Origin of the sequence: Ruminococcus sp. 5_1_39BFAA (assembly GCF_964240875.1) — a bacterium.
In the GTDB taxonomy this organism is placed as follows: domain Bacteria; phylum Bacillota; class Clostridia; order Lachnospirales; family Lachnospiraceae; genus Blautia_A.
The window spans coordinates 115,344-230,686 of record NZ_CAXSVO010000002.1; the positions used below are offsets into that span (position 1 = coordinate 115,344).

General features: G+C 43.4%; 115 protein-coding genes and 5 pseudogenes (2 of these 120 cut by a window edge). 88 read left to right on the forward strand and 32 right to left on the reverse strand.

Annotated elements, in window-relative coordinates:
* From ACESZH_RS03110 to ACESZH_RS03160, 11 genes are all read left to right on the forward strand, one after another.
* Positions 1–6: the 3' end of a DNA topoisomerase 3 gene (locus ACESZH_RS03110; RefSeq protein WP_373212576.1), read on the forward strand. 2,106 nt of this gene lie to the left of the window's left edge; only the last 6 of its 2,112 coding nucleotides appear in the window; the start codon falls outside the window, past its left edge; its stop codon occupies positions 4–6.
* Positions 7–21: 15 nt separating this feature from the next.
* Complete coding sequence (locus ACESZH_RS03115; protein WP_173758737.1) at positions 22–1,083, forward strand: DUF5688 family protein; 1,062 nt, start codon at positions 22–24, stop codon at positions 1,081–1,083.
* 89 nt (positions 1,084–1,172) lie between these two features.
* Entirely contained in the window at positions 1,173–3,122 is a 1,950-nt protein-coding gene (locus ACESZH_RS03120; RefSeq protein WP_173758738.1) for a YodL domain-containing protein, read from the forward strand.
* Positions 3,119–3,379 carry a hypothetical protein gene (locus tag ACESZH_RS03125; RefSeq protein WP_173758739.1) on the forward strand — a complete coding sequence of 87 codons (261 nt, stop codon included), beginning with the start codon at positions 3,119–3,121 and terminating at the stop codon, positions 3,377–3,379. Before ACESZH_RS03120 ends, ACESZH_RS03125 begins: the two co-directional genes overlap by 4 nt.
* Positions 3,369–4,244, forward strand: a complete 876-nt coding sequence (locus ACESZH_RS03130) for a DUF4316 domain-containing protein (RefSeq protein WP_173758740.1) — start codon at positions 3,369–3,371, stop codon at positions 4,242–4,244. Before ACESZH_RS03125 ends, ACESZH_RS03130 begins: the two co-directional genes overlap by 11 nt.
* Before the next feature lie 5 nt (positions 4,245–4,249).
* Complete coding sequence (locus ACESZH_RS03135) at positions 4,250–4,540, forward strand: molecular chaperone (RefSeq protein ID WP_173758741.1); 291 nt, start codon at positions 4,250–4,252, stop codon at positions 4,538–4,540.
* A gap of 486 nt (positions 4,541–5,026) precedes the next feature.
* On the forward strand, positions 5,027–5,716 hold the full coding sequence (locus ACESZH_RS03140; RefSeq protein ID WP_373212573.1) for a response regulator transcription factor: 690 nt from the start codon (positions 5,027–5,029) through the stop codon (positions 5,714–5,716).
* A complete protein-coding gene (locus tag ACESZH_RS03145; protein ID WP_226844439.1) occupies positions 5,713–6,744 on the forward strand; it encodes a sensor histidine kinase KdpD in 1,032 nt (343 codons plus the stop codon). The genes ACESZH_RS03140 and ACESZH_RS03145 overlap by 4 nt, the downstream gene beginning before the upstream one ends.
* A 151-nt stretch (positions 6,745–6,895) precedes the next feature.
* Positions 6,896–7,561 carry an ABC transporter ATP-binding protein gene (locus tag ACESZH_RS03150; RefSeq protein WP_008791690.1) on the forward strand — a complete coding sequence of 222 codons (666 nt, stop codon included), beginning with the start codon at positions 6,896–6,898 and terminating at the stop codon, positions 7,559–7,561.
* Positions 7,562–7,575: 14 nt separating this feature from the next.
* Positions 7,576–9,903, forward strand: coding sequence for an ABC transporter permease (locus ACESZH_RS03155; RefSeq protein ID WP_226844442.1), 2,328 nt, complete (start codon positions 7,576–7,578; stop codon positions 9,901–9,903).
* Positions 9,904–10,245: 342 nt separating this feature from the next.
* Positions 10,246–11,094 (forward strand): aminoglycoside 6-adenylyltransferase, encoded by an 849-nt coding sequence (locus ACESZH_RS03160; protein WP_373212571.1) that lies wholly within the window; start codon positions 10,246–10,248, stop codon positions 11,092–11,094.
* A 187-nt stretch (positions 11,095–11,281) separates the two neighbouring features.
* Here ACESZH_RS03160 and ACESZH_RS03165 read toward each other — a convergent pair.
* Positions 11,282–12,373: pseudogene (locus ACESZH_RS03165) on the reverse strand (IS66-like element ISRgn2 family transposase); the annotation flags it as partial.
* Between the two features lie 56 nt (positions 12,374–12,429).
* Here ACESZH_RS03165 and ACESZH_RS03170 point away from each other — a divergent pair.
* The 6 genes and pseudogenes from ACESZH_RS03170 (at position 12,430) to ACESZH_RS03195 (ending at position 18,336) form a co-directional block, all read left to right on the forward strand.
* On the forward strand, positions 12,430–12,804 hold the full coding sequence (locus ACESZH_RS03170) for a TnpV protein (RefSeq protein ID WP_001129922.1): 375 nt from the start codon (positions 12,430–12,432) through the stop codon (positions 12,802–12,804).
* A 366-nt stretch (positions 12,805–13,170) separates the two neighbouring features.
* A complete protein-coding gene (gene tet(O) / locus ACESZH_RS03175) occupies positions 13,171–15,090 on the forward strand; it encodes a tetracycline resistance ribosomal protection protein Tet(O) (RefSeq protein ID WP_005357924.1) in 1,920 nt (639 codons plus the stop codon).
* Between the two features lie 51 nt (positions 15,091–15,141).
* A complete protein-coding gene (locus tag ACESZH_RS03180) occupies positions 15,142–15,315 on the forward strand; it encodes a cysteine-rich KTR domain-containing protein (protein ID WP_002779755.1) in 174 nt (57 codons plus the stop codon).
* An 885-nt stretch (positions 15,316–16,200) separates the two neighbouring features.
* Complete coding sequence (ltrA, locus tag ACESZH_RS03185) at positions 16,201–17,466, forward strand: group II intron reverse transcriptase/maturase (protein WP_373219859.1); 1,266 nt, start codon at positions 16,201–16,203, stop codon at positions 17,464–17,466.
* A 197-nt stretch (positions 17,467–17,663) separates the two neighbouring features.
* Positions 17,664–18,056, forward strand: a pseudogene (locus tag ACESZH_RS03190) (sigma-70 family RNA polymerase sigma factor); the annotation flags it as partial.
* Positions 18,057–18,060: 4 nt separating this feature from the next.
* Entirely contained in the window at positions 18,061–18,336 is a 276-nt protein-coding gene (locus ACESZH_RS03195; RefSeq protein WP_226844445.1) for a hypothetical protein, read from the forward strand.
* A gap of 109 nt (positions 18,337–18,445) precedes the next feature.
* Here ACESZH_RS03195 and ACESZH_RS03200 read toward each other — a convergent pair whose 3' ends face one another.
* The 6 genes from ACESZH_RS03200 to ACESZH_RS03225 all read right to left on the reverse strand — a co-directional run bounded on the left by ACESZH_RS03200 (position 18,446) and on the right by ACESZH_RS03225 (position 22,239).
* Entirely contained in the window at positions 18,446–18,721 is a 276-nt protein-coding gene (locus ACESZH_RS03200; RefSeq protein ID WP_173759401.1) for a helix-turn-helix domain-containing protein, read from the reverse strand.
* A gap of 83 nt (positions 18,722–18,804) precedes the next feature.
* Entirely contained in the window at positions 18,805–19,218 is a 414-nt protein-coding gene (locus tag ACESZH_RS03205; protein WP_173759400.1) for a dUTP diphosphatase, read from the reverse strand.
* A complete protein-coding gene (locus ACESZH_RS03210; protein WP_373212567.1) occupies positions 19,208–19,987 on the reverse strand; it encodes an FAD-dependent thymidylate synthase in 780 nt (259 codons plus the stop codon). The genes ACESZH_RS03205 and ACESZH_RS03210 overlap by 11 nt, the downstream gene beginning before the upstream one ends.
* Positions 19,974–20,300, reverse strand: a complete 327-nt coding sequence (locus ACESZH_RS03215) for a hypothetical protein (protein WP_004606466.1) — start codon at positions 20,298–20,300, stop codon at positions 19,974–19,976. The genes ACESZH_RS03210 and ACESZH_RS03215 overlap by 14 nt, the downstream gene beginning before the upstream one ends.
* A gap of 27 nt (positions 20,301–20,327) precedes the next feature.
* A complete protein-coding gene (locus ACESZH_RS03220) occupies positions 20,328–21,875 on the reverse strand; it encodes a relaxase/mobilization nuclease domain-containing protein (protein ID WP_373212563.1) in 1,548 nt (515 codons plus the stop codon).
* Entirely contained in the window at positions 21,853–22,239 is a 387-nt protein-coding gene (locus tag ACESZH_RS03225; RefSeq protein ID WP_373212560.1) for a plasmid mobilization relaxosome protein MobC, read from the reverse strand. The genes ACESZH_RS03220 and ACESZH_RS03225 overlap by 23 nt, the downstream gene beginning before the upstream one ends.
* 450 nt (positions 22,240–22,689) lie before the next feature.
* Here ACESZH_RS03225 and ACESZH_RS03230 point away from each other — a divergent pair, with 450 nt between their 5' ends.
* From ACESZH_RS03230 to ACESZH_RS03300, 15 genes are all read left to right on the forward strand, one after another.
* Positions 22,690–23,382, forward strand: a complete 693-nt coding sequence (locus ACESZH_RS03230; protein WP_336305739.1) for a response regulator transcription factor — start codon at positions 22,690–22,692, stop codon at positions 23,380–23,382.
* Positions 23,383–24,303: a sensor histidine kinase gene (locus ACESZH_RS03235; RefSeq protein WP_373212558.1), complete on the forward strand. Its 921-nt coding sequence runs from the start codon at positions 23,383–23,385 to the stop codon at positions 24,301–24,303.
* Between the two features lie 112 nt (positions 24,304–24,415).
* The gene (locus ACESZH_RS03240) at positions 24,416–25,090 is read left to right on the forward strand and encodes an ABC transporter ATP-binding protein (RefSeq protein WP_117963911.1); all 675 of its coding nucleotides are present in this window, start codon (positions 24,416–24,418) and stop codon (positions 25,088–25,090) included.
* A 2-nt stretch (positions 25,091–25,092) separates the two neighbouring features.
* A complete protein-coding gene (locus ACESZH_RS03245; RefSeq protein ID WP_373212555.1) occupies positions 25,093–27,597 on the forward strand; it encodes an FtsX-like permease family protein in 2,505 nt (834 codons plus the stop codon).
* A gap of 300 nt (positions 27,598–27,897) precedes the next feature.
* Complete coding sequence (locus tag ACESZH_RS03250) at positions 27,898–28,107, forward strand: DUF6462 family protein (protein ID WP_008976866.1); 210 nt, start codon at positions 27,898–27,900, stop codon at positions 28,105–28,107.
* 111 nt (positions 28,108–28,218) lie between these two features.
* Entirely contained in the window at positions 28,219–28,392 is a 174-nt protein-coding gene (locus ACESZH_RS03255) for a hypothetical protein (protein WP_373212552.1), read from the forward strand.
* A 32-nt stretch (positions 28,393–28,424) separates the two neighbouring features.
* Positions 28,425–29,660: a site-specific integrase gene (locus tag ACESZH_RS03260; RefSeq protein WP_022008832.1), complete on the forward strand. Its 1,236-nt coding sequence runs from the start codon at positions 28,425–28,427 to the stop codon at positions 29,658–29,660.
* 556 nt (positions 29,661–30,216) lie between these two features.
* Entirely contained in the window at positions 30,217–30,552 is a 336-nt protein-coding gene (locus ACESZH_RS03265; RefSeq protein WP_373212550.1) for a nucleotidyltransferase domain-containing protein, read from the forward strand.
* Complete coding sequence (locus tag ACESZH_RS03270) at positions 30,545–30,964, forward strand: HEPN domain-containing protein (RefSeq protein ID WP_373212548.1); 420 nt, start codon at positions 30,545–30,547, stop codon at positions 30,962–30,964. The genes ACESZH_RS03265 and ACESZH_RS03270 overlap by 8 nt, the downstream gene beginning before the upstream one ends.
* A gap of 472 nt (positions 30,965–31,436) precedes the next feature.
* Entirely contained in the window at positions 31,437–31,763 is a 327-nt protein-coding gene (locus ACESZH_RS03275) for a SymE family type I addiction module toxin (RefSeq protein WP_373212546.1), read from the forward strand.
* 51 nt (positions 31,764–31,814) lie between these two features.
* Positions 31,815–32,468 (forward strand): ParA family protein, encoded by a 654-nt coding sequence (locus tag ACESZH_RS03280; protein ID WP_373212821.1) that lies wholly within the window; start codon positions 31,815–31,817, stop codon positions 32,466–32,468.
* Positions 32,458–33,189, forward strand: coding sequence for a ParB N-terminal domain-containing protein (locus ACESZH_RS03285; RefSeq protein ID WP_373212544.1), 732 nt, complete (start codon positions 32,458–32,460; stop codon positions 33,187–33,189). The genes ACESZH_RS03280 and ACESZH_RS03285 overlap by 11 nt, the downstream gene beginning before the upstream one ends.
* A 10-nt stretch (positions 33,190–33,199) precedes the next feature.
* Positions 33,200–33,469, forward strand: a complete 270-nt coding sequence (locus tag ACESZH_RS03290; protein WP_373212541.1) for a hypothetical protein — start codon at positions 33,200–33,202, stop codon at positions 33,467–33,469.
* Between the two features lie 56 nt (positions 33,470–33,525).
* On the forward strand, positions 33,526–33,912 hold the full coding sequence (locus tag ACESZH_RS03295; RefSeq protein WP_373212539.1) for a PIN domain-containing protein: 387 nt from the start codon (positions 33,526–33,528) through the stop codon (positions 33,910–33,912).
* A 321-nt stretch (positions 33,913–34,233) separates the two neighbouring features.
* Positions 34,234–34,710, forward strand: a complete 477-nt coding sequence (locus tag ACESZH_RS03300) for a phage terminase small subunit P27 family (RefSeq protein ID WP_373212819.1) — start codon at positions 34,234–34,236, stop codon at positions 34,708–34,710.
* Positions 34,711–34,824: 114 nt separating this feature from the next.
* Here ACESZH_RS03300 and ACESZH_RS03305 read toward each other — a convergent pair whose 3' ends face one another.
* The 3 genes from ACESZH_RS03305 to ACESZH_RS03315 all read right to left on the reverse strand — a co-directional run bounded on the left by ACESZH_RS03305 (position 34,825) and on the right by ACESZH_RS03315 (position 35,961).
* Positions 34,825–35,304, reverse strand: a complete 480-nt coding sequence (locus ACESZH_RS03305; protein WP_373212537.1) for an EamA family transporter — start codon at positions 35,302–35,304, stop codon at positions 34,825–34,827.
* Between the two features lie 203 nt (positions 35,305–35,507).
* Positions 35,508–35,693, reverse strand: a complete 186-nt coding sequence (locus tag ACESZH_RS03310; RefSeq protein ID WP_373212534.1) for a hypothetical protein — start codon at positions 35,691–35,693, stop codon at positions 35,508–35,510.
* Between the two features lie 28 nt (positions 35,694–35,721).
* Positions 35,722–35,961: a hypothetical protein gene (locus ACESZH_RS03315; RefSeq protein ID WP_373212533.1), complete on the reverse strand. Its 240-nt coding sequence runs from the start codon at positions 35,959–35,961 to the stop codon at positions 35,722–35,724.
* 308 nt (positions 35,962–36,269) lie between these two features.
* On the opposite strand from ACESZH_RS03315, the gene ACESZH_RS03320 reads away from it, so the two are divergent.
* Genes ACESZH_RS03320 through ACESZH_RS03330 form a run of 3 tightly spaced genes read left to right on the forward strand, consistent with a single transcriptional unit; the run spans position 36,270 to position 37,771 of the window.
* On the forward strand, positions 36,270–36,824 hold the full coding sequence (locus ACESZH_RS03320; protein ID WP_373212530.1) for an alpha/beta fold hydrolase: 555 nt from the start codon (positions 36,270–36,272) through the stop codon (positions 36,822–36,824).
* Between the two features lie 33 nt (positions 36,825–36,857).
* Positions 36,858–37,091: a hypothetical protein gene (locus ACESZH_RS03325; protein WP_373212528.1), complete on the forward strand. Its 234-nt coding sequence runs from the start codon at positions 36,858–36,860 to the stop codon at positions 37,089–37,091.
* Positions 37,092–37,108: 17 nt separating this feature from the next.
* On the forward strand, positions 37,109–37,771 hold the full coding sequence (locus tag ACESZH_RS03330) for a glycosylhydrolase-like jelly roll fold domain-containing protein (protein WP_373212526.1): 663 nt from the start codon (positions 37,109–37,111) through the stop codon (positions 37,769–37,771).
* 61 nt (positions 37,772–37,832) lie between these two features.
* On the opposite strand, the gene ACESZH_RS03335 is transcribed toward ACESZH_RS03330, so the two are convergent.
* Entirely contained in the window at positions 37,833–38,528 is a 696-nt protein-coding gene (locus ACESZH_RS03335) for a hypothetical protein (RefSeq protein WP_373212524.1), read from the reverse strand.
* Between the two features lie 140 nt (positions 38,529–38,668).
* Between ACESZH_RS03335 and ACESZH_RS03340 the strand changes: the two genes are divergently transcribed.
* Both ACESZH_RS03340 and ACESZH_RS03345 read left to right on the forward strand, forming a co-directional pair.
* Entirely contained in the window at positions 38,669–38,977 is a 309-nt protein-coding gene (locus ACESZH_RS03340) for a helix-turn-helix domain-containing protein (protein ID WP_373212521.1), read from the forward strand.
* 161 nt (positions 38,978–39,138) lie between these two features.
* On the forward strand, positions 39,139–40,110 hold the full coding sequence (locus ACESZH_RS03345; RefSeq protein ID WP_373212518.1) for an alpha/beta hydrolase: 972 nt from the start codon (positions 39,139–39,141) through the stop codon (positions 40,108–40,110).
* 22 nt (positions 40,111–40,132) lie between these two features.
* Here the strand turns inward: ACESZH_RS03345 and ACESZH_RS03350 are convergent, their stop codons facing one another.
* Complete coding sequence (locus ACESZH_RS03350; RefSeq protein ID WP_373212515.1) at positions 40,133–40,960, reverse strand: helix-turn-helix domain-containing protein; 828 nt, start codon at positions 40,958–40,960, stop codon at positions 40,133–40,135.
* A 446-nt stretch (positions 40,961–41,406) separates the two neighbouring features.
* On the opposite strand from ACESZH_RS03350, the gene ACESZH_RS03355 reads away from it, so the two are divergent.
* The 5 genes and pseudogenes from ACESZH_RS03355 to ACESZH_RS03375 all read left to right on the forward strand — a co-directional run bounded on the left by ACESZH_RS03355 (position 41,407) and on the right by ACESZH_RS03375 (position 46,010).
* Positions 41,407–42,450, forward strand: coding sequence for a type II TA system antitoxin MqsA family protein (locus ACESZH_RS03355; RefSeq protein WP_373212512.1), 1,044 nt, complete (start codon positions 41,407–41,409; stop codon positions 42,448–42,450).
* 4 nt (positions 42,451–42,454) lie between these two features.
* Positions 42,455–42,601: pseudogene (locus ACESZH_RS03360) on the forward strand (nucleotide pyrophosphohydrolase); the annotation flags it as partial.
* A 186-nt stretch (positions 42,602–42,787) separates the two neighbouring features.
* The gene (locus ACESZH_RS03365; RefSeq protein WP_373212509.1) at positions 42,788–44,173 is read left to right on the forward strand and encodes a condensation domain-containing protein; all 1,386 of its coding nucleotides are present in this window, start codon (positions 42,788–42,790) and stop codon (positions 44,171–44,173) included.
* Between the two features lie 40 nt (positions 44,174–44,213).
* Positions 44,214–44,441, forward strand: coding sequence for an acyl carrier protein (locus ACESZH_RS03370; RefSeq protein ID WP_373212506.1), 228 nt, complete (start codon positions 44,214–44,216; stop codon positions 44,439–44,441).
* A gap of 15 nt (positions 44,442–44,456) precedes the next feature.
* Complete coding sequence (locus ACESZH_RS03375) at positions 44,457–46,010, forward strand: long-chain fatty acid--CoA ligase (protein ID WP_373212504.1); 1,554 nt, start codon at positions 44,457–44,459, stop codon at positions 46,008–46,010.
* Between the two features lie 31 nt (positions 46,011–46,041).
* On the opposite strand, the gene ACESZH_RS03380 is transcribed toward ACESZH_RS03375, so the two are convergent.
* Positions 46,042–46,620, reverse strand: coding sequence for a TetR/AcrR family transcriptional regulator (locus ACESZH_RS03380; RefSeq protein WP_373212501.1), 579 nt, complete (start codon positions 46,618–46,620; stop codon positions 46,042–46,044).
* Positions 46,621–46,822: 202 nt separating this feature from the next.
* On the opposite strand from ACESZH_RS03380, the gene ACESZH_RS03385 reads away from it, so the two are divergent.
* The 6 genes from ACESZH_RS03385 (at position 46,823) to ACESZH_RS03410 (ending at position 50,973) form a co-directional block, all read left to right on the forward strand.
* Complete coding sequence (locus ACESZH_RS03385; protein ID WP_373212500.1) at positions 46,823–47,260, forward strand: DUF4869 domain-containing protein; 438 nt, start codon at positions 46,823–46,825, stop codon at positions 47,258–47,260.
* A 12-nt stretch (positions 47,261–47,272) separates the two neighbouring features.
* Positions 47,273–48,265, forward strand: coding sequence for a translation initiation factor 2 (locus tag ACESZH_RS03390; protein WP_373212497.1), 993 nt, complete (start codon positions 47,273–47,275; stop codon positions 48,263–48,265).
* A gap of 215 nt (positions 48,266–48,480) precedes the next feature.
* Positions 48,481–49,179, forward strand: a complete 699-nt coding sequence (locus tag ACESZH_RS03395) for a metallophosphoesterase (protein WP_373212494.1) — start codon at positions 48,481–48,483, stop codon at positions 49,177–49,179.
* A 59-nt stretch (positions 49,180–49,238) separates the two neighbouring features.
* Complete coding sequence (locus ACESZH_RS03400) at positions 49,239–49,787, forward strand: histidine phosphatase family protein (RefSeq protein ID WP_373212492.1); 549 nt, start codon at positions 49,239–49,241, stop codon at positions 49,785–49,787.
* A gap of 18 nt (positions 49,788–49,805) precedes the next feature.
* Positions 49,806–50,387, forward strand: a complete 582-nt coding sequence (locus ACESZH_RS03405) for an SOS response-associated peptidase (RefSeq protein WP_373212489.1) — start codon at positions 49,806–49,808, stop codon at positions 50,385–50,387.
* A gap of 58 nt (positions 50,388–50,445) precedes the next feature.
* A complete protein-coding gene (locus ACESZH_RS03410; RefSeq protein ID WP_373212486.1) occupies positions 50,446–50,973 on the forward strand; it encodes a DUF3877 family protein in 528 nt (175 codons plus the stop codon).
* 243 nt (positions 50,974–51,216) lie between these two features.
* Here the strand turns inward: ACESZH_RS03410 and ACESZH_RS03415 are convergent.
* A pseudogene (locus tag ACESZH_RS03415) lies at positions 51,217–51,510 on the reverse strand (sensor histidine kinase); the annotation flags it as partial.
* A gap of 280 nt (positions 51,511–51,790) precedes the next feature.
* On the opposite strand from ACESZH_RS03415, the gene ACESZH_RS03420 reads away from it, so the two are divergent.
* The 3 genes from ACESZH_RS03420 (at position 51,791) to ACESZH_RS03430 (ending at position 55,859) form a co-directional block, all read left to right on the forward strand.
* Entirely contained in the window at positions 51,791–52,705 is a 915-nt protein-coding gene (locus ACESZH_RS03420) for a YdcF family protein (RefSeq protein WP_373212484.1), read from the forward strand.
* A 143-nt stretch (positions 52,706–52,848) separates the two neighbouring features.
* Positions 52,849–53,532 carry an ABC transporter ATP-binding protein gene (locus ACESZH_RS03425; protein ID WP_373212481.1) on the forward strand — a complete coding sequence of 228 codons (684 nt, stop codon included), beginning with the start codon at positions 52,849–52,851 and terminating at the stop codon, positions 53,530–53,532.
* The gene (locus ACESZH_RS03430) at positions 53,529–55,859 is read left to right on the forward strand and encodes an ABC transporter permease (RefSeq protein ID WP_373212479.1); all 2,331 of its coding nucleotides are present in this window, start codon (positions 53,529–53,531) and stop codon (positions 55,857–55,859) included. Before ACESZH_RS03425 ends, ACESZH_RS03430 begins: the two co-directional genes overlap by 4 nt.
* Before the next feature lie 236 nt (positions 55,860–56,095).
* Here ACESZH_RS03430 and ACESZH_RS03435 read toward each other — a convergent pair whose 3' ends face one another.
* The 4 genes from ACESZH_RS03435 to ACESZH_RS03450 form a co-directional block, all read right to left on the reverse strand.
* The gene (locus ACESZH_RS03435; protein ID WP_373212477.1) at positions 56,096–57,295 is read right to left on the reverse strand and encodes an acetyl-CoA carboxylase biotin carboxylase subunit family protein; all 1,200 of its coding nucleotides are present in this window, start codon (positions 57,293–57,295) and stop codon (positions 56,096–56,098) included.
* A 28-nt stretch (positions 57,296–57,323) separates the two neighbouring features.
* Complete coding sequence (locus tag ACESZH_RS03440; protein WP_373212476.1) at positions 57,324–58,082, reverse strand: esterase family protein; 759 nt, start codon at positions 58,080–58,082, stop codon at positions 57,324–57,326.
* Positions 58,083–58,108: 26 nt separating this feature from the next.
* Positions 58,109–58,870 (reverse strand): alpha/beta hydrolase, encoded by a 762-nt coding sequence (locus tag ACESZH_RS03445; RefSeq protein WP_373212474.1) that lies wholly within the window; start codon positions 58,868–58,870, stop codon positions 58,109–58,111.
* Between the two features lie 126 nt (positions 58,871–58,996).
* Complete coding sequence (locus tag ACESZH_RS03450) at positions 58,997–59,923, reverse strand: LysR family transcriptional regulator (RefSeq protein ID WP_373212472.1); 927 nt, start codon at positions 59,921–59,923, stop codon at positions 58,997–58,999.
* A gap of 134 nt (positions 59,924–60,057) precedes the next feature.
* On the opposite strand from ACESZH_RS03450, the gene ACESZH_RS03455 reads away from it, so the two are divergent.
* The 3 genes from ACESZH_RS03455 to ACESZH_RS03465 all read left to right on the forward strand — a co-directional run bounded on the left by ACESZH_RS03455 (position 60,058) and on the right by ACESZH_RS03465 (position 65,420).
* Positions 60,058–61,626, forward strand: a complete 1,569-nt coding sequence (locus ACESZH_RS03455) for a subtype B tannase (RefSeq protein ID WP_373212470.1) — start codon at positions 60,058–60,060, stop codon at positions 61,624–61,626.
* Positions 61,623–63,275: a glycoside hydrolase family 3 protein gene (locus ACESZH_RS03460; protein ID WP_373212468.1), complete on the forward strand. Its 1,653-nt coding sequence runs from the start codon at positions 61,623–61,625 to the stop codon at positions 63,273–63,275. Before ACESZH_RS03455 ends, ACESZH_RS03460 begins: the two co-directional genes overlap by 4 nt.
* Before the next feature lie 321 nt (positions 63,276–63,596).
* Positions 63,597–65,420 (forward strand): hypothetical protein, encoded by a 1,824-nt coding sequence (locus ACESZH_RS03465; protein ID WP_373212467.1) that lies wholly within the window; start codon positions 63,597–63,599, stop codon positions 65,418–65,420.
* A gap of 104 nt (positions 65,421–65,524) precedes the next feature.
* Here the strand turns inward: ACESZH_RS03465 and ACESZH_RS03470 are convergent, their stop codons facing one another.
* From ACESZH_RS03470 to ACESZH_RS03480, 3 genes are read right to left on the reverse strand one after another with little or no spacing between them, the layout of a single operon-like run.
* A complete protein-coding gene (locus ACESZH_RS03470; protein WP_373212465.1) occupies positions 65,525–66,409 on the reverse strand; it encodes a LysR family transcriptional regulator in 885 nt (294 codons plus the stop codon).
* Between the two features lie 15 nt (positions 66,410–66,424).
* A complete protein-coding gene (locus ACESZH_RS03475) occupies positions 66,425–67,657 on the reverse strand; it encodes a sensor histidine kinase (RefSeq protein WP_373212462.1) in 1,233 nt (410 codons plus the stop codon).
* On the reverse strand, positions 67,658–68,356 hold the full coding sequence (locus tag ACESZH_RS03480; protein WP_373212460.1) for a response regulator transcription factor: 699 nt from the start codon (positions 68,354–68,356) through the stop codon (positions 67,658–67,660). It lies immediately after the preceding gene.
* A 447-nt stretch (positions 68,357–68,803) separates the two neighbouring features.
* Between ACESZH_RS03480 and ACESZH_RS03485 the strand changes: the two genes are divergently transcribed.
* From ACESZH_RS03485 to ACESZH_RS03525, 9 genes are all read left to right on the forward strand, one after another.
* Positions 68,804–70,387, forward strand: coding sequence for an ABC transporter substrate-binding protein (locus ACESZH_RS03485; RefSeq protein ID WP_373212458.1), 1,584 nt, complete (start codon positions 68,804–68,806; stop codon positions 70,385–70,387).
* A 98-nt stretch (positions 70,388–70,485) separates the two neighbouring features.
* Positions 70,486–71,457, forward strand: a complete 972-nt coding sequence (locus ACESZH_RS03490) for an ABC transporter permease (RefSeq protein ID WP_373212455.1) — start codon at positions 70,486–70,488, stop codon at positions 71,455–71,457.
* Positions 71,450–72,346 carry an ABC transporter permease gene (locus tag ACESZH_RS03495; protein WP_373212453.1) on the forward strand — a complete coding sequence of 299 codons (897 nt, stop codon included), beginning with the start codon at positions 71,450–71,452 and terminating at the stop codon, positions 72,344–72,346. The genes ACESZH_RS03490 and ACESZH_RS03495 overlap by 8 nt, the downstream gene beginning before the upstream one ends.
* Positions 72,347–72,364: 18 nt before the next feature.
* A complete protein-coding gene (locus tag ACESZH_RS03500; protein ID WP_373212451.1) occupies positions 72,365–73,348 on the forward strand; it encodes an ABC transporter ATP-binding protein in 984 nt (327 codons plus the stop codon).
* A gap of 1 nt (position 73,349) precedes the next feature.
* Positions 73,350–74,303 (forward strand): ABC transporter ATP-binding protein, encoded by a 954-nt coding sequence (locus tag ACESZH_RS03505; protein ID WP_373212449.1) that lies wholly within the window; start codon positions 73,350–73,352, stop codon positions 74,301–74,303.
* A 42-nt stretch (positions 74,304–74,345) separates the two neighbouring features.
* On the forward strand, positions 74,346–74,939 hold the full coding sequence (locus tag ACESZH_RS03510; protein ID WP_373212448.1) for a hypothetical protein: 594 nt from the start codon (positions 74,346–74,348) through the stop codon (positions 74,937–74,939).
* A gap of 5 nt (positions 74,940–74,944) precedes the next feature.
* Positions 74,945–76,222, forward strand: coding sequence for a hypothetical protein (locus ACESZH_RS03515; protein ID WP_373212446.1), 1,278 nt, complete (start codon positions 74,945–74,947; stop codon positions 76,220–76,222).
* Complete coding sequence (locus ACESZH_RS03520; protein ID WP_373212443.1) at positions 76,212–77,252, forward strand: amidohydrolase family protein; 1,041 nt, start codon at positions 76,212–76,214, stop codon at positions 77,250–77,252. The genes ACESZH_RS03515 and ACESZH_RS03520 overlap by 11 nt, the downstream gene beginning before the upstream one ends.
* 24 nt (positions 77,253–77,276) lie before the next feature.
* On the forward strand, positions 77,277–78,167 hold the full coding sequence (locus tag ACESZH_RS03525) for an MBL fold metallo-hydrolase (protein WP_373212441.1): 891 nt from the start codon (positions 77,277–77,279) through the stop codon (positions 78,165–78,167).
* 86 nt (positions 78,168–78,253) lie between these two features.
* On the opposite strand, the gene ACESZH_RS03530 is transcribed toward ACESZH_RS03525, so the two are convergent.
* Positions 78,254–79,177 carry an aldo/keto reductase family oxidoreductase gene (locus tag ACESZH_RS03530; protein WP_373212439.1) on the reverse strand — a complete coding sequence of 308 codons (924 nt, stop codon included), beginning with the start codon at positions 79,175–79,177 and terminating at the stop codon, positions 78,254–78,256.
* Positions 79,178–79,302: 125 nt separating this feature from the next.
* On the opposite strand from ACESZH_RS03530, the gene ACESZH_RS03535 reads away from it, so the two are divergent.
* The 7 genes and pseudogenes from ACESZH_RS03535 to ACESZH_RS03565 all read left to right on the forward strand — a co-directional run bounded on the left by ACESZH_RS03535 (position 79,303) and on the right by ACESZH_RS03565 (position 83,669).
* Entirely contained in the window at positions 79,303–79,737 is a 435-nt protein-coding gene (locus tag ACESZH_RS03535) for a MerR family transcriptional regulator (RefSeq protein WP_373212437.1), read from the forward strand.
* Positions 79,738–79,778: 41 nt separating this feature from the next.
* Positions 79,779–80,975 (forward strand): Fic family protein, encoded by a 1,197-nt coding sequence (locus tag ACESZH_RS03540; protein WP_373212436.1) that lies wholly within the window; start codon positions 79,779–79,781, stop codon positions 80,973–80,975.
* Between the two features lie 35 nt (positions 80,976–81,010).
* Positions 81,011–81,244 carry a purine biosynthesis protein PurH gene (locus tag ACESZH_RS03545; protein WP_373212434.1) on the forward strand — a complete coding sequence of 78 codons (234 nt, stop codon included), beginning with the start codon at positions 81,011–81,013 and terminating at the stop codon, positions 81,242–81,244.
* Between the two features lie 33 nt (positions 81,245–81,277).
* Positions 81,278–81,835: a flavin reductase family protein gene (locus ACESZH_RS03550; protein ID WP_373212432.1), complete on the forward strand. Its 558-nt coding sequence runs from the start codon at positions 81,278–81,280 to the stop codon at positions 81,833–81,835.
* 2 nt (positions 81,836–81,837) lie between these two features.
* Positions 81,838–82,119 (forward strand): acylphosphatase, encoded by a 282-nt coding sequence (locus tag ACESZH_RS03555; RefSeq protein ID WP_373212817.1) that lies wholly within the window; start codon positions 81,838–81,840, stop codon positions 82,117–82,119.
* 48 nt (positions 82,120–82,167) lie between these two features.
* Positions 82,168–82,683 (forward strand): annotated as a pseudogene (locus ACESZH_RS03560) (O-acetyl-ADP-ribose deacetylase); the annotation flags it as partial.
* Between the two features lie 605 nt (positions 82,684–83,288).
* Entirely contained in the window at positions 83,289–83,669 is a 381-nt protein-coding gene (locus ACESZH_RS03565; RefSeq protein ID WP_373212430.1) for a VOC family protein, read from the forward strand.
* Between the two features lie 2 nt (positions 83,670–83,671).
* Here the strand turns inward: ACESZH_RS03565 and ACESZH_RS03570 are convergent, their stop codons facing one another.
* A complete protein-coding gene (locus tag ACESZH_RS03570) occupies positions 83,672–84,511 on the reverse strand; it encodes an AraC family transcriptional regulator (protein ID WP_373212428.1) in 840 nt (279 codons plus the stop codon).
* A gap of 190 nt (positions 84,512–84,701) precedes the next feature.
* On the opposite strand from ACESZH_RS03570, the gene ACESZH_RS03575 reads away from it, so the two are divergent.
* On the forward strand, positions 84,702–85,955 hold the full coding sequence (locus ACESZH_RS03575) for a hypothetical protein (RefSeq protein ID WP_373212425.1): 1,254 nt from the start codon (positions 84,702–84,704) through the stop codon (positions 85,953–85,955).
* Positions 85,956–86,034: 79 nt separating this feature from the next.
* On the opposite strand, the gene ACESZH_RS03580 is transcribed toward ACESZH_RS03575, so the two are convergent.
* Together ACESZH_RS03580 and ACESZH_RS03585 are read right to left on the reverse strand one after the other, a co-directional pair.
* Positions 86,035–86,892, reverse strand: coding sequence for a MurR/RpiR family transcriptional regulator (locus ACESZH_RS03580; RefSeq protein WP_373212422.1), 858 nt, complete (start codon positions 86,890–86,892; stop codon positions 86,035–86,037).
* 55 nt (positions 86,893–86,947) lie between these two features.
* Positions 86,948–87,835 carry an ROK family protein gene (locus ACESZH_RS03585; protein WP_373212420.1) on the reverse strand — a complete coding sequence of 296 codons (888 nt, stop codon included), beginning with the start codon at positions 87,833–87,835 and terminating at the stop codon, positions 86,948–86,950.
* A gap of 312 nt (positions 87,836–88,147) precedes the next feature.
* Between ACESZH_RS03585 and ACESZH_RS03590 the strand changes: the two genes are divergently transcribed.
* The 6 genes from ACESZH_RS03590 (at position 88,148) to ACESZH_RS03615 (ending at position 93,729) form a co-directional block, all read left to right on the forward strand.
* A complete protein-coding gene (locus ACESZH_RS03590; RefSeq protein ID WP_373212418.1) occupies positions 88,148–89,416 on the forward strand; it encodes an ABC transporter substrate-binding protein in 1,269 nt (422 codons plus the stop codon).
* 179 nt (positions 89,417–89,595) lie between these two features.
* Positions 89,596–90,492, forward strand: a complete 897-nt coding sequence (locus tag ACESZH_RS03595) for a carbohydrate ABC transporter permease (protein ID WP_373212415.1) — start codon at positions 89,596–89,598, stop codon at positions 90,490–90,492.
* Positions 90,493–90,509: 17 nt separating this feature from the next.
* Positions 90,510–91,400 (forward strand): carbohydrate ABC transporter permease, encoded by an 891-nt coding sequence (locus ACESZH_RS03600; protein WP_373212412.1) that lies wholly within the window; start codon positions 90,510–90,512, stop codon positions 91,398–91,400.
* Between the two features lie 41 nt (positions 91,401–91,441).
* Positions 91,442–92,140 (forward strand): N-acetylmannosamine-6-phosphate 2-epimerase, encoded by a 699-nt coding sequence (locus ACESZH_RS03605; RefSeq protein WP_373212411.1) that lies wholly within the window; start codon positions 91,442–91,444, stop codon positions 92,138–92,140.
* A 14-nt stretch (positions 92,141–92,154) separates the two neighbouring features.
* Complete coding sequence (locus tag ACESZH_RS03610) at positions 92,155–93,072, forward strand: dihydrodipicolinate synthase family protein (RefSeq protein WP_373212409.1); 918 nt, start codon at positions 92,155–92,157, stop codon at positions 93,070–93,072.
* Between the two features lie 12 nt (positions 93,073–93,084).
* A complete protein-coding gene (locus tag ACESZH_RS03615) occupies positions 93,085–93,729 on the forward strand; it encodes a GDSL-type esterase/lipase family protein (RefSeq protein ID WP_373212407.1) in 645 nt (214 codons plus the stop codon).
* Positions 93,730–93,846: 117 nt separating this feature from the next.
* On the opposite strand, the gene glgD is transcribed toward ACESZH_RS03615, so the two are convergent.
* Both glgD and ACESZH_RS03625 read right to left on the reverse strand, forming a co-directional pair.
* Complete coding sequence (gene glgD, locus ACESZH_RS03620) at positions 93,847–94,962, reverse strand: glucose-1-phosphate adenylyltransferase subunit GlgD (protein ID WP_373212404.1); 1,116 nt, start codon at positions 94,960–94,962, stop codon at positions 93,847–93,849.
* 1 nt (position 94,963) lies between these two features.
* Positions 94,964–96,106 carry a glucose-1-phosphate adenylyltransferase gene (locus ACESZH_RS03625; RefSeq protein WP_373212401.1) on the reverse strand — a complete coding sequence of 381 codons (1,143 nt, stop codon included), beginning with the start codon at positions 96,104–96,106 and terminating at the stop codon, positions 94,964–94,966.
* A gap of 278 nt (positions 96,107–96,384) precedes the next feature.
* Here ACESZH_RS03625 and ACESZH_RS03630 point away from each other — a divergent pair, with 278 nt between their 5' ends.
* The 6 genes from ACESZH_RS03630 (at position 96,385) to ACESZH_RS03655 (ending at position 104,788) form a co-directional block, all read left to right on the forward strand.
* Positions 96,385–97,329 (forward strand): LysR family transcriptional regulator, encoded by a 945-nt coding sequence (locus ACESZH_RS03630; RefSeq protein ID WP_373212398.1) that lies wholly within the window; start codon positions 96,385–96,387, stop codon positions 97,327–97,329.
* Positions 97,326–99,908 carry an FAD-dependent oxidoreductase gene (locus tag ACESZH_RS03635; RefSeq protein ID WP_373212395.1) on the forward strand — a complete coding sequence of 861 codons (2,583 nt, stop codon included), beginning with the start codon at positions 97,326–97,328 and terminating at the stop codon, positions 99,906–99,908. The genes ACESZH_RS03630 and ACESZH_RS03635 overlap by 4 nt, the downstream gene beginning before the upstream one ends.
* A 206-nt stretch (positions 99,909–100,114) precedes the next feature.
* Positions 100,115–100,789 (forward strand): response regulator transcription factor, encoded by a 675-nt coding sequence (locus ACESZH_RS03640; protein WP_373212392.1) that lies wholly within the window; start codon positions 100,115–100,117, stop codon positions 100,787–100,789.
* A gap of 41 nt (positions 100,790–100,830) precedes the next feature.
* Positions 100,831–101,892, forward strand: a complete 1,062-nt coding sequence (locus tag ACESZH_RS03645) for a sensor histidine kinase (protein ID WP_373212390.1) — start codon at positions 100,831–100,833, stop codon at positions 101,890–101,892.
* 129 nt (positions 101,893–102,021) lie between these two features.
* On the forward strand, positions 102,022–102,786 hold the full coding sequence (locus tag ACESZH_RS03650) for an ABC transporter ATP-binding protein (protein ID WP_373212387.1): 765 nt from the start codon (positions 102,022–102,024) through the stop codon (positions 102,784–102,786).
* Positions 102,776–104,788 carry an ABC transporter permease gene (locus tag ACESZH_RS03655; protein ID WP_373212384.1) on the forward strand — a complete coding sequence of 671 codons (2,013 nt, stop codon included), beginning with the start codon at positions 102,776–102,778 and terminating at the stop codon, positions 104,786–104,788. Before ACESZH_RS03650 ends, ACESZH_RS03655 begins: the two co-directional genes overlap by 11 nt.
* A gap of 68 nt (positions 104,789–104,856) precedes the next feature.
* On the opposite strand, the gene ACESZH_RS03660 is transcribed toward ACESZH_RS03655, so the two are convergent.
* Positions 104,857–105,087 (reverse strand): hypothetical protein, encoded by a 231-nt coding sequence (locus ACESZH_RS03660; RefSeq protein ID WP_373212382.1) that lies wholly within the window; start codon positions 105,085–105,087, stop codon positions 104,857–104,859.
* 58 nt (positions 105,088–105,145) lie between these two features.
* A complete protein-coding gene (locus ACESZH_RS03665; protein ID WP_373212380.1) occupies positions 105,146–106,291 on the reverse strand; it encodes a glycosyltransferase family 2 protein in 1,146 nt (381 codons plus the stop codon).
* A 211-nt stretch (positions 106,292–106,502) separates the two neighbouring features.
* Here ACESZH_RS03665 and ACESZH_RS03670 point away from each other — a divergent pair, with 211 nt between their 5' ends.
* Entirely contained in the window at positions 106,503–107,015 is a 513-nt protein-coding gene (locus tag ACESZH_RS03670; RefSeq protein WP_373212378.1) for an N-acetyltransferase family protein, read from the forward strand.
* Between the two features lie 20 nt (positions 107,016–107,035).
* Positions 107,036–107,860: a TrmH family RNA methyltransferase gene (locus ACESZH_RS03675; protein WP_373212376.1), complete on the forward strand. Its 825-nt coding sequence runs from the start codon at positions 107,036–107,038 to the stop codon at positions 107,858–107,860.
* Between the two features lie 135 nt (positions 107,861–107,995).
* Here the strand turns inward: ACESZH_RS03675 and ACESZH_RS03680 are convergent, their stop codons facing one another.
* Positions 107,996–109,042 (reverse strand): hypothetical protein, encoded by a 1,047-nt coding sequence (locus tag ACESZH_RS03680; RefSeq protein WP_373212373.1) that lies wholly within the window; start codon positions 109,040–109,042, stop codon positions 107,996–107,998.
* A 401-nt stretch (positions 109,043–109,443) separates the two neighbouring features.
* Here ACESZH_RS03680 and tagD point away from each other — a divergent pair, with 401 nt between their 5' ends.
* On the forward strand, positions 109,444–109,833 hold the full coding sequence (gene tagD, locus ACESZH_RS03685; RefSeq protein WP_373212371.1) for a glycerol-3-phosphate cytidylyltransferase: 390 nt from the start codon (positions 109,444–109,446) through the stop codon (positions 109,831–109,833).
* Positions 109,834–109,859: 26 nt separating this feature from the next.
* Here tagD and ACESZH_RS03690 read toward each other — a convergent pair whose 3' ends face one another.
* Together ACESZH_RS03690 and ACESZH_RS03695 are read right to left on the reverse strand one after the other, a co-directional pair.
* Positions 109,860–110,603, reverse strand: a complete 744-nt coding sequence (locus ACESZH_RS03690) for a glycosyltransferase family 2 protein (protein ID WP_373212369.1) — start codon at positions 110,601–110,603, stop codon at positions 109,860–109,862.
* Positions 110,603–111,985: a sugar transferase gene (locus ACESZH_RS03695; protein ID WP_373212367.1), complete on the reverse strand. Its 1,383-nt coding sequence runs from the start codon at positions 111,983–111,985 to the stop codon at positions 110,603–110,605. Before ACESZH_RS03695 ends, ACESZH_RS03690 begins: the two co-directional genes overlap by 1 nt.
* A 289-nt stretch (positions 111,986–112,274) precedes the next feature.
* On the opposite strand from ACESZH_RS03695, the gene ACESZH_RS03700 reads away from it, so the two are divergent.
* Positions 112,275–114,953 (forward strand): glycosyltransferase family 2 protein, encoded by a 2,679-nt coding sequence (locus ACESZH_RS03700; RefSeq protein WP_373212364.1) that lies wholly within the window; start codon positions 112,275–112,277, stop codon positions 114,951–114,953.
* 86 nt (positions 114,954–115,039) lie between these two features.
* A protein-coding gene (locus tag ACESZH_RS03705; protein WP_373212361.1) for an acyltransferase family protein crosses the window boundary here: on the forward strand, positions 115,040–115,343 show its start. Its footprint extends 860 nt past the window's final position; the window shows 304 of its 1,164 coding nt (coding positions 1–304); its start codon is at positions 115,040–115,042; its stop codon lies off the right edge, out of view.

Sequence of the window (115,343 nt, forward strand, 5' to 3'; positions counted from 1 at the left end):
AAATAGAAGGAGGAATAAGATATGGATTTTAATCAATTTGTTGACGAAGTAAAGGGAGGAATCAAACAGTTTCTTCCGATTGAATATGAAGATGCACAGGTAAGAATCGAAGAGATCAAGAAATTAAATGAGAATTATCTCGGAATCACGGTCTTAAAAGAAAATCAGGTAATCGCGCCGACCTTTAACCTGAATCAGTTATACGAAATGTTCCAGTCAGATCCACAGAATTCTATGGAAAACATTTTGAGAAATATTACGGAGCTGGTGCTTGATGCACCGGAACAGTTTAATCCGAAGAGCATCACAGAATATGAGAATGCAAAGAAGAAGCTGTTCATCCGCGTATCTTCGGCAGAAAAAAATGAAGAAATGCTGCAGAACGTACCTCACCAGATGAGAGAAGATCTGGCAATTACCTATCATCTTGCAATCAGCACTGATGATATTGGGGTGGGTTCTACGACGATCACGAATGATATTTTAAAGCGTTATGGGATCAGTGAGGAACAGCTTCATGCAGATGCCATGGAAAACAGTCCTAATGTCAGACCGGTTCAGGTGATGATTATGGGAAGTATGATCGAGCAGCTTATGGGAATGGGTCCTGAAACAATCATGAGGGATGAACCTGTTCAGAACATTGCAGAAATTATTTCAAAGGGAATGGGAATGGAAAGGGAGGTTCCGATGTTCATTATCACAAATCCGCAGACAGTGGATGGAGCAGGTGTGATTTTTTATCCGGAAGTAATGGATCAGATTGGGGAAGGTTTTCAGGGAGATTTCTTTATTCTGCCCTCTTCCACCCATGAAACATTAGTCATTCCGGATAATGGAGCATTTGATTACCGGGTTCTGGAGGATATGGTCCAGACGATTAATGAAAATGAAGTCGCTCCGGAAGAACGACTTTCCGATCATGTCTATCATTATGATGTGAAAGACCGGGTATTTGAAAGGGCAGATAAATTTGAAGAGCGTCAGAAAGAAAAGACAGCTCAGCTCGATAAAAATGAACATACCGGAAAAGAACAGAAGATGGAGCATCCAAAACCAAAGAAACATGCAATGGAATTATAGAAGTGTAGAGTCCGTATAACAATAAGATGGGAATCCCTCATACACACGGCTGTATGGGGGATTTTTTAAAAGAGAAAGAGAGGAAATGAATGAGCGAAGAATTGACAAAAACCAAATTACTTCCCATACAGGGAAAAGATATGGACAGTATCATGCAAAATCTGGAAACAGGAGTCGCAGAACTATTTACCAGTGAACGGTATCAGGAATATTTGAAAACCATGTCAAAATTCCATAATTATTCTTTTAATAATACGCTGTTGATTGCAATGCAAAGGCCAGATGCCACCTTAGTAACGGGATATCGGAACTGGCAGTCTATGGGCAGACAGGTAAAAAAAGGGGAGAAGGGAATCACCATTATCGCACCGGCGCCGATCAAAAGGAAAAAGGAACAGGCAGTATTGGATCAGGATCAGAAACCAGTTATCGATCCGGATGGAAAACCAAAGACGGAAGAGGTAGAGGTCACACTTCCTTGTTTCAAGGCGATCACAGTATTTGATATTGAACAGACCACAGGAGAAACGATCCAGACACTTGCCCCTGAAATCCTGACAGTGGCAGTAGAGGATTTTGATTTATTCCTGGAAGCAATCCGGGAAATCTCACCAGTGCCGATACGATTCGATGCGATCGAAGGATCTGCAAACGGTTATTATCACAATCTGGATAAAGAGATCGTCATCAAAAAAGATATGAGCCAGAGCCAGACATTAAAAACAGCAATCCATGAAACCGCACATGCAAGGTTACATGACAAGGAAATCATGGAAAGCCTGGGCATCGAGAAGGACCGGCTGACAAAAGAAGTGGAAGCAGAATCCGTCGCATATTGTGTGTGCTCTGCCTTTGAACTGGATACGTCAGAATACAGTTTTCCGTATATTGCAGGTTGGAGCAGTGGAAAAGAAATGAGAGAACTGAAATCCTCTATGGATGTGATCCGTAAGACAGCCGGAGAAATGATCGATGAACTGACAGAAAAAATAGAAATGATGCTGGAACAGAAACAAGAGAAATTACTTGCTGCCGTAGAAGCTGCCGGATACCGTTTTGCAAAAGAAGAAAGCAATTCCCAACATCTGCAGTTTATTCCGGATGGCACCCATAGGATGCAGGGACATTTATTTGCGAAATCCTGGAACGAAGTGGAACGATGGGTAGAAGCAATCATAGAAAAAGGAGATCCGATCCAGAAAGAACGTGTAGAGCGAGTGATATATCCGGAACAGTTTGAACAGAGTTTTGAAGAAATGATGTTTACAAGGAAAGAATGCAGGCTCTCAATCTATCATTTGGATAAAAATGGATCTGGAAGAGATCAATTATTTGTGGAAATGGAAGACTTGCAGAAAAAAGGGATCATGGTAACTGCTGATCAGTATCGATGTGTTTATTCCAGCCTGTATCTGCCAAATGAAGATATGAATGCGATTTACAGTATTTTTAATGATGATCCACCGGCTGATTATAAGGCACACTCCCTGTCTGTCAGTGATGTTGTGATCATGAATCAGAATGGGGATATGAAAGCATATTTTGTGGATCGCTTTGGATTTCAGGAACTTCCGGATTTTGTGGAAGAGAGAAAAAAGATACTTGGAATGGAAAATGACATTCAGAAAAGGGATATCTTAGAGCAAACGAGTTGTATCAGCTTCTATGTGGCAGAGTGTTCAGAGTTTCCGGTATTAGGAGAAGTTCATCATGATCTGAGTCTGCCGGAAGCCTTAGAAGCGTATGAGAAGATACCTGCAGAACGAAAGAATGGGCTCAAATCAGTTGGATTTAACCTGCAGGAAGGCAGTGATTATGACGGAATGATGGATCTGATGGTTTCCGGAAGATCACAAAGAGAGGTTTTAGATTCCATACCATTTTACAGGGAGAACAAGTTGGTGCAGGAAGCTCTGAAACGTGTAGAACAATATATCGGAGAAAAGCCTCTGAATGTAGAGAAAACCAGATCAAAAGGAGAAAAAGGAGAGATACAGAAAACCAAATCTCAAAAAAGAAGGGAGGATATGAGCTTATGAGTAAGGTAACATTTGAAGAAGATGAATTAGCAGTTGTGGCTCTTTCCCAGGAAAACACTAGAAAAGATACGATAGATATTTTGAAAGACACCTTAGAGGCATTGGAAGAAATGAAAGAAGATCCGTTGGAAGACGATCTGCTGGAAACGATTGCATCTGCGATCAGTAAGTTACAGATGATCGAAGATAAATATTATTATTCCCTGGATCTGAATCGTTATCTGAATAACCTGGAGGATGATGCTTATGAAGAATGATCAATTTGCAGTTTACCGAGTAGACCGTCACTCGGAAGGGAGAGACCTTTGGCACCTTTCCTATCAGGAAGCGGTAAGCAGGAAACTTGCGATACGGATTGAACATTACCGGCAGATAAATCTCAGACCATTATTGCCGGGGGAGAGTGCAATTGCTTTATGGAAACGCATGAAAGAGTCCTGTGAAGTCAGTGATGTGCTTGTACTGAATCAGAATGGGGAAATTCATTGTTATTATGTCAATGAAGACTATCCACAGCTTTTATCAGGGTTCATCCGATTAAACCCGTCAGGTACATTGGTTACGTTGGATACGGAAAATTATCGCATTAGTGGCAAGCCGGGAAACTGGATGGCTACGGATGATATCATTATTGATGGAAAACAGTTTTATCTCATGGAGCATCAGGAATATCACAGACAGGTTGCCTATATCATCCTAGACAGTTATGGAAAGATGATCATGGAGGAATGTCAGAATGGATTTGATGAAAAAACCAAACAGAAACTCCATGAGCTTATGAAAGAACCGGAACAAAAAGAACAGGAACATCAAAAATATAAAGACAGGCTGGAACATTATCAGAAATTTTTTGAGAATGGGACTTATGAGAGAAGCTGGGAATCCGGAACAGAAGGAAATTACAATATGGTGGATGGCCAGGTAAATAATTTGAAAAGTGCAGAAGAGAAAAGGGTGGAAAGAAAGCCGGCACAGAGACCAGAACAATCTTCAAAAAAGAAACTAAAGAAAAAAGAGTCGGTGATCAAGAGATTACGGGAAAAACAGATTGCAATCGCTGTGAAATCTGGAAAACCGGTACCGAGATATTTGGAGCAGGAGATGGAAAGGAGGAGAGGATAGATGCTATGAAACTGTCAAAGTATGAAAAAGAAACGATTATCCTGACAAATGAAGAAGATCGATATTATAGTGTCTATACATTTAATCAGGGATTACAGAAACGACTAAAGAATTTTGCAGAGAGATATCCGGAATGCTGCTATCTAAGTAACTCAACAAAAGAAGGAAGTGAAACCTATATAATCCAAAAGGGACGGTTATCATTGAATTTAAGACCTCCTTATGCAAAGGAACGAATTCAGAAAGCATTAGAAACAATTCAAATAGCACGTGAAGAGAAGTCGGATAGTTCATAAGATACGATTTAAGCGAAAAATGCCTCATGACCATGAGGAAAAATGAAAGCAAAAGGTATTCTGTGATAAAGTATAAAGGCTTAGAAGAGAAAATGTCTCTTCTAGGCTTTTTTTAGTAAGAAAGTAGTTGGGGAATATGTTTTTGAAACGACAATAAATATAGTAAAATTTGCACCGGAAGGAATAAGGTACAGAGTCCCAATAAGACCTATTTAATCTTTATCTGCCTGAGACAAAAACTTATAATTTATTTGTAATATTTCTGTACGAAAAATAGTATGGTTATAGAGCTGTCTAAAAAAGCAATTAACATTAAAAATAAGAATATAATAAAGCGCAAGGACAGCAATTTGATACTGCTGTCCTTTTTTTATAAAATTGCAGTACACAGAAAAAAGCTGTAAAATGAAAAATATATTTGTCCTTGTAACAATTCTCGGACATTTGCCTGTTATACTATCTGCAAAAAGAAAAGGAAGTGACAATATGAAACAGATTTTAATTGTCGAAGACGATAATCTTTTGAATAAAACGCTTACTTATAATTTGGAATTGGACGGTTACACAATAACTTCTGTTCTGAATGCAAGGACAGCCGCTGAATCATTAAAAACAAACATTTTTGATTTGATATTGCTGGATATAAATTTACCAGACGGAAATGGTTATGACCTATGCCGTCTTATCAAGCCAGAGCATCCTGATACAGTAGTTATATTTCTAACTGCCAACGATCAGGAAAGCGATCAGATACGAGGATATGAAGCTGGTGCAGTGGATTATATCACGAAACCTTTTTCGATTAGTGCTTTGCAGCGAAAGATCAAAGCCATGTTCGCTATGTTGGAACATCACAAACCAGCTAAGGATATTTACGAGGATGGTAGCCTGTTTCTGGATTTTTCGGAACAATTTGCAAGTTTGAACGGGAAACCATTAGCGCTTTCTGCGATGGAATATAAAATGCTGAACCTATTTCTTAAAAATCCGAAGCAGGTACTTACCCGCCAACAACTTTTGGAAAGGCTGTGGGACATTGATGAAAAATATGTAGATGAACATACCCTTACTACTTCTATCAGCCGCATTCGCAGTAAGATTGAAGCGGATGGCGACACATATATCAAAACGGTTTACGGTATGGGTTATCAATGGACAGGAGGTGAAAAGAAATGAAACTGAATAACCTTTCTGCTAAGAAAATTTGTAGACTGATTAGTGCTGGCATGGTTTTCTCTATGCTGGTAATTACTGGTATTTTCGGCGGTATAATGCAGGATATACGAATTTTCATAGCGGGTGGAACATTGACACTCTGTGCATTTTTCTGGATTTGGCTATTGGTGCTGTTTTTTGGAAAACGCCTTTCTCATTTTACTTCTAATTTGTGCCGGACGCTGGACAACATGATTGATGGAAACGAGGAATTACAAAAGTCAAATGATAGTGAAACTCTTTTTGCCCGTATCAACCACCGCTTAATCCGGTTGTATGAGATTATGCAGAAAAACCGACACAAGGTAGACATGGAACGACAGGAGCTTCAAATGCTGATTTCTGATATTTCGCATCAAGTAAAAACGCCTGTCAGCAATTTGCAAATGGTAACGGACACACTTTTAACAAAGCCTGTTTCAGAAGAAGAACGGATGGACTTTTTACAAGGCATACGCAGTCAGACTGATAAACTGGATTTTCTGTTCCAAGCACTGGTTAAAACATCCCGGTTAGAAACCGGAGCAATACGATTAGAAAAGAAAGACAGCAGCTTATTCCATACGCTTGCACAAGCTATGAGCAGTATTGTATATGCCGCAGAGAAAAAAGAAATTGCTGTATTCGTGGATTGCCCGGAAAATTTGATAATCTCCCATGACAGCAAGTGGACAAGCGAAGCCCTTTTCAATCTGCTGGACAATGCAGTAAAATACACTCCGTCAGGTGGAAAGATTTCTGTATCAGTGGTTCAGTGGGAAATGTACGTAGAGGTCAAAGTGACCGACACCGGCAAGGGCATTTCAGAAAGCAATCAGGCTGCCATCTTTCGGCGCTTCTATCGTGAGGAAGAAGTACACGATCAACAGGGTGTGGGAATAGGTTTGTATTTGGCTCGTGAGATTGTAACAAGGCAAGGGGGCTATATCAAGGTCGTTTCAGAGCTGGGGCAAGGCTCAGAATTTTCTATTATGCTTCCTGTAAGGTAAGATATAACCACTTTTTTTGAAATGTCCGAGCGTTGTAACATTTCACCATGATTTTCGATAAAAATTTTTTCTATCTCGGACATTTGTGTAACATTTGTGGTTTACAATGGCTTTATCAACAGATAGAAAGCCTTGAAAGGAGCATTTGAATATGAGCATTTTACAAACAATCGACTTAAAGAAGTATTACGGCACAGAACCAAATATTACTCGTGCCCTTAATGGTGTAAATTTTACTGTGGAACAGGGAGAATTTGTTGCCGTAGTTGGAACTTCCGGCAGCGGTAAGTCAACATTGCTTCACATGATGGGAGGACTTGATACCCCCACTTCCGGCAGCGTGATTGTACGGGGAGAAGAACTTGCAAAAAAGAATGATGATGAATTGACAATTTTCCGCCGTCGTAACATCGGATTTATCTTTCAAAATTATAATCTGGTTCCGATTTTGAATGTATATGAAAATATCGTCCTGCCTGTGGAACTGGATGGCGATACCGTAGACCAGAAATTTATGGACGAAGTTGTGTATATGTTGGCTTTAGAAGATAAACTGGAAAATATGCCGAACAATCTTTCAGGCGGTCAACAGCAACGTGTAGCGATTGCACGAGCTTTAATTACGAAGCCTGCGATTATCCTTGCTGATGAACCGACCGGAAATCTTGATAGCAAGACCAGTGCAGATGTGTTAGGGCTTTTGAAGCGTACCAGCGGAGAATTTAATCAGACCATTGTAATGATTACTCACAACAACGAGATCGCTCAACTCGCAGACCGCATTGTACGGATTGAAGATGGTAAAATTGTTGGCTAAAGGAGGTGGGAATTATGAATTATCCTTTTGAAAATGATACCAGTGCAGTAATTAAAAAATTAGCACGAAAAAGTGTGCGTTTTGATAAGAAGAAAAACTTATTTTGCCTTTCGGCAATTATTGTAGCCGTTGCTATGATAATGATGTCGTTGCTCACAGTGCAAAATATCATTTATCAGAATCAGAAAGAAATCGAAGGATTACATCAAGGGATTTTCTTTGACATTACGCAGGACAGTAAAGAAAAGCTGTTAGCAAACGAAGAAGTAAAAAGTGTAGGACTTTCCTGTAATATCAAAACAGTGAAAGAAAATTCTAAAGAACTGTCTCTGATTTATTATGATGATGACATGCTTAGTTTGATTCCTGCCTTTGACGGAAAATATCCAGAGAAAGCAAGTGAAATTGCTGTTACAGATGCCTTTTTTGCCAGTGAAAATAAATCTCCGGAAATCAACTCCATAGTTCAGTTGAATCTGGATGGCACTTTGAAGAATTATACTATTGTTGGTATTTACCATGATAAAACTTCTACCGCTTATCCTGTTTTTGTTTCACTTGAAAAATGCCGGGAATTACGTGGAAATGACCTGCTTAATGGATATGTTTGGCTTGAAAATGCAGATACCCTTATAAAAGACGAAGCAACAGAAATATTATCTCAAATTTCAGAGGAGACTGGACTGAATAATTGGACAGTCAGCAGTTACTATGATTATGTAAATACAACTTTGTCCTTCAGTAATTATGCGGTATATGTTGTAGTTGCTGTCATTTTGTTTTTAGCTGCCGCACTTGTAATTTACAGCATTTTCTATATTTCGGTTGGACAAAAAGTTGCTGAGTTCGGACAGCTTCGGACAATAGGGGCAAGTAAAAAGCAAATTTATAAAATAGTTCTTAAACAGGGTTATATGCTTGCAGTTCCGGGGATTTTAATTGGTAGTATCATGGGAACGATCATCAGCTATTGTCTGCAATCAAAAGGCTGGTCAGTATTTGCATTTATTGTTTCTCTATGTGGCGCATGCCTTTTTGGAATACTGCTTGTTTATATTAGTGTTCGTAAACCAGCAAAAAGTGCAGCGAATACTTCTCCAATTTCCGCCCTGAAAAATCCAGTGGGAATTGTAAATTACCGTACTCACAAAAGACATCGTATTACGCCCGTATATTTAGCGAAAATCAGCTTTTCCAGAAACAGAAAAAAATCTCTATTGACCATTTTATCATTGGGACTGTGCGGAGTTATATTTTTCCTTGCAGCAAGTTATCAGAGTTCTTTTAATGCCGAGAGTATGGCTCGTTATTGGGATATGAAGTACGGAGATTTCAAAATCAGCATTGATTTAGAGAACGAAAGTGAAAATTTGGATGCTCTCTTGCGGAAAGAATATTTTTCTGATTATGTAAAGCGTATTGGAGATATAGAGGGAGTTAGCAATATATTTACTTATGCTACCGTACCAGTTGATTTCTTAACAGACAATGATATTTCAGATAGCACCTTGCTGCTCGGCTATAATGAAAAGGATTTGGCGTCGCTAAATGCAGCGGTTTTGTCTGGAAATATTACTGATGATACAGAATTAGTTGTAAGTGACCCAGAACGTATTTATGATGTTTATCATTGGAAACCTCAAATTGGGGATACTGTGACCTTTAATTTCAAAAATCATAGTGGTAAAACAATAACAAAAGCATTCAAAATTGGTGCAATCACTTCCAGCAATGATGGAATGGGTGGCTATATTTTCAGAATGCCGGAAAATATGCTCAAAGAACTTGCAGGTTATGACTGTACATACGCAATCGAAATACAAGCAGAAGCTGAATATCAGGAAATAATCGAGCAGGAACTCGAATTATTTGTTTCTGACAATAGGGATGTTCGCTTACAAACCATTCAAGATTTTATTGTAGAACACCAATCAGACAATCGTGCAGGTTTTACATTAGCTTATGCGATTGCAGCCATCTTGTGGATATTTGCGGTCATCAATCAAATCAATCTTACTGTGACAAATCTTTTATCACAGAAACAGGAAATGGGAACACTAAAATCTATTGGTATGACGAATAAGCAGTTGGAGCAAGCATTTATGATGGAAGGTCTTTTTACTACTTTGATTGCATTGCTTATAACTGTTGTTGTTGGAATCCCCGGTGGATATGCAATCGGTATATTTTTGAAAAATGCAGGTATGTCTACGGGATTTGTATTTCCGGTCATTGCTTTTAGTCTGTTTGCTTTTGCTATGTTTATGTTTGAAAGTTTGATGACAATATTGCTTATTCATTCATGGAAGAAGCAATCTGTTATTGCAATAATGCGAAATTGACGATAGAAAGTTTTTCATATCTCGGTCAGCTCCACAATTACATTACTCTGCTGATACAGCCAGTCCGTAAATTCTTTCGGGCTGGCTGTTATGAATATGTAGAAATAGAATTTAAAGAAAATTTTGCAGAAATAAAAGCTTTTGACTGATGAAATGAAATTGCAAAATATCTACACGAGGGAAACAATCATCTTGTAATCGATAATATTACTACCGTTTTCCCATTTATAAAAGATCATCCATCCATCAATACCGGTTTGCATCCTATGGGAATTTATGGCAAAATATGGTTAGAGAATTATGAGTAACCCACCCCAAAGGTGGAAATAAGGAGGAAAATTCATGCGTACTTCAAAAGAAATGTTCTCTTTGTTCGAAACCATTGCAAATAACGATTCCCGGATCCGGGTAATGACACTGGAGGGAAGCCGTGTCAACCCCAATGTAACGCCAGATATCTGGCAGGATTACGACATCACATTTCTGGTAAATGATATCGACAGCTTCACCTGCTCCGATGAATGGCTGTCTGTGTTCGGAGACAGGATTTTTATGCAAAAACCGGAAGCAATGGACTTGTTTCCGGCAGATATGCCAGACGGATGGTTTTCTTATCTTATGTTGTTTTCTGACGGGATTAAGATTGACCTTACCTTAGTTCCATTAGAAACGAAAGATAAGTATTTTTCCCAAGATTCTCTCATTCGTGTATTGATTGACAAAGATGGGATTTGCCCATCCCTGCCTGCTCCCACAGACGAAGAATTCTGGGTACAAAAACCCAGCGAAACCTTTGTCAATGACTGCGCCAACGAATTTCTCTTTGTTTCCACCTATATAGCCAGAGGATTATTACGACAAGAATTACTCTTTGCCAACTGGCATTTTGAACAGATTCTCCGGGTAGAACTTCTCCGTATGCTGGGATATCTGGCAGGAAGCCGAAAAGGATTTCCCCTTAATACAGGAAAGCGAGATAAATGGCTTTTTCATTTTCTCACCGAAAAAGAATCCGAACAATTACTTACCTGTTATCGTCTGGATAGCATGGAAACCGCTTGGAACTCACTGTACACCGCCATGCAGTTATTTGAAACTGCAATGAAAGAAGTCTGCCATACTTTGGGATACACCTATCAGAATGATGTGGCAAAAATCAGAGATTATATTGAACTTCTCAAAAAGATGTAAGAGAGGGATTTCCACGGAATGCATTCCGTGGAAATCCCTCTCCCTTTTCATTGTTTACATAATCCCGAATAAATTGTTTGAAAATTTAACACAATTCAACCCACTATTCGTAAGCGCAAAATATTGCTACGCTGCCCATGAATCACGCTTGCACCAAAATGATAGATGCAAGCGTTTTGCTCTATGTTTAGTTTTGACAGTTCGCTTTCGCAGTCTCGCTCCATGGGGCAAGCTGTTCCAACTGTTCATCTGACATTTTAGCGTCTGGCCGCTGTGATAAGAGATATGTCAGATATTTGTAGGTATTCAGGTCATTCGCTTTTGCCATCTCAACCATTGTATACACAATAGCGCTAGAGGCAGCTCCCTTCGGACTGGCACTGAACAGCCAGTTTTTCCGGCCAACAGTGAATGGTCTGATTGCATTCTCGCTAAGATTATTGGATAAACTGCAATGACCGTCTTCCAGATAGGTCATCAGGGTGTCTTTCCGATTTTGGGCATAGTTCACCGCTTTCGCCAAACGGGTTCCCTTGTTTGGACGCTGTTGATCCAGCCAATTCCAGAATGCCTCCAGTATCGGCTTCTCCTTTTCAAGACGGAACTGTTTTCTCTGCTCCGCAGTATGATTTTTTGCTTTTGAGTACCGCTCACAATCAAACAGCTTGGAGCAGAATTGTACTCCCTGCACCGCCGGAAGGCTGTAATCATACTCTTTCCCTTTCGGTATGGCATCTGTGAAGTAACGTCTCACATGTGCCCAGCAAGAGCATCGTTTGATATCCGGCAGATTGTTATAACCCTGGTATCCATCAGTCTCCAGATATCCGCTGAACCCCTGTAGGAAAGATGCCGCATGGAACTTTGCCCTTGTCTCTGTGTAATGATAGAGCAGGATCGGCGGAAGCCCATCTTCTCCACTGCGGAAGAGCCACATCCAGGAATCTGTTTCAGGATTGCGCTCCGGCTCATTCAGTACCTGAACCCGAGTTTCATCTGCCATCAGATATTTACGCATCCGTAACTGGCGGTGAAAATAATCATAAACATGACAGAGGTAATTCTCGGCACAGTAAATGATCCAGTTAGCAAGCGTAGCCCGGCTTAATGGGACACCCAGCTGCTTCCATTCCGATTCCTGCCGGTTTAATGGCAGACCATTCTGGTACTTCTGGTGCATTGCCCATCCTACAACGGATTCCGATGCATAACTTTCTGGGATCAATGGTTCCTGGACAGGCGCTTTGACAAATGTCTGATCATCTGGGTGTTCCTCTGATGTAGGACGGATTTTGCGGACATTCAAAATAAAAAAGAATGTGGAGGTAACAGACAATGGCAAAATCATTATTTGAGGAACTGGGCGGCAAATACGAAAGGCAAGGGGATTATTTGATACCGTGCTTAACTGTACCCGCCGAAGAAGAACAGGCAATAGGCATCTGGGGGCAACGGCATTTAGATTATCTAAAACAGTACCGTAAAGTTACATACACCAATCTTCTTACAAGCGGCAGGCTAAACGCCTACCTTGCCGACATCAACAGACAGGCACAGGAACGCTTTGAAAGGCTCATAGAGGGTATGAAACAGGCACAGGGCATAACGGAACAGCTAAAGGCAGAAAACGCCTTAGAATGGACAGGATGCCTCAATAACATAAGGGCTTGTGCGAGGGAGATTGTGGAAAAGGAAATTATTTTTGCATAAACAGATGATTAGTGGCAGGGGGAAATCCTGCCGCTTTTTCTGCTTTAGTTTGTCAGCTTGACAAATAAAGGGTTAAGGAATATAATTAGATTCAGTATTATACAAGGAGTTAATAAATATGCGGCAAGGTATTCTTAAATAAACTGTCAATTTGATAGTGGGAACAAAAAGTAGCAGTCCCGTTTCACTTTTAATATGGGGCTTAGTTTTTTGTACCCAGTTTAAGAATACTTTTATCATGTAATTTTATATGCCCGAAAACATATAAGTGTTTTGGGGCTATTGGAGTTATTTACCCAGTGATAGGAGTATTTATCACTGGGTATTTTTATGCCCTTTTTTGGGTGTTGATAGGAGGAAAATCACATGAAAATAATTAACTTAGGCATTCTGGCTCACGTTGACGCAGGAAAGACAACATTAACGGAAAGTTTATTGTATACCAGTGGTGCAATTGCAGAACTAGGGAGCGTAGATGAAGGCACAACAAGGACAGATACAATGAATTTGGAGCGTCAAAGGGGAATCACTATCCAGACAGCAGTGACATCTTTTCAGTGGGAGGATGTAAAAGTCAACATTATAGATACGCCAGGCCATATGGATTTTTTGGCGGAAGTATACCGTTCTTTATCCGTATTAGACGGAGCAGTATTATTAGTTTCTGCAAAGGATGGCATACAGGCACAGACCCGTATACTGTTTCATGCACTACAGATAATGAAGATTCCGACAATTTTTTTCATCAATAAAATTGACCAAGAGGGGATTGATTTGCCAATGGTATATCGGGAAATGAAAGCAAAGCTTTCTTCGGAAATTATAGTGAAGCAAAAGGTTGGGCAGCATCCCCATATAAATGTAACGGACAATGACGATATGGAACAGTGGGATGCGGTAATTATGGGAAACGATGAACTATTAGAGAAATATATGTCAGGGAAACCGTTTAAAATGTCAGAACTGGAACAGGAAGAAAACAGGAGATTCCAAAACGGAACGTTATTTCCCGTTTATCACGGAAGCGCTAAAAACAATCTGGGGATTCGGCAGCTTATAGAAGTAATTGCCAGTAAATTTTATTCATCAACGCCTGAAGGTCAATCTGAACTATGCGGGCAGGTTTTTAAGATTGAATATTCAGAGAAAAGGCGGCGTTTTGTTTATGTGCGTATATATAGCGGAACATTGCATTTGAGGGATGTTATTAGAATATCTGAAAAAGAGAAAATAAAAATCACAGAGATGTATGTTCCGACAAACGGTGAATTATATTCATCCGATACAGCCTGCTCTGGTGATATTGTAATTTTACCAAATGATGTTTTGCAGCTAAACAGTATTTTGGGGAACGAAATACTGTTGCCGCAGAGAAAATTTATTGAAAATCCTCTCCCTATGCTCCAAACAACGATTGCAGTAAAGAAATCTGAACAGCGGGAAATATTGCTTGGGGCACTTACAGAAATTTCAGATGGCGACCCTCTTTTAAAATATTATGTGGATACTACAACGCATGAGATTATACTTTCTTTTTTGGGGAATGTGCAGATGGAAGTCATTTGTGCCATCCTTGAGGAAAAATATCATGTGGAGGCAGAAATAAAAGAGCCTACTGTTATATATATGGAAAGACCGCTTAGAAAAGCAGAATATACCATCCACATAGAAGTCCCGCCAAATCCTTTCTGGGCTTCTGTCGGGTTGTCCATAGAGCCGCTCCCTATTGGAAGCGGAGTGCAGTATGAAAGCAGAGTTTCACTTGGATATTTAAATCAATCGTTCCAAAATGCGGTTATGGAGGGGGTTCTTTATGGCTGCGAGCAGGGGCTGTATGGATGGAAAGTGACAGACTGTAAAATCTGTTTTGAATATGGATTGTATTATAGTCCTGTAAGTACCCCCGCAGACTTTCGGCTGCTTTCCCCTATCGTATTGGAGCAGGCTTTAAAAAAAGCAGGGACAGAACTATTAGAGCCATATCTCCACTTTGAAATTTATGCACCGCAGGAATATCTCTCACGGGCGTATCATGATGCTCCAAGGTATTGTGCAGATATTGTAAGTACTCAGATAAAGAATGACGAGGTCATTCTGAAAGGAGAAATCCCTGCTAGATGTATTCAAGAATACAGGAACGATTTAACTTATTTCACAAATGGGCAGGGAGTCTGCTTGACAGAGTTAAAAGGATACCAGCCAGCTATTGGTAAATTTATTTGCCAACCCCGCCGCCCGAATAGCCGTATAGATAAGGTTCGGCATATGTTCCACAAGTTAGCTTAACAGCTTGCAAAAGTCATATAAAATGAGATTTGAAAGGATTAGAGACTAATTATGATGAAATGCGAATGGATATTGTGTCCTGTTTGTGGGAGCAAAACCCGTAATAAAATTAGGAAGGACACTGTTTTGGAGAATTATCCCCTTTATTGTCCAAAATGCAGACAAGAAAGATTGATTAAAGTTGACAACTTGAAGATAACTGTCATCAAAGAGCCAGACGCTTAAGACGCAGAGCCGATGAAATTGTGGAACAATTCACGAATCATCGGCTCTTTTTGTTTCGTATTTGAAAGAACAAACTCACCAAATAAAAAAAACGATATTCGGGTGGGTTATTTTGTTATACCCTAAATTACCCTCTGAATTTGTTTTTAAATTTGGAGGGATTTTTTTATGTCCTTTTTTCGGGCAGTTATCTATCTGCTCATACGAAGCAAAATTTATCAATACATAGCATATCAGAGAACGGCAGGAAACCAGTTAAAAAAATTTCTGCCAGTGCAACGGTACTTCTCACCTTGAAAGTAGAAGTACAATCTCCATACAATAGAATTACTATTTCCTATAACCGTAAAGGTCACAGAGCCTTTGCGGTTTTTCTTTGTTTGCGCGCCATGGGCGCGCTCTAACGGGTGTAAGTCCCGAACATGCCCAGGTAGTGGGAAATGTATAGCCGAACAGCAAGGGTGTCTACTGTGAGGTGGAATCTGAAGGAAGCTGTAAGCGAATCTCTGGTCCGACGGACAGAAATCGCATATAAGGCTAGGCTTCGAGTGATAAGCTGGCAAAGAACAGCGAAGTCTAATAACTACCACGTTTGTAGAAGCAGAGTAAATGCGGCGGATATATGGAGAGAAAGAGCGTGCACCTTAAGCGTGGAGGTCTCACAGAGGTTTCATTAGCCTAGTAACAACGAACTGTGAGAAGTCAGCCGAGCCCATAGTAGTGAAGAAGTCTCTGTAATGGGGATGGAGCGAAGGGGCGAACAATCAATCAGTTTGAGTATGTCTCGTATTGCAGAAATGACAACATCTGCCGTAACCAATCGGGGAAAAGGTGGTCAAATCAAGCGAGACGGAAAGGAAAGAACGCATGGACACAAGTAGTCTAATGGAGCAGATATTGTCTAGTGATAACCTCAACAGAGCATATCTGCAAGTCGTACGAAATAAAGGTGCAGAGGGAGTGGACGGAATGAAGTACACAGAACTCAAAGAATACCTTGTAAAGAACGGCGAAATCATCAAGGAACAGTTGAGGATGAGAAAATATAAACCTCAGCCAGTACGAAGAGTGGAGATACCAAAGCCTGATGGCGGTGTCAGAAACCTAGGAGTACCAACAGTAACAGACAGATTCATACAACAAGCCATTGCACAGGTTTTAACACCAATCTATGAGGAACAGTTCCATGACCATAGTTATGGATTCAGACCTAACAGATGTGCTCAGCAAGCAATTCTAACAGCACTCGACATGATGAATGAGGGTAATGACTGGATTGTAGATATCGACTTGGAAAAGTTCTTTGACACAGTAAACCATGATAAGCTCATGACTATCATAGGTAGAACTATCAAAGATGGAGATGTTATCTCTATCGTGAGAAAATACCTTGTCAGCGGAATCATGATTGATGATGAATATGAGGATTCCATTGTGGGGACACCACAAGGAGGAAATCTTTCGCCATTATTGGCAAACATTATGCTGAATGAACTTGATAAGGAAATGGAAAAGCGTGGGCTTAACTTTGTACGATATGCGGATGACTGTATTATTATGGTCGGAAGCGAAATGTCTGCCAACAGAGTCATGAGAAATATTTCACGATTCATTGAAGAGAAGCTAGGGCTCAAAGTCAACATGACCAAGAGCAAGGTAGATAGACCACAAGGGCTTAAATACCTTGGATTTGGTTTCTACTTTGATTCGAGAGCGCATCAGTTTAAGGCAAAACCACACGCAAAATCAGTAGCGAAATTCAAGAAAAGAATGAAAGAATTCACCTCTCGTAGCTGGGGAGTTAGCAACAGCTATAAGGTGGAGAAACTCAATCAGCTTATAAGAGGGTGGATTAACTACTTTAAGATAGGCAGTATGAAAACTCTCTGCAAAGAACTAGATGCAAGAATTCGTTATAGGTTGCGTATGTGTAGCTGGAAGCAATGGAAAACTCCGCAAAATCGAATAAAGAATTTGATGAAACTTGGAGTTGATAAGGATATAGCTTGGATTACGGCATATACAGGTAGTCGAATCGCTTATGTGTGTCAGCGAAGAGTTATGAATTTTGCAATAAACAAAGAAAGACTAACCCAATTTGGATTAGTCTCAATGATAGATTACTACACCAAGAGGTGTGTTACTTGTTAAGTTGATTGAACCGCCGTATACGGAACCGTACGTACGGTGGTGTGAGAGGTCGGGAAAATTTATTTAATTTTCCCTCCTACTCGATTGTCGATTTTTGTTGGAAAGTGCCGTAGGGCTGTTTCTGATATGCGGTGTCGTTCTCCGCCTCTCCATCTGGATTTTTTACATTTCAAAAATTCAGATGGGAGGTATTTATGGTGAAATATGCACCAAGAAAGGTATATATCAGAGAAAGTGGCGGCTATGTGGAATTATCCTACACGGAGTTCTGCCGTTGCAGGGAATCCGACCAGACCTATATGGACAAGCTGTTTATCCCCATTCAAGGCTGTCTGCTTGAAGTCGTGAGGGAGCAATACACAGACTTCTACCGTGACAAGGAACGGTGGCGTTATCTGCAAAAATTAGATACAAAGAATAGACTGCTATCTCTCGACGGATTTACGGACAGCGAGGGGAATCCTCTGGACTTTATCACTGATGAAGCGGTGGACATTGCAGAAACCGTTGTCAATGCGGTCATGGTGGACAGGCTGAAAGCCGCCCTGCCTTTGCTGTCGGATAGTGAACAGGAGCTGATACAGGCAATCTAATATGGATTATGTTTTAAAGCGTTTGTCAAATAATGATAATGAAATTGAAGATGTATATAAAGATGGGTCAGAATATATTATAAAAATCAGAATTTGGAATGGAACTGTATGTTATTTAAAAACAATTCAATGTAAATCAATAATGTATAACGATGAATTAGTTAACGAATTTGGTGATGTTATCTTTGATAATGGTTCCTATAAATTTATGACAATTGATAATGAAGAAGTTATTTTGGAAATTATATCTGATGAGATTTTAGAAGTTGATAGTTAAATTCCAGTTTACATAACTGCTAGACTACTCACAATTAAATATTCATAGTCATATTAAGCAGGAAATCTAATGATCTCCTGCTTTTTGCACTAGAGTTTTATGTAAAAAATTATAATTCTGCAGAAAGTTCATGCATCCAGAAGGACGCAGCATCATATTCTCTTGGTTCAGATAATACTGGAACGGTGAGGATATCAATTGGTACGCAAAGTATTTTAGCCATTTTAGCAAGGATTTCATCACGAGGCTTTCTTGCATCCGCTTCGTATTGTGCAATTCTGACATCCGCAGAATCTTCCGAAAAGCCAAGTGCGATACCGAGTTCTTTTTGTGTGAGATGATTTTTCTGTCTTAAGTGTTTTAATTTTCTTCCAAATGTAATCATAGTAGTAATTCCTTTCTGTAAGTTATTTTGAGTGTGTGAGGTGTCGAATCATAAATTATTCGGCACCTCTGATTTTATGATCTTTATTTTCCGGTACTTCCAAAAGCCCCGGTGTCTCTTGCTTCTCCGAGATCCAGAACAAAGTCGGCGATTAGAACAGGCGTGATAACTAGTTGCCCTACGCGGGTATCTTTGCAGAGTATTTGGGATTCTGAACTAACATTGCTGATGATGGCATGAATTTCTCCACGATATCCGGAATCAATAGGCGGAAGTTCGCAGACCAATCCTTTTGCGGCCATGCTGCTTCTTGGAAAAACATAACCAGCATACCCATCTGGAATCATGAGACCAAATCCTAATGGGATTCTTGCAATCTCTCCCGGTTTTAATGTGTAGTCATAAGGCATATACACATCGGCCCCGGCATCGTTTTCATGAGGGCGGAAGGGATAATGATCTTTCTCTAACCCAAAGTCGATCAATTTAATCTTCATAAACAGCTTCCCTCCCTTCTACGAGCAGAGGATAATCTGCTCTCATTATTTCTAATGGAGACCAGTCTCTTGCGATGGGAATTCCACAGGACATAGAACCTTCTTCACAACATCCCCTCTGACAAAAAGGACCGGTCAGCTTCGGCGAAAATAACACCGGATCGAATTCATATAGTTTCTGCCAGATGTCCAACATTACAATTCTTGTTTCGTCGGTATTTCTTCTGCAGATACGCTGACTGATCATATGTTTCCACTCATAAGGTGTAGCACAGATGATCAGAATATTCCTTAAAGCATGGGAGAGGGCATAGCCGGCAGAATCATGATGAAATCCCAAAGAACACAATTCCTGATAACATCTGAGATCCGATAAGCAGCTTTGCAGATAGAGATCAATGTATCTCTGTTCGGAAAAAAGGATTTCATATGGGATCACAAATGCAGCTTTTTCTGAATAGTTGCTATATTGCAGAGATGCACTCATGAATTTTACTTCGTTTTGATGACGAGTGATCTGTGCAAGAAAACGTCTGCTTGCACCTACAATCGCAACGGTGATCACCGTAAATTTCTGTACGGTTGGATGGGGAAGACTGGCAATCCGGTCTACAGTTTTATCCGTAAAAGATTTCTGATAAAGAGCCATAAGATCATCCATGTTTTGAATGGAATGCCCCTGTTGGGTAAGCCTTGCTGCGAATACCATGTTCTGAGCTGCTTCTTGAATGGTATAACTATTTAAAATCTTTGTCTCAATGTGATCCATAGGCTTGTTCCTCCTTTATCAATGCTTTCAGCAGAATGAGATAGTTGATGCAGTCTGTGATCTTCTCATCCCATTGTTCTAAGTCAAATTGGAGCAGAGAAGAGTAACACATGTCATAGAGAGATACGACATGCTTCGACATCATTCCGGCCAGAGCAGCCTTAGGTGTGCATCCCTGTAATGAGGCAGCAATTTTAAATGCACTCAGGCGATCAATGCGGTCTCCGGTGTATTCTTTCTTCTTATGTGCTAGGACATCGGCACATTTTCGATATTGTTGTTCAAGGACAACATTAAATTCATTTTGTGTCATATTGTAATTCCTCCTTCGTAAAATGATTTATAATTCGGGTTCCCGTGTCTTTTGTTTTTTGGGAACCTGGTTGTGGAGAATTGCTTCCACATTTTTGTCTACGGTTCTTAAATCTTGTGTCAGATCCTTTAGAGATCGGATGGATGATTTCTGCTGGTCGATCTGTTCCTGCAAGCTGGCTTTTTGTTCCTTCAATGTTTTGATAGGAAGCATCTTTCCATCTGGATAAAAAGATTTCAGCCAGTCACGGGCTTCTTCATATGCTTGAATTTCAGCGGTGTGTTCCTTTCGAAATCTGCCTTTGTTTTTCGCTTTTAAAAATTCGGTATAGATTGCTTTCTGTGCGAAATATTGTCCGGTGTAATGGATCTGCCGGTTGATGCTTTTCAAATCTGCATTCATTTCCATAAGCTGATTTGTTGCCTGATCTAACTGTTTTTGAGATTCGGAAAAGGCATTTTTTAATTCGGTTTGGGTATTGTATCCATGTTCTTGCACATAGATAATAGTATTTGCCATTTCCTGAAGATTGGATATTTTTACCCGATGAGCATATCCGGGACTTTGCATTGCTTTCACATTTTTCTGAAGATCTACTACCAACCGCAAATGCGATCTGACATAAAGAATGGTTATCGGATCTTTTCGTAAGAAGAGCTGTTCTAAATGTTCTTTGCCGTATTGAGTTCCCAAAGCCTTCTCTGTAATCCGTTTGTCCCGATTCGGATGGAGATAACGATATCTTCCTCTTTCTTCAGTGACGGAAATCTGATATTTTTCCAAAAGCAGAGATTGGAATTCCTGAAAGTTTTTAGAATGCGAGCTGCATTCTTCGATGGCATTCCTGAGTTCTTGCTTCTGTGTCTGAAATGTAGTGGCAGTTGGTTTCAACCCATCTGCAATGATTTTTTTGTTTGTCTCTTCTAATTTTTTCTGCCCGGATTTTTGAGCCATATATTCAGCCTGTGTGATTTTTGTTTCAGCCGGAGAGAGAAGATCAATCTGATGAAGTCCCTCTTGGATGCACATATCCATAATTTCCTTTTTGAAATAATTCAGGAATTTATTTGTGGATCGGTGCTTGTATCCGGCAATTTCTTCATGGGGCTTATCCATGTAACTCTGCCTTCTGACAGCTTCCTTACGGACGCTGTTGATCACAATATGCGTATGGATATTGCCGGAACCATTGTGACCATCGGTATGTGTCACGATAAGAGCCTGATATCCGGGAAATATTTTCTTTGCAAGTTCTAAAGATAGAGCCTGTGCTTTTTCTCCGGTCAGCCCACATCCTGATTTATCATCTGGATCAAAACTGATGATATAGTGATGACTTTTGATTTCAGATCTGCTTCGGTTCTTTTTAAAATGTTCATTACATTCATAGCATTCAACATCAAAAGTATCGGGATCACAGTTGAGACCATCCATGTAGAATTCATCTCTTCGCAGTGGCCGATTAAATTCATCGAGAATCATTTTTCCGGTTGATTCATCATGCTGGAAGATGAGATAATTCAGAGCATCTGAATAGTTTGCATTCCGACTTTTAATATGTTTCACTATTGCCACGATAATCACCTATCATTTTTAGCAACTCCTTTTTTAACCTATAGAGGTCGTAAAGGCATTGCTGGATTTCGTTTGTTATAGATTTAGAGTACGCTCCTCCTGTATTGAAATATTTTGCGATCTGATTAAGATTAGAGCCGATTTTTCCATACTCTGCTAAGAGCATTTTTATTGTTTGGCTATCAATGACAACTTCATAGTGTATAGCCATTTTGTGATCTAAAATCAGGTTTCTCAGATAATCAGAACGGGATAATTTCACCTGAGAAGCGGCATGATTGACTAACTCTAATTCAATGTCACTCAATCTTAAACAAATGATATTAGAGTGTTTCATTTCATTTCTTTTTTTCTTTGGTGCCATGTTCCTCCTCCCTTAATTGAGTGCTTCCAACTTTATGGCACTCCACTAGAAATATCAGCTGTCCCTTCTGATACTTCTGGTGCTGCGCACACATTTTATGTGGAAGCCAATCTGACATTTTGTGAATGTCAGTAACGAGGGTATGGGGAGCGTAATCCACATCAAGATAAAACTCAGAGTAATCGGAAAGCCAAAATGGCGATACCGTATTACTGGGTGGATCTTGCTCTTGAAAGATTAACCCTCTCATATAACGAAATGCTCAGAGGGCAAAATACAGGGTGAGATAGAAAAAAAGTTAAAAAATATCATTAAAAAATTGGTGGAGGATCATTTTTATTAGGATGCTTGACACATTTTTTTGGGGGATATATCATTAAAATTAAAGAATTTTGTAAAATGAGAAAAGATAATCTTTAGTTGTTTGCACCTTAAGGAGTGATGTTATACATGGTGATTAAAAATAATAAATTGGTTATGGTCTTAGAAGACGATAGAGATTTAGCAGAGGGAATAGAATTATCTTTACAAAGTGATCAACTGAATTTTGTGATATGTGAAACAATAGCAGAAGCAAGAAAAGCCCTTGAGCATTATTCTTTTGATTTGCTTATATTTGACATCAATCTTCCAGACGGTAATGGACTGGAATTCTGTCGGGAATTAAAACGGAAAATACAAATTCCGATTGCTTTACTAACTGCAAAAGGCATGGAAATGGATATAGTTAAAGGTTTAGAAAGCGGTGCTGATGATTATATTACGAAACCGTTTAGTTTAATGGTTCTTCGAGCCAGAATTAGAATGTTACTTAGGAGAAATACAGCGACAAGTGAACAAGAATATAAAAATTCTGTGTTTCTTTTTCGCTTTGAAACAATGGAATTTTATAAAAATGGGGTACAGATAGAATTGAGTAAAACAGAACAGCGAATTTTGTATTTACTAATTTCAAATCCAAATAGAATTTTAACAAGGGAACGATTGCTTGAATGGGTATGGCCAGAGGGAACAGAGTATGTTGAAGATAATGCTCTTTCAGTTGGAATACGACGATTAAGGGATAAACTTGAAGATGATTCTTCTAATCCGACTTATATAAAAACTGTTTACGGAAAAGGCTATGTGTGGGAGAGTGTATAAATGGATATTCACATTCTTGTATTTATTGGTATCGTAGGTCTGAATATCATTGTTTTAGGCTTGGTAATTTACTGGTATAGAAATAAGATGTTATCTCAGTATAATAACTTTTTGAATAAAGCCGATGAAATACTCGGCGGAAAACAAATTGATATGATATATGATGAGTCCTTAGATTCGGCTATTTCTGAAAGACTAAACCGTATTGTTGAAATTTCAAATATGCAAAAAGAAGTTGCTGAGCAGGAACGAAATACTATAAAATCATTACTTTCCAACATCAGTCATCAGATACGAACTCCCCTTGCAAATATTACTTTATATGCAGGTTTGTTAAAAGAGGAATTAGATGAATCAACATCATTTCGATTGGCAGATAAAATTGAAAAAAACGCTGAAAAATTAGAATTCTTTATGAAAGAATTGATGAAATCTTCGTATGCAGAACAGGAAATTATTTCTGTCAATCCTAAAATAATCGAATTAGACAAGATCATTAAAAAAAGTTGTCAATCGATAGAATTGGACGCAATGAAGAAAAGCATTCGTATTCGTTCTGAAAACAATGATTATAAAGTATTTGCTGATCCGAAATGGACAGAGGAAGTTTTTACAAATATTATTGAAAACGCAATAAAATATTCACCAAATAATACTGAAATAACGATTAAGTCTATTTTATATGAATCATTTGTATGTGTAAGAATTATAGATAATGGTATAGGCATACCAGAGCAAGAGCAAGGAAAAGTATTTCAAAGATTTTATAGAGGAACAAATGTAACAGATAAGCAGGGATTTGGAATTGGGTTATATTTGTCTAGAGAAGTTTTAAGAAAACAACAAGGATATATAAAAATAAAATCCAAATTGAATAAAGGAACTACCGTTGAAGTTTTCTTATCCCGTAGTGATCTTTAAGCAAGACTTTTTTCTCAATCTTTAATTGTGTCAAAGTTGTCACTTTTGAGAAAGATTTGAGAAAGAAGTCTTTGTTATTATTAGTTCAAACAGAGAGAAAGGAAGATGAAGTATGAATATTTTATCAGTTAGAAACTTAAAAAAATATTATAATACGGGAGAGAATACTGTAAAAGCATTGGACGGTATAGATTTAGATATTTGTAAAGGGGAATTTTTAGCTGTTGTTGGAACTTCTGGAAGTGGAAAATCTACTTTACTACATATGCTTGGTGGCTTGGATAATCCAACTTCTGGAGAAGTTATTATTGACGGAAGAAATATATCGGGATTATCTCGTGATGAACTAACTGTTTATCGAAGAAGAAAAATAGGTTTTGTATTTCAAAACTATAATCTTTTGCCGCTTATGAATGTATATGAAAATATTGTGCTTCCTATCAAGCTGGACGGTATAAAACCAGATGATGATTATATTGAAGAAATTCTTAAATTATTAAAATTAGAAGATAAAAAATATTTTATGCCAAATCAGTTATCTGGCGGACAACAACAGCGTGTAGCGTTAGCAAGAGCTTTGGCAATTAAACCTGCTATTATCCTTGCTGATGAACCAACAGGAAATCTTGATAGCCGAACAAGTCAAGATGTTTTAGGCTTGATAAAAATTTCAAGCCAAAATCTGGCTCAAACGATTGTAATGATTACACACAATGAAGAGATTGCTCAAATGGCAGATAGAATTATCCGCATAGAAGATGGGAAAATTGTGAAAGGCGGTGAGTAAAAATGCTCAAAGTCAATAACAAAAAGGTAATTCAAGACCTTGCAAAAACAACATATAAGGCAAATAAAAAAAGAAATTTATTAACTATAGTAGCTATTTTTTTGACAACATTTTTACTTTGCACCGTAATATCTATTGGATTAAGTTATTGGGATACAGTTTCTTTAAGACAACAAAGAATACAGGGGATAGATTATGATATTGAGCTGACAGAACCGAGAGACGATCAAGTATCTACCATACGAAAAATGGATAATGTGAAATATGCAGGGCTTAACGTGAAATGTGGAATTGTATCAAAATATCAGGATAAAGAATTGGACAAGTTAAAATTGTATTGGTTAGATGATACTTGCTGGAAACAACAGACAATTCCAGCGTTGGATTATTATAAAGGCAGTTATCCAACTAAGGAAAATGAAATTATGCTTTCACAAAGTGCGTTACGTTCTATAGGAATCAAAAAACCTAAAGTGGGTATGGAATTGCCTTTCATATATCAAACTTTAGCAGAAAATAGCGAGAATAACGATACAGCAAAAACATTTATTTTAAGCGGTTGGTTTTTGGATTATACAGGCGTAGATAAGGGGTATGTTTCAGATAAATTTTATCAATCAACTGGAGTTTTGCAGACTGATTTGACGCAAGGAACATTAAAAATCTCATTAAAAAATCCTCTATATTCCGAAAAGGATATTATAGAAATGCAAAATCAAATCAACTTATCTGGAAATCAAATTATTGAAGCTGATTATGATACAATTTCTAACTTTATCAAGACTATGATGGGGTTATTGATATTATTAGTTTTAGTTTTCATGAGTGGATATTTGTTTATTTATAATACATTGTATATTTCTGTAAATCGAGATATACGGTATTTTGGACAGCTTAAAACAATTGGGACAACATCTGTTCAGATTAGAAAAATGATATATAAGCAAATGTTGTGGAATGCAATGATAGGAATACCATTAGGGCTGGTTTGTTCGTCAATCGTTGGAAAAATTATTATTCCTCAACTATTACACTCTTTAAATCCAACGATTGCAATAAGTGAGGTTGGTACTATTTCTCTTGGGGTATTTATAATTGCTACTATTTTTTCGCTTACAACAACAATGATTAGTAGTCAAAATCCAGTGAAAATTGCTATGGATTGTTCTCCTATTGAAGCAATGAAGTATATAGGAGCAACGCCTGTAAAAATAAAAAACAAAAAAAGAACAGGCGGAGATATTCTCTCTATGGTAAAAATGAATCTGTTTAGAGATAAGAAACAATTCAGTATCATCATGTGTTCTTTGAGTTTAGCAGTATTGCTTTTCTTGATTATCAATGTTGTGATTTATGCTAATAATGCAAAAAATATTTTGAACCATGCTTATGATTACGATATAAGACTTTTAAATCAGACATTACTTTCTGATAACGAGGAGCAGGTTTTTGATTCTGATTTTATTGAGCAAATAAAATCCATAGATGGAGTAAAAGACGTACGAGTTTTAAAATCAGCAACAGCAGTTGTTCCATATCAAGAAAATGTCTATGGAGAATACTACAAAGAAGTGTATGATTCCAGATATTCTCCAGGAAACTATGAAAAAGATATAGAGCAATATAAAAAACAGCCAGATCACTATTCTTTTACTTGCAGAGTTGTGGGAATTGATGAAGTGGAATTTGAAAAAATAAATAATACTTTGCAGAATCCATTGGATAAAGAGAAATTTAAAAATGGCGAGATTGCTTTTGTTTCTAAAACTTTTACACAAGGTGATAATGGAATTACAGGAAAAAAAGTTGAATTTTCAATCCCAACTGCTCTGAATCCAGATAAAAAAGAAATTATTGAATTAGGAGCAATTATAGATGATTACCCTGCTTACTATTCTGCTGGCTATACGCCCGATTTGATTGTAAGTAATGACTTCTTCGATAAAATTATGGGACAACCGTTAATAGAAATGATAAAGATTGATTATGATGAACCTTTTTCTAAAAATGTAGAATCATCTATTAAAAAACTTGTAGCGAACAATAAACTTATTTCTGCTGAATCGAAATTAGATAGTTATTCGGAAATGAAAAATTCGGAAAATCAAATGACTGTATTAGGCGGAAGTTTAGGAATCATCATTATGTTACTTGCTATTTCAAATTATTTAAATATGATGTCTGAAAGCATACAAAATCGTTCGAAAGAATTTGCTATCTTAGAAAGTATCGGCATGACAAGAAAACAGATTAAAAAAATGATAGTGTTTGAAAGCTTGGGATATTCGATTTTGTCTATTGTTATTGCATTGATAATTGGCTTACCTGCAAGTTATTTGGTGTTTACAAACTTTAATATATATAGGATTCCATATAGTTTCCCAGTAATCAAGACGTTATTTTTATTTCTTATAATTATCATAGTTTGCGTAGTAACATCACTATTCGTTTTTTCGAAATCAAAAAGTGAAACAATTATTGAATTGTTACGGAAAGATGAGTCTTAAAACATATATTATGCTTGCTGCATGCAAAGTGGATCAGCAGTTTAGTATAGAAATGGATCTAGTGTAGGATTGTTTAAAGGGAATCTATAGGAATGGATTATGAAACAAAATGTGAAAAATAAAATAATTCGATGCGAACAGTGGTGATTTAACATGATAGTTGCTGAAGAAGACACTTCGGCAACTATTTTTTTAAACTTTTTTTCATAATCACCCTGTAAAATTCATTGATTTCCTTTCGTTATATGAGAAGACAAATTTGTTTTCTTCTTATTTATAAATGGAAAGGAGTTTTGTGAAATGGGTTTTGCAAGAAAAGATGTGGAAGCTACTAAGAAAATGGAAAAGAAGTTCGTGAGATATCCAGAAGGTGCGGAGAAATATAGTTTAGGATTGACAAAATTTCAGGCATTAGCAAAAGAGGCGAAAGCAGTCTATAAAATTGATAAAGTAGCTTTAGTTAATTGTGAGATATTTGAAAAATATTTGGAAACATTCCGAGAGTATTAAAATTTTAAGAGAGAAAATAAGGGAGAAGAACTTCTATATTTTTCTGCATTTTTAATTGACTTTGTGTCATACAGAAAGTATAATGTTGGTATAGGAGGTATAAGAGCTGAAATGAAAAAGATGGGAAGACCAAAATCAGACAATGCAAAGAAGAAAGTATTAAGCATTCGTGTTCCTGATCAGCTATATTCCCAGATGCTTGCATACGCCCAACAACATAAAATGACTACAACGGACATTGTCCTAAAAGGGGTAGAGATACTTTTATCCGAGCAGAAAGAATAGTAAGTGCTTCTCTTTAAGAGGAGGAAACTATTATGGCGAAAGTCAGAAAAGATTTGCGAGGAAGATCTTTACGCAAAGGAGAAGTACAAAGATCATCAGATAAAAGATACATGTACACCTATACAGATCCGATGGGCAGACGTAAATTTATATATGCTAACGATCTGGCAGAACTAAGAGAGAAAGAAGCTAAACTGATGAAGGATCAGTTGGACGGATTGGACCTCTATGTTGCTGGCAGGGCAAGTGTGAATGATACGTTTGATCGGTATATGTCCACGAAGTATAATTTGCGTGAATCTACGAGAAGTTCATATTTCTATACGTACGATCATTACGTACGTGATACCTTTGGAAATAAGCGGATTGCAGAAATAAAGTATTCTGATGTATTGCAGTTTTATTATTATCTTCTTAATGAAGTGAAAATTTCATTGGGAACTTTAGATACTGTTCATTGCTTGCTTCATCCAACATTTCAGTTGGCAGTACGGGATGAGATTATACGAAATAATCCTACGGATGGAGTAATGAAAGAAATCAGCAGAGAATCCGGAAAGAACAGAGGAATCAGACATGCATTGACCGTAGAGCAGCAAAGAGCATTCATGGAATACATTGCGAACCATCCGATATATTATCATTGGTGGCCTATGTTTACGGTGTTGCTTGGAACAGGGTGCAGAATTGGAGAAGCATTAGGGCTTCGATGGCAAGATTTAGATTATGACAGAAGAACAATCAGTATAAATCATAGTTTGAGCTATTATCAAAAACCAGAGAGCAACAAAAGTGTGTTGAGAATATCCAAACCAAAAACAGAAGCTGGAATACGTACAATTCCAATGCTGGACGTTGTAAAAGATGCTTTCGAAATGCTTTATGAAGAACAACTGGAAAATGGTTTTAATGAAACAGAAATTGATGGAATGTCAGGATTTATTTTTTGTAATCGTTTTGGAACAGTTCCAAATCCACAAACAGTCAATCATACGATTAAGCGTATAGCAAACAGTTATAATGCAGACGAAGTGGTGCGAGCTAAGAAAGAACGGAGAGATCCTATTATATTACCCAATTTTTCTTGTCATCATCTGAGACATACTTTTTGTACACGACTTTGTGAAAATGAAACAAATTTAAAAGTTATTCAATCCATTATGGGACATAGAAACATTGAAACAACAATGGATATTTATGCGGAAGCAACAGAGGAAAAGAAACAAGAGTCATTCGAGAATTTAGCAACAAAATTAGATGTTTTTTGAGAAGTGCTTAGTAGAACGGATGACAACAATTTGTTTGATTTACAACAAATTGACAACAAAAAGAACTTAATAATGAAGAATAGTGAAGAATATATAAGGTTTATAAATTTGGACAATATAGTATAATAACGCATCCCGAAGAATCATGAAGAAAACGTGAAATCTTTCCCGACGATGAAGAGCTTAGACAAATAATTTGGTGATGCCTGAACAGAAAATCCAGGAAAATCAAGGGATTTGAAGAGCTTTGCCATTTGCCGATAGTCTGTTAGTGACGATTCGGTGACAATTTAGTGACAATCAGAACAAGATTTATGCAGTGTTCTGCAGAAATTTGTGAAAAGAGAGAAAGATTTAAGCGGATGTCCGTTGTCTTTCTCTCTTTTTTATTCCGAGGAATGTATGGGGGGAGCACCGGCCGATTTACAAAAAAGGATAAGAAGATACTTTCAAGTAAGTTTGTAATTGATGTGAGGCAAGGATTTGGGTATAATATAGTTAAGAGATGTGATTTGACTTGAAAGAAATTGCTGCTTAACGGAGAGGATGTGATTGCATGACAGAGGAAAAGATTCAGGAAGTAGTAAAGCTGTTTGCCGAAGAAGCTAAAATGATTTATGGCAAGGCATTGCGAAAAGTGATTTTGTATGGTTCGTGTGCCCGGGGCGATTTTGAACAGGATAGCGACATTGATATTATGGTTCTGCTTGACAGCCCTGCCGAAAAGATGAATGAGGAGAGAAAAAAAATACTGGATGCATCTGATCGTCTTGATCTGGCCTATGATGTTGTTCTGACACCGGTATTTCAGAATTATCAACAGTTCCAGCATTATATGCCGGTTTCCAAGTTTTATCAGAACGTGCAGAAAGAGGGGGTCCAGTTTGCCTGATAATAGGGAGATTCAGAAGGATTATGCAAAATATCGTATCGAACGCTCGAAGGAGGATTTGGATGCGGCACATTTGTTGTTTAACAGCGGAAACTACCGGATAGCAAATAACAGGGCATATTATTCCATCTTCCATGCTTTGAGAGCGGTTTTGACATTTGATAATTTTGATTCGAGTAAGCATAGCGGGGTTATAGCGGAATTTCGCCGCAGATATATAAAAGAAGGGGTATTTCCTGCAGACGTATCCAAAATGATTGGTTCTGCGTTTACCATCCGTAATGCGTCTGATTATGATGATATGTTTATTGCAAGCAGAACAGATACTGAGGAGCAGCTTGCGAATGCGGATTATATTTACGGACTTATTAAACAGTATGTGGATAATAAAGTAAAAGAGGATTGCGAATGATAAACGAAGGGCGAGCGGTGGACAGTGACAATCCGGTGACAAAATAGTGACAATCGCTGCATTCACCGACGCAGAGTTGTGCAGGCTTGTATAAAACCGTATGAAACGGAGCTGCAGGAAAGCAGGGTTATTTTGGCTTATGAAGAGTGGCGGAGAGGTGATTAAGGGATTTAATAGGATTCCCGACAATGAAGTCATTAGATAAATAAATGCCCATTTTATGCGGCTCCCGAGGATTTTGAAGGAAAAAGTACAGCAAAATCATACTTCATAATACCTTGAAATACTCGATGATACCGAGCTGATAAATACACAGTATCTGGCGAGGCAGAAAGAAAATCACATATTTGTACTTATTAAGGACACTTTTCTAAGAGAAATCTTGGAGAAGTGTCTTTTTTCGTTGAAGGAGTCCTCTAAGCAGCTTCGATGTAAAGCTTCATTGAATCAATGATCTAAGGAGGAACGAAATATGGCATTTAAGAACAACAGGAGCATGAAGGTCTACGGGCAGAGCGGCTATCGCTATAAGGAGACACCGGCGATTATGCTGAAGGGACAGTGGCTGAAGGAACTGGGATTTGAGATCGGAGATTTTATCTCGGTCTGTTGTGAGAACGGGAAGCTCATTATCACTCTGGATGCTGAGAGAGCTGCGCTGGCGGAAGCAGAGAAGACATTTATGGAGCAGGAGACCAGAAAGCTGCAGAAACGCTTTGAGCAGGAGAGAGCCAGACTTCATGCGCAGTTTGTGGCGGAGCAGGAAGTGAAATATGGCGCAGGCAAGGAGGTGCAATGATTATGGCAAAGATTTAAATGATCGGATCCTTCAAGGGCGGTGTAGGCAAATCTGACGGCGTGTTTTGGCGTGGAGGATGTGGCAGCTATTCCGGCGACAATCGGAGATCTGATGATAGCGCAGATCGAAGATGAGGCAATGCCGGAGCCTTCGGAATATATTATGAGCCGCAATGGTGTGGATTTTATCCCTTCTTCCATGGTGCTTTCGGCTGTGGATTCCAAGCTGCGTCTGGAGATGGGAGCAGAAGGAATGCTGGGCAGAATTCTGGATCCGCTGCGTGATTCCTATGACGCTATTTTGATTGATACCTGTCCTTCGCTCGGATCTCTGACAATCAATGCGCTGGCTGCAGCAGATGAGGTGATCATTGCAGTAAATCCACAGCTTCTGGCGATGATGGGACTTCAGAATTTTCTGAAGACAGTGAGCAAGATCAGAAATCGTATCAATAATAAGCTGCAGGTGGCGGGGATTCTTCTGACGATGTGTGATACCAGAACCAACCTTTGCAAGGTGATTACGGAGGAAGTGGCAGAGACCTTCCAGGGACAGATTCGGATTTTTCGGAGCATGGTTCCGACCACGGTCAAGGTTGGCGAATCTGTTTATTACAGTGAGCCGCTTATTGAGTACGCACCGGACAATAAAGCCTGCGAGGCATACAGAAATCTTGCAAAGGAGTTGATGAACGATGAAGGCTGATACACCAAAAAGAAAAATCTTTTCTGATGCAGTAGACCTGCTGGTCGGAGATCCACCGGCCGGCGTTGCTGCAGGAGGCGGAGTAGAAATGCTCGATATCAATGGAATCAGGCCGTTTCATGGTCATCCGTTTCCTCTGTACGAGGGAGAACGCCTGGATGACATGGTGGAGAGCATCAAAGAGCACGGAATATTAAATCCGGTAATCGTCAGGAAAATGCATTACGGATATGAGATGCTTTCCGGCCACAACAGCCAGAACGCAGGTAAGCTGGCTGGGCTTACGCAGATACCGGCAATTGTGAAGGAAAATCTGTCGGATGCGGATGCCTATGTGTATGTGATCGAAACAAATCTGATGCAGAGATCCTTTACAGACCTGTCGATTTCTGAGAAGGCAGCAGTCCAGCTTTCTTACCTGCCGGAGCAGGCACAGAAGCTTGCACTGGAAGCCTCGGAAAAATCCGGTGTGGTAATCAATAAAGATATTGCCGCAAAGGTCCGGAAGGCTCCGATGACAGAAAAAGCAATCCTGGAGGCGATTGCGGGAAAGCAGCCCGAAGTGGATCCGGTGCTTGGCGTAGTGGAAGAAAAGCCTGCGCCGAAGCCAATCAAATTATCTGCAGGTATCAGAGAAAAGTATTTTCAGGATACGGATCCGAAACAGGTGGAAGCAATTATCGACAAGGCACTGGCTGCCTGGTTTAAGAAGAAACGATGAGGAGGCGTGTATGTTTGACAGCGAACAGCTAAAGCAGGTAGATCCTGTTTATTTCAATATCATTTTGGCTGACGACATGGACGTAACAATTCAGAGTAGAAACACCGGTGACTATTGGTATCTGCACTGCGCCGGTTATCCGACGGAAGGCTCCTGCGTGATCTTCCATAAGCATAGATTCAGCCATCCGTATCACCAGCATGGCCGGGGGAACAGCCTCCGGCAGGCGATACGGAGTGTTCAGAACCATGATAGGTGGCAGATGAACGGAAGAAAATAGGTGTTTTATGAGGCTCTCAATGCTATACTGAAACCAAGATTTTATTACGAGAGGGTGTGCACGATTTGATAATTGTTCTTGATACAAATATATTTTGCAGAGACTTTTATGCCAGAGGAACTCAGATGCAATTACTGCTGAAAATGGGCAACATTATTGTGCCTGAGATTGTGTTTGATGAGACTCTGAATAAGCATAGAGAAAAGCTGCGTGAAGCTGGAAGTGCAGCACAAAAGAAATTGGAGGAGTATAACCGGCTGGCATATAGGGAAATTAAAATTGAATTTGAACCGAAATATGCTGACGAAGATGCTCGGTATGAGGATTTTTTGACAGAGCTGTTGCTGTCACATGATGCATATCCTCCCGAAGGATACCCGGATGTTGAGCATAAGATAATAGTCGCGAGGGCGCTATCAAGGAAAAAAAGAATGCGATTGTAGAGACCTTTACCCATCGAGGTACTGGTTTTGATGATATTGCAGCCTTTGATGATGATTTTACCAAGGATGAGACAAGGCAGGGAAGATGGAGAGCCTTTATCAAAAAGAAGAAAGCACTGATGAAAGTTGAATTTGAAGAAACTATGCAACTACTAAAAGAGTTATTGCTGCCCATCGTGGATTCAATTCATAACGATAATTCCTTTGAGCAGACATGGAGTAAAGAAACAAAAAGCTGGATGTAAATACATAAAATTAGTAATAGGGATCGTGTAGAAATACATGGTCCTTTTATTTTGCTAAGAATTAGGGAAGGAGAGGATTCCGATGGCAGGAAGAAAGCCAAAGCCTACAGCGGTTAAGAAGCTGGAAGGTAATCCTGGAAAGAGAAAATTGAATACGAAAGAACCAGTTCCGGAAAAGGGAATGCCTGCTTGTCCTGACTGGCTTCTGCCTGAGGCAAAAAAGGAATGGGCCCGCCTTGCTGATCTGATGAATCAGATGGGGGTGCTCACTGAGATGGATATGGCTGCCTTTGCAGCTTATTGTCAGTCTTATGCGAGATGGAAGAAAGCTCAGGAGCATGTTACTTCTGAGGGTTCCACCTTTGTAACTGATAAAGGCTATCAGCAGCAGACTCCCTGGGTCGGCATTGCCAATACCAATCAGAAGCTGATGCTACAGGTCGCTTCGGAGTTTGGTCTGACACCATCCTCACGAAGCAGAATTATTGCCGGCAACAGTAAAGCGAAGGAGCCGGAGGATGAGATGGAGGCGCTCTTGGGAGGTGACTCCTGATGGCGAAGGAAACAAGGCCTAAGGATTATCCCAAGCAGTGCAGATGCGCTGCAGAAGGGAGGGCGGCGATTATGGCAACAGATAGATGTACGGTCAGCCAGATGGCGACAGTTATTATGGAAGGCCTGCAGGAATACGCCGACCTTGCAACGGGGCAATCGCATAGCAAGCGCTTGTTTTGGAAGCGCCCAAAACGTTCTGCGCACGCACATACATAAAAATACTGAGGCCGTATGCTACAAATCCGAGCAGCATTGCCGCGAAAATATAAACGATTGCAGGTATGATCTCATGCCGGATCAACGCAATGACCAGAGAACCCAGTCCCGAAAAAATGCCCTTCAACACCACGATTTCATAGGTGCTTTTGGACGAGATGTTTCTTGTACAGTTATTTTCAAATCCCCAACATATCGTTGCCAAAATGACGAACAATGAGCCGTAGGAAAACTGAAAGCTTTTTGTCCCCTCAAAGGACAGAATGACACTGGATAAGGTAATCAGCGCAATCGCCGCCCACAAGCGTTTTGATACAGATTCCTTGAAAATAGCTAGTGCGACAACGGTTGGTGCAGCAATATCAAGGACAATCATGCCAATTAGAAATGGCAGATCGTTCTTTGATAGTTTTTCCGATTTTTGACGGTCTTTTCTGTTGTTCCATTGCAGTAGGGTCTATGTAGCGGAGAAGTATCTTTGACATCGGCACATTTATTGCACGCCATAGCAGTTCTCCTTTATTACTTCTCTTAAGCTCCGATTTGGCCTAATTTAGCCATGCCAAATGACGCCAACGCTTATGTGTTTCCTGATTTCCGGAGCAGGTCATAAAGGTAAGCACCATCGTCCACCTTTCGCGTGTTGACAAGCTCCATACCCAAATGTACATACTTATCCTTTTTGAGTTCAGCGTCCGTGGTGAGGATGCACGGCAGGCCCTTTTGATCCGCAAGCTCAAACACATTGCTGATCAACGCTCGCATATGCCCTGCCCCTGAAATTGTTTCTGCACTACCAGCATTTCAATCTGGATTCTGTGATAATGATAAAGCCCTCTCTGTTAGGGCCGTTTGTGTAGAACATGCCTGCCTTTAATCCGGCCTGTACCATGACCCTCAGATAGGCAATCAGTGCCTCGCGTTTGGAAAACAGGTAGATTAGGCCGTGCTCGCCATCCGTATAAGAATAATCGGCAAACGCCTCCGCTACACCGCCAATTTTTTCTTCTGTCATTGATTTTACTGGTATCATCGTTTTTTCTCCGCAGTTAGTTGTTGCTAATTTACCGCCTATGTGATATAGTATAAGTACCAAAACCGTCGCCGGACTGGCAACTTTTCTGTAATCTGCTGAAATTGGCCGCATGGACATTGAACAGCAAAGAATTTTTGATATCAGACGCTTATCAGCAGACGATTCATATTTTGATCACAAGTGCCTGCCAATGTGTTTGATGTGATTAGTACAGTGCGTTAGAATTAGATGGCTGCGTTGCAAGGTGGCTTTTTTTAACATACTAAGTTAGATTGAGCTAACCGTTATGCGAGAGAGAGATAAATATGAGATTTTATTCATTTGGACATCAGAATAATCCTGTGCTTTTACTGCTGCCGGGTACATGCTGCCACTGGAAAAGTAACTTCGGGTCTGTGATACCGTTGTTAGAGAAGGATTTTTATGTGGTCTGTACATCCTACAACGGATTTGATGAGACAGAACAGACAGTATTTCCGGATATGCTGACCGCGGTCGCAAAAATCGAGGATTACATACAGGCAAACTTTGGCGGCCATATCCCCGCAGCCTACGGCTGCTCCATGGGCGGTTCCTTTGTCGGGCTGCTGATTCAGCGTGGAAATATTCATATCGATCATGGCATCCTGGGCAGCTCCGATCTGGTGACACCGCTGGAGGATGGCATTTCCGTCCCTGGCACTGCAGTACATATCTTTTATGCCGTAAAGATGGGTAAACAATATGAGGCGCGCTATCGTCAGCACTTCAAAGATCCGGACATCCGCACCCACGATATGCAGCACGAGGAGCTGCTGGTCTGCTATCCTCAGCAGTGGGCCGACGAAGTGCGCCTATGCTGTGGAATGAACAAAAAGTAGAAAATATTGCATCAATTGCACGAGGTGAACTTTATGTATGAGTCAAAAATCAGCAACGCGAAGTGGATCGCCTATGACCTGCCCGGAAATTTGGGTTGGATTATGTTCCTTATGGGGCTTGTTCTGTGCTTTACTAAAATACCGGAGATTACAGGAGACAAAGTAATCTTAGTATTTCTCCTATTAGACCTGCTCTGTGCTGCTGCCATGATCGTTGGGATCGTGGAACTGATCAGTGAGCGTATCCAGCCATATTCGACCCTATGACTGCCAGGGAAGTGCCTGTGAAGCGGGTTGTGCATAAGAATAGGAATACGGTTATAGAGCTGACCTTCCAGCCATTCCAATCCATGCTCTTTGTGTTTGACAAAGCCCTTGTTCCGGATTATTGCTGGGAAGAGGAAAAACAGGAGACAGAGCTTCTGGATATTTCACGGGATTGGAAAATGAGGGTTTCAGAACGGGATTTCTGCAAAACATATACTGTACCGGAGAGTTGGGAACAGGAGAAGGAGCTGAAATATTATTCCGGAAGCGGGGTTTATGAGAAGGCGATCATCCTTTCCAAGGAACAGATGGGGCGGATAAAGGGCAGAAAGGTATATCTTGTGCTGGAGCACCTTGGAGAATCAGGCACCGTTTTCATAAACGGGAAGGAGGCCGGGGTAATCCTGATGCGTCCTTACCGTCTGGATATTTCCGGATATTTGCAGGAAGGGGAAAATCAGATACGGATAAAGGTTTATAATCTTTTGATCAACCAGGCGCTGGATCCCGAGAAGCAGCCCGCAGAAATAGCTGATCCCGTAATCGGTCAATGGCCCTACAGCACGGAAAAAATGAACCAGTGCAGAAGAGAACGGCTCCTTAACTGGAGGGAGCTGGAAATGATAAAAGAACCGTTACAGTCAGGTATCTGGGGAAGAGTTTTGCTGACTGTCTGTTAGAAAAACTTACTCTGCGCCTGCCATTTATATAGTCAAGGAGATCAACCGTAAAAGGTTGATCTCAGACTTTTTCATATCTTTCAGGACAATAAAAAATCAGAAGGTCCATTTCCGTGGCATCCTCTTTCGCCTTTTTTTCACTGCGGTCACAGGAAATATAGTAATCCCCAAATGTAAATGCAGTAATATTTTCCGCAAGGAGACGAACCTCAAGGGTATCAAAATTTATTAGCCCTACTCCGTAAGGGGTATCGCTCCACGATTCCCGTATAACGGCATTTAAGCATTCCTGGCAAAGATTTGCTGTGACTTTATCCATATCTAAAGCTTCGTCAGCCTTAAATGTAATGCTGACATTCGCATATCCCCGGTTTGTGTTCGGATAGATTAGCGTAAATAATCCATCTTCTCCTTGGCTGCTGGTTGTCATTGACATACTGTCAGCCGATTTTTTTATGAGATTACCATGATCGTCATAGTGATTGATTTCGATAGGCGAAATGTCGAAAGTGTTTAAGCTGATGATTCCGATATTCTTTTGCCCCCGGTAAAGCGGCAGAAGGGTTTGGGCGCTGTCACCGCATAAAAGGCAATCTTCCGGCGCGGTATCTGAGATAGATACAGAGTCTTGTGAAGCTTCCTGGGATTCAGGAATTTCCAGGGAATCAGTCCTTTGTTCTGAACGACAGCCCGAAATTGCAGAGGATAGCATTAAGCAAAATAGTAACAGGCTTGTTTTAATTGTTTTTGATAGCAATATAAGTCCTCCTATCTTGTTAAAAATGTCATTTTTATAATAATATCTGATATAATCAGATATATCAATTAAAACATCCGATTAAACCAGATAAAATGGAGAATACTGTAGGGTACAATCTTATAAAAAGGTGGTGCACTATGTATGAGGACTTACTTTATGAAAGATTGGCAAAACTAAGAATTGAAAAGGGCGTTTCAGCCAGAGATATGAGCCTGTCAATCGGACAGAGTCCTGGCTATATCAATTCCCTGGAAAATAAAAAAGGATTTCCATCCATGCAGGTATTCTTTTATATCTGTGAATATTTGAATGTTACTCCTTCGGAATTTTTCGATGACGGAAACGATCATCCATCTGAATATCGGGAGATGATCGAAGATTTGAATGCGCTGGATCCGGAAAGCCGCAAGAACGTGAAGGCAATCATTAAGGGATTAAAAAAATAGAAAATAGTAGGGATATAATTACAGAAATGTAGTTATATCTCTATTTTGTTTTGCACTTCCTCATTAATTTGATTTTTCACCGAAAGAATACTATAATAAAAAAACAGGCATCAAGAAACCAGGATTGAAACCGATAATATAAAGCGGTTGTGTATATTATTATGAAAAATAAAGCGATCAAAATTTTAAGCGCTACCGCGGCGGCAGGCGGCATATTTACGGCATTTGGATGGCCTTTTTTTGAGATGACGATCCGGTGTAAGAAGAAAAGGAAGCTGACCAAAAAGAAATGGTATGGGCTGTCTCATGCAAAGATCAATCATCCAAGATATAAATTTGAGAAAGAATATGAGGAAGGAAAGGCATGGTGCAGGCAGCAGGATATGCAGGACTGCTATCTTCGGAGCAGGGACGGTCTGATGCTGCATGGATATTATCTGCCTTCGCAAAATGCACGGAGATTTGTTATTTTATGCCATGGATATAAGGGCAGCGGTTTTGGGGACTTTGCGTACATTGCCAGATTTCTTCACGAGAACCAGAGCAACCTTCTTTTCATTGACCAGAGATGCTGTGGGGTGAGCGAGGGTGAATTTATTACCTTTGGAGCAAAGGAGCAGTACGATGTACAGAGCTGGACGTATTATATTGCAAACCGAAACAAGGATAAGCTTCCCATCTATCTTTACGGAGAATCCATGGGGGCTGCGTCTGTGCTCATGGCATCAGGGCTGAATCTGCCGGGAGAGGTGAAAGGGCTGATCGCAGACTGCGGCTTTCAGTCCATGAAGGGGCAGCTCCGGGATATGGCGGCTAATTGGTTCCACCTGCATTGGATTGAGCTTTTGCTGCTCAGGGTGGATCTGTTCTGCAGGCTGTTAGCCGGATTCCGTATGAAGGAAGCAGACACGGTCAAAGCAATGAGGACAAACAAAAGGCCCGTCTTATTTTTCCATGGTGAGAAGGATACTTATGTGAATCCGAAGAACTCGAAATATAATTATTCTTTATGCCAGGCCCCAAAAGAGCTTGTAATAATACCGGAGGCGCGGCATCTTTGCAGTGCTTATGAAGCGCCGGAGCTATACAGGGAAAAGCTTTTGGGATTTTTTGCAAAATACGATATCCCGTGAATCAATTACTATGAACCATTTTTTACACCATCGATTCTTTTTCTAAAAATATGTCACGGTAAAGACCAGGGGCCAGTCCAATAAATCGATTGAAATAGTTGGTGAAGTGACTCTGGTCTGAAAAACCTGTCTGCATGGCTGCCTCAATCGGAGGTACGCCCTGTTCCAGAAGTTTCTTTGCTTTGCCAATGCGTATGTTTTCCAGATAGCAGTACGGGGTGACTCCCTTGGATTTGGTAAAGGCCCTAAGCAGCGTGGATTTGCTTAGACCGGCATGGCGGCAGATCTGGTCTAAATAAATCCGGTTTGCAAAGTGTCGTTCCATGAAATCACAGGCTTTCTCAATTTCCTCACGGCATTCTGGGATACGGCTTGCGGAGGGCTGTCCGTACCGCTGAATCAGCAGTGATATGAGGAGCAGCAGATTTTCTTCTTTACCAAACTCACAAGACCCCTTCATGACCAGTTCGTGGAGCGGGTGCAGATAGCAGGTTGCTTCCTCATCGAAAATCACGTTTGTAGAAAAAACGGGGAGTTCCTGCTTCCCGGTAACTTCTTTTGTTAAATCCAGCATGACTTCTTTGGTAATGTTAAAACCCCGGTAATCCAATGTGCCATCATCGCTCTGTACGCAGGCATGGTTATCTCCGGGATTAAACAGAACAATATCGCCTTTGGCTATAGTATATTCTTGATTTTTACAGGAAAGTACACGCTGCCCGTCCTCCACAAATCCGATCACATAGTATTCATGGAAGTGGTTCGGAAACGGCTGTACAATTCCTTCAAAACGGTATGCTTCAATCCGAAGCTCATCATCATAAACTACCGTTCTTGTTTCTTTCTTCATCTGCGTTCCCTCCTTGCTGTACTTCATTGTAGCATTTCAGATTACAAATGGCTTGTAAAATATCTTCATTTTTTCTGGAATTGATCCTGATATTTTAATCTTCTTGACAAACTATCAATTAGCACGTACACTATCAATTGATAGCAAATTGCTTCTGGAGGTGATTACCATATTTCTTAGTACACAGTCGAAAAAAAGAGAAGGTATTGTTTTTCTGGAAGAACTGAAGGAACTGTTTGGAAAAGAAGACTTTGATATAGATACAGATGATTTGAATCCACCGTTGTTGTTTGTCTTTGGAAAGGATATAAACAATAAGCTTGTATATGTAAAATTGAAGATTAAAGGAGGTCAACAGAGACATGTTTTATGCGTGTCATTTCATTATGCAAAGGATAAAATGACATTCCCTTACTCATAACTGGGATCGCAAAGGAGGTAGGACAATGGAGGCTAACACATTAATAAGAAAGGTTCATATGAACTGTCCTTTATGTGACAGGACACATGAAGTTGAAGAGAGAAAACGTACAACATCAATTACATTGAAAGGTGAAGAGGTAACCTACGAAGAGAGGTTTTATTTTTGTGCAAATGCTGATGAAGACGAGAATGAATTTGAAACTGGATCAATGATGAATGAAAATCTTTTAAATGCACGAAATGCTTATCGTGTGAAAAAGGGATTACTTACATCTGATGAGATTGTAGCCATTAGAGCAAGCTATGGTTTATCCCAGGTCGATCTTGCTAAACTGTTGGGATGGGGTGAAGCAACAATATCTCGTTATGAAAGTAAGGCTATCCAGGATGAAGCATACGATACTATGCTTCGTCTTGTAAAAGACAATCCGCTGCAGGCTTTGGAGTTTTTGAAGAAGAATGCGGATAAGTTCTCCGGATCAAAGCGTCTGGAGATTAGATCAAAGATTGTAGAAAAGCTGGATTCATATGGAAAAGAATTTTTGACACGTCAGACATTCGAAGGAGAATATGCAAATTTTGAAGAGCCATCTGATTCAAATGGATTTGCAATCCTGAATATCGATAAAATTGAGGCAATGATTTCATATATTGCTGAGAAGGTAACAAATCTTTTCAAGGTAAAGCTTATGAAGATGCTTTGGTATTCTGATGTTTTGGCATTTATTGAGAACGGTTCGGCTATGACTGGAATGGTATATAGACATGAGCCTATGGGTGCTTTGCCAATTGGGCATTATAGCTTGATGAATCTTGAAAATCTGAATGTACAAGAAGAGATGAGCTATAACTACGATACAATGCTTCATATTTATCCAACTGCTAGTATGGATTATTCTGTATTAAGTGATGGAGAAAAGGCAATATTGGATAAGGTTATTGAGAAGTTTAAGAACTATAAGGCAAAAGATATTGTAGATTATATGCATGAGGAAAAAGCAAATGCGGAAACAGCTGCTGGAGAAATTATTCCCTTTAGTTTGGCAAAGGAAATCAGAGCATTTTAAGATAATAAGATTTTGGAGCGTAGGGCACTTACAGAAATGTAGGTATAATTTAGAAGATCAGTTTCATTCACCAGCTAATTTGGCAAAAACTATAGTGATCGAGGCGGCAGAGCTTTTGGAATGTTTTCAGTGGAGTGCTGCAAAATACGATTAACTATAGATTACCATAATCAAAATGCCGATTCTTTTGCGGCAGGAACGATTTAGCGTCAGCCTGTGTAAGGCTGGCGTTTTTTCTCGGTCAATTTCAGGTAAAATGTTTGTTAAGTCTTTGAAGGGGTAGAAATCAAAAATAAAATGTGCTAACTTCACAAAAGAAGGAATGAGGAGGTTACACATGAAAGAATATTATCCTTTAACAGCAGCACAAAAGATGCACTATAACTGGATCAAAAAGTACAAGACACAGCAGGTGTCCGGAGTCAGCGTCGTGGCATCTTTAAAGTCTGCCATAGATTTTGGGCTTTTGAAAAAATGTATTCAATTAGAAATAGAGCGTTACGGATGTATGAGGATCCGCTTTACAAAGCCTGATGAAAAGGGAGAGGTAAAGCAGTATATTGTGGAAAAAGACGCCAGAGATATTCCGTTGAAGGATTTGTCCAACATGAGTCTGGCGGAAGCTGATGATCTGATGCAGCAGTGGGCCTATGAAACCTTTGACGGGGACGATATCCCACTTTGCGATGTGACTATGGTAAAGCTTCCGGAGGGCTATAACGGATTTTTTATCCATATGGATCACAGACTGATCGATTCCTGCGGATTGGTGGTCATGATCAACGACCTGATGCAGCTTTATACCCATTATAGATTCCAGTCCGAATATCCCCAGGATCTGGCCGATTTTGAGACTGTTCTGCAAAAGGATCTGAAAAGAGCGGGCAATGAGAAACGCTTTGCAAAAGACAAGAAGTTTTGGGATGATCAGTTGGATGCTCTGGGAGAGCCGCTTTATTCTGATATCCAGGGCCCTTCGGTTCTTGAAGAAGCAAGAAAGCTGCATGGCAATAAGAAGCTAAGAGCTGCAGATATTGAAATGAAGAACTTATTTGTGCAGGTAAAGGACTATTATCTGGAGCCTGAGCCGACAAAGAATCTGATGGATTTTTGCATGAACCACCAGCTTTCCATGACGAATCTTTTGTTATTGGGAATCAGAACTTATCTGTCAAAAGTAAATAATGGCCAGGAAGATATTACCATTGAGAACTTTATCTCGAGACGTTCCACCCATGATGAGTGGACATCAGGCGGAAGCAGAACGATTATGTTCCCGTGCAGAACCGTGATTTCCGCAGATATGGACTTTATTTCAGCCGCTTACGAGATCCAAAATGTGCAGAACAGGATTTACATGCACAGCAACTATGACCCTGAATTGATCGAGGAAGAAATGAGAAGACGGTATCATACGCCGGAAAATACAACATATGAAAGCTGTTATCTCACATACCAGCCCATGCCGGTAAAAATGGATACCCCGCATCTGGTAAATATTTCCCAGCACGCGAAATGGTTTGCAAATGGCGCGGCAACGAAGAAGATGTATTTGACCGTATCTCACACTGAGAACGGAGGAATGAATTTCTCCTACCATTACCAGACAGCTCATTTAAACGAGCATGATATGGAGCTTTTGTACTACTATATGATGCGCATTCTTTTCAAGGGGATTGCAGAGCCGGATATGAGCATTGGCGAAATTATGGAACAGGTTTAATGAACAGAAATATAAAACGATGATTGATGGAGGAAAGATCATGACACAGGATATGCAGTTTAAAACAATTGTAGCCCAGTATTGCGAGGTAAAGCCGGAGGAAATGAAAGACGATATGAGATTCCGGGAAGACCTGGGCTTTAGCTCCCTTGACTTTATGTCATTCTTGGGAGAGCTGGAGGATACCTTTGACGTTGAGCTGGAAGAGGAAGATGCGCTGAAGATCCTTACAATTGGAGAAGCTCTGGAACTATTGGAAAGATTATAAAAAGGATGTGAGGATATGGAAACTCTTATTCGAGATATATTAGAGGAAAGCGAAAAAAAATACCCGGAGATCAAAGCTGTTAAGTGGCTGAAAAAGAAGGAAATTCTTACAAGAAGCTATCATGAGATGATGGAAAACGTTGCAGCAATAAGAAAAGGATTGTTTGCAGAAGGCTTTCAGGGAAAGCACATTGCTCTGATCGGAACAAGCTCCGTGGAGTGGATTGAAAGCTATTTGGGTATTATTACAGGAAATACGGTTGCGGTGCCTCTTGACGCGGGCCTGCCAGGTGAGGATCTTATTGATCTTATCAACCGTTCTGATTCGGAAGCGCTTTTTTTAAGCCCGAAGGGGCTGGGGATGTTGGACGGTATTTTAGCGCAGTGTCCAAAGCTTAAAAAAATCTGGCTGCTGCAGGAGGAAGAATCTGAGGTTTCCAATGAAAAAGCAGGCCCTCTGGCTGAGTTAAAGGAAGCTTCGAAAAACGCAGCAGGGGATTCAGACAGACCGAACCCGGATGATGTGGCTACTATTATTTTTACATCCGGCACAACCGGAAAGAGCAAGGGGGTTATGCTGACGCAGAACAATCTTGCATCCAATGTAAAAGCGGTTAATTATACAAAAGAGCCTGGAAGCGTGCTCCTTAGTGTACTTCCGATTCATCATGCCTTTTGCCTGGTTATGGATTGGCTCAAGGGATTTTCTCTGGGCGTGACAGTGTGCATCAATGATTCCCTTTTACATATGGTGAAAAACATGAGCGTATTTAAACCGGAAGTAATGCTTATGGTGCCATTGATGATCGAAACGATTTACAAGAGACTTGCGGCTGCGGACCCTGCTATACCCAAAAAGATTTTGGCAGATAAGGTATTCGGAGGCAATCTCAGCATTATCTTTACCGGCGGCGCCCATCTGGATCCCTATTATATTGATAAATTTGCGGAATATGGAGTGGATATCTTTGAGGGATATGGAATGTCAGAGTGCTCTCCGGTCATCAGCTCTAACACGCCGGATGACCATAAGGCTGGCTCGATCGGAAGACCGCTTTCCAATGTGGAGCTTGCATTTGAGAATGGGGAAATTCTGGTCAAGGGCAGCAGTGTTATGAAGGGATATTACAACATGCCGGAGGAGACCGCTGAAACACTTAAGGATGGCTGGCTTCATACGGGAGACAAGGGGTATCTGGATGATGACGGATTCCTGTTTATAAACGGAAGGGTAAAAAATCTGATTATCCTTTCCAATGGAGAGAATGTTTCACCTGAGGAAATTGAAAATAAACTGGCACTGGGTGAGCTGGTAGGCGAGGTTATTGTAACTGGCGAGAATAACGGTCTTACCGCCAGGATTTATCCGGACCAGGAGGTGGTCGCTGCCAAAGGAATGGATGAAGCGGCAGTCGGGACAGCACTGCAGGCGTTTTTGGATCAGTATAATAAAGCCCAGCCTACCTATCGCCAGATCACAGGGCTGGTTGTGAGAAAGAATCCTTTCATCAGAAATTCAACAAAGAAGATTAAGCGCCAGGAAGCCATGATCGATGAGGCTCTTTGCTAGTATATAGCCCGGTTATTTCGAGAACGTTATACTAGGACATAAAAGGAAGCATACCTGCGATAAAAGCCTGTGTCAGAAGTTCTGCGATAAATTCTGCGGGAGCCTGAAATTTTTCCATAGCCCATTTGTGAAGCACGCCGATTGTGCTTCCGATGGCGCAGGCGATCATATAGGAATACTCTTCCTTGCTATGCCGGGAAGGGCTTGTGTTCTGCGTGGTTTTCCTTACATAGAGGTGTAGCATGGTTATGGTTTTCTCAAAGAAAGCATTTCCCCTTGGATTTTGAAGAAGGTTAGCCAAAAATGGATTTGTCTTGGCATAACTGCAGATCGTCAGGAAATAGGATTTGCACATTTCCCGGTCATTCTTTGGATGAAAGGTTTCCATGAGGGAGAACATATCCTGGATCGTTTTATCTTCAATAGCAGTTACAAGGGCTGGAATATTTTCGTAGTGATTGTAGAACGTACTTCGCACGATTCCAGCTCTTTTTATTACATCAGAAACAGTTATCTTGTCTAATTCTTTTTCTTTCAGAATTAAGAAAAACGCATCATAAATGGCTTCTTCGGCGATATGATATCTTTCGTCTTGTATTTCATTACTCATATGGTTCTCCTTATATTATGGTAACTAGGCATTTATGGTGTCAAAATAATTATAGCATAAGTTTGGGGGAAAAGAAATTTTTAGTTCATGAAAGCTGATATCTTGATTGTATGTTAATTCTATATTAAAATACAAAAGAAATGAAAAAAATATGTAGCCACGTATTGACTGCAACCGTTTATTGTATGTGGAAAGGTATTTTATGTTAAAAATTTATTATGGCGAAATGAAGGACGTCTGTTATGGTCCTTTATGGTTCAAATACCAATATAAACTGGAGTGGTTTCAGGATAACTTAGTTCAGAAAATGCTGCATGATGTAGACCAGTCAGATTATATATCCGGGGGAGTGATTGACAGCCCGGTATTGGGACCGATACCACCAGAAAAATTATCTGGCGGTTTACAGACGCTGATCATGATTTATGAGATGCCGGAAAAAGTATTTGATGCAACTAGCTGTGGAGCAAATTGTGCGAAGTGGCTGTTGGAAATCGGCAAAAAGCAGGATGTCACGATAAATCTCAGATACTTTATGCCATTTGAGGATCTTGGTCCGTTTGAGATAGAGATTATTAATGCTGGAAGAATTGTGTACTCAGCAGATGAATTTGCGTTGATATCGTTAGATTTCCTTTAAGGAGGAGCGGCAATGAAGGGTAAGTATCATATTATTATTGAATCTCCTCGTTTAAAATATGAATTTGAGATAAAGAGAAATATTACAATTATACAAGGGGATAGCGCAACTGGGAAGACTACACTCGTTGAATTGTTAAGAGATTATAACCGTGGGGGAAATAATGGACTTATCCAGATTGTAAGTGCTTGTCCGTGTACTGTGTTTGATGGAAATGAACAGAACTGGATGGATTTTCTGGCATTGATCCATAACACAATTATATTTATTGATGAGGGATACAGTTTTATCCGGAAAAAAGAATTTGCAGATTATATACAGAAAACGGATAATTATTATGTGCTGATTACCAGAGAAGCATTAAAGAATTTGCCCTATAGTGTGAATGAAATATATGGAATCAGAACAACAGGAAAATATCATTTTCCAGAGCAGATATATCACGAGTTCTATCGTATTTATCCTTCTGAAAGCGAAAGCTGTAGAGAGATTTTAGGAGAAACTGTATTTGTAGCGGAGGATTCCAAGTCAGGATTTCAATTTTTACAAAAAAGCTGTCAGAATAAGTATGAATGTGTAAGTGCGGCAGGCAATTCGAATATTTATGATACGATTCGTAATCTGGACAGGGAGAAGACACTGATTATTGTTGCTGACGGGGCTGCATTTGGTGCATATATGGAAAAAGTCATGACATATATTTTGTACCGAAAAAATGTTATTTTATATTTACCGGAATCTTTTGAATGGATTATTTTAAAAGCAGATATTTTGCAAATACCACGGATCAGAGAAATATTGGAGAAGCCCTGGTATTACATCGAAAGTAGGGATTTTTTTAGTTGGGAACAGTACTTCGCAAATTTACTGATAAAATCTACACAGGATGTTGTGGAATTAAGATATCAGAAAGATGAATTAGCAGAATATTATTCTGAAGGGCGCAACAAAGAAAGGATCCAGGAGGTATTTCCGGAAGAAATAAGGAGGCTTTGGTCAGAATAATTATAATATGGGGAAACAAAGTTATGCGGCGTTTGGTGATGTTGGCATCCGGATGCCGCATTTTATATGTATTACGATGGTGAATCCTATGCGGCAAACGGATGATTGAAAATTATGGAATCATGTAAAAATGCAACAAGCCCTAACGGATTTGTGCTATAGTATATGTGAATACTGGATCACCAGCGAAAGAAAGGAAGAGGTAATAAGACAAAATGGCATTATATGCAATGGGTGATTTTCATCTGTCCTTTCAGGTGAATAAGCCGATGGAAGTATTTGGGGCGGAGTGGAAGAATCACGTAAAGAGAATTGAGAAAAACTGTAATAAGAAGATCAGGCCGGATGACACGCTGGTCATTACCGGGGATCATTCCTGGGGGAGAAATCTGGATGAATGCCGTGAGGATCTGGCTTTTATCGAGGCGCTTCCGGGGAGAAAGATTCTTCTTCGTGGAAACCATGACATGTTCTGGGATGCAAAAAAGACAGACAAGCTGAATGAAATGTTTCAGGGAAGGCTGGAATTTTTGCAGAATAATTTTTATGCGTATGGGGATCATGCGCTGGTGGGAACGAAAGGATATTGTTATGAAGGAAAGGATACCATTGAGCATTTCCTGAAGATCCGCGACAGGGAGCTTGAGCGGCTGAAAGTATCCTTTGACCAGGCTGTGGCAGCAGGGTATCACAGGTTTATCATGTTCCTGCATTACCCGCCTACTTCCATCGGAGAGATGAGCAGTCCGTTTACAGAGATGGCTGAGCAGTATGGAGCAGAGAAAGTCATCTATTCCCATTGCCATGGTCAAAAACGCTATGATGACAGCTTTAAAGGCTATGTAAATGGTATCGAGTACAAGCTGGTTTCAGGAGATTATCTGAAATTTAAGCCGGAACTGGTTTTGGGATAGAAAATAGCGAGACGCAGAGTGCGGAACAATCATAACAAAAATTATCTGGAGGAATAAATATGGGATACATGTATTTTGTACGGCACGGTCAGACTGTGTGGAATGTGGAAAACAAAATCTGCGGTGCGACAGACAGCGAATTGACAGAGCTTGGGCATCAGCAGGCAATCGAAACAGGAAAGAAAATACTGGCAGAAGGCATCAGAGCAGATGAAATCCTGTATTCGCCATTAGTCCGTGCCGCAGATACTGCAAAGCATATATCTGAAATCACAGGGATTCCGGCCAGAGTGGAGCCACGGCTGATTGAGCAGAATTTCGGCAAATGGGAATCCACGCCCCGACATGGCGAGGCGTTTGAGGAGGCAAAAAGGCAGTTCATTAATCGTTTCGGAAACGGCGAGACCATGCTTCAACTGGCGCAGCGTATCTATAACCTGCTGGATGAACTGAAGGCTGAATCCGGCAAAAAAACATACATTTTGGTGGCACACAACGGCATTTCCAGAGTCGTCCAGTCTTATTTTTATGAGATGACAAATGAGGAATATGCGGCATTTGGCATAAAGAATTGTGAAGTGCGCAGGTATGAGTTTGAGGAAGTATAATCGGGAGAGCATTCATTTATGTGCGGAAGATATTATTATGGAGATGAGACGGAATGGGACATGCGGCGGATCGTCAGCTATGTGGACGACCAGATTAACTGGAACCGAAAGGGAGATATTCACCCTTCCGAGCTGGCAACGGTCGTTACTGGAAAGAAACCCGGATTCGCAGCAGAAGACATGCGCTGGGGATTCCCTTCCTACCAGTCAAAGCAGTTGATGATCAATGCCAGGTCAGAGACAGCTCTGGAGAAAAAAAGCTTCTCCGACAGTGTGATGAAACGCAGGTGCATCATTATGGCTAAACATTTCTATGAATGGGACCGAAATAGAAATAAAGTAACCTTTACCTGGCCTGAGAGCCCATCAATTTACATGGCAGGATTCTATAATCGTTATGAAGATGGTGACAGATTTATCATTCTCACCACGGAGGCCAATGAATCCATGAGCCCCGTTCATGACCGGATGCCGCTGATACTGGCGGAAAATCAGTTGGAGGATTGGATTTACGAAGATGGCATGGTCAGAGATTTTCTGAGACAGGGCTCTCCCATGCTGACCAGGGAACAGGAATTTGAACAGTTGACATTGTTTTAAATGTATTGGAGAGACATAGGAAAATGGAAATAAAACATAATCCTTGGAGGTATAGCTTATGACTTTGGAAAAACATATTGAAGATACAATGAAGGAATGGCAGATGAAAATTGGAAGTCTGGATTCCGGTATGAGGCTCTATTATCCAAAGAGTTCATTATGTGATTATATGAACCTGAGCAGGGATATAAAAAACGAAGTATTACAGGAGTATATAGAAAAGTATCTGGCATCCCATGCCAGTCATCTGGGAGAGGTGAAAATCAGCCATGACAGCGACAGATTCTGCTTTTATGTGGGTAAAGCCGGGTGCAGCTATGTGGAACAAAACATACCGGAACCGGAATTCCTTACAAGGTTTTTGGGAGCATTAAAGCTCCAGGACATGGATGCTATTTTTAAGGTATTTCACGATTATGCCGAGCGGCATGGCACAGAGGTCTGCTTAGAGAAGGAAGAAGACGGAATCGGGACTGCGCTATACTTTGAAAATGAAGATGTAGAGCCGTATGTGTATTGTGTGGAGCAAAATGAGTTTGGAATCACGTATCACCGTTTTGCCAAAAGCGATTTTGGAAGCCTGTAAAGAGGCACCGATAAATACGAATAAAGAAACCGTGTATTTCTTGTGGGTTTGCAGAGAGATACACGGTTTTTTATAGAAAAAAACTATTATCGAATAGAGGAAAAAAGAATTATGCAAATTCCGCAGATTCTGATATTATAGAACGAACTAATAATATATTATATTGATGGGGAAAATGGGATAAAATATCAGGCTTACGGGATTGGAGGGCACTATGGCAAGACCCAAATTAGAATATACCCTTTATCTTACAGCAGCATGACTCCCAGCCTGCAATTTTGTAGGATTTAAAAAATTCAGGGTAAAAGTTGTTCCGACTCCTAACGTGCTGTCCGCTTCTATCGTGCCATTGTGCGCTTCAACAATCATTTTTGCAAGGGGCAGCCCAAGGCCAATGCCCTGCTTGTCTTTTGAAAACCTGCTCCGGTAAAACCGCTTAAAGATATGGTGCAGATCTTCCGGATGAATACCGCTTCCATTATCTGTTATCCTAATCTGAACCATAGATGCAGACGTTTTCCACTCAATGATAGTGTTAGCTCCGATCTCTTTGATCAGTGCCATATCCTCTCTGTGCATTTCCGGAGTCAGGGCATTTCCCACACCTTTTCTGTCCTGATGTCTTGCAACGCCGCAGAGGGGATAGCTCTTTCCGTTTAAGAAAAATCCCTAAGGAATGGTTGGAAAGGCGGGATAAGGTATGTGTGAAATTTCGTTTCTTATATTTTTAGCGGCGTTTTTGGTGTATATAGGGATCATGGCGCATGATCCCAGGACACTGTGGAGTGGTTTTTCATTTTTCTGGATGCTGGCGTGTTTGGCGATTTTTTTGTTTTTTGCAGTATCTCAATACTCAGAGCAGCTTGTGTCACATGACTGGATTATTGGCATTTTGACTGCGTTATTTGTTATAACGGTAAGCTGCGTACTGGCATTTCCAGGGCTTTTGATTGTTATGTTTTTTGTGGAAGGAATAAAAGTCATCCGACACGAAGGGATAAAGCCATCTAATCTGTTATCAATGCTCTTTTCCCTCTTGTTGTACGCATATTTGGCAATCTGGCCAGGGATTGGGGATTTGACAGACAATACGTTTGGTACGATGCTTTATGTGATCGTCAGTTTTTCTGCAATCTATATACTGTCGCTGATGTCCATGTATTCTTTTTCGGCTGTCCTTAATCTTATACATCTGAAAAAAGACAGGGATGCAGACTATATTGTTGTACTGGGTTCAGGAATTAACGGAACCAGGGTGACGCCGCTTCTGACCGCACGGATTGAAAAGGGAATCGATTTGTTATCCTCCAATCCAAACGCAGCGCTTATCATGTCCGGCGGACAAGGCCCCGGTGAAGATATTCCGGAAAGCGAGGCAATGGCAGCCTATGCAATTGACAGAGGTGTGGATAAAGAAAGAATTATAATGGAAGCAAAGTCTGTATCCACACAGGAAAACCTGCTGTTTTCAAGAAGGCTGATGGAAAAAGAGAAACCGAAAATCGTGATAGTTACTACTGCCTACCATGTATTCCGGGCATTGCTCCTTGCAAAACAGCAGGGAATCAAATGTGTTGGATTTGGTGCAAAGACAAAATGGTACTTTACGTTAAATGCTTTACTCCGGGAATTTGCCGGGTATCTGCGTCTGACATGGAAGAAACACGCTGCAGTGATTGGAACAGTGTCATGCGTCATTATAGTGGCGAAGTTGATCGTATGGCTAAAATAAACGGAAACAGCCGCCCCAGGAAACTGGGGCAATTTTTTTCAGTGATTTTTGAAATCCTACAAAACTGTAGCCTTAGAGTAATATTACTGTAGGAAACGGATGGTATTATACCAGTAGAAATCAAAGAAAGAGGTGCTTATCACATGGACTTATTAGAAGTGAAATCAATTTCTAAAACCTACGGCAGTGGTGAAACGGCTGTACAGGCATTAAAAAAAGTTAGTTTTTCAGTCCCGAAGGGCGAGTATGTGGCTATTGTGGGAGAATCTGGCTCCGGCAAGAGTACACTTCTTAATATGATCGGCGCACTGGATAACCCGACATCGGGAAAAGTGCTGATCGATGGCAAAGACATTTTTGCAATGAAGGAGAGCAAGCTGACGATTTTCCGCAGGAGGAACATCGGCTTTATCTTCCAGGCATTCAATCTGATCCCGGAGCTTACCGTGGAGCAGAACATTATCTTCCCGGTTCTTTTGGATTACCAGAAACCGGATAAGAAGTATCTGGAGGAACTGCTTGAGGTACTGAATTTGAAGGAACGCCGGAATCATCTGCCGAGCCAGTTATCCGGAGGTCAGCAGCAGAGGGTGGCAATCGGACGGGCATTGATCACGCGGCCTTCACTGATACTCGCTGACGAGCCAACTGGAAATCTGGACACGCAGAATAGCAGTGAGGTCATTGCATTGCTGAAGAATGCGTCAAAGAGGTACGCACAGACGATTATCATGATCACGCATAACCAGAGTATTGCGCAGACGGCGGATAGGGTTTTGAAGGTATCGGACGGAGTACTGACTGATTTGGGGAGGTGCAGTGAATGAAAAGCTATTTAAGCCTTATCCCGATTTCGTCAAAGGTACACAGACGTCAGAATTTCATGACGCGCGTTTGTATTATTCTTGCAGTGTTCCTTGTGACCTCAATCTTCTCTATGGTAGAGATGTGGACGGACGCGCAGACAACGGCGATGCGCCACAACCATGGAGATTGGCACATTGCCCTTCAGAATGTACCGGAAGATGAAGCAGAACAGATTAGCGGAAACGCTAATGTTGCGTTTTCCTCCTGGTATGATGCGATAAATGTTGATGCTGACCAAGGCTATTATATAAATGGCAAAAACGCTGTTTTATATGGTATCGAAGAAACGTATATCACGGACATCATGAATTATCCGACGGAAGGTTCTTATCCACAGAATGAAAACGAAGTTGCCCTCAGTACTGACGCAAAAGAACTTTTGGGAATTAAGATAGGGGACAGTATTACCTTAAATACGCCGGCAGGAGTTTTTGAATATGCCGTTTCCGGATTTTGTGAGGATGATACAGAGTTTAACGATATAATTGAAGGCAGCTGCGTGTATATGAACAGGGAGGCATTTGATGAAGTGCGTAGCTTGAATGACGTGGAAGCATCGTCTCAGTTTTATATCCGGTTCCAGAAAGAGAATGGCTTGAAGAAAACAATTGCTAAAATGAAAGAGCAATATAACCTTACCTCTGAAAATGTCATAGAAAACACGGCTGTTTTGAGCCTGTTGGGGGCAAGTACAAATGAGAGTATAAATGGGCTTTATCCTTTGGCAGCAGCTTGTTTTGTAATCATACTGATTGCCGGGGTTTTAATGATCTCAGGCTGCATGAACAGTAATGTGGCGCAGCGGACAAAATTTTTTGGAATGATGCGGTGTGTCGGTGCAAGCAAACAGCAGATTGTACGTTTTGTAAGGCTTGAGGCATTGAACTGGTGTAAAACCGCAATCCCGATTGGTTGTGCATTGGGGACGGTAACCTGTTGGATATTATGTATGATATTGCGGTTTCTTGTAAAAGGAGAATGGGTGGATATGCCTCTTTTTGCGGTAAGCATAAGCGGCATTCTTTGCGGAGCTGTTGTTGGTGTGGTTACGGTATTTATTGCGGCTCAGTCCCCTGCGAAACAGGCTGCGAAGGTTTCACCGGTGGCAGCAGTATCCGGAAATGCGGAATCATCGAAAAAAGTTATCCATGCGGCAAATACAAGGCTTTTTAGAGTGGAAACTTCCCTTGGAATCCACCATGCGACAGGAACTAAGAAAAATCTGTTCCTTATGACAGGATCTTTTGCCCTTACGATTGTGTTGTTCCTGACTTTTTCCGCCTGCCTTGATATTGTGCATAAATTGCTTCCGTCAGTGTCAAGTAAATTCACACCGGATATCGTAATTGCGAGCCAGGATGATACGAACTCCATAGACAGAGGGCTGGTAGAAGAAATTTCAGAAATATCGGGAGTGGACTCTGCCTTTGGTATGATATATAACACAGAATATCCGACTGAGATTAATGGCAACGCAGGAGCAATTGATTTGTGTTCCTATGATGATTTTATGATGGGCAACTTCGCAAATTCGGTCGTAAGCGGTGACATGTCAAAAGTCTATGGAGATTCCAGCTATGCTCTGGCGGTCTACAACCAGAGTAATAGACTGGATGTCGGAGATAAAATAAAAATCGGAGATGAGGAAATTGAAATTGCAGCTGTCCTTTCCGAAGGAGTAGGAAGTGTCAGCGGTGCAGCGACAGTGGTCTGCTCTGAAGAAACCTATCTACGTTTAATGGGCGATCAGAATTATGTTATGGTGGGGATGGTATTAGAAAAAGATGTATCTGAGTCGGCAGTAAGAAAAATCCAGGATATGGCTGGAGAACATTTATTCATGGATAATCGGGAACAAAATAGTGAGAACAATGGTTCTTACTGGGTATTCCGGCTTGCGGCATATGGTTTCCTGGCGATTATTTCCCTAATCACCGTGCTGAATATTATGAACAGCATTTCTATGGGGGTGTCTGCAAGGGTTAAGCAATATGGGGTAATGCGTGCTGTTGGTATGGAAAGCAGGCAGGTTACAAAGATGATAACGGCAGAGGCAGTAACATACGCTGTTTGCGGCACAATTGCCGGAATTGTACTTGGGATGATACTTCACTATTTGATTTATGTGAAGATTATCATTAGTCATTTTGGTGGTTTTTGGAATATTCCGCTTACTACCATTGCAATCATATTTTTGCTGGTTGCCTTCTCATGTGTTATTGCAGTCCATGGACCGGCAAAACGGATACGTAATATGGCAATCACAGATACAATCAATGACCTGTAATTGGAACGATAGATAAAGCCAGCGGTACAGTAGAAAGGAAAAGCTGCTGTACCGCAGAATATTTTACACACCAGTTTTAGAATGCGAGAATGAAGTATGGGAAATAAGGACTGCTTTTACGGTGTAGTAAATCGGAATGGAGGAAATTCATGGGTCAGTAAAAAAAATACCGGGGCCACAGCATATTGATCTGACGATATGCCATGGCCCCATATGTATGCTGTTATACTAAAAAATTACTGTTCGTTGCACTTCAATATATCCTCGTAAAAAGCATTCATTTCTTTCCGGGAACTGAATACTGCCACGTACATCTGATTTCCCATAGCACCGGAAAGAACATCCGGGATACGCTCCATCATCTTCATATGGGAACCGTATTTCTCGATGATATCGCTGTGGCTCATGGAAAAGTCCTTTCCGTCACGTCTTCCGGCAAACGCGCAGTAGGCATGTTTTCCAACCGGCATGGTGGAACGGTCGAAAGCGATCATATCTGCCCAGATCTTGTACACATCTGTGCTGTGGGCAAAATCGATCATGTCAGGGGTTACGCCGCCGCTGGGGCGCATGTTTACCTCAAGAGCAACCAGATCGCCCTTTTTGCCTAAGCCTTCCTGGTCTTTCAGAAGACGGAAAAATTCAAAATGTACAAAACGGCTTTTTACACCAAAGCTCTTTACGGTAGCACGTCCGGCAGTACGGGTATCATCCGGCAGATCCTTCAGAATATAGAAAATGGAATTATCGGATTTATTTACAATATCCATAATGGACATTGGCGTGATGTTTCCGGTCTCGAACATAGGCTCACCGTTGGAGTCGATAATGGCATCATAGGAATTCACTTCCCCGTTTACAAATTCCTCCATAATGTAGGAAGTATCCGGCCATTTGAGCTGGAAAAACTGCTCCATCTGCTCAGCATTTTCAATCTTGAAGGTATGAGAAGCGCCTACGCCGTTATCCGGTTTTGCAACCACCGGAAAACCAACCTCATTTGCGAAAGCCATACAATTTTCCAGAGTATCGACCATATGGTAGCGGGCAACCGGGATTCCGGCTTTGATATAAAATTCCTTCATGCGGGATTTGAATTTTACATTAGGAATATCCGATACCTGGAAGCCGCTGGTGATATTGAAATCTGTCCGCAGCTTGGCATCGCGCTCCAGCCAGTATTCATTGTTGGATTCCAGCCAGTCAATACGACCATGCTTGTGGATGAAAAAAGCTACTGCGCGGTATACCTCATCCTCATTTTCCAGATTGCTGACTTTGTAATATTCATTCAGACTGTCTTTTAACTCTGCAGTTAATTCATCATAGGGCTGGTCGCCGATTCCCAGGACATTCAGGCCATTCTTTTTCAGTTCACGGCAAAACATCCAGTAGTTTGTAGGGAAATTTGGGGAAATAAAAATAAAATTTTTCAAAGCTTACTTACCTTCCTTTTTCTTAAGTTTACCTTTCACCCAGCAGATAGGGAACAAAGTATTCTACCTGCCGATACCACCAGTACCAGTCATGGCTGCAGTCAAAACCCCAGAAATCCACCCAGGCATGAATATCCTTTTCCGTCAGGATGGACTGGAGATGTCTGGTGGAATCCGGAAGCTCCCAGGGGCCTTGTCCGCAGCAGATAACAGCTTTTTTCATATTATATAGTGGTATATACGGGTGATCAGGGGCCATGTTTTTCAAATAATGGATGGGGGAATTTTCATATACCAGGTCATCCATGTAGGAATCAAAGCCATACTCAGCACTGTAGATTCCGCTGAGAGCCAGAAGTCCGTCAAACAGGTCAGGGCGGCGGAAGAACAGGTTGGCAGCATGGGTAGCGCCAAGGCTGCAGCCAAACACCATGACACCGGGATATCCGGTCCAGCCGTTGCGTTCGTTGGCTATGTTGCGAAGGAAAGGCACGATTTCATCTGTAATGTGGCGGATCCACTGTTCATGGCGGCAAATACGCCACCGTGGATCATTTGCTTTATCAGACCATGTTTCTGCATCCAGGGTATCAATGGCACATACCATGATTTTGCCACTGTCGATCCAGGGAGCCCACACGTCTGTCATGTGGTAATTCTCAAAGTCGTAGAAACGGCCATCCTGGCAGGGAATAAAAATAACGGGTCGTCCTGCATGACCGTAAATTTTACATTCCATATCCCGTCCAAGAGCGGGGCTGTATTGTTTATAATATTGCGTTTCCATATTTTCTCCTTATCTGCGGTCATATTTCAGGAATACAACAGAGTGTTCATAAAGAAAGGAATCTGTTTTTCCCAGCTTGCTTCACAGTGCGTTCCGCCGGGGACGATCCGGCTTTCCACCAGCATCCCTTTTTCTATAAGCTGGGATGAAATTCTGGCAAACTGACGGCGTATATTGGCGTGATTGCCCATTTCCTTCTGCCCGTAGTCCATGTAGAGAACGGTGTCAGGCTGTATTCTTGCACTTCTGATCATCTGTTCCAGCTTTATGGGGGACACCCATAGAGAGGGGGAAAGGGCAGCAGCCCTGGAAAAGTAACGGTTGTATTCCAGCAGAGCGTACAGGCTCATCAGTCCGCCCATGGAGCTGCCTGCGATGTAAGTATGCTCCCGGTCCGGCAGTGTCCGGTAACGGCTGTCGATTTCCTTTTTAAAGGTATGTACAAACCAGTTCATGGTCAGTCTTCCACGGGCATCTATTTTTCCTATTTTCGGTTCCGAAAAAGGAAAGGGAGTGTATTCCTTCAGACGTCCGTTATCAGGGCTGTGATTGCACTCTACTGCGGCAATGATGAGCTGGGTGTTGGTGTAATCCATATATTCCTTCATGCCCCAGCATTTGCCGTAGGTGGCATCAGAGTCGAAAAATACGTTGTGACCGTCAAACATATAAAGAACCGGATAGCGTTTATCAGGCTCGTAGTCGTAGGATTCGGGAAGATAAACATAGACGCCCCGCTCCTCGTCACCTGTCAGCTCCGGAATGGTGACATTCCATTTATGTACCATAGTTGTCTCCTTTCGGTGTAGCTAATTCACTTTACTATAGCACAGAAGTAAAGAAAAGGCAATAAACTAAGCTTCGTTTGGATCACAAAAAACGTCTGCACAGCGCGCTTGCCATGCTTCGGGAAGTCAGCGGTGAACAGCAGAGAAGCTTTCAATAAACTCCCACGCGGATTTTGACAACGGCACGGTCTTCAGGTAGCAAAGGGAAATCTGGGTAGAGACTGCAGGGGTGATCTTTACCACTCGGAAGGGAAGCTCCTCAGGCTCCTGCGGGGCAGAATTCGGGGGACATTTTACGTGCTGGTCCATGAGAAGAGCGATACAGTTTCCATAGGCAACCATGTCAAAGATGCTGTCCAGCCGATGGCTGTCAAAAACGATATTGGGGATGAAGCCCGCCTCCTGGCAGGCGGAACGGCACAGGTCGTAAATCATGGAGCTTTCCTTTAAAAAACAGAATTTTTCGTTCTGAAGGTCACGCAGGGTAAGCTCCTGTTTGTCAGCCAGAGGATGGTGACTGGGCAGAAGGGCGACGAGCTGGTCAATGATATAGGGAATATGTACGATACCCTCTTCGGTTTCAAAGATTTCTTCAGTAGAGTGTCTTGCCTCACGTAAAAAAATCAACTGACATTTCTGGTCAAGCAATAATGACCTTAAATTCTTAGGGTCATCCTCAACCACTTTGAAAAGAAATTCCGGGCATTTTTTCTGATGTTCCAGAAGCAGCCTGGTGATCCGGTACTGTGCCATGACCGGGATACTCCCTATGGTCACAAGGGATTGGCTGCAGTTTTTCATTTGAAGGAGCATGGACGAATAATCAAACTGGGTGCGGGTGATGGACTGGGCATAAGGGAGAAAGGAAGTGCCGTATTCCGTCAATTCAACCTTGCGGGTAGTCCGTTGGAACAGAGGTACCCCCAGTTCATTTTCCATGGCTTTGATATGCTTGGAAAGGGTAGACTGGTTCATAAAAAGCCGCTCCGCAGCTTCCCAGTAATTTTTTGTTTCTGCCAGTACGGCGAATTCTTTAAAGTAATTAATATCCATACGTTCACCCTCATATTAATTCCATTTTTGACTTAATGATAACGAAAACGGAATTGGTTGTCAATCTGGTTCAAATTATAATTTGTTTAAAGAAATAGCGAATTGGAAAGTTAGAATGGAAAAAAGGGGAAAAAATGGATACCATTACGATCACAAATCACACAATGGAATTATCAGATTGTAAAGATAGCTGGTTTTTTGACGAGACATATAAGTGCTGGTGTTTGGAGGATATTTTATATACAGAGAAGGCAGAAACTCCAAAGTTCCAGCGTCTGAGTATTTTTGTGCCGGAACCTTATATGAAGGAAAAGGGAGAACTCGATCTGGAAGGCAGGATGAACGGATATACGGCAAAGACAGTCCCTGTTATTTTCGGCAATAATTCTTCGGGATATATGCAGATGCCCCACGTATGGCTGGGAGGTCCGAGGTGTTCCGCAGAACAGTATTTAAAACACGGATTTGTCTATGTAAGCTGCGGAAACAGAGGAAGCGAATCCCGGAATGAAAAGGGAGAATGGTGCGGAAAATCTCCTGCAAACCTGGTGGACTTAAAGACTGCCATCCGTTTCCTGAGACATAATTCCAAAGCAATTCCGGGAAACCTGGACAGGATCATTTCTGTTGGCTGGAGTGCAGGCGGAGCCATGTCTTCTCTTCTGGCTGTTACGGGAAATAACAAGAATTTCGATTCCTATCTGGAAGAAAACGGCGCTTTTATGGACGAGAGAGATGACGTTTATGCAGCGCAGATGTACTGCCCGATCATAGATCTGGAACATGCGGATCTGGCGTATGAGTGGATGTTCCGGGCAGATAAAGAAAACGAGAATTCCCCGGCAGGTCCTGCTGGCGTTATGACTCCGTTCCAGGAAGCGCTGTCTGCCAGATTGAGTGGGAAATTTATTTCGTATTTCAATGGATTAAAGCTGGAAAATCCGGAGACCCATGAGGTGCTTTCCATTCATGAAGACGGCAGAAGCGGCAGCGGCTATGACTATCTGATGGATCAGATCAATAAATCTGCTTCCATATTTTTACGGAAGCTGGAGCAGGGTGAGATTGAGGAATGCTGTTCCGCAGAGGATTATCTGAAAAGGAAGGAAAAGACCGCATGGCTTACATGGGACGGAACGGAAGCGAAAGTATCGGATCTGGATACATATGTGCTGAATCACAGAAGAAGAATGAAACCCTGCACATCCTTTGACACTCTGGAAATGAACAGCGGAGAAAACCGTTTATTCGGTTCAAAGGAGAAGCATTATCTGCATTTTAACCGTGATATCGCAGATGCTATTGCGGATTTAAAGGAGGCATTTCCTGAAGAATATGGAAAATACTATGCTTCCTATGCGGAGTGCGCGGATGATAAGGAACAGGAGAAAAGGATTTACCTGATCAATCCGCTGAATTACATAGGAACAGAGGAAAAAAGCGATATGGCGTCCCATTACCGTATCCGTGTAGGCGCCAGCGATGCGGATACGTCCTTTATGGTGAGCATGATCCTTGCACTAAAGCTGAAAGCGGCAGGAAAACCGGTGGATTATGCTCTTGTCTGGGATAAACCGCATTGTGAAGCGGATTACCCGGGTGAAATATGCAGATGGATCGATGAAATTTGCAAGAAGAAGGAAAAAACAGCAGGCCCTTTAAAGGGCCGGGAGCTGCATCTTGGGAAGGGAGAAACGGTATGAATTTAAAAGAAAAACCATTTTATCTCAGTGATAAACAGATAACATGGGTCGAGAATACCTTAAAAGAAATGACGGTTGACCAGAAAATCGGACAGTTGTTTTGCATTTTGGGAGATGCCTACGAAAAAGAAGAATTGAATCGTCTGGTAAAAGACCAGGGGATCGGAGGCGTGCTGTTCCGGCCTGATGAATTGAGAAAAATACAGGAGAAATACAGCGCCCTGGACGAGTATGCAGAAATCCCATTATTAAAGGCTGCCAATCTTGAGGAGGGCGGCGCAGGCGTTCTGACAGACGGCACATATTTTGGGACACAGATGCAGGTGGCTGCCGCGGGAGATATGGAGTGCACTGCAAATTTTGCCAGAGTATGCGCTGCAGAAGGAAGGAAAGCAGGAGTAAACTGGACATTTTCTCCGGTAGTGGATATTGATTACAACTTCCGAAACCCCATTACCAATGTGAGAACCTTTGGAAATGACCCGGAAAAGGTTCTGGAAAATGCTGCGGTGTTTGTAAAGGAGCTTCAGAAGCACGGGATCGCGGCATCCTGCAAGCATTTTCCGGGAGACGGTGTGGATTACAGGGATCAGCATCTGCATCCGACCTACAATGACCTGAGTGCGGAAGATTGGTTTTCTTCCTATGGAAAAATTTATGAGAGCCTGATCAAAGACGGTCTGATGAGCATTATGGTAGGGCACATTGTGCAGCCGAATGTGATCCGTGCAGTCAATCCCAATGCCGGACAGGAGGAAATGCTTCCTGCATCTTTAAGCAGAGAAATGCTGACAGGGGTTTTGAGGGAAAAATTCGGTTTTCATGGGGTGATCATTACCGATGCCACCATTATGGGCGGTTATACCATGGCAATGCCCCGGAAAGAGGCAATGCCTGCAAGCATTCAGGCCGGATGTGATATGATCTGTTTTTCCACCGATATTTACGAGGATATCCGGTACATGAAAGAGGGTGTGGAAGCGGGACGGTTGTCTGAAGAACGGCTGGAGGAAGCAGTTACCAGGATCCTTGCGCTTAAGGCAAAGGTCACAGCAGAGGCGAACAGGAAAAATGAGGCGGATGAGATATCCTTTGCCCAGTGTCAGGCATGGAGCAGAGCATGTGCGGACCGTGCCGTAACGCTTGTGAAGGATACGCAGAAGCTTGTGCCTGTACGGAAAACAGAATATCCGAAAATCAGACTGGTGATCGTGGGGGAAGACACAATATACGACGGCAGCTTAAGGGAAACGGCAAAGGAGGTTCTGGAGGAAAAGGGCTTCCGGGTTGAGCTTTATGATCCTTTTGAAGATGATCTGCATGGATGCGCGGCTTTGCCTCAAGACAGGCTGACCTTGATATTGGCAAACTGTCCTACTGCAAGCAATAATACTACAGTAAGGATCAATTGGTGTCCGAAGCATGCCCTTGAGATTCCAAGGTTTGTAAACGAAGAAAAAACAGCGTTCGTTTCCTTTGCAAATCCTTATCACCTGCAGGATATTCCGCGAGTGCGTACCTATATCAATGCGTATACGGCTACAAAGGCAGCCGTTACGCTGGCTGTTGAAAAACTGATCGGGATAGGAACATTTACAGGAGTGAGTCCGACAGATCCATTCTGCGGTCTTTGTGATACACATTTTTGATAGGAGAATAATCGCCTGCGCGGGGTAAGCCGCGCAGAAAGCCTGGAGATCATGCGGCCGGATACGAAAAAGCAGATTATAGGATCGGAAGTATAGATGAGCTGCTGCAATTAGCGGATTGTTAAAATTGGAGAATGATATCGGCGCAGGCTCGAATTTATTTATGCAAAATGTGAGAAAAGATTGAAAAAAGTTGGATTGATTGAGCGAATTGACAGATGATAAGATGAAGCTACCAAATAATAAACGTCATAATGCACAAATTATTTTGCGGAATAAAATAATAGCATGCAAACAGGCGAAATACAAGGAGGAAACAGGATGAAAAGAAAAGCGTTAATGGCTTTCATGGTAGCTTGCTCAATGGCAGTTAGTGCGGTACCTGCCGGAAGTTGTATGGTTGTCCTGGCAGAAGAAGGCGGTCCTGGCGGAGGAGAACAGGGCGGCGGTCCTGGAGCTGGCGGAGAGCAGGGCGGCGGCCCTGGTGGCCAGGGACAGAGTGCGGACGCTTCCGGAAACCAGTATTTTGAATCATTGAATGCAGACGAAGTCAATATCCAGGATACCGGAAGCTATACGATCCAGTTGAAGGCAAAAGAGGGCTGGCAGTTTGATGTAGCAGATAATACGGACGTGACAAAATGGATCGTAAATGAAAATGATGAGCCTGCATTTACAAATGACAGCGGTGTTGCATTTGCTGTAAACGGCGAAGATTTTGCCCTGAATATTACCATTGATGCGTCTCAGATCGCCGGATTTAATACCAATGGCTCCGGTGAGCTGTATGTGAAGCCGAATGGCGGGATCCCGCTGGTTGTAGAAGGCGAAAACCATGGACAGTATCAGGTTGTTTCCGAAAAAGCCGGTGTTTATACAATCCCGGAAGTGGAAGTTGTGGGTACTGTTGAGGGAACAAGTCAGAAGGGTGAAATTGAGTTAACCGAAGATACCGTTACAGTTGCCCTGAGACTTGACGGTGTGGATGACAGTCTGATCGACAGCAGTGCTGCTGTGGTACGGCTGCTGGAAGGCGATGGATATTATCTGTCTGATTATCAGTTCAACGATGATACCTTGACAGGAGAATGGGCTGGCGGTGAGACGACATACACCCTGAGCACAGAGAAATTCTCCGGAAGCTTTTCAGAGCTTGGCGGTGATGGAAACGGAAACTATTATGCAAATATCGGCGTAGGCGGTCTGACCTATAACGGACTTCCTCTTGCTGAAGCCGCCTTCCGTGTACATATGTATGCGTTCGGACGTACCTTTACTATTGAGAGCAACGGCAGTCTGATCAATGATACGCAGCCTTTATGGTCTACTACTACTGAGAATGGAATTCCTGTTCTGTGTGATGCGTACCCGGACTATCTGAATATTACCTGGCCGATCGACTTTGATGCGTCTGCTCTGGCAGCAGAAGACTTCACTCTGACTATGCGCAGCGATTACGGCGATGAGCTGGTTCTGGAGCCGGGAACAGATTTTACCGTAAAAACAGAAAAAGACCAGACAACGATTGCAGTGAACTATATTTACTGGGCAAATATTCCGGTTTACAAGGTCCTGAACGTGGCTGTAAATACGGAAAAACTGACCTGGGACGAGCAGAAATATACGGTTGACACCATTTCTCATGATTATGATATTGCCAGCGTATACTCCTACTTTATTATGAGCGGCGGCATGCAGGGTACCCAGAAATGGACCTACTACGGCGTGGATGGTCTGACTGATTGGGAGCAGGCATTTATAATCCCGACCTATACTCTGAGCTATACAGATGAAAACGGTGTGATCAGCTACTATGCACAGGATGAGAATGGCAACGGTATCTTTACCACTGCAGCAGATGAGGCAATGTCCTTTGATTCCAGAGAGGATAATCACTGCCAGGTTGTAGATAACACAGGCTCCTTTGAGCGTGTATACGATCAGACTGCAGATATGGAAGTGGACGGCGTGACTTATACATTTGATAAGGTATATGCAAATGCTGACAATATGCCGCTTGACCCGGCAGACTGTACGGGACTTACCGCACAACCAGGTTATGTAATGGGCGACAGTTGGGAAATGCATGGAAGATGGCCATGGCAGACCTTTGTTAACACAGGCTACCAGGGCGGAACAAAATAAGCTTTAACCATATAAAATTACCGTAAATAAAAAGGGTATCTTTCAAGTCATGAAATGACTTTTGGGATACCCTTTTTCATATCAAGGGAAATGCTGGCGCAAATCTAACTGATCCCAAGTGACTTATAAAACTTCAAAAACTGTCTGGCGGTAGGATTCAGGGACTGTTCAGATTTATATGCCAGAAGGATACTGGTGGTAAACTGGGGAACCACATCAATAATGGCAACATCCTTTGTGTCAATAAAAGAAAGGGGCTGCTTTGTAAGAAGCCCGATGCCCATCCCGCGGCTGACCAGATCCAGGATATTTTCCGCACGGTGTCCGGTAAAAGCCACATTCGGGGAAAATCCGGCAGCTTTGCAGGCGGAGATGGCAAGCGTGTGCATCATGGAGCCTTTGGCAAGAAAGAGAAAGGATTCCCCCTTCAACTGGTCCAGAGTGACAACCTGAGAGGATGCAAGAGGATGGTCTCGGGGGAAAACAGCTACTAAATGATCCGTAAAATAGGGAAGTTTCTGGAATTCTCCCTCAGAGGGATCGCGAGTCCGGATGAAGGCAAAGTCGCAGCTTCCCTCACGGAGCATTTTGTCCAGCTCGGAGGTATCGGCGCCTACGATATTCAGATTATAATCCGGATGCTCATCCTGGAATCTGGAGAGAAGCTCCGTAATATGATATTGGGTCATAGTGGGAATCGTGCCAATGGTAATATTTCTGTTCTGGTTTTTGATCCGTTCAGACAGAGCTTTTGTATAGTCTGCCTGCAATGCCCGCATCTGTTTGGCATAAGGCAAAAACAGCCTGCCGAATTCATTCAGCTCGACCTTCCGGGTGGTGCGGTTAAAGAGCTGGACGCCCAGATCGTTCTCAACGCTTTGGATGTGTCTCGATAAAGTGGACTGGGACAGATACAGAGCATCCGCTGCCTCAAGATAATTTCCTATCTCTGCCAGTGTGATAAATTCATTGATATAATTAATTTCCATAAAACTTCCTCCCGTTTATCTAATGCTGACCGTAAATGAGAAAACAGTGCCATTTCCCGGTTTGCTTTCAACCCATATATTTTCTTCAAGTCCATCCAGGATCTCTTTGACAATGGAAAGCCCAAGACCGCAGCCTGCTTTGTTCTGAGGATTTTCGGATTTATAAAACCGGTTAAAGATCAGGGGCAGTTCATCATGGCTGATCCCACATCCGTTATCGCGGACATGGACAACGATACATTCTTTCTGTTCCTCAAAAGACACGTCAACCTGACCATTTTCTTCCCCGACAAATTTAGAGGCATTGTGAAGAAGAAGCTCCAAAACTCTGGATATCAGCGCAGGTGCTGTGTACAGCTCCGGACAATGGGATTTCTGAAAATCCATTGCCGAAAAGTGTACATCTATATCCGAAAAGAGAACCTCGTAGCGGTTCAGAACAGCGCCAAAAGCGTTTTCCGGCGTGACAGCTTCTTTCCGAAAGAGTTCTTTTGTACTTTGGAGCTTGGACAATTCCAGGATTTCCTGAACCGTATCCTCCAGGATATTTGCTTCCTTTAAAATCGTACTGTAGTAAAATAGCTGCTTCTGCGGATCCGTCACATAACCATCCAGCAGGGTGGAGCTTAAAGCTTTGATAGAAGTGATAGGGGACTTCAGTTCGTGGTTCATGCTGGCGATATAGGTTCGCTGCAATTGTTCCAGAGCGGCGTCCTTTTTGACGAGCAGATGATAAAAAAATAATAGCAAAAGGAAGATAAAGGTCCATACAGTGAAAAATATGATCAGATTATTTGGAAGATCTATCAATTCCCGGACAACAAAAAGAATTCCGGAAAGATTATCGTCCGCCTTAATAGGAGAAACGACAACCAGGCTGATGGAATTTCTGGATCTGGATTGCATGGACAGTTTCAGATAATCATAATACAGCCCCGTACCATGGTCTTTCAGGCGGTTCAGATATTTCTGCATATCAATATGGATGACAGTGTCTGAATAACCGGAGGTGTACTGGTCAAGACGGTTGCCTTCCAGATCACAGGCAATATAGTGCAGTCCAAAATGCGCTGTAATGCCGAAATCCTGTTCCCGGGAGTAGGCACTGGCTGAATCCTGGGCAATTTGGATCAGATCCTGCCTGCGACGAAAATAAGGAACGGCAAGCATAATGATTAAGCCAAGTATCATTCCTGTAAGATAAAGCGCCGTGATGACGAAATATGGAAGTTTCTTCTTTTTTTTCATTTATAATGGTGTATCCTCCAATTCATCTATTTTATACCCGATCCCATAAACGGATTGGATCGTAAAATGCGCATTCGCTTTGGAAAGTTTTGCCCGGAGACGCTTTATGATCGTATCCACAGCGCGCGTATCTCCGAAATAGTCGTTTCCCCATACCTCATCCAGGATCAGATCCCGGCTTTGTACCTTATCCGGTTCCCGGATCAGACATTGAAGGACAGAAAATTCCTTTGGAGTCAGATCCAGTGTTTGTTCCAGAATGACAGCCTTATAGGAAGCGGGATACAGGATGAGATTGGAGAAAAAAAGTGCGGAAGGTTCCTTCCTTGGATGAAGACGTTTCAGTATGGTGTTGACCCTGACCGTAACCTCCTTGGGTGAGAAGGGTTTCGTCACGTAATCATCCGCTCCAAGCTCCAGACCGAGAATCCTGTCATCCTCTTCGCTTTTTGCACTGAGCATGATAATGGGGATGTCATTCGTTTTCCGTATTTCCTGACATATGTCAGTACCGGACCGTCCTGGCAGCATAATATCCAGAATGACCAGATCGATTTTTCTGGTGCGCAGAGTATTTATCAGGTTCCGGCCGTCATAAAGAGAGATCACATCAATTCCGGTTTGGTTTAAATAGGTGGTGAGACTTTCATGGACGGCAATATTATCATCGCATATCAATACAGTGGTGTTACGCATCATTACATCACCTTTAGTCTGTTTTTACATTGAGTGTAATATTCTCTGGGGAATCCTTTGGCTAAAAAATACATAATTTTGAAAAAAGAGGATTATTTTTTACTATATTATCACATTTGTGCGAAAATTTCAAAGCGATAATGGGCAAAAATTACTAATTTTCGCCACAATTGCAAAATGCAGCTATGCTATGATGAATTTACAGATGAAGAGGCTTGCATTTCTGAAAAACATATAAGCATTCTGCTAAAGCAAAGAGAAATGAGTGAAAAAGATTTATGCAAAATGTGAAAAAAACGGGCTGAAACACGGATTGCTTGTGCAGTTTGATAAATGGTATGCTTAAGTCACTTCAAAAGAGAACGCTGAATTGCACAAAACATACAAAATAGAATTTGTGCAATAACGAAACGATGTGAAGCGGTAAACAAAAAACGGGAGGTAACAAACATGAAGAAAAAAGTAGTAGCAACATTGTTGGCAGCAGTGATGGCCATTACCACTATGACAGTAGGTACCATGACCGTATTTGCAGAAGGTGAATACACAAGAGCAGACGAAGAAGGCGTAGTGGTTGGTGTTCTGGCAGACCCGGAAAACATGGGACCGTGGTCTGGTATGTCACAGGGACGTATTGCGGTTCTGTTTTCTACCTATGAGTATATGATCACTCGTGAAGATGGTGTAGCTTACGGTGTTCTGGCAAAGAGCTGGGATCAGGTAGACGGCAAGACCTATGATGTAGAGATTTATGATTACATTCATGATACAGCAGGCAATCCTCTGACTGCATCAGACATTGTATTCAGTTTTGAAACAGCTATCGCAACAAAGAACTATGGAAAACTGGAAGTTATTGAGAGCGTAACTGCTGTAGATGATTATCATGTACAGTTCAAATTTAACAAGGATCTGGAGATTGGTGAATTCGAGAACGTTATGCTGGAGTGTGCTATTGTAACACAGGCTGCATATGAGGCATCTGAAGATCAGATGGCTACAACACCTGTTGGAACAACTGCTTACAAGGTAGAAAGCTATGTTCCGGGATCTTCCCTGACTCTGGTTGACACAGGCGATTATTGGCAGACAGACGAATCTCTGGTTCATGGTACCAGTATTCATAATGCTCCGAAGATCACCTTCTCTGTTATCACAGAGGCATCACAGCACACAGTAGCGCTCCAGACACATGCGGTTGACATCTCCAACGGTGTTCCGGATACTGACATTGACAAATTCCGCGAGGGCGGCGAGTATTCCGAAGGAAATGAAGTCGGCGTTGTTATGGATAATCTGACCATCGGCGTTGAGTACAATATGTCTGATGATTCCTTCCTGAAGGATGACCAGAACCTGCGTCTTGCCATTGCTTATGCAATTGACAGCGAGGGCATCAACCTTGGCGCATTCAACGGAAATGGTATGGCTGTAAAGGATTTCGCAAACGCTACTTATCCGGACTACAATCCTGAATGGGACAATGAAGACTACTATGATTATGACGTAGACAAAGCTAAAGAGTATCTTGCAGCTTCCAATTACGATGGACAGACTGTACGCATTCAGTACATCACCAGCACATCTATGGATGCAATCGCTCAGATGGTTCAGGCTTATCTCGGACAGATCGGTATCACAGCAGAGCTGACAGGATATGATCAGATGATGGGACAGCAGATGCAGTATGATTCTACCAGCTATGACATTCTTCTGAAACAGTCCGGTTCTACTGACTATATTGTAAACCAGTGGAAGCTTTGCTGGGACAGAAGAGATTATGAGTCCCTTACCGGCGGTACTGCAAACTTTGTTCAGGATGAAAAACTGGATGAGCTGATGCAGGCTTGCTTAAACACAGAGACTTATGGACCGGAAAGCATTGAAGCAATGCATGATTATCTTGTAGAACAGTGCTATGGATATGGTGTTGTAGAAGGCCCGATCAATATCGTACATTCCGGTTACATTACTGACGTGGCTCTGGATATTCGTAATCAGATCCTTCCGGGTGCCTGCGAATATGCTGAATAAATGAATGAAATATAGAAGGGCTGTCACAAAATGATTTGGTGTGTACCAGATTAAAGGGTGTGACAGCCCTTTTCAGAAAAAAGAAAGGATTACATAATATGTGGAAATATGTTGTGAAACGTTTGCTTTGGATGATTCCGGTGCTTCTGGGTATCTCTATCGTAATTTTTACGATTATGTATTTCTGTCCCGGAGATCCGGCGACCTCTATTTTGGGAAACAGCGCCACACCGGCTGCTATCGAAGCAAAACGAATTGAAATGGGTCTGGACCGTCCTTATATGGTCCGTCTTTTGGATTATTTAAACCAGGTATTCCTGCACTTTGATCTGGGAACCTCCTATTTCCAGAATCAGTCCGTTATGTCAGGTATTCTGTATCGTATGCCGTATACCATCACAATTGCAGTGCTCTGTATGCTGCTGCAGGTTCTGATCGGTACACCGCTTGGTATTACTGCTGCTACACATCAGAATGGTTTTGCAGATCGTTTCTGCATGATCATCGCTCTGTTGGGCGTATCCATTCCCGGTTTCTGGCTGGCAATGATGCTGGTTCTGCTGTTTGCAGTAAGACTTGGCTGGCTGCCGCCATACGGTGTAGGCGGAATCCAGTATTACATTCTTCCCTGCGTTGCCAATGCCTTTGCAGGTATCGCTTCACAGGCAAGACAGACCCGTTCCAGTATGCTGGAGGTCATCCGTTCCGATTACATTGTAACGGCTCGTGCAAAAGGTCTTTCTGAGCATGATATCCTCTACAAACATGCACTTCCCAATGCGTTGATCCCCATCATCACAGTTGTAGGAAATGGTATGGGTATGATGCTTGGCGGTACGGTTGTTATTGAATCCGTATTCTCCATTCCGGGTATCGGATCTTATACCACCAGCGCCATCAATAACCGTGACTATCCGGTGGTTATGGGCGGCGTCCTTTTCCTGGGAGCAGTTTTCAGTCTGATCATGCTTCTTGTGGATGTGATCTATGCTTATGTAGACCCGAGGATCAAAGCACAGTATGAAGGACAGCAGAAGAGTTTCAGAAGGAGGAAGAAAGCAAATGGCTAAATCTGTGACTGCAGCGGCAGCTTCAAATGAAAAAGTCCGCAAGAAAAAAGAAGGCCAGTTTTCACTGGTAATGAAGCGATTAAGCAAGAATAAAATAGCCATGGCAGGCTTGGTGATCATATTGCTCCTTTTCCTGGTGGCAATTATTTCTCCGTGGATTATGCCGTATGCGTATGAGGAAATGAACATGGCGGAACGATTTGCAACACCCAGTCTGAGCCATTTATGCGGCACGGATGAGATGGGACGTGATATCTTCAGCCGTCTTCTCTATGGTGCAAGGGCTTCTCTGTCACTTGGATTTTTGGCAACCATCATTTCTACGGTTGTGGGAATGTTTATCGGTTCCATCGTTGGCTACTTCGGCGGATGGGTTGACACCGTTGTTATGCGACTGGTGGACATCCTTCAGGCTATCCCTGGAATCCTTCTTGCCATTGCGATTTCCGCATGTCTGGGAAGCGGTTTTATAAACACAGTCATCGCTCTTTCCATAGGCGGTATCCCCATGACCGTGCGATTGCTCCGCGGTTCCATTATGGGTGTGCGTAAGATGGAGTATCTGGAAGCAGCCCAGACCATTAACTGTTCCGTACCACGTACCATTATCAAACATATCCTGCCAAACAGTATCTCCCCGATCATCGTATCCGTAACGATGGGTATCGGTAATACAATCCTGATGGCAGCATCCTTAAGCTATATCGGACTTGGCGTACAGCCACCGACACCGGAATGGGGAGCTATGCTTTCCGCAGCACGTACCTATATGCGTGATTGTCCGCACATGGTGCTGTTCCCGGGTCTTGCGATCGCATTGGTTGTTTTGTCTTTGAATATGCTTGGCGACGGATTACGTGACGCATTGGATCCGAAGCTGAAACAGTAATTAGAGGAGGAAAGAAGAATGGCTGAAAATAGAAAGAGTCCGTTTCTGGAGGTCAAAAATCTGGTTGTTCACTATACCTCAGAGGGCAAAGATATCCATGCAGTCAATGACGTATCGTTAGCGATCAATAAAGGTGAAACATTAGGGCTGGTGGGAGAGACAGGCGCAGGAAAGACAACCATCGCAAAATCCATTCTGCGTATCCTTCCGGAGCCTCCGGCACATGTGGACCAGGGACAGATATTCCTGGAAGGAAAAAATATCCTGGAGCTTCCCAATACGGAAATGCAGAAGATCAGAGGAAAAAGGATTTCTATGATCTTCCAGGATCCGATGACAGCATTAAACCCGGTTATGCGTGTAGGTGAGCAGATTGCAGAAGGAATCAGCCTCCACGAAAAGGTTTCCAGAAAAGAAGCCGAGAAAAAGGCAAAGGAAATGCTGGAAATGGTTGGTATCCCGGGCTCCCGTTATCGGGATTACCCACACCAGTTTTCCGGCGGTATGAAACAGCGAGTTGTTATTGCAATGGCACTTGCATGTAATCCTGACCTGCTTCTGGCGGACGAGCCGACTACTGCTCTCGATGTGACGATCCAGGCGCAGGTATTGGATATCATTAAAGATCTGCAGGAAAAGCTGAACACAGCTATGATCATGATCACCCATGACCTTGGTATCGTGGCGGAGGTCTGTGACAATGTAGCGGTTGTCTATGCAGGTGAGATCGTAGAGTTTGGAAGCATTGAAGAAATCTTTGACCATCCTACACATCCATATACAATAGGATTATTTGGTTCCCTTCCGGATATCAATTCTGATGTGGAACGTCTGTCTCCCATCGTCGGTATGCCGCCGGATCCCAGCAATCTTCCGGAGGGATGTGCGTTTTCACCACGCTGTCCGCATGCAACAGAGGAATGCAGGAAATCAAAGGTAGCGCTGCGTAACATTGGAGGCACACATACATGCCGTTGTATCAGGGACGGAAAGGAGAACTGACATGGAAAAACCATTAATTGAGGTAAAGCATTTAAAGAAATTTTTCGATACCCCAAAGGGAACCTTACATGCAGTGGATGATGTCACATTCTCTATAGGAAAAGGAAAAACAATGGGCGTGGTTGGAGAATCCGGATGTGGTAAATCCACACTTGGACGAACCATGATCCACCTGTATGAGAGTACGGACGGACAGATCATCTTTGATGGTGAGGATGTCACCCATGTAAATAAAAAGAAGCTGCATGAGCTTCGCGAGAAGATGCAGATCATCTTTCAGGACCCTTTTGCTTCACTGAATCCCCGTATGACGGTAGAGGAGACCATCCGGGAGCCGCTGGAGCTTTCCAGGAAATATAACAAGAATGATCTGATGGATGAAACAGAGCGTATCATGGATATGGTTGGAATCGACGAACGTCTTCGCCATTCCTATCCGCATGAGCTTGACGGCGGACGCCGCCAGCGTGTCGGTATCGGACGTGCATTGGCTTTGAACCCGGCCTTTGTTGTCTGTGACGAGCCGGTATCTGCCCTGGACGTATCTATCCAGGCGCAGGTACTGAATCTTTTGCAGGATCTGCAGGAAAAATCGGGCGTAACCTATATGTTCGTAACCCATGACCTGTCCGTAGTAAAGCATATCTCAGATAATATCTGCGTTATGTATCTTGGACAGCTTGTGGAGACCACGACGTCCAAAGAATTGTTTGCCCGCCCGCTGCATCCGTATACGAAAGCATTGCTTTCTGCGATTCCGTCCGTTGATATTCATAACCGCCAGAAGCGTATCATCCTTCAGGGAGAGATCGTGTCTCCGGTGGAACCGAAACCGGGATGCCGTTTTGCGGCGAGATGCCCCTATGCTACGGAAAAATGTCATCAGCCGCAGGAACTGAGAGAAATATCCAAAGGACATTTTGTTTCATGCTGCCGGGTTGAGGAGATCAACTGATACCCTGGGAGAGTATTTTCGGACATTGACGAGGTGTGAAAAATGAAAGGATATTATCATAAATATTTCGAGGGATATAAAGAGGACAGAGTTTTAAACAGAAATGGAAGAGGAACGCATCTTGAATACACTTATGCCAGCTATTACTTCCGCCAGGATATGAAGGATCATATAAGAGTGCTGCTGCGTATCCTGTATGTTTTCATGGCTATGGCTGCGACCTGTGCGTTTCTCTATGCGTCCAGCCGTACTGTGCACTGCAATCAGGTTATTTATGGCGCTTTATGCCAGGCGGTAACAACATTGGCATTTGTCTGGTTTTTCTGGGTCCTTGTTTATTACGTTTTTGCACCCCGGGAAATGACGGTCTATAAATATAAAAGTACAGCCATACAGATATTAAAAGTGTGTAAATGGCTGGCAGCCGCATTGGTACTGGATGCGGCTGCCGTAATGGCCGATATGCTGATCACCGGAAACCTTCTGCAAAAAGATGAGATGCTTTGCATGGTAAGCTATCTGCTGGCAGCAGGAGTCGTTGTGGGGATCAGAATGATTGAACGTTCCCTGCCTTATGAAAGGCTTTCTAATGACAAAGAGATTACCTGGTATCGAGAAGGAATGGAATGGAGGTAGAGACAGTGGCAGAATTAAGAGTAGGAGCCGGAAAGCGGGAGATTAAAATTCCGCAGGCGTATCTGGCAGTGGAGAATTTTACAGTGGTACATGACCCGATCCATGCCAGAGCGATAATCATAGAAAATAATGAAACAATCGTGATCGTTTCGCTGGAGATTACATCCATGCCGGAACAGGAAACAGATGAAATTCGAAAGATCATATCAGAGAAGCTGAAAATAAAAAGGGAAAATATCTGGATTTGTGTGACCCATTCTTTTTCCTCACCGCATCTTCTGCCGGATTTTATTTTGAAAACAGAAGAAAATATTCGGCTGAAATCAGAGTACCGCGCTGCGATCCAAAATGCAGCCCTGGAAGCCGCCAGTGATGCTGCTTTAAAGCTGCAGCCTGCTGTGGCGGGAATGCAGACTGGTGAGTGCGGGATCGTGGCAAACCGCGATATCGAGCTGGCGGACGGCTGGTGGATCGGTGTAAACGGAAAAGGAATGACAGACAGGACCGTGTCGGTAATCCGGTTTAATAATACAGAAGGGGAACCTATTGCGCTGATCACCCATTTTGCTATGCAGTCCTCTGTGCTGGATCAGTCAGAGCTAACCGGAGGAGGAAAGCCTGTATCCTCGGATGTGGCTGGAAATGCCTGCAGCAAAGTGGAAGAAACCTATGGAAATCATGTAGTTGCGCTGTTTTTGATCGGTGCTGCAGGAGATCAGGCGCCAATTGAGAAAGCTGTCACGGAGACTTTTGAGGATGGAAAAAAGGTTCGTACAGACCTGCATGAGCAGGGCTTTGAAATCTGTGACAGACTTGCAGGGATCCTTGGTGATACGATCTGTGGGATTTCTGATAAAACGGAATGTGCGATCAGGGAGCTGCCCATATCCGTTCAGTCGGAAAAGGTGACTGTTCCGGCAAAAAGAATGGATAAAGACCTGCACAGCCTGGTTCCGACCCATGAATTTACTTATGTGTATGACGGAGAAAAAGAAACAACTATTGAGAAACTGCAGTTGGGAGATATTGTACTGCTTGGAGTAAGGCCTGAGCTGAACTGCGTAACGGCGGCATCTATCATGGATATGTCTGAGTTCAAAATGACACTGATCTGTACCATGGTAAACGGTGCCTCAAAATATATGGCAGACCGGGAATCCTATGCCCGTTTTTGCTATGAAGCCATGAACTCACCGTTTGGCTGCGGGGCGGCTGAAATCGTGGGTAAAAAATGTATGGAGATGATATGTGAAAAGAAGGGAGAGGACAGGTATGGTAATTGATGCAAATTTGTACTGGATACCAGAACAAATTTTTACAGATGAAGAAATGATGGATCAGTTTTTAAGAGAGGTACCGGAAGAATCCGGTTGGCACGGACACTGGGAGCAGGTTGCGGGAACAGAAGGAAAAAAGCAGATCGTACTGGAAAAACCACAGGGATGCCCGAACCTGAATTATGTCCAGGGAGATTATATCCTGGAAAAACAGCTTGCCGACCTGGATGCAGCGGGCGTTGACAAAGCCCTTTTGAAGGTGCCGGGCTGCCATGAGTGGATGGGCTTGGAGATGTGCCGGATATTCAATGACGGGATGTATGAGGCAGGAAAGAAGAGCAACGGACGTCTGATTCCGCTTGCCGTAGTTCCTCCTTGTGGAACAGAGGAAAGCTTAAAGGAGCTGGAACGCTGCTGTAAAGAGCTGGGAATGAAGGCGGTACAGGTCAGCGCACATTACGGAAAAGATTATCTGGATCATGAGAGATTTGCTGCCTTTTTTGAAAAGGTAAATGAGCTGAATATGAACGTGTATGTCCATCATACGCCCATACCGGCAGAGTATCAGTCCTTCTGTGCTTATAATAATGTACGGCGCTCCTACGGACGCTGTGTAGACCAGGGACTTGCGGTGGGAAGAGAAGTATTCAGCGATTTCTTCGAAAAATATCCGAATATCAAAATGGTACATTCCATGCTGGGCGGCGGTTTCTTTGCCATCGCCAATATGATGTTCCCTAATCATGCAAAAGGAAAAGAGGAAGTCAGCCGTTTCAAATCCGATGGCGGAGAGACAAAGGAACGTTTCAGAGAGCATATTTATTTTGAGATGTCCCATGCACAGCCGTGGGGCAAGGAGCAGTTGAAATGTGCGGTTGAGGTGCTGGGAGCAGATCATATTATTTTTGGAACCTCCTATCCGGTGAGAAAAGAATGGCTGACCGGAGGCCCTGCTTTTGTCAGAGAACTGGATATTACAGAAGAGGAAAAAGAGCAGATCCTGTATAAAAATGCTGTCGGGATTTATGGGATATAGTTTGGAAAAAGGAGGAAAATGCCAATGAAAACAATTGATTTTTCCTGTAAACATGATGTTTTGCTTCAGAGTGATGACGGCACATTAAAGCCAATGGATGAGCCTTATTTCGAGTCTGAGCTGGTTGCGCCAGGGACGTGGAAGATCCGTACGGATGGAGATTATTGTTATCTGGTGGAAGGCGATGAGGAAGCTCTGATGATCGATACGGGATACGGAGCAGGAAATATCCGCGAGTATGCCCAGAGCTTGACGGAGAAGCCGCTGCACAATGTTGTAAATACACATGATCATTTTGATCATACGGCGAATAACTGTTATTTTGACTGTGCATTTATGTCTGAAGAGACGAAACCGCTGGCTACGGTCCCGTTCCCAAGCTTTGAAGGGATTGACTTTCCGAGAGATTATCCGATCCAGGTGATCAATGAAGGGTATGTGTTCCATCTGGGCGGCAGAGATCTGGAAGTATTTAAAATTCCCGATCATGCAGTTGGAAGTATTGCGCTTTTGGACAGCAGGGAGCGGCTTTTGTTTACCGGAGATGAGATCATGCCTATGGGAAAACCACTGAATGGTTCTGTGGAACGCTTCCTGGGTTATCTGAAAAAGCTTAAGGCAAGAAGAGGCGAGATAGACCGTCTGTGCGCAGGCTTTGGCGTGATAGAGGCGGACTGGATCGAAAAATATATCGAAAATATGGAATATATCATGGCTGGTCACGAGGGTGTGAAGCCCCAGGGCGGACCGCAGTTTCAGCAGATGTTCGGGCCGAACGGGGAAACCATTTACCAGAGGAAAATGCCTCATTACCCGGATATTGTGGGCAAGCACGATATTAAAGAACACCAGCTTGTGATGGAGTATGCCGGATGCAGGGTGACTTATGATTCAAGGAAAGTAGCCGAGCCGTAGAGAGAAGCTATTTGCAGGGATGCCGATTTTTTTCGGCATCCCATTTCCGTATATAGGCATCCCATTTCCATATAAAATGGAAGCTTTTACGGGAGAATATGTCCGCTGCTCAGATATAATTTGTACCACTCTTCGCGTTCCAGACGTATTTCGCTGCCTTTTATGATTTCTTCCATTCGGCTTGTATTTGTTGTTCCTGCGATCATTTGGATATTAGCAGGATGTCTTAATATCCATGCCGTTGCGATGGCGGTAGGAGTTGTTTCGTATTTTTCACTCAACGCATCCAATACCTGATTCAGCTCCGGGTATTTTTCCGTGTTGCCCACAAAGATGCCCTCAAAAAATCCATACTGGAACGGTGACCATGCCTGGATCGTTATGTCATTCAGGCGGCAGTAATCGAGAACGCCGCCGTCTCTGTCGACAGCGCCGTCGGTCAGCATGTTGGTTTCCATTCCGGCAGCGATCATATTGGAGAAGGGAATACTGAATTGAAGCTGGTCTATGATCAGATCCTGCTTCACACACTTTTTTAGCAATTCGATCTGGACCGGACGATGATTGGAAACGCCAAAATGTCTTACTTTGCCTGATTTTTCAAGCTGGTCAAAGGCTTCCGCAACCTCCTCCGGCTCCATCAGGGCATCCGGGCGGTGGAGCAGCAGGGTATCAAGATAGTCCGTGCCTAAACGAGCTAAAATCCCGTCTACGGATTTTAAAATATATTCTTTTGAAAAGTCATACATCACTCCTGACCGGATGCCGCATTTTGACTGCAGAATAACATCTTCTCTTTTATAACCGGTCTGTGCAAATGCTTCCGCGAATTTCACTTCACTTTGTCCTTTTCCATAAATGTCAGCATGATCAAAAAAATTCAGGCCATGCTCTATGCAAAACCGGATATGCGCGGAAAGCTTCTCTTTTTCCATACTGGCGATTCTCATACAGCCCACCGCAATTGCCGGAACCTGAAGGTTGGCTTTTCCTAGTGTAATTGTTTTCATAAACATCCTCCTTACAAACGTTCAATTCTTGACATAAGAATAACACTTCAAGTATACTTGAAGTCAATAAGAAATTATAGCGGAGCGCTATTATTTAAATAAATCACATGGAGGAAGAACCGAAAGTGCCGGAATATACGATACAACAGATTTCCAGGATGTTTCATATACCGTCATCCACATTGAGATATTATGAGGAATCAGGAATTTTGCCGGATATTCAAAGAAACGCTTCCGGACAGCGGATTTTTACGGATTGGCATGTCCAGAGGATAAAAGCGATCTGCTGTTTCAAAAACACCGGAATGACGATCGCGCAGTTGAAAGACTTTTTCTCTTACGAGAACGCGGAACCGGAAAATATTGACGAAATCTTAGTCCTTTTGGAGGAACGGAAAGCAACCGTAAAAGACCAGATCCAGAAGCTGCAAAATGACTATATTCATGTTTTGCGGAAGCTGTGCTATTATGGTGACATGAAAAAATGCCTCCAAAACAATCAGCCGCTTCCCAAATGGGAGGATTATGAAGGGAAGGAGTTTGCGGCTGAGGATTTATGATTTGCGGCTAAAAACTTGTCAAAATAAGGAGCGGAGTATTTATGGAGAAAGATCCGTTTAAGGAATATATAAAACAGTCTGAGCCTGGAAAGAGAGAGAGAGGCTATGCCTGGCATACAGCAATTGGCTTACAGGCAGTAGATGGGCTGCAGCCATCAGGATATCTGATTAAGACAGCTATTCAGAATATAGAAGGAGAAATAACCCTTGATCAGGTGCAGAAGCTGCTTGAAAGCTATTATGAAGAGCATCCTTTACTTGAGGCGAATGATCGTACAGAAGAGGCGGATAAAGTATCTGCAAGAATTGCCGGGATTTTATCGGAGCAGACGTTCAGTTTGTCAATGGCATCATATCTGTCGATTCACGAGAGACTTTTTGAGGGGATATATAGCCATGCCGGAAAAATGAGGGATTACAATATCACAAAAAAGGAATGGGTTCTGGATGGGGCAACGGTCTTATACGGCAGTGCTTCAGAACTGGAAAGAACTTTGGAATATGATCTGTCATTAGAAAGGGAATTCAGATACAGAGGACTTTCAATGCCGCAGATTATAAAGCATTTAGCTTTTTTTGTTTCACGGTTATGGCAGATTCATGTTTTTGCAGAAGGTAATACGCGGACAACAGCAGTGTTTTTTATAAAATATTTGCGTAAATTAGGGTTTGATGTGACAAATGATATCTTTGCAGAGAATGCCTGGTATTTTCGCAATGCGCTGGTTCGCGCTAATTATAATGATTTGAAAAATGGGATTCATGAGACAACAGAATTTTTGGAAATATTTCTGAAAAATTTATTGTTAAATGAGCATAATGAGCTTCATAACAGATCTATGCACATAAGTGGCTTATTAAAACCGGATGTTGAGGATAAAAAACCGGACATTGGGGATGGAAAACCGGATGTTAGAGCGGAAAAACCGGACATTGGGGATAAAAAACCGGATGTTAGAGCGGAAAAACCGGACATTGAAGAGAATAAACCGGAAATTGGTATCCCAAATATTCGTGCAGAACTTATAAAGAGTGGGTTTTCGAAAAAAACAATTTGTAATGTGGAAATGCTATTTACAGCATTCGGATATGAAAAAGCTTTTGGCAGAGGGGATATTATGAAAGTGATCGGTATTAAGGATTCCGCTGCTTCAGAATTGTTGAAAAAGATGCTTGCATACGGAATGCTGGAGTCAGTAAAAGGCATGGGAAAAGGAAAGTATAGATTCAAGAAATGATTGATTTACGGAAATAGAAGCAAAGGAGCAGAAAAATGGCAGGATATCTGATCAAAGATACAACCCGTGAAGAACGGCAGAAAATAGTGGAGGAGTCCCTGGGTAATATTTCGGCAAACTGCGACGGGTGTATGGCAGGGCTGGCCGAAATGTATGAGGACTATATCAATGGAATTCGGGAAATCCGTGATATCAACATGGAGTTTAACGTCAGATTTGTAAAAGGCGGCATGGACCGGGAGGATAGCAGAAGCTGTCCGATGGGATGAGTGAAAATAATAAAACAAAAAGGAGACAAAGCCATGAGAAAAAATTTCGGAGCAAAACCATTAACCTATCCGCAGCCAGTGCTGATCATTGCAACCTATGATGAGAACGGCGCACCGGATGCAATGAATGCGGCCTGGGGAGGAATCAGCGAGTCAAATGAGATATCCATATGTCTCGGCTCTAATCACAAAACCACAGAAAATCTCCTGAAAACAAAGGCATTTACAGTCAGCATGGGCGATGCTGACCATGTAACTGAGTGTGATTACGTAGGAATCGTATCAGGAAAAAAAGCGACGGATAAGCTGGCAAAAGCAGGGTTCACGGTGACAAAAAGCGAGCTTGTAAACGCCCCGATTATCAATGAACTGGCAGTTTGCCTGGAGTGCAAACTGATCAGTTATGATGAGGAGTCCTGCCGCCTTGTAGGGGAGATTGTAAATGTCAGCGTTGAAGAATCTGCTATGACAGAAGGAAAAGTTGATGTGGCAAAAGTACGCCCCATTAGCTTTGACCCGTTTAATAACGCTTATCATGTGCTGGGCGAAAAAGTTGGAGACGCATGGAAAAGCGGCAAGAGTCTGATGTAGTTATGAGCGAAAAAGAGATTATAAGACAACATTTAAAAATAACCGGACGGGTACAGGGCGTAGGCTTCCGTTACCGTGCAAAATATGCCGCCGCAAATCTGGGCGTGACCGGCTGGGTAAAAAATGAATGGGACGGCAGCGTTGAAATGGAAGTCCAGGGGACGTTGGAGCAGATCAATCAGTTGCTGAAAATGTTGAACGGAAGCCGTTTTATCTACATCGATTGGATCGAAAGAAAAGAAATACCCACAGAAGCGCATGAAAACGGGTTTCATGTGAGGTAGAAAACGGATGTAAATGGAAAGCCGTTATCAGGCACGAAAGGATAGCATATGAGGATACAGACAGTTCTGGGAGATATCACAAAAGTAGATGATTTGGAAGCAATCGTAAATGCAGCTAACAACAGCCTTCTGGGAGGAGGCGGTGTGGACGGGGCTATCCACCGGGCAGCCGGGCATCAGCTTCTGGCGGAATGCCGTACTCTGCACGGTTGCAGGACAGGAGAGGCAAAAATCACAGGAGCCTATGAGCTGCCCTGCAAATATGTGATCCATACCGTAGGCCCGGTATGGAGGGGCGGACATGACGGCGAGCCGGAGCTTTTGGCAAACGCATACCGAAATTCTCTGCAATGTGCAGCAGACAATGGCATCCGCACTGTGGCGTTCCCTTCTGTTTCCACTGGCGTATACAGCTATCCGGTGGATCAGGCTGCCCGGATTGCAGTGCGTACAGTTAAAGAATTTTGCCGGGAGAACCCGGAAGCCTTGGATATTGTCAGGTTTGTGTTATTTGACAGGAGAACAAAGGCTGCGTTTGATAAGGCAGTAGCCGAAGTGACGAAAGAATCCCCGATGGAAGAGGAAAAAACCGCCAAGCTTCCCTCCGGCAAAAAAATCGCAGTGCTTTTCCCAGGAATAGGCTACACCTGCGACAAGCCGCTGCTGTATTATTCCGGAAAGCTTGCGGAAAAGTACGGCTACCAGGTCAAGAGGGTTCCTTATGGGAATTTCCAGGAAGGCATCAAGGGAGACCGTGAAAAAATGGGACAGGCATTCGCCAGCGCCTTGAGTCAGGCGGAGAAAATTTTGCAGGATATCTCCTGGAATGATTACGAAGAGATCCTGTTTATATCCAAAAGTGTAGGCACAGTTGTATCCGCAGCCTATGCGGAAGAACACAGGCTGTCAGTTCGCAGTATTTCCTTTACACCTGTGGGCGCCACCTTCGCTTTTGCAAAAGGAGACGGGATCATGTTTCACGGAACTGCCGATCCCTGGGCGGAAAACACCGATGCGATCATAGAGAGCTGTAAAAAAATAGGTCAGTCTCTTTACCTCACCGAAAATGCCAACCATTCCCTGGAAACAGGTGATGTGCAGGCGGATATTACAAACCTGCAGATAATCATGGGGCGTGTGGGAGAATATATGGAGAAAGGAAAACAGTTATGAACTTGACAAACATTCATCACGTGGCAATCATCGTATCAGACTACGAAAAATCAAAGGACTTTTACGTGAACAAGCTGGGATTTTCCATCATCCGGGAAAATTACCGTCAGGAGCGCAATGACTATAAGCTGGATTTGCAGCTTGGAGACTGCGAGCTGGAGATTTTCGGTGTGCAGAATCCTCCGAAGCGCGTCACCAACCCGGAAGCCTGCGGCCTGCGCCACCTGGCATTCCGTGTGGAAAGCGTGCCGGACACGGTAAAAGAGCTGGAAGCCCTGGGCATTCCCTGTGAACCCATCCGTGTGGACGATTTCACAGGAAAAAGAATGACTTTCTTCGCAGACCCCGACGGCCTTCCATTGGAGTTACATGAGTGAGATCAATTCCTCCGGAACTCACTTGGCGTCTGCCCTGTTTCGTTTTTGAAGGCTGTGCAGAAGCTGTGCTCGCTTTTGAAGCCGCAGGTGTAGCCGATATTCTTTACCGTTTCCTTGGAGGTTTTTAAATAAAAGCGGGCAAGATTGATTCTGGATGTAAGAATATACTGGTAAGGACTGTATCCTGTTTCCTCCTTGAATTTCCTGGAGAAGTAAAAAGGGCTTAAAGAAACCCGGTCAGCCAGAAATTCCAAAGGCAGATCAGAAGACAGATGGCGGTTAATATATTTTAAAGTATCATCAATAAAATCCGGGGCGGCTTTATAGCCGCCCTCTTCTTTTGCCAGAGCAAGATGGGTGAGGAGCTGGCTGATATACTGTGAGAGAAGAGGTTCCACCATAGCTTCATGATTTACAAACTGTTCATAAAGGCGATTCCAGTCCTTTTCATAGGAAAGAGGCTGCTTCAGGGAGGTATGGAAAAAACTTTTATCTGTCAGGTATTGGAAATAGGAACGGGACAGCTCTCCGTCAAAATGCAGCCACATAATTTCCCATTCCTGTAGAGCCTGGTAGATATGGGGACGATAGCAGTCGATCAGACAGACGTCCCCGGGCAAAAGCTCCCGCCGTTGTCCATCGACAGACAGAAGCCCCTTGCCGGATTTTGTATAAAGCAGCAGGAAGCTGTCGTAGCGGTTGCGGTCCGTTTTGTAGGGAATGTTGCAGAAATAACGACCGATACAGACCGGATAATAAAAAAAGTCAGGAATCCGATTGCTCGGGGTATGGAAAAATATGGTGGATGAGGTTGAAATTCCTTCCATATAAATGTGCTTCATGATGCTGGCCTCCTATAGAATGAGCATGGCGTTTTTTGGGCGCTACACAAACTTTGGTTTCATTGTAAGAGAAAGGGAGAGGCTGGTCAAGATAAATGAGCAAGATTTTGATATAGAAGGGCAATTTGTTCTAATGCAAAAATAATCCTCAGGTATTATCATAAGAAAAAAACGGAGGAGAAAAAGCCTTATGGATCAATATAAAATCAGTTCCGGTGACCGTGAGATCCTTCGGGAGCTGGCAAAAAAGCAGTATGAATATTCCCAGACAGAAAAGAACAAAAAAAGGATACAGGAGTGGTATGCCCACAATTCCCTTCAGGGGGAGCGTCCTATGATTCATTTGGAGATGTGGACCTTTGCTCAGGAGATCATTCCCCAGCGGCTGCGCTGTGAGGGAGAATTCGCCCGGGAAATCGAGACAAATCTGTATGTGAACTTTCTGAATCAGGAGCTTTTCGATGACGACCGTGTGACCCCGGATCATTATCCGCTGGTATACGATACCCATTTTACCTTATTTAATATCGAGGTGAAAAAGCGCGAAGCAGACGGCTCCCTGGGGCATGAGTTTGTGTCAGTGGTAGAGGACCTGGAGGATGACTACGACAAACTGAAGCAGACAGATTTCGGTGTGGACATGGAATCCACCATGGCAAAGAAGGCGGTTCTGGAGGAAACCTTTGGTGACATTTTGCCTGTAAAGATTAAAATGGACTGCCTTTACAGCGTACCGACCCAGATGCTGGTGCATTTCATGAAAATGGAAAACATGATGTACAACATCTATGATTATCCGGAACTGTTCAAGGAAATGATGGGAAGGATTGCAGATGACACTCTGGCTTACTACCGTTTTCTGGAAGAGAAGCGCCTGATCCTTCCGACAGTAGCCGGGGAATTCCTTGGACAGGGCACCTGGTGCTACAATCACGAGCTGCCGGACGAGGAGGAAGCCAAAAAGCGTCCGCTAACAACAAAAGACGTATGGGGTTTCATGGATTCCCAGGAGACTGTGGGCCTGTCACCGGAAATGTACGAGGAATTTATTTTCCCCTGCTATCAGAAAATTTCCAGTCAGTACGGACTTTTGTCCTATGGCTGCTGCGAACCGGTAAATCCCATCTGGGACAGATGTATTTCAAAGCTTGAAAATCTGCGCAAGGTTTCTATCTCACCCTGGTGCGACGAAGAATTTATGGGCGAACGCCTCCGGGGAGGAAAAGTTATTTATCACCGGAAACCGTCTCCCAATTATCTGGGCGTAGGCGAGCTTCTGGACGAGGATGCGGTACGAAATTGCCTGAGAAAAACCTTCCACGCAGCAAGGGGCTGTAAGCTTGAAATTACCCAGAGAGATGTGTACACGATCAATCACGACATCTCAAAGGCGAAACGGTATGTAGATATCATTAAGGAAGAAATTGAGAATAACTGGAAATAGAAAGCGCATACAAAAATCCTCAGAAACCACCATTCCGTGATTTTCTGAGGATGTTTTATTATAGGATCATCTTCACATCCTACAAAAGCTTCTTCGCAATCGCCTCCGCAGTAGAAGCGCGTGCCGCGGAGGAAAGCTCCGGCTGCTTTTTGCAGAGACCGTAAAACAGGCACTCGATCAAAAACATCTGCCCCACCTTAGCCGCAATGGAGCCGGACTGCAGCGGACTTTCATTATAACCGCACAAAAGCACTACTCTGGCGAATTCAGCCGCGCGGGAGGTGGGAAAATGGGTGATCAGGATAACCGGTATTTTCCTGCTTTGGGCAATCTGCATGACATCCTCCATATCCTTAGTCGCACCGGAATAGGAAAAAAACAGGATCACATCCTGGGGTGTGGCAAGTGCCACAGCCATAGTCTGCATATGGGAGTCGGAAATATGGATAAACCGGGAATCTGCAGTGGAAAAACGAGCCCAGGCTTCCATAGCCATTACCGTACTTCCTCCGTGACCGAAACAATATACACGATTGGCTGCGGAAATAAGATCTACTGCTTCCGTAATAGCCTTTTCGTCTAAAAGATCCAGAGTTTCATTCAGCGAGACAATATTGGAAGCATGAATCTTGTGAAAAATGGTATTCAGGCTATCCTCTGAGGTAATAGGCAATGCGGAATCATAAGGTTCGCCCAAGTCTGTAACCTGGTTGATCTTAGCCAGAGCCAGCTTCAGATCATTGTATCCGGACAATCCAAGACCACGGCAAAAACGCGTAATAGAAGCTTCCGATACGCCGCAGCTTTCTGCCAGGGAAGAAATGGACATGTACTGGGTCTCGGACGCGTATTTAAAGAGATGATCTGCCAGCTTTTTGCCGGATGGGGTAAGGGAATGGTAGTGCTTTGTAAGGGATTCCATTATACTATCAGACAAAATATAACCTCCTTTCATCTTGCGCAAAATGACGGATACGCAGAAAACAGTTGTTTCAGTTTTGCGTGAAATCTAAAACAGCCGCCCCAAGCATCCCTGCCTGGTTTCCGAGCTGTGCCTTTTCGAGCTTCACATGGCGGAAGCTGGGCATAATGTTTTCATAGAGCTTTTCCTGGATACGGGCAGGAACATAAGGCTGCTCCATTACACCGCCGCCCAGAATAATGCAGGAGGGATTCATCATATGTGTCACAATGATCAGTCCGTAAACAATCTCCATGATCCAGTCATCAATGATTTTTTTAACAGCAGGCTCCTGGGCGCGTTCAAAAATGATACGTCCGTTGGAAAGAGTGCTGTCAAATTCCATAGCGCGCTTCACCAGGGCAGTGGTAGAGGCGTATCTTTCATAGCATCCGGAAAACATATCCTCCTGAGGATCGCGTTCTTCCGGGTGTATTACAATTGCACCGAATTCTCCTGCTGAATAGCTGGAGCCGGAATAAAGCTTGCCGTTGGTAAAGATTGCGCCGCCCACTCCCGTTCCGTAGGTAAGGCAGACAAAATTTGAGTGACCTTTACCTACGCCGAAAACAGCCTCCCCGATGGCAGCGGCGTTTACGTCATTCTGTACGCAGACAGGTACGTGGAAAGCATCTTCCATAATATCTTTAAGACGGGTTCCGGTATAGCCGGGTATATTCTGGTTGGCATAGATGATAGTTCCGTCAACAGGATTGACCTGTCCGGCAGTGCTGATTCCGATACGGTCGAAATCATGCGTCCTGCAGTAATCAGCGATCACGGATTTCGCACGCTCTACCACATGAGCGCCGCCCTGCAAAGCTTCTGTGGGTGTTTCTCTGATATCGGAGAGGACTCCGTCCTGATAAATGGCGGATTTCATTGCCGTACCTCCGATATCCAGTACCATTGTTGCCATAAGAATTCCTCCTCCATAAAAAAGTATATGTTAATATCACTATAACATAGGGAAAAGGGTGTTTCAAGAAAAACTAAAAAAATTTTCAAAATAAAGAGAAGATGAAAATTATTTTAAATATGTGTTGACAAATGGGGATGTTGAATGTAAAATTAGATTATGAAAGGCACAAATGATTGACATGTCCGGGCGTCAAAATCATTCAACAAAAATTGTTTTTCGTTCATCAATACCGCGGAAATTTGAATGGAAAACAAGTACAAAGCAGTTCGTAATGAAATTATTTTGTAAGGAAAGAGAGGATATATTAATATGAAATATCGCAAAATGATTGCTCTGGCACTCGCAGCCAGCATGGTACTGCCGACAACCGTAACTGCATTTGCTGAAGAGGGTGGCGAAGCAGCCGATATTACTCTTTGGACCTATCCGATTGGTAGCTGGGGAGATTCCGCTACAGTAGATGGTCTGATTGCTAATTTCAATGAGAAATATCCTGATATCCACGTAACCGTAGAGTATCTGGATTACACCAACGGCGATGACCAGATCAACACCGCTATCGAAGGCGGACAGGCTCCTGACCTTGTTCTGGAAGGACCGGAGCGTCTGGTAGCTAACTGGGGTGCAAAGGGCCTGATGGTTGACCTTGCTGATCTTTGGACAGACGAAGCAAAGGAAGCAATTTATGATTCCGTAGAAAACGCATGCCAGAATAACGATGGTGTATTCTATGAATATCCGCTGTGTATGACAGCTCATACAATGGCAATTAACAAAGACATTTTTGAAGCAGCAGATGCGCTTCAGTATCTTGATGAAGAGACTCGTACATGGACAACTGAGAACTTCCAGAAAGCAGTTCAGGCAGTTTATGATTCCGGGCAGCAGAACGTTGGTGCAGTATACTGCAGCGGCCAGGGCGGTGACCAGGGAACACGTGCTCTGATCAACAACCTGTATGGCGGTACCTTCACAAATGCTGAGCATACTGAGTACACAGCTAACAGCGAAGAAAACATTAAAGCTCTCGAGCTTCTGAAATCCATGGACGGTATTAATTTCGACGCTTCCATCGCAGGCGGCGACGAGATCAACCTGTTCTGCAACGGTACTCTGGCAATGGCATTCTGCTGGAATATCGCTCAGGAAAACAATAACAAAGAAAACTTAACCTTCGACGTACTGCCAATGGCATTCCCGACAGAGTCCGGTGATCCGCAGCTTTGCGGCGGTATCTGGGGCTTCGGTATCTTTGACAACGGCGACGAGGCTAAGATCGCAGCAGCTAAGACCTTTATCGACTTCATGGCTAACGATGAGACACAGGTAGTTGAGAGCGTTAAAGCATCCAGCTACTGGCCGGTAAAAGACCTTGGAAACATCTACGAAGGCGATGAGCTGATGACAGAATATTCTACCTTTATCCAGTACATGGGCGACTACTATCAGGTAGTTGGCGGATGGGCAGAAGCTCGTACCGCATGGTGGAACATGCTTCAGCAGATCGGTTCCGGTACAGACGTAGCAACAGCGGTTGAAGAGTTCACAACAACAGCTAACGCTGCAGCAGCACAGTAATATGTCATTATGTAATTTCATTATGAGAGGACGATGTTTTGGGCGGATGCGCCATGATGGTCCCTTAACGTGAAATCGCGCACCCTTCCTGTATTTTCGTGCGGGAAGGGTGCTTTTTGCATATAATGGGGAGAATGATGTGATTTCCCATTATATTTTATGGAAAGGAGGAGTATGTTATGTCCAGTAACAGCCGTATGAGCAAAGCATTGGTGCGCAGAGAGACAATTGCTGGTTATGCGTTTATGGTTCCCAGTTTGATCTTCTTCCTTGGATTTGTTATCTATCCGATGGTTCAGTGCGTTTTCACCAGCTTTTTTGATGCAACCATGAACCGGGAGGACATTTTTGTAGGACTTTCAAACTACACAGAGCTTTTTGGGGACAGTATTTTCCGCGGGGCATTGTGGAATACCGTTATCATCGTTATCGTGTCCGTTCCGGTAACCTGTATCTTTTCACTTTGGGTAAGCTCTGTAATATATGACCTGAAGGGACCTCTGTGCTCTTTATTCCGTTGTATTTTTTATCTTCCTGTTGTAACAGGCTCCGTTGCCGTTACTGTTGTATGGAAATGGATGTTTAACAATTACTACGGTATTTTCAACTATGTTGGAAAGAGTACGGGATTGATCGAACAAAACATCAACTGGCTGGGTGATGAAAAATATGCCCTTGGATGTATTATCCTGATCCTGCTCACCACATCTGTAGGCCAGCCGATCGTTCTCTATGTGTCTGCGCTGAATAACGTAGACCAGTCTCTTGTAGAGGCTGCAGAGGTTGACGGTGCGACCAAGTTCCAGTGCTTCTGGAAGATCAAATGGCCTCAGATCATGCCCACGACTTTGTACATACTGGTTATCACCACCATCAACAGCTTCCAGTGTTTCGCTCTGATCCAGCTGTTGACAAGCGGCGGACCGAACCACAGTACAGATACGATCATGTACTATATTTATTATAATGCGTTTAAGCTGTACCGTTACGGTTACGGCAATGCAATGGGCGTTGTTCTTGCAGTGATCATTGCAGTGCTGTCAGGTATCCAGTTTAAGATGGCTAAGACCGATTAAGGGAAGGGGGAGAGCATATGAAATCTAAAACAAGTACTACACGCTCAAAGTGTTATAAAGTAATCTCAACGATTGTGATCGCGATCCTTGCAATTGCATTTGCATTCCCTCTTTACTGGATCATCACAGGATCCTTTAAGACACCGCAGGCTATTAACGCTACGGTTCCGCAGTGGTGGCCTCAGGAATGGGTGATGGCGAACTATGACAAACTGTTCAGCAGACAGACAGCTCCGCTGTGGGAGCTGGGCTTCTTTAAAGGCCCCGTGGTTCCGGCAGCTCTCCGCTGGCTGGTAAACACAGTATTTATGGCAGTTGTTGCAATGGTCCTGACCTGTTTCACAGCAGCTATGGCAGGTTATGCTTTGGCGAAAAAACGTTTTATCGGACGTACCGTTGTATTTTCTCTGATCGTATGTGCAATGGCACTTCCGAAACAGGTTATTTTGATTCCGTTGCTGCGTGAGATGTCAGATATTAATCTGTACAACACGATCTGGGCTGTTATCTTCCCAATCGTAGGATGGCCCTTCGGTGTATTCCTGATCAAGCAGTTTGCAGAAGGCATCCCCGGTGAAATGATGGAGGCTGCAAAGATCGACGGTGCAAGTGAGTGGAAGACCTTTTCCGCTATCGCACTGCCGATGATCAAGCCTGGTATCGGTGCACTGGCAATCTTTACATTCATTAACTCATGGAACGACTATTTCATGCAGTTGATCATGCTGACAAGTACCAGTAACCTGACAATTTCCCTTGGTATTGCAAAGCTGCAGGCAGAGAATGCCACCGACTTCGGTTTGATCATGGCAGGTGCTTCCCTTGCGGCAATCCCGATCATCGTAGTATTCCTGATTTTCCAGAAATACTTTACAAAGGGAATTACCATGGGAGCTGTAAAGGGTTGATGTTAAATTGACAGACAGGCCCGTTTTTGGAGGAATAAGTTATGAGGAAAGAAGAGTTTTTTGACAGAATTAAAGGCAAGGTTATCGTATCCTGCCAGGCAGTTCCGGGAGAGCCTCTCTATGTAGAGGAAAAATCCATTATGTATCTGATGGCAAGAGCTGCAAAGCAGGCTGGAACGCCGGCTATCCGGACCAGCAGTATCCGCGATGTCATTGCCATAAAGGAAGAGACAGGACTTCCGGTTATCGGACTTGTAAAGGTAAAATATGAAGGCTTTGAGAGCTACATCACACCTACCATGAAGGAAGTTGATGACCTGGTAGCGGCAGGCTCTGATGTCATTGCCTTTGACTGTACCAATATGAAGAGGGGAGACGGCAAAACCATTAGCGAATATATTTCTGAGGTACGTGCCAAATACCCGGATGCCATTTTGATGGCAGATATTTCCACCTATGAGGAGGGCGTGAACGCCTGGAAGCTGGGAATGGATATGGTAGGAACCACCATGAGCGGTTACACCAGCTATTCACCGAAGCTGCCGGGACCGGACTATGAGCTTGTGAAAAAGCTTGCGGCAACCATTGATGTACCTGTGATCGGAGAGGGAAGAGTCCATTCACCTGAGCAGGCTGTGGAAATGCTCAATGCAGGCGCATTTGCAGTTGTAGTCGGCGGCGCGATCACAAGACCTCTGGAGATTGCAACCAGATTTATCCAGGCAGTTGAGAATCGTTAGAAAGGGGAGAGATGATGTCTAAGTTCGATATTAATAAGTTTAAACATGTAACTGTTGCCCTGAACACTCCTTTTAAACAGGACGGCAGCGTGGATGTAGACGCTGTAAAGGCTGTTTCCAGGTATTTCCGTGACAAAGGAATCAAGCAGATGTATGTGTGCGGAAGTACGGGCGAAGGCTTTCTGCTTGACACAGAAGAGCGTATGCTGGTAACAGAGACGGTTGTGAAGGAAGTTGGGCAGGACATGAATATTATCGTTCATGTAGGCTGCCCGGATACAAGACATTCCTGTATGCTGGCTGAGCATGCGGAAAAAGTCGGCGCAGCAGCTACCTCCGCAGTTCCCTGTGTTTACTACCGCCCAAGTGAGGAAAGCGTTTACAGACACTGGACAGAGATCACAAAGGCTGCTGACCTTCCGTTTTTCATTTACAACATTCCGCAGCTTACAGGCTTTAATCTTTCCATGAATCTGTTTAACAGAATGCTGGAAAACGAGCGTGTGGCAGGTGTAAAATGTTCTTCTGATCCGGCACAGGATATCCTTCGCTTCAAGCTTGCAGGCGGAAAGGATTTCATCGTATTTAACGGACCGGATGAGCAGTTTGTGGCAGGACGTCTCCTGGGAGCAGACGCAGGAATCGGCGGTACATACGGAGCAATGCCGGAGCTGTATATGAAGATGGATGAGCTGATCAAACGCGGCGAGTGGGACAAGGCAGCGCAGGTTCAGAATATTGTAACACCTCTGATCTACCGTCTGTGCTCTTTCGCATCCATGCACGGCGCTGTAAAGGGAATCATCTCACTGGACGGCTGCCCGATGGGTGACCCGAGACTTCCGTTCCTTCCGGTTGCACTGGATGATCCGGAGCTTGTACAGCTTTACAAGGATATCAAGCAGGCGATCGCAGATACAAAGGATTTATAATAGAGGCACAAAATGAAGAAACATATCGTATGTTTTGGAGATTCCAATACCTATGGATATAACGCGGCTACAAATGGCAGATTTGACGAGGAAACAAGATGGACCTGCCTTCTCCAGGAAATGCTGGGGGATGAGTATGTGGTCCGTGAAGAGGGCTTAGGAGGCAGGACAACCTGCTTCCGGGACCCGCTTACAGAGGGCATGTCAGGTTTGGATTATCTTTATCCCTGTCTCATGAGCCATGGACCGCTGGACCTTCTGGTCATCATGCTGGGAACAAACGATACAAAGGAGCGCTTTGGCTGTACTCCGGAATGTATCGGCCAGAGCCTGAAGCGGCTGATCAGTAAGGCCATTTCTACTGTGGATTGCTGGGAAAAGGGCAGAGCAAATATTCTGGTAGTGACACCGCAGAATATAGACCGCAGATATGCCCAGACAGAGATTGCGGGCATTATGGGATATGGCTGTGCAGAGAAATCCGAAGGTTTATCCGCAGAGTTCAAAAAAATCGCAGACCTTATGGGCTGCCATTATCTGGATGCAAATGAGGCGATCAGTGCGCCAACTAATGATGTGGATTATATGCACCTGACTGCAGAGGGGCACAGGCAGCTTGCGGAAGCCCTTGCCGCGAAAATTCCGGAAATTGTATAATAGGATACTAAAAAGCCTGTCCCGGCTTAGATGAGCTGGGACAGGCAATTTTTATTTCATGGAGATCATGCCGTTGAAGCGACATGCCAATGGCGCGTGTACAATGCGCCGGTTTGATTACAGTGTATCCTCACGTTTGATATAGCCAGGATTTGATGCATCAGAAATAACTTCTTTAACATGAACGATCTTCGCACGTTTGTCAACTACCTGGTTTTCTACGTGAACGCCTTCGCCGATAACAGCGCCAGCCAGAATGATGCTGTTCTTTACAACGGCACCCTTCTTGATCACACAGCCACGTCCGATGATAGAGTTCTCAACAGTACCTTCGATCATACAGCCGTTAGAAACAACGGAGTGCTTGATATCAGCGGTTTTGTAGTAATGAGTCGGGCTGGAGTTATTGGTACGGGTATAAACCGGCCATTCCTCATCAAAAAGATTCTCAGCGCTCTTAATATCGATCAGATCCATGTTTGCATCATAGTAGCTCTTGAAATCTGTGATGGAAGCGAAGTATCCGCGGTGCGGAACGCCGCGTACATCAAGCTCGCTGCACTCTGCTTTCACGATATCAGCCAGAGTATAAGCGGAAGAAATGCTGTGAGCCTTGTTGATCAGCTCTACGAACAGATCTTTCTTCATGATATAGGTGTCCATGAAGATGTTGCGGTTTTTCGCATTTCCGTGGTTGGCATTAATGGAGAGAACACCCTTCTGTTTGTTCAGCTCCAGGATATTACAGCTTAAGAATGCTTCTTTTGCGTTGTCTACAGCATGATACAGCAGTGTGATATCTGCTTCAGACTCAATGTGCTGCTGGATCAGTTTGGAGAAGTCAATGGAATAAACCATATAGTTCGGAGCGATCACAACGTATGGATGGTGCATTCTGTTGATGCACTCCATGTTTTCCAGGTAAGCGGCGATATCAGTATTGTAGATGTCGTCTCTCGGTCTTGCCTCAGAGAAAAGAACCTGCATCTTTCCGCTCTTGGAGTTAATGTTGTAATGACGTCCTGTACCTACGTGCTCTACCAGAGAACGCGGTTTACTGTTTACATATACCTGAATACGGTCAATGCCGCTGTTGCTCATATTAGAAATCGGGAAGTCGATCACACGGTATCTTCCCAGGAAGGAAAATGCTCCGATAGGACGGTAATCCTGGAGCCCCTCCACCCAGATATTTTTTGAGGATGAATTTACAATTCCAAATGCTTTATACATATTACTCGGCCCCCTTTACACGTTTCGCAACAAGCTCAATATGCTCGCTGTCTGCGCTGCCAACTACGGCATTTTTACCGATGCGGACATCGTTGGCAACAAGCGCACGGTTGATCACGGCGCCTTCTTCTACCACAACACCCGGCATCAGAACGCTGTCGATGATCTTTGCACCAGCGCCTACTTTAGCGCCAGTAAACAGTACGGAGTTTTTAACCTCGCCTTCGATTACGCAGCCCTGGGTAATATATGCGTTTTTGATGTCTGCCTGCGCACCTATGTAATGGGGAAGCGCTGTTACATCTTCTGTATAGATCTTCCATGTAGGATCGCTTAAGTCAAGCTCATTATCCGGGCTTAACAGATCCATGTTTGCTTCCCACAGGGAATCGATGGTTCCTACATCTTTCCAGTAGCCTTTGAAACGATAAGCAAACAGTCTCTTGTCATCGTTTAACAGGGTCGGGATGATATCCTTACCAAAGTCATGGTTGGAATCCGGATTCTTCATATCTGCCATAAGAAGCTTACGAAGGGACTTCCAGTTAAAGATATAGATACCCATGGAAGCCAGGTTGCTTTCCGGAACCGGCGGCTTTTCTACGAATTCTGTGATACGGTCTGTCTCACCGTCTGTATTCATGATACCAAAACGGCTTGCCTCTTTCAGAGGAACCTCGATAACGGCGATGGTAGCATCTGCGTTGTGTTCTTTGTGGTAAGCAAGCATCTTGGCATAATTCATTTTGTAAATATGATCTCCGGAGAGAACCAGAAGGTACTCAGGAGCATAAGAATCTATAAAGTCAATATTCTGAGAAATCGCATCTGCTGTTCCACGGTATACATCCAGACCGGCATCTGCTTTTTCACGCGGCGGAAGTACGAATACACCGCTGTCCCGTGCATCCAGACCCCAACGTCCTCCGGCTGCAACATAGCTGTTCAGAAGGACAGATTCATACTGGGTCAAAACACCCACTACATCAATACCACTATTGGCACAGTTACTGAGGGGGAAATCCACGATGCGGTATTTTCCTCCATATGAAACTGCCGGTTTAGCCACTTTGTTGGTCAGGTCATGAAGACGGCTGCCACGGCCACCGGCCAGAATCATTGCTAACATACTATTCTGTTTCATAGTGAACCCTCACTTTCATTTCTTTGCAGTATATTATACAGTTTTTTTAATGAGATTTCCATATTTTTGTACAAAAAAACATAAAATCTATGAAAAATTTTTTGCAGAAATGGGGAAAATTGCCATAATCAGGAACAATTACTGCGGTAAGATGACAACGCTGCTGAAATTCCTAAAAACAGGGGATTATATATTATAAAAAATTATGATAAAATAAAAATATATGATTTTATTTTATTGTTAAATTCTGTTATTATAAGAAAGAAGGAAAACACAAGATGCTGGATTTCAGAATTGAAACATTTCTGGAAGTATGCAGAAGCATGAACTTCACAAAGGCAGCCAAAAAACTGAATCTGACGCAGCCGGCAGTTTCCCAGCACATCCACTGGCTGGAGGAGGCATATGGCGTAAGGCTGTTTTCCTACCAGGGAAAAAAGATGAGCCTTACTCCGGCAGGGGAATTGCTGAAAAACTCTGCAGCTACCATGACCCATGATATCTCCCTGCTAAGGGAAAAAATGCAGGAAAGCGTTCAGAAAAAGAGAGAGCTGAAAATCGGCCTGACACTCACCATTGCGGAATTTGAGGTACCGGGAAGCATTGCAAAATATCTTTTGCAGGAGGAAAACTGCTCCATGTTTCTTTCCGTGGGAAATACGCGGGAGCTTTTAAAGGAGCTGGAGGAAGGAACCATTGATTTCGCTCTGGTGGAGGGGAATTTTCCAAGAGATATTTACCATTGTCAGTCATACGGTGCGGAGCGGTACATTGCGGTGTGCGGAGCCGGCGATCCGCTGGCGCGGGGGAGCCATACCATAGACGAGCTGACTGGCAGACGGCTGATCACAAGGGAAGCAGGCTCCGGTACCAGGAATATCCTGGAGCGGTACCTGGAGATGAAGAGCCTGGAGGTCACTAATTTTTCCGCTTTGGTGGAGGCGGGAAGTATCGGGCTTATCAAACGGCTTGTGGAGTATGGATGTGGGATCACGTTTTTGTATCAGACAGCAGTGAAGAGAGAGCTGGAAGAAGGCAGACTGTGCGAAATACAGATGGATGACATGAATATCACCCACGATTTCACTTTCATCTGGAGAGAAGGAAGTATTTTCCACGAAGATTACCAGAAAATATACCAGATGCTGGAGGACAGCAGAGGAAAATCCGCTGCTTCGCTTATGCAGCAAGCAGGAACAAGATCCATGGAGGAAAGGTTATGAAGGTATTGGTAGTTGGCGGTGTCGCAGCCGGAACGAAAACAGCGGCAAAATTAAAAAGGGAAGACCGGAGCATTGAAGTTACCCTGATCACAAAGGACAAAGAAATCTCCTACGCAGGCTGCGGTCTGCCTTATTACGTAGGCGGACTGATCGAGGAGCGCTCAGAGCTTGTGGTAAACACTCCGGCAAAATTTGCAGCGTTGACAGGCGTGACCGTTTATACAGGCAGAGAAGCAGTTGCGCTGGATACACAGAAAAAAGAAGTCCAGGCAAAAAATTTGGAAAGCGGCGTAACAGAGGTTTACGCATATGACAAGCTGGTGATCGCTACCGGAGCATCCGCAGCAATGCCGCCTGTAGCCGGCATGGACAAGAAGGGTGTATTTAAGATGCGTACCCCGGACGATGCAGTGGGAATGCGCTCCTACATAGAGGAAAACGGCGTAAAGAAAGCTGTTGTCATCGGAGCAGGCTTTATAGGTCTGGAGGTGGCTGAGAACCTGAAAGCTCAGGGCGTTTCCGTAACAGTGATCGATTTTGCCACACAGGTAATGCCGGGGATCCTGGATCCGGAAATGGCAAATTATGTGAAAAAACACCTTATGAAGGTGGGAATCCGTGTCATCACCGGAACAAAAGCAGAGGAAGTGCTGGGCGAGACAGCCGTAACAGGAGTTAAGACAAGCGCTGGTATGCTGCCGTGTACATTGCTTGTATCTGCTGCAGGCATCCGTCCTAATACAGATTTCCTTGCAGACAGCGGCATTGATATGTTCAAGGGAACCATTAAGGTTGACAATCAGATGAAAACAAATCTGCCGGACATCTATGCTGCAGGCGACTGCGCAATGGTGACAAACCGCATCACAGGCGATGCAAAATGGGCGCCTATGGGTTCTTCCGCAAATCTGGAGGGAAGAACGCTGGCACAGGTTATCGCTGGAAAGGACAAGGCTTTCCCGGGCGTGCTGGGAACTGCTGTCTGTAAATTACCGGGTCTGAACTGCGGTCGCACCGGGCTCACTGAAGAGCAGGCTGTTCAGGCTGGCTATGATGTGATCACGGTTCTTGTACCAACAGACGACAAGGCACATTACTATCCGGATTCGTCCTTCTTTATCACAAAGCTGATCGCAGATAAGAATACACATAAACTTTTGGGCGCACAGATCCTGGGGCCGGGAGCTGTGGATAAGATGACAGACATCGCTGTTATGGGCATCTCCATGGGAGCGGTTCTGGAAGACTTTGAGAATGCGGACTTTGCATACGCACCGCCGTTCTCCACAGCGATCCATCCATTCGTACAGGCTGTTTATGTGCTGTTAAATAAGATCGAGGGAACATTTGTGAGTATGACACCTGCGGAATATGCAGCGGGAAAAGCGGATAAATACCGTGTTATCGACGCTGGAATGGCTCCGAGCATTCACGGTGCGGATTACGTGGACTTTACAAAGGTTGACGGAGAGCTGCCGGGAATTGCAAAGGATGAGAAGCTTCTGCTTGTATGTGCAAAGGGTAAGAGAGCATACTTCCTTCAGAACCGCCTGAAACATTTTGGTTATACCAATACCGTTGTGCTGGAAGGCTCCACCTTCTTTAATGATGTCCGTGTGAGAAACGCGTCCGGAAAACTTCCGGCATCAGAGATCACCAGGGTAAAAGCTCTTGGTTTCCTTTGGGACAAACGAACAGATGATCATTTTAACTGCCGTGTTATCACCAGAAATGGTAAGGTAACCGCAGAGGAAAGCAGAGTGATCTCCGAAGCAGCTGAAACCTACGGCAGCGGTGAGATTACCATGACCTCCCGTATGACTCTGGAGATCCAGGGCGTGCCGTTTGAGAACATTGAGCCGATCCGTGAATTCCTTATGCAGGCAGGTCTGGAGACAGGCGGCACAGGCTCCAAGGTTCGTCCGGTTGTTTCCTGTAAAGGTACTACCTGCCAGTACGGACTGATTGATACCTTTGAACTGTCAAACGAGATTCACGAGAGATTCTATGAGGGCTATAACAGCGTGAAGCTTCCTCATAAATTCAAAATTGCAGTAGGCGGCTGCCCGAACAACTGCGTGAAGCCGGACCTGAACGACCTTGGAATCATCGGTCAGAGAGTGCCGGAGGTTGATATAGATAAATGTAAGGGCTGCAAGAGGTGCCAGATCGAAATGAATTGTCCGATCAAGGTAGCGAAGCTTGTGGACGGTAAGATCGTGGTAGATCCGGAGAAATGTAACCATTGCGGCAGATGTATCGGTAAGTGTCCGTTCAAGGCATTTGAGAGCTACACCAACGGCTACCGCATTTACATTGGCGGACGCTGGGGCAAGAAGGTTGCCCAGGGCCGTTATCTGGATAAGGTATTCACAGACAAGGACGAAGTTCTGGAGGTTGTGGAAAAAGCCATCCTTCTCTTCCGCGAGCAGGGCATCACAGGCGAGCGTTTCGCAGACACCGTCGCACGTATCGGCTTTGAGAACGTACAGGAGCAGCTCCTTTCCGATGATCTTCTTGCCAGAAAGCAGGAGAACCTTACTGCCCAGAAGCACTTAAAGGGCGGCGCGACCTGTTAAGGACACGTTTTGCAGGATTAACAGAGCAGTTTCCATAATATAAAAAAAGAATCACTCCCCGGTTTCGAGGTACAGAAGGTATCTCTGGGCTCGGGGAGTGTTTTGTATAAAGCACATGGATCTTTTTGATTATGCGTCCGTTTTTCTTGTGAAACCGGAGAAAAACGTCTATACTGTATGGTATCAGCGAAAGGGGAGCATATAGAATGTACCGGATCATGATCATTGAGGATGAGGAACAAATACGCCAGGGGCTGGCGGTTATGCTTAGGAATGCCATGTATGACACTGAGGAGGTCACAGAATTTGAGAATCCGGCGGAGCAGGTTATAAAGGCATCGCCGGATCTTGTTCTGCTGGATGTTACCCTGCCCGGAAAGGACGGTTTTGAGGTGTGCAGGGAGATCCGCCGAAGGTCGCAGGTTCCGGTGATTTTTCTCACCAGCAGAAATACAGCCATGGATGAGCTGAACGGCATGGTCATGGGAGGGGATGATTATATCACCAAGCCTTTCTATGCACCGATCCTGCTGGCGAGGATCGCGGCTGTGCTAAAGCGTACTGCCGGAAGCGATGCAGAGAGGGGGAAAATGCAGCTTGTGGTGAAAGGCTGTACTTTGAATCTGTTGGACAGCACCCTTTCTTATGGTGATAAAAGAGAAGAACTGACAAAAAACGAAGCCCGGATCTGCGGCTGTCTGTTTGCCAATGAGGGAAAGATCGTGCCAAGGGACGAGATCATGGATGATCTGTGGGAAAACCATATTTTTATTGATGACAACACATTGAGCGTACATGTTGCCCACATCAGAAAGAAGCTTGCGTCATTGGGACTGCCCGGACTTATTGTGACAAAGAGAGGGCAGGGATACCTTGTATAGAAAAGGCTGCCTGTTTGCCTGACGGAGAAAGGAAGATGACAATGAAGCTGTGGGATTTTGTGAAAGACAAGATGATGCTGCTGATTTTTCAGGCTGTGCTTGGTATCATCAGCTTTGTCTATCTGAAAATCTGCGGAGTAAAGCCTGATCAGCTTTTTATTTTTTATTTTGTGTGGATCGCGATACTGTTGGTATACATGCTGTGCGGATGGCTGCGCCGGAAAAAATATTTCGATGAGATTTTTCATACGATGAAAGAGTTGGATAAGCCGTATCTGATATCAGAGGTGCTTCCCTCCTCGTGGTGTCTGGATGACCGTCTGTATGGGGAAATCCTGAAAACATCCAATAAATCTGTTGTGGATGCCATCCGTCACCTGGAGCGGGAACAGAAGGAATATAAAGAATTTATTGAAAATTGGATTCATGAGGTAAAGGTGCCTATTACAGCCATGAGCCTTATCTGTGACAACGAGAAGGGCGAAACTGTCAGAAAAATGAAATACCAGCTATCTGTTCTGGAAAACGATGTGGAGAAGGCTCTGTTTTACGCCAGGTCTGACAGGGTTTATGAAGACTACCTGATCCGCCGGGTTTCGCTGGAGAAAGTAGTTTATGATGTGATAGAAAGGAATCAGATGTACTTCCGCATGAATGGAATGCAGATTGAAGTGCAGACAGAGGAGAAGGAGGCCTACTGTGATGATAAGTGGCTGGCCTTTATCCTAAACCAGATACTGATCAATGCAGTAAAATATAAAAAAGGCGAAAATAGCAGAATTGTTATAAAATCAGAGAAAAAAGAAGGAAAAACACAGCTTTCCGTGTGGGATAACGGCATCGGCATTGCAGCGGAGGAACTGGGCCGGGTATTTCAGAAGGGCTTCACAGGGAGCAACGGACGGCGCCATGAGACGGCTGGCAGCGGGGAGAAAAAAATCCTGGCCGGTCCGCAGTCTACGGGAATCGGTCTGTATCTCTGCCGCAAGCTTTGCCGTAAGCTTGACATGGGAATCCGCATCCAATCTGAAAAAGATGTCTATACCTGTGTTGTTCTCACTTTCCCTGACGGAAGCAGCCATTTTGGCAGGGAAGACGGGTAAAAACGTCCTTTGCCAAGGAGTACCGGACAGGCGTATCTTAAGAAATCGCAAGGTTTTCTTAATTTACTTCCATATGAGCAGGCGGAAATTTCTGATATGCTTTTTAGAAAAAGAGAGGACGCAATGATCATGGAAGAACTTATTTATGCAGAGGATGTTGAAAAATATTACGGCAGCAAGAATAATCTGACAAAAGCCCTTGACCGTGTAACTTTTCATGTGAACAGGGGAGAATTCACTGCCATCATGGGAGCCAGTGGAAGCGGAAAAACAACGCTTTTAAATGTGCTGGCTACAGTGGATACCGTGACCTCAGGTCACATTTATTACGGAAAAGAGGATATTACCGGATTGAATGAGGATCAGAAATCGGATTTCAGGAAAGAGAATCTGGGCTTTGTCTTTCAGGAATTTAACCTTCTGGATACCCTCACTCTGGAAGAAAATATTTCTCTTGCCATGTCGCTTTCTGGAAAAACCAAAAAGGAGATCAGCAGCAGGACAAAGGAGATCATGGAACGCTTAGGAATCTGGGAGATGCGTCAGAAATTCCCTTACCAGGTATCCGGGGGACAGAAGCAGCGCTGTGCCTGCGCCCGCGCCCTGATCAACCAGCCCAGGATTATATTTGCTGACGAACCGACAGGGGCGCTGGACAGCAAATCCTCCCGTATGCTTCTGGAAACCTTTACACAGATGAATGAACACATGGGAGCGACTATTCTGATGGTGACGCACGATGCTTTTTCGGCCAGCTACTGTAAGCGGATCCTTTTTCTGAAGGACGGACAGATTTTTCATGAATTGATCCGGGGCGATAAAAAACGCAGGGATTTTCTCAATGAAATCCTTGACGTGCTTTCCGTAACGGGAGGTGACAGCTATGCTGGGTAAGCTTGCTTTCCGGAATGCGAAGAGGTCTTTCCATGATTATTTTATTTATCTTATGACCATGATCGTCATAACTGCCATGATGTTTTCTTTTGATTCCATGATTTTTTCGGATGCCATAAAAAGAATTTCAGAGCAGGCAGGAATGTTTGGGATGATGATAGGTCTGGCGACTTTTTTTGTGGTGCTTATCATCGTGTGGCTTGTACATTACATGATAAAATTTATGGCGGAAAAGCGAAGCCGCGAGTTTGCCGTCTACCTTCTTATGGGCTTTCGCAAAAAGCAGATAGCAAGGCTGTTTTTCCGGGAAAATATGCTCATTGGTGCGGCAGCGTTTGCTATCGGGCTTGTACCGGGAATGTTCTTGCAGCAGGTTCTGACTACGGCGATTTATGCCATGATCCAATCGGATTATCAGATAAAGATAGAATGGAGTTTTCCTGCTCTGGCCATGACGGCTGGGATCTATGGAGGGGCGTATTTGTTGGCGCTGCTTCGCAACAAGCGTCGTTTTCGCAAAATGACTATACAGGGAATGATGAACATGGAACGCCAGAATGAAGAAATCCGTACAGGGAATAAATCCGGCAGGCAGTGGATGTTCTGGGCTGCTCTTGGTTTTATCGGGGTGTTCCTCTGGATGATGGCAACAGATCGGTTCACCAGTGGAAATATCTATTTTCTTATCATCGGCCTGGTAGTTTCCTCGTATTTTTTCTATATGGGACTAGCTGCATTTCTGGTGGGACATATCAAGAAAAAGGGAAAGGATGTACAAAGGGGCGCAAACATTTTTGTTTACCGCCAGCTTGCATCTAAGATCAGGACCATGCAGTTTACCCTAGGAACGCTGACCGTGCTGTTTGCGGCTGCCCTTATGGGGGCGTCCTGGAGCCTGATGCTGAATCAATACCAGAATACCCAGGGTGATGAGAAGTTTCCTTTTGATGTCGCGATCTATCATTCTGATTTAGATGAGGACTTTAAAAAGGAGCGGGATCTGATACAGCAGGAGACAAAGGTTACGGAGGATTATGAGTATCAGATTTATGAAAACGGGACAAACGAATGGAACGAATATCTTTATGAACATAACGGCGCAGCGAGCTATGACAACGCGATTGATGATGGGATATATTTTGATCATGATACTTACATGAAGGAGAGTGATTATAACAATCTTCGCAAAATGCTGGGATTTCAGGAAATAAAACTGAAAGAGGACGGATATCTGCTTCAGGTAAAGGAACGATTAAAGGAGACTTTGAGACCCATGACGGAAAAAGAGATCCAGGTTGGCGGAAAGCGGTATAGCTGCACAGAGGTTCAGACCATTCACTTTGAACAGAACGGGCATAATGGAGCGGACTATATCCTGGTGCTGCCGGATGCGGCGGTGGAAAGTATGGTGCCCTACTACTCAGCGTATGCCGCTATGCTGGAGGGTGAGCCCCCTGCGGATCTGGAGGATAAGCTGCTGGATTTAATGGGCGTCAATCTGGAAGGAGAGTGGAGCGAAAATCCATCGCTTCATGCCTACGGAAGCGATAATATCTATGTGAGCAATTCGCCTGTATATGTGAGGGACATTGAGATCAGGGAGATGAAGTTTATCCTCACTTCACTGATTTTTCCACTATTTTACATCGGCATGGTGTTCCTGCTTGTGGCAGTGACAGTGCTGGCAGTCCAGCAGCTAAGCGATTCTGCAAAGTATCGGAGCCGTTATGATGTGCTGCGGAAGCTTGGCATGAAAAAGAGGGAACTGAACCGGGTGATTTTGAAAGAGCTTTCCCTTTATTATCTTTTTCCTTTTGCTGCTGCGGTACTTTTAAGCGGGGGAATCGTGGGATATATGAGCATGATATTTGTCACCTATTCCGGAGTCATAACACCTGCATGGATTTATTTTGCCATGGCTCTGACGCTGTTCGGCGGCATCTATCTTCTTTATTTTGCCGCAACCTATATCGGTTTTAAGCGCAATGTCTGCGGGGAATGAAGTTTATGAAGATTTTGGATTTTGGACCGCCAAATGGGGAAGCCACTGGCGGTCTAATGCTGTTTTGATCACTGTGCGTCCTGCAGGCTTTTTGCTGCAGCGATATCCTCGGCAGTGACCTTCAGATTGGAGGTGAAATTTTTTCCCTCCGGGGTGGTGACGGACACTTCGATGACGGTTCCCTCTGTGATGCCGTGCTGGGTGACGGCGGTTATGAATTGGGGAAACTTGGGATGGCGGTTGGTGAACTCATCCCACATGGTTTTAAATTGCAGTAGTTTCATTGGGTTAATAGCCATTTTAGCAGTCCTTTCGTATATATTTTTTTTAAAGGATGATCTCTTCTCCGGCGAGATGTCAGGAAAATAAGCCTTTGCATTTTTTTAGGGCTTTTTTGAATAGCCCGGAGGATTTCTGGATGGGCTCCTGAGCAGGCTTTGCAGTCAGACGTTCCTGAAAATCCGTAAGGCTTGAAGACTGTGCCATGAGTTTCTTTGCCTGTTTTTTGCAGTCGCTTTCTTTATCAAAGCTTTTCAGATAATCCTCAAAGAATTTGGGCCTGGTAAGCAGCAGATAATCATAGTACCACTTAAATGCAGGGGGATGATCCGTGAGCGGGGAAATATCCAGGGTGCGGGCGAATTCCGTGGTCTGTGAGATGATGTTATCCTGTATTTCCGGCAGCTTTTTATATTTCCGGTACCAGATAAACAGGTCGATCAGCTCTCGCTCCAGAATACACGCCAGAGACTGTCCGGTCAGGCTGTATTTCCTGCACTGCTCCTGGACAATGGCAAAGGACTGGAACTGACACTGGAAATTTCGCGCGCGGTTTCCCATAAGGGACTGATTATTGTTGATTCGGTATTTCACAAGGCGTTCCTTTGTGAGAAGGATCCGCCCGGCGAGAATGACAGCTTCGTTGAAAAAAGAGCGGTCATTGACGCAGATGAGATGGTTAAATTCGATCCCGTTTTTTTTGAGAAAGCGAGTCTTATAAATCCCATTCCACGGCACAACGCTGACATGACTGAAAATTTCCGGCATTTGGGCAAAGGTGGTTACCTTCCCGAAAGCATCCTCCGGCACCTCGGACAGATCCAGGAGCGGGGTGGTGGAGATTTCATCAGTGTCATTGTCAAAGCAGTTGCTTCTGCCTTTTACAAGGTCGGCATCCGCTTCCTTTGCCATATTATAATAGCGGAGGTATGCTCCTTCTTCAATTATATCATCGGAATCCAGAAAATGTACATATTCGCCCTGCGCTGCTTTTAACCCTGTATTGCGGCAGGTGCCTGCGTACATGGTGGAAGGATTTTTGATCAGGGAAACCCGGGAATCCTGTTTTTGATACTCTGCTATGATTTCCGCGGAATTGTCCGTAGAGGCATCGTCTACACAGATAACCTCCAAATCCTGTATATCCTGGTTTAAAACGCTGTCCAGGCAGGCATTTAAGTATTTTGCCGCGTTGTGGACAGGGATGATCACGCTTAATTTCATTTGGTTTTCTCTGCCGCTTGGGGCAGCAGCTCCTTTCCGTGCGTTAAGTATGCTTCCATCTTAACATAGGGATGGCATTTTCGCAAGGATGCGGTAGCTGTGGGGAAAGTATCTGTGATGGCATATTAGCGGAAGATAAAACAGTTGACGGGACAAAGGTGCGGAATTATATTAAAAAGGAACAAAAACATCAGATGGGATAGAGGATATTATGGAGTTTATAACAGCAAAACCGGAACATTTGCAGGAAATATGGAGGATCACAAAGGAGGCAAAGGCGCAGCTAAAGCGGCTTGGTCTGGACCAGTGGCAGAGCGGCTATCCGTCAGAGGAGATATGGGCGCAGGACATCCGGGAGGAGGCAGCCTGGCTGGCAGTAGAAGACAGTAAAGTGCTGGGAGCTTTCGCATTTCAGACAACACCGGATGTCTCTTATGGTGAAATAGAGGGGGAATGGCTCACAGACGGGGCATATGCGTCTATGCACAGAGTATGTGTGTCTGATGACAGCAAGGGAAAGGGCATTGCGGGAAGAATGTTTAGACATGGATTTTCCATGGCAGAGGAATTAGGGTTTCATTCTGTGCGTATTGACACTCATCCGGGAAATCTGCCTATGCAGCGCGCGTTAAAGAAAGCGGGTTTTATTCCCTGCGGCAGCATCTTTTTAAAGGGCGGCTGCGAGGATGGGGCTGAGCGGATTGCGTTTGAGAAGACTTTATAGCTTGCAAAAGGAGACTGTTTATGCCGAAAATCATTGAAATCAGAGATTTTTCAGCACCAGAGCTGGATATTTATGCAAGACTTACAGAAAATCAGTTGCTAAACCGTCACGAACCGGAAAAAGGGATTTTTATTGCGGAAAGTCCAAAGGTCATTGAACGTGCGCTGGATGCAGGATGTGTCCCGGTGTCTTTTCTGGCGGAGCGCAGGCATGTGGAGACACAGGCGAAGGAGCTGATCTCGAGATGCGGTGATATCCCGGTCTACACGGCAGAATTTGAGGTGCTGACCCAGCTTACAGGTTTTGGACTTACGAGAGGAATGTTATGTGCCATGTACCGGCCTAAGCTTCCATCTTTGGAGGAAGTATGCGAAGGCGCAAGGCGGATCGCGGTGCTGGAAAATGTAGTGAATCCCACAAATGTTGGGGCAATCTTTCGTTCTGCCGCCGCATTGAATATGGACGGAGTGCTGCTGACAAATGCCTGCAGCAACCCGCTGTACCGGCGGGCCATCAGGGTGAGTATGGGCACAGTTTTCCAGATCCCATGGACCTTTTTTGACGGCAGATATTCCTGGCCCGGACAGGGGATTGAAATTCTGCACAGACTGGGCTTTAAAACCGCAGCCATGGCATTGAGTGAAGAATCGGTTTGCATTGATGATGCCAGGCTGATGTCCGAAGAAAAACTGGCAATCATTCTTGGAACAGAAGGAGACGGACTGGCGGCTGACACCATCGCAGACTGTGATTATACGGTGCGCATTCCCATGTCCCATGGCGTAGATTCCCTGAATGTTGCAGCAGCAAGCGCGGTTGCGTTCTGGCAGCTTGGGGGAAGATAGTCGGCTTAAATCAGATTGCGACAATGGTTTGCTTAAAATGGCTGATTAAAGAGTTACCTATCTTTCGAAGGGTAACGTGCGGACTGCTTTGCGCAAAGTCCGCACGAGCAGAGGGGTTAAAAATGCGGTGAAAGGTTATTCGGAAGTGCCGGAAACAGAAAGACCATATTCTCTCAGGAGCTTTTCCTGAAAAGCAGGATCGGAGATAGATTTAAGCAAATCTTCCTGGCGGTTATCCTGAAGAAGGAATTGGTTGAGGCGGTTTAGCGTTTCCAATCCGGCCTCGCGTCCAATTTTCAAGCCCTCTTCGCGTCCGGTCTTCAGGCCCTCTTCGCGTCCCTCATTCACCCCACTTTCTTTCGCTTCCTCAGCGATGGCTTTGTACATTCTTTTTGTGAAAATTTCATCATCGTATTCGTCCAAAAACATGGTGACAACCTCCTTGCGGTGTTCCCTCAACACATCGGTCAGGACATCTTCCTGGAGGCAGCGGTCTACGGCGAGATTCACGGCTGTCTGGGGACTGTGCCCCTTTTCAATGTTTTCGCGGATATAGCTGATAAAACGTGAATAATCTAAAAGGGGTCTGCATTTTTCCATCAGTTCCTTGTTTTTGCCGTAGTTGATATTTAGTACAATGGCCTGACATTCCAGCGCTGGCGTGGCAAAATCACTGCTCATATTCTCCGGCTTTACGAAAGAATTGGACAGATACATGACATCCCGTTCGGGTCTTTCCTCCGTTCCGTTATAAAATACAAGAAACTGGGGAAAAGGAAGAAGAATCTGCTTGGTGCCATACATGTTTACTTCTGCCTTCTCTATGTAAGCGCGATAAAGCCGGGCGAAGTATAAAAATCCGCGCAGTGGAATATTGGGATTCCAGGTGGACTGGTGCTCGATGAGACAAAGCGCCCAGTCAAGAAGAAAGGATACATCATTTTTGTATCCCAGGTAAATCACGTTTTCAAGGGTCATGATGGTAAGCTGGCTGACATCCTCATATGACGTCTGGTTGATGGCATTATATAATTGTAAAAGCTTCTTTTTATCCCGGAAAATAAACCGGAATAATTTGTCTTTATGTGTTCTCTGCACGTAAGTGCCTTCATCGGGAGTGGAAGGAACGAAAGGTTCCTGTGTCACATGGTCTGACATGCTTTTTGCCAAATCATTTTTCATGTTTACACACTCCTATTATAATCTTTTTTCCTATAGTTTAAAAGTGAAAAATACAAATATACGGTTAAGGCATGAGGCAACACCTCCTTGTTCTGTCTTAGTAGATGGGAATAATCCGGCGAAATGCCGGGAGAGATAGTAGAAAATGCCATAACATCCCTTGAGGATATTATCAATATATACGAAATGGGAGGAAATGTAAAGAAAGAGATTTCGACATAATTCGACAGTTTCGGTAAACAAGCTGCTGTTGCGCCTGTTGGGATGGATTACTGTTTATTGGAGTATGGGAAGATTACGCAAGGCAGTTGGCTGCGAATGGAGGATAGTAATCAAGATATTTGACTTAGAGATGCAGGACGGGTATAATAGAAATTAATATAAACCTGGCGGGGGAATTTATGAGAAGAGTAATTACTTACGGTACATTTGATCTGCTCCATTACGGACATATAAATTTATTACAGAGAGCAAAAAAATACGGAGATTATCTAATCGTGGCGCTTTCCACAGACGAGTTCAACTGGAACGAAAAGCACAAAAAATGCTACTTTTCCTATGAGGAGCGCAAGCACCTCCTGGAAGCCATCCGGTATGTGGATCTGGTGATCCCGGAAGAGAACTGGGAGCAAAAGGTGACAGATGTAAAAGAGTATCATGTGGACACCTTCGTCATGGGCGATGACTGGGAAGGAAAATTCGATTTTCTAAAACCCTACTGTGAGGTAGTTTACCTGCCAAGAACACCTGAGATTTCCACTACACAGATCAAAGAGGACCTGCACAAATAAAAACAAGGGCAGCGGCACCCCCCATTTCATCGATACTTCCAAATCCCATGCAGCGCATAAGACATAAAAAAGCAGGCGCTTTTTATGGGGCCGTAGCCCACATAGCGGTATACCTGATAGGTCATGCGGGCGGATTTGGCTTTGTTCCGGGATTTTCCACCCTCGCTGAGGCGGTATTTCAGATACGGCTTGTTGATTCCTGTGGCATGACCGTATTTTCTCAGGATTTTCAACCAGGTAATATAATCTTCGTGGCTGTCATCGTGCTCCATTGGAAATTCCAGCGCCACTTCACGCAGCAGCAGAACAGAAGAACAGTTGATGCTGTTATGCTTCAAAAGCTCCCGGTAGGTCAGTCGTTCTTTCACCGGAATATATCTCCCCACAGGGGTTCCGTCCGGTGACATAAGATCCCGCCCGGTGGAACACAGCACATCTCCAGTCCCTGACAGCGCATCAAGCTGTGCCCGGAGCTTTCCGTCAGCCCACCAGTCGTCCGCATCCAGAAAAGCGATATATTTTCCGCGCGCCATCTTAACACCATAATTCCGTGACCCGGCAGCCCCCAGATTCTTTTCGTTGCGGAAATACCGGAAATCCTCCCGGTCACACCAGGGAGCAAGCACGGCGGCAGTTCCGTCTGCGGAATAGTCATCGATCACCAGCAGTTCCAGGGAAACATTCTGGGAAAATACAGACTCCACGGCCTGGCAGATATATTTTTCGCCGTTATAAACGGGCATGATCACGGAAACCATCGGTTCATTCATCAACGTTTCTCCTCTTTCTTTTCAGTAGAAGTCTTAAGGGCATTAAACTGCCTGTCATCCACTCCTTCGGAAACCTCCTTCTGGAAGAAAATCTTAACGGTCATAAACAAAAGCTTAATATCCAGAAGAAAAGAATAATTTTCAATATAAAACAGATCCAATTTCAGCTTATCATAAGGTGTGGTATTGTATTTCCCGTAAACCTGGGCGTATCCCGTAAGTCCGGCTTTCACCTTCAGGCGGTAATAAAATTCGGGAATCTCTTTTTCATATTCCTTCATGATGACATCACGTTCCGGGCGTGGCCCCACCAGGGACATATCACCCTTAAATACATTAAAAAGCTGCGGCAGCTCGTCCAGGTGAAGATTGCGCAGAATCTTTCCAACAGGAGTAATGCGGGAATCATGCTTGGAAGCCAGCCTTGCGCCGCTCTTTTCAGAATCAACCCGCATACTGCGGAACTTGTAGATTTTAAACGTCCTTCCGTTATAGGTGAGACGGTTCTGTGTATACAGCACAGGTCCATGGTCATAAAGCTTTACGATCAGGGCGATCAGCAGCATAAGAGGGGATGCGATCAGAAGCCCGATTCCGGAGACCACAATATCCAGCAGCCTTTTGGCGGCACGCTGTTCCACGGACATGCCCAGATTCCTGGACATAAGGAGGGGTGTATCAAACAGATGGATACGGTCGCTTCCCATCACAATAATGTCGGAAATTTTGGGGCTCATATAACAGCGGATGGAGTGGGCAAAGCAGTATTTCAGATAACGGTTCCGTATCTGGCTGGGAAGGTCCCAGATAATAACGCCCTCATAATGTTCCATCATCTCATGGATTTTATCTTCGCCCGTATCGATATGGACCATACCGCTGATATCATACTTGTCCCTGCGGGAATTCATTTTCTGGATCAGATCCCCGGGATCTCTGTCACCGTAGATGATCAAAAGCTTCCGGGCCCGGTACAGTCTGGAATATATATACCGGGAACCGAAGATCCAGGCAATGATCAACAAAAGCTGAACCCCTGTCATTTCCAGCATGGGAACAGCCGACAAGAACCAGCGGTTGATCAGAGTGATCTGGAAATACATCACAATATTGGTACAAATGGTTGCAAGAGAAAGGGAATAAAATACATCGATCCTTTTCAGATAGCCAACCTTCAGACCACCGTAAATTCTGGAAAACAATACATCAATCAGCGCATAGATAGCAATGAGCACCCAGTTACCCTTCCGCCAGAAGGGCTCATCGATCAGCCCTCTGTAATAGTCATACCAAACATAAGCAAAAACGGCTGCCTGCGCCAGGATGATCAGACTGGCAAGGCAAAATACAATAAAACGTTTATAATCTTCCCTTTTATTCACAATATCCCTCTTATCTGTCTGCATATTTCGTCAAAATCCTGCGTGTCCGTGCGGCCTGTCTGCACCATTTACAGACGGCAACTTTAATTTCCTAATTATAACGTATCCTATAGGCTCTCGTCCAGAGATTTTTCAGAACCCCGGGGCAGAGAGGTCTTCTTTTGGTAAAGAGAGGTTTTTCTTGAAATCCTGTTACTGAACTGTTACTATTATATGAAAGACCAAGCTTCCTGCTGAAACAAAGGAGCTGATGTCTGATGAATGTACACAGGATTATGAGGGGACATAAATGAAGCCTTTTAAAGTGAGCTTGATCGTGCCGGTTTACAATGTGGAAAAATATCTGGCCTGCTGTCTGGAAAGTCTGGTATCCCAGACCCTTGACGGTGTGGAGATTGTAGCTGTAAACGATGGCAGCACAGATGCAAGTCTTTCCATTCTGGAGCAGTTTAAGGCCAGATATCCGGAAAAATTATTTATATATACAACAGAAAACCATGGCGTCAGCCATGCACGTAATCTGGGATTTTCCAAGGCGCGGGGCGAGTATGTGTGGTTTGTGGACAGTGACGATTATGTGGAGAGAGACGCCTGTGAGCGCCTTTACCGGAAAGCTGTTTTGGACAGAAATGACCTGATACTGTTCCGGTACTATAAGGTGGACAGCGTGACCGGAGAGCGGACGGCTTTTGCGGTGAGCCATTACAGTCAGAATTACACAGTCTCTGAAAAGCCTTGCGAGCTTCCTGTTGTATCCCCTTATCCATGGATTAAATTTATAAAATACGAGCTTTTTGAAGGCCTTTCCTTCCCGGAAGGAATCCGTTTTGAGGATTTGCCCATTGCCTACCTTTTGGCGGTAAAGGCATCCTCTATCGGTGTGGTGAATGAATGCCTTTATAATTACAGAAAAAATGTGGGTTTTTTGGGAAGTCTTATCCCGGCTACGCTGGATGTGAAAAAAGCGGTAATTTATTTGAATGAAAATATGGAGCGCATGGGACTCAGGGAAAAATACCGGGAAGAGCTGGACTTTATTGCAGTCCGCCACTTCTTTTACCGTTTCTGGAAAATGCTCACCAACTACGAAAAGGATAAAAAAGAGCTGAAGCTTCGCATCGTGAACGAGCTTTTTGACTATATGGAGCAGAAGATTCCCAACTGGCGGGAAAACCATTATGTGAAATATTTCCTGCCTGCCCATCTTTCCAGAATGCTTTACCTCTACGGCTCAAGGGAGGAAATGCTTGGCTTTGTGGAAGCCTGTGACGGTATGGACGAGGATGCGCAGAAAACCTGGCTGAAGGAGTACAAATGTGCCCACGAGCCGGAGAAGGAATACAGCCCTTCTGACATGTTGGAGAGAGAAAAAGACGCGTTTCAGGCGTACAAAAGTACAATAAAAAGCAGCAAAACAGATAAAAAACAGGTTTTTTTGGAATCCAGAAGCGGACAGGGACTCGATTCGGGAATAAAGGCCCTGCTGCTATATCTGATAGGAGAGAGAAAGGATTGCCGCCTTGTCCTGTCTTTAGAAAAAGGAGCGGTCTCTTCCCTGGAGGGACTGGAGAATGTTTCCCAAATAACCCTGGTAGAGCCTGAGACAGAGGAGTATGGAAAAGCGCTGGCACAATCGGGATGCGTGGTGGCAGATTGCCCTCTTCCTTATTATACAGAAAAAATCCCAGGACAATTTTTCATGCTTTTTTGCGGAAGTAGTCTGTATCCGCTGACAGAGGTAAACTGCGGACACAGCAAGGCGGATATCGGACTGTGGCAGCACAGTATGCTGTTGGCAGACAGTCTGTATTTTACAGATGAGATCATCCGGCACAATTATATGAGAAATTGCATGATGCAGGATATTTGTCCCACGCCTTATGTGACGGGAATGCCGCTGGAAATGGTTAAGAAGAACGCAAATATCAACAGGGAGCTGGGACTTTCAGATAATTGCCAGAAAATATTGCTTTGCCCGCAGCTTTTGGGAAAAACTGCAGTAGAAACAGCTCAGGCGTACAAGAGCTTTGTCTCCGCGCTTTACCAGTTGGATGCAGAATTAGACGAAAATCAGTCAGCATACGTAAGCTTTGCTGGAAAAAATGATGTTGATTTCCGGGATTTTGCCCATATTCATCCAATGCCCGGTCAATATGAACTTTACGATTTTGCTGCGGCCTGTGATGTATTTATCTCTGACTACCATCCGGGACTGGTGCATTTTGCGGGACAGGGCAGGAAAGTGATCCGGTTCCTCTGTGATGGAATGCAGTATTCGGATGACCGCAGTCTGGAGGAAGAGCTTACAGAGCGCGGAGTATTGCACAGCGATAACGTACCGCAGCTTGCCGGAATTATTCGGGAGGATGGAGCCTGGGCATCGGCAAAGCCGCTATCCAATACGGCGCAGCAGCTTCTGGGAGACATCCTGGATGAAAAAGAAAGCGGGATTGGAGTTATACCGGAAAACTCCGGGCGGTCTCGTGTGCTATATTATTCCGGGCGAAAGCTGTCCAATAAGCTGATCGAGGAAATAAACGATATGGCTTTGGCTCACCCGGAAAAGGATTTCTGGTTTGCATTTAACGATTTTAGAAACACGGACTCTGAAAAATATACAGCGCGCCTGGCACCAGGCTGTTCTTATCTTCCGCTTAAGCCGGATATGGAAAAGGGAAAACCATGGAAAATAGCCAGCGCCCTCATAAGCCGGGCAGGTCTGTCCTTCCTTTATCCTGTAGGTCATATATTGTCCCTTGGAAAAAAGGAATGCCGCAAATATCTTGGCAATGCAGACTTCGATGAGGTGCTGATCACTTCTACGGATAATATGAGAACGATTGCGATTCTTTTGGCGGCTGCACCTAAGGCAGAGTGTACGCTGGATACGTTCAGCCAGGAAAAGTACAAAAAATCCCGCCCTTACCGCCATCAGATCCGTTTTTTGCGCCGTCTTTTAGAACGGTAAATGTTTCAAAAATGTAAATTATTATTCCAAAACCCCTGGAAGTGTGTTATCCTTTATTCAATAAATTATTACAGGATGGACAAAAAATGAGTAAAAATACAGCCGGACAGGAGGCTCCATACTCCTTTCTGATGGACAATATTAAAGTAATCTTAATATTTCTGGTCGTGTTCAACCACATCATCGCGTTTCAGTTGGTGAAGGTGGATGAGGTGGTACGCTATATCTGGTATGGAATCACCATCTTTCATATGCCAGCGTTCATTTTTGTATCAGGCTATCTGTCAAAGAAGCCGCAGAATGTGCTAAAGAACGTAAAAAATCTGCTGATACCCTATGTTCTGGGGTACAGCCTGACCTGGTATTCACAGATATGGCTAGGGAATAATG

What these genes read in the sequence shown, in the direction of transcription:
- ACESZH_RS03115 (WP_173758737.1), top strand. Translation starts at nt 22, where the DNA reads ATGGATTTTAATCAATTTGTTGACGAAGTAAAGGGAGGAATCAAACAG.
- ACESZH_RS03120 (WP_173758738.1), top strand. Translation starts at nt 1,173, where the DNA reads ATGAGCGAAGAATTGACAAAAACCAAATTACTTCCCATACAGGGAAAA.
- ACESZH_RS03125 (WP_173758739.1), top strand. Translation starts at nt 3,119, where the DNA reads ATGAGTAAGGTAACATTTGAAGAAGATGAATTAGCAGTTGTGGCTCTT.
- ACESZH_RS03130 (WP_173758740.1), top strand. Translation starts at nt 3,369, where the DNA reads ATGAAGAATGATCAATTTGCAGTTTACCGAGTAGACCGTCACTCGGAA.
- ACESZH_RS03135 (WP_173758741.1), top strand. Translation starts at nt 4,250, where the DNA reads ATGAAACTGTCAAAGTATGAAAAAGAAACGATTATCCTGACAAATGAA.
- ACESZH_RS03140 (WP_373212573.1), top strand. Translation starts at nt 5,027, where the DNA reads ATGAAACAGATTTTAATTGTCGAAGACGATAATCTTTTGAATAAAACG.
- ACESZH_RS03145 (WP_226844439.1), top strand. Translation starts at nt 5,713, where the DNA reads ATGAAACTGAATAACCTTTCTGCTAAGAAAATTTGTAGACTGATTAGT.
- ACESZH_RS03150 (WP_008791690.1), top strand. Translation starts at nt 6,896, where the DNA reads ATGAGCATTTTACAAACAATCGACTTAAAGAAGTATTACGGCACAGAA.
- ACESZH_RS03155 (WP_226844442.1), top strand. Translation starts at nt 7,576, where the DNA reads ATGAATTATCCTTTTGAAAATGATACCAGTGCAGTAATTAAAAAATTA.
- ACESZH_RS03160 (WP_373212571.1), top strand. Translation starts at nt 10,246, where the DNA reads ATGCGTACTTCAAAAGAAATGTTCTCTTTGTTCGAAACCATTGCAAAT.
- ACESZH_RS03170 (WP_001129922.1), top strand. Translation starts at nt 12,430, where the DNA reads ATGGCAAAATCATTATTTGAGGAACTGGGCGGCAAATACGAAAGGCAA.
- ACESZH_RS03180 (WP_002779755.1), top strand. Translation starts at nt 15,142, where the DNA reads ATGATGAAATGCGAATGGATATTGTGTCCTGTTTGTGGGAGCAAAACC.
- ltrA (WP_373219859.1), top strand. Translation starts at nt 16,201, where the DNA reads ATGGAGCAGATATTGTCTAGTGATAACCTCAACAGAGCATATCTGCAA.
- ACESZH_RS03195 (WP_226844445.1), top strand. Translation starts at nt 18,061, where the DNA reads ATGGATTATGTTTTAAAGCGTTTGTCAAATAATGATAATGAAATTGAA.
- ACESZH_RS03200 (WP_173759401.1), bottom strand. Translation starts at nt 18,721, where the DNA reads ATGATTACATTTGGAAGAAAATTAAAACACTTAAGACAGAAAAATCAT.
- ACESZH_RS03205 (WP_173759400.1), bottom strand. Translation starts at nt 19,218, where the DNA reads ATGAAGATTAAATTGATCGACTTTGGGTTAGAGAAAGATCATTATCCC.
- ACESZH_RS03210 (WP_373212567.1), bottom strand. Translation starts at nt 19,987, where the DNA reads ATGGATCACATTGAGACAAAGATTTTAAATAGTTATACCATTCAAGAA.
- ACESZH_RS03215 (WP_004606466.1), bottom strand. Translation starts at nt 20,300, where the DNA reads ATGACACAAAATGAATTTAATGTTGTCCTTGAACAACAATATCGAAAA.
- ACESZH_RS03225 (WP_373212560.1), bottom strand. Translation starts at nt 22,239, where the DNA reads ATGGCACCAAAGAAAAAAAGAAATGAAATGAAACACTCTAATATCATT.
- ACESZH_RS03230 (WP_336305739.1), top strand. Translation starts at nt 22,690, where the DNA reads ATGGTGATTAAAAATAATAAATTGGTTATGGTCTTAGAAGACGATAGA.
- ACESZH_RS03235 (WP_373212558.1), top strand. Translation starts at nt 23,383, where the DNA reads ATGGATATTCACATTCTTGTATTTATTGGTATCGTAGGTCTGAATATC.
- ACESZH_RS03240 (WP_117963911.1), top strand. Translation starts at nt 24,416, where the DNA reads ATGAATATTTTATCAGTTAGAAACTTAAAAAAATATTATAATACGGGA.
- ACESZH_RS03245 (WP_373212555.1), top strand. Translation starts at nt 25,093, where the DNA reads ATGCTCAAAGTCAATAACAAAAAGGTAATTCAAGACCTTGCAAAAACA.
- ACESZH_RS03250 (WP_008976866.1), top strand. Translation starts at nt 27,898, where the DNA reads ATGGGTTTTGCAAGAAAAGATGTGGAAGCTACTAAGAAAATGGAAAAG.
- ACESZH_RS03255 (WP_373212552.1), top strand. Translation starts at nt 28,219, where the DNA reads ATGAAAAAGATGGGAAGACCAAAATCAGACAATGCAAAGAAGAAAGTA.
- ACESZH_RS03260 (WP_022008832.1), top strand. Translation starts at nt 28,425, where the DNA reads ATGGCGAAAGTCAGAAAAGATTTGCGAGGAAGATCTTTACGCAAAGGA.
- ACESZH_RS03265 (WP_373212550.1), top strand. Translation starts at nt 30,217, where the DNA reads ATGACAGAGGAAAAGATTCAGGAAGTAGTAAAGCTGTTTGCCGAAGAA.
- ACESZH_RS03275 (WP_373212546.1), top strand. Translation starts at nt 31,437, where the DNA reads ATGGCATTTAAGAACAACAGGAGCATGAAGGTCTACGGGCAGAGCGGC.
- ACESZH_RS03285 (WP_373212544.1), top strand. Translation starts at nt 32,458, where the DNA reads ATGAAGGCTGATACACCAAAAAGAAAAATCTTTTCTGATGCAGTAGAC.
- ACESZH_RS03290 (WP_373212541.1), top strand. Translation starts at nt 33,200, where the DNA reads ATGTTTGACAGCGAACAGCTAAAGCAGGTAGATCCTGTTTATTTCAAT.
- ACESZH_RS03305 (WP_373212537.1), bottom strand. Translation starts at nt 35,304, where the DNA reads ATGATTGTCCTTGATATTGCTGCACCAACCGTTGTCGCACTAGCTATT.
- ACESZH_RS03310 (WP_373212534.1), bottom strand. Translation starts at nt 35,693, where the DNA reads ATGCGAGCGTTGATCAGCAATGTGTTTGAGCTTGCGGATCAAAAGGGC.
- ACESZH_RS03315 (WP_373212533.1), bottom strand. Translation starts at nt 35,961, where the DNA reads ATGATACCAGTAAAATCAATGACAGAAGAAAAAATTGGCGGTGTAGCG.
- ACESZH_RS03320 (WP_373212530.1), top strand. Translation starts at nt 36,270, where the DNA reads ATGAGATTTTATTCATTTGGACATCAGAATAATCCTGTGCTTTTACTG.
- ACESZH_RS03325 (WP_373212528.1), top strand. Translation starts at nt 36,858, where the DNA reads ATGTATGAGTCAAAAATCAGCAACGCGAAGTGGATCGCCTATGACCTG.
- ACESZH_RS03340 (WP_373212521.1), top strand. Translation starts at nt 38,669, where the DNA reads ATGTATGAGGACTTACTTTATGAAAGATTGGCAAAACTAAGAATTGAA.
- ACESZH_RS03345 (WP_373212518.1), top strand. Translation starts at nt 39,139, where the DNA reads ATGAAAAATAAAGCGATCAAAATTTTAAGCGCTACCGCGGCGGCAGGC.
- ACESZH_RS03350 (WP_373212515.1), bottom strand. Translation starts at nt 40,960, where the DNA reads ATGAAGAAAGAAACAAGAACGGTAGTTTATGATGATGAGCTTCGGATT.
- ACESZH_RS03355 (WP_373212512.1), top strand. Translation starts at nt 41,407, where the DNA reads ATGGAGGCTAACACATTAATAAGAAAGGTTCATATGAACTGTCCTTTA.
- ACESZH_RS03365 (WP_373212509.1), top strand. Translation starts at nt 42,788, where the DNA reads ATGAAAGAATATTATCCTTTAACAGCAGCACAAAAGATGCACTATAAC.
- ACESZH_RS03370 (WP_373212506.1), top strand. Translation starts at nt 44,214, where the DNA reads ATGACACAGGATATGCAGTTTAAAACAATTGTAGCCCAGTATTGCGAG.
- ACESZH_RS03375 (WP_373212504.1), top strand. Translation starts at nt 44,457, where the DNA reads ATGGAAACTCTTATTCGAGATATATTAGAGGAAAGCGAAAAAAAATAC.
- ACESZH_RS03380 (WP_373212501.1), bottom strand. Translation starts at nt 46,620, where the DNA reads ATGAGTAATGAAATACAAGACGAAAGATATCATATCGCCGAAGAAGCC.
- ACESZH_RS03385 (WP_373212500.1), top strand. Translation starts at nt 46,823, where the DNA reads ATGTTAAAAATTTATTATGGCGAAATGAAGGACGTCTGTTATGGTCCT.
- ACESZH_RS03390 (WP_373212497.1), top strand. Translation starts at nt 47,273, where the DNA reads ATGAAGGGTAAGTATCATATTATTATTGAATCTCCTCGTTTAAAATAT.
- ACESZH_RS03395 (WP_373212494.1), top strand. Translation starts at nt 48,481, where the DNA reads ATGGCATTATATGCAATGGGTGATTTTCATCTGTCCTTTCAGGTGAAT.
- ACESZH_RS03400 (WP_373212492.1), top strand. Translation starts at nt 49,239, where the DNA reads ATGGGATACATGTATTTTGTACGGCACGGTCAGACTGTGTGGAATGTG.
- ACESZH_RS03405 (WP_373212489.1), top strand. Translation starts at nt 49,806, where the DNA reads ATGTGCGGAAGATATTATTATGGAGATGAGACGGAATGGGACATGCGG.
- ACESZH_RS03410 (WP_373212486.1), top strand. Translation starts at nt 50,446, where the DNA reads ATGACTTTGGAAAAACATATTGAAGATACAATGAAGGAATGGCAGATG.
- ACESZH_RS03425 (WP_373212481.1), top strand. Translation starts at nt 52,849, where the DNA reads ATGGACTTATTAGAAGTGAAATCAATTTCTAAAACCTACGGCAGTGGT.
- ACESZH_RS03430 (WP_373212479.1), top strand. Translation starts at nt 53,529, where the DNA reads ATGAAAAGCTATTTAAGCCTTATCCCGATTTCGTCAAAGGTACACAGA.
- ACESZH_RS03440 (WP_373212476.1), bottom strand. Translation starts at nt 58,082, where the DNA reads ATGGAAACGCAATATTATAAACAATACAGCCCCGCTCTTGGACGGGAT.
- ACESZH_RS03445 (WP_373212474.1), bottom strand. Translation starts at nt 58,870, where the DNA reads ATGGTACATAAATGGAATGTCACCATTCCGGAGCTGACAGGTGACGAG.
- ACESZH_RS03450 (WP_373212472.1), bottom strand. Translation starts at nt 59,923, where the DNA reads ATGGATATTAATTACTTTAAAGAATTCGCCGTACTGGCAGAAACAAAA.
- ACESZH_RS03455 (WP_373212470.1), top strand. Translation starts at nt 60,058, where the DNA reads ATGGATACCATTACGATCACAAATCACACAATGGAATTATCAGATTGT.
- ACESZH_RS03460 (WP_373212468.1), top strand. Translation starts at nt 61,623, where the DNA reads ATGAATTTAAAAGAAAAACCATTTTATCTCAGTGATAAACAGATAACA.
- ACESZH_RS03465 (WP_373212467.1), top strand. Translation starts at nt 63,597, where the DNA reads ATGAAAAGAAAAGCGTTAATGGCTTTCATGGTAGCTTGCTCAATGGCA.
- ACESZH_RS03470 (WP_373212465.1), bottom strand. Translation starts at nt 66,409, where the DNA reads ATGGAAATTAATTATATCAATGAATTTATCACACTGGCAGAGATAGGA.
- ACESZH_RS03475 (WP_373212462.1), bottom strand. Translation starts at nt 67,657, where the DNA reads ATGAAAAAAAAGAAGAAACTTCCATATTTCGTCATCACGGCGCTTTAT.
- ACESZH_RS03480 (WP_373212460.1), bottom strand. Translation starts at nt 68,356, where the DNA reads ATGATGCGTAACACCACTGTATTGATATGCGATGATAATATTGCCGTC.
- ACESZH_RS03485 (WP_373212458.1), top strand. Translation starts at nt 68,804, where the DNA reads ATGAAGAAAAAAGTAGTAGCAACATTGTTGGCAGCAGTGATGGCCATT.
- ACESZH_RS03490 (WP_373212455.1), top strand. Translation starts at nt 70,486, where the DNA reads ATGTGGAAATATGTTGTGAAACGTTTGCTTTGGATGATTCCGGTGCTT.
- ACESZH_RS03495 (WP_373212453.1), top strand. Translation starts at nt 71,450, where the DNA reads ATGGCTAAATCTGTGACTGCAGCGGCAGCTTCAAATGAAAAAGTCCGC.
- ACESZH_RS03500 (WP_373212451.1), top strand. Translation starts at nt 72,365, where the DNA reads ATGGCTGAAAATAGAAAGAGTCCGTTTCTGGAGGTCAAAAATCTGGTT.
- ACESZH_RS03505 (WP_373212449.1), top strand. Translation starts at nt 73,350, where the DNA reads ATGGAAAAACCATTAATTGAGGTAAAGCATTTAAAGAAATTTTTCGAT.
- ACESZH_RS03510 (WP_373212448.1), top strand. Translation starts at nt 74,346, where the DNA reads ATGAAAGGATATTATCATAAATATTTCGAGGGATATAAAGAGGACAGA.
- ACESZH_RS03520 (WP_373212443.1), top strand. Translation starts at nt 76,212, where the DNA reads ATGGTAATTGATGCAAATTTGTACTGGATACCAGAACAAATTTTTACA.
- ACESZH_RS03525 (WP_373212441.1), top strand. Translation starts at nt 77,277, where the DNA reads ATGAAAACAATTGATTTTTCCTGTAAACATGATGTTTTGCTTCAGAGT.
- ACESZH_RS03530 (WP_373212439.1), bottom strand. Translation starts at nt 79,177, where the DNA reads ATGAAAACAATTACACTAGGAAAAGCCAACCTTCAGGTTCCGGCAATT.
- ACESZH_RS03540 (WP_373212436.1), top strand. Translation starts at nt 79,779, where the DNA reads ATGGAGAAAGATCCGTTTAAGGAATATATAAAACAGTCTGAGCCTGGA.
- ACESZH_RS03545 (WP_373212434.1), top strand. Translation starts at nt 81,011, where the DNA reads ATGGCAGGATATCTGATCAAAGATACAACCCGTGAAGAACGGCAGAAA.
- ACESZH_RS03550 (WP_373212432.1), top strand. Translation starts at nt 81,278, where the DNA reads ATGAGAAAAAATTTCGGAGCAAAACCATTAACCTATCCGCAGCCAGTG.
- ACESZH_RS03555 (WP_373212817.1), top strand. Translation starts at nt 81,838, where the DNA reads ATGAGCGAAAAAGAGATTATAAGACAACATTTAAAAATAACCGGACGG.
- ACESZH_RS03565 (WP_373212430.1), top strand. Translation starts at nt 83,289, where the DNA reads ATGAACTTGACAAACATTCATCACGTGGCAATCATCGTATCAGACTAC.
- ACESZH_RS03570 (WP_373212428.1), bottom strand. Translation starts at nt 84,511, where the DNA reads ATGAAGCACATTTATATGGAAGGAATTTCAACCTCATCCACCATATTT.
- ACESZH_RS03575 (WP_373212425.1), top strand. Translation starts at nt 84,702, where the DNA reads ATGGATCAATATAAAATCAGTTCCGGTGACCGTGAGATCCTTCGGGAG.
- ACESZH_RS03585 (WP_373212420.1), bottom strand. Translation starts at nt 87,835, where the DNA reads ATGGCAACAATGGTACTGGATATCGGAGGTACGGCAATGAAATCCGCC.
- ACESZH_RS03590 (WP_373212418.1), top strand. Translation starts at nt 88,148, where the DNA reads ATGAAATATCGCAAAATGATTGCTCTGGCACTCGCAGCCAGCATGGTA.
- ACESZH_RS03595 (WP_373212415.1), top strand. Translation starts at nt 89,596, where the DNA reads ATGTCCAGTAACAGCCGTATGAGCAAAGCATTGGTGCGCAGAGAGACA.
- ACESZH_RS03600 (WP_373212412.1), top strand. Translation starts at nt 90,510, where the DNA reads ATGAAATCTAAAACAAGTACTACACGCTCAAAGTGTTATAAAGTAATC.
- ACESZH_RS03605 (WP_373212411.1), top strand. Translation starts at nt 91,442, where the DNA reads ATGAGGAAAGAAGAGTTTTTTGACAGAATTAAAGGCAAGGTTATCGTA.
- ACESZH_RS03610 (WP_373212409.1), top strand. Translation starts at nt 92,155, where the DNA reads ATGTCTAAGTTCGATATTAATAAGTTTAAACATGTAACTGTTGCCCTG.
- ACESZH_RS03615 (WP_373212407.1), top strand. Translation starts at nt 93,085, where the DNA reads ATGAAGAAACATATCGTATGTTTTGGAGATTCCAATACCTATGGATAT.
- glgD (WP_373212404.1), bottom strand. Translation starts at nt 94,962, where the DNA reads ATGTATAAAGCATTTGGAATTGTAAATTCATCCTCAAAAAATATCTGG.
- ACESZH_RS03625 (WP_373212401.1), bottom strand. Translation starts at nt 96,106, where the DNA reads ATGAAACAGAATAGTATGTTAGCAATGATTCTGGCCGGTGGCCGTGGC.
- ACESZH_RS03630 (WP_373212398.1), top strand. Translation starts at nt 96,385, where the DNA reads ATGCTGGATTTCAGAATTGAAACATTTCTGGAAGTATGCAGAAGCATG.
- ACESZH_RS03635 (WP_373212395.1), top strand. Translation starts at nt 97,326, where the DNA reads ATGAAGGTATTGGTAGTTGGCGGTGTCGCAGCCGGAACGAAAACAGCG.
- ACESZH_RS03640 (WP_373212392.1), top strand. Translation starts at nt 100,115, where the DNA reads ATGTACCGGATCATGATCATTGAGGATGAGGAACAAATACGCCAGGGG.
- ACESZH_RS03645 (WP_373212390.1), top strand. Translation starts at nt 100,831, where the DNA reads ATGAAGCTGTGGGATTTTGTGAAAGACAAGATGATGCTGCTGATTTTT.
- ACESZH_RS03650 (WP_373212387.1), top strand. Translation starts at nt 102,022, where the DNA reads ATGGAAGAACTTATTTATGCAGAGGATGTTGAAAAATATTACGGCAGC.
- ACESZH_RS03655 (WP_373212384.1), top strand. Translation starts at nt 102,776, where the DNA reads ATGCTGGGTAAGCTTGCTTTCCGGAATGCGAAGAGGTCTTTCCATGAT.
- ACESZH_RS03660 (WP_373212382.1), bottom strand. Translation starts at nt 105,087, where the DNA reads ATGGCTATTAACCCAATGAAACTACTGCAATTTAAAACCATGTGGGAT.
- ACESZH_RS03665 (WP_373212380.1), bottom strand. Translation starts at nt 106,291, where the DNA reads ATGAAATTAAGCGTGATCATCCCTGTCCACAACGCGGCAAAATACTTA.
- ACESZH_RS03670 (WP_373212378.1), top strand. Translation starts at nt 106,503, where the DNA reads ATGGAGTTTATAACAGCAAAACCGGAACATTTGCAGGAAATATGGAGG.
- ACESZH_RS03675 (WP_373212376.1), top strand. Translation starts at nt 107,036, where the DNA reads ATGCCGAAAATCATTGAAATCAGAGATTTTTCAGCACCAGAGCTGGAT.
- ACESZH_RS03680 (WP_373212373.1), bottom strand. Translation starts at nt 109,042, where the DNA reads ATGAAAAATGATTTGGCAAAAAGCATGTCAGACCATGTGACACAGGAA.
- tagD (WP_373212371.1), top strand. Translation starts at nt 109,444, where the DNA reads ATGAGAAGAGTAATTACTTACGGTACATTTGATCTGCTCCATTACGGA.
- ACESZH_RS03690 (WP_373212369.1), bottom strand. Translation starts at nt 110,603, where the DNA reads ATGAATGAACCGATGGTTTCCGTGATCATGCCCGTTTATAACGGCGAA.
- ACESZH_RS03700 (WP_373212364.1), top strand. Translation starts at nt 112,275, where the DNA reads ATGAAGCCTTTTAAAGTGAGCTTGATCGTGCCGGTTTACAATGTGGAA.